The following is a 115343-nucleotide window of genomic DNA, read 5'->3' on the forward strand; positions in this document are numbered from 1 at the left end:
TAGGAAGATGTACCACAGAGATCAATCCAGCAACAGACAGACTGCTTTTTTCGCCACTGCCCGAAAGATCGGCAAAAGGATACTGGGAAGACAACAACTTGCCTAAAGGCACACTGTATTTTATCTGTGACGGGAGCACACCCTTATTACCAAAGGACTGTCAAGGAAACGAGCTGACCACGCCGCAGCTGCGTCGCTATTGGAAAAAATATGACTTGCCTGTGGGTACTAAAAGATTTGACTGCAGAAATGGTGTACCTCGTGTACCAGCCGATAGCTAGTTAAGAACGTACCTTCTATCATGGATAAGGAAATTATCATGAAAAAATCATACCTCATCGCCAGCGGACTCACCGCAGTACTATTAACAGGCTGTATAGATAATATAGCAGGGATTAACAACTCAAAACCTGATAAATACATTTTGAATAGTAAAGGTGGCTGGGCATTAGACTGTGTAACAAACAGTCCTTTGGGTTCTGACGGCGATTACTTTTGGGATTACAACAACCTACCTCATGGCACGGTAGACTATGTCTGTAAAGAAGGTAGAGCCTATCTACCTGGGCAAGCACCCAATTGTGATATGCAGGATGGCTTTTGCCCACCCGACAAAGATACCAAAAAATGCTATGACTATGAAACTTCAATATATTATGCAAAACAATGCAAAGAAGGCGACTCCCTAATCGGTTATTGGCAAGGTGATAAATGGATGAATAGAGAGGGTAACGCCGATAATCCAGTCTGGGTTGAAGGTAAATGGTTTGGATTATAATCCAAGTTTCTAAAAAGTATTCACCTCTAAACAGATTAATATCTCTTTCTAAACATTTCATAAATAACCGCTTTCATCGTTAAGAATGTCAGCGGTTTTTTGATAGAAAAATAATGCTTTCCCTAGCAAAAAATCTTGCCTATATCTTGTCTATTACACTGAAATAAGATCGCTGAGGTCTTTTAGTGAAATTGAAATAGCACATATCTGATGAATACTTCCAACCTGATTACTTAGCCTAATAGCTTTGAATCAGTGGCTGTCTACGGCAAATAATGCTATTATTGACGACCCCATTTAAAACGTATCAACATGGCTATCGAGGTCTTATTTACCTTTGAACATCAATATAAATGACGGATAAACATCCTTTATTTTATCGATAGCTTATTGCTTTTGATCGTACTAGTAAGAGTCTCCTATGGCATTTGTACACCTTGGCATCCACAGCGAATATTCAATCACTGATTCTATCGTGCGTATTAAGCCGCTAGTGAAAGCTGCGGCGGCTGACCATCAGCGCGCGCTGGCATTGACCGATTTGTCCAATCTGTATGCCACGGTGAAGTTTTATCGTGCCTGCCTAGGTGCGGGTATCAAGCCCATTATCGGCAGTGAAGTCATCATGGAAAATGAAGACACACGGCTCACCCTACTCGCGATGGACAACGAGGGCTATCAAAACATCACTCGTATCGTATCGCTTGGCTTTACCGAAGGGCGCGCCGACGATGCCAATCATGGTGTGCCAGTCGTTAAGCGCAGTCATATTTTAGCGCATGCGGCAGGCGTGATTGTCTTATTTACTGAAAAATCAGATGTCGGTCAGGCACTGGTTGGCTCGATGCCAGAAAAAGCCGATGAGCTGCTAATAGAATGGCAGGCGCAATTTGCTGACCGTTTATATTTTGCGATTAAGCGTACCAATCGCTCAGGTGAAGACGCCTTTATTAAAGCGGCTATTCACTCTGGTGCTAAGCATCATATTCCTATCATTGCTCATAATGACGTACGTTTCTTAGAGCAGGATGATTTCGATGCTCACGAAGCGCGGGTTTGTATCGCTGGCTCTTACGTACTTGCCGACCAAAATCGCCCGCAAACTTATTCCGATGCACAATATCTTAAAACCCAAGCGCAAATGCAGCAGTTATTTGCTGATATTCCGCAGGTTATCAACAATACTTTGCGCTTAGCAAGCCGTTGTAATGTGACGTTGACGCTTGGTATCAACGTATTACCTGACTTTCCTGTGCCCGAAGGTGAGACGATTGAATCGTTTTTCCGTGCAGAATCAATACGGGGTCTGAATAATCGACTAGATAAACTATTCCCAATCGAGAAACGTAGCGATAATTGGAGCGAGTTTCGCCAAAGATATGATGACCGCTTAGAGTATGAACTAAAGGTTATTCTTTCAATGGGCTTTCCTGGTTACTTCCTCATCGTCATGGACTTTATCCGTTGGGCAAAAGCCAATGGCGTACCAGTCGGTCCTGGTCGTGGTTCTGGTGCAGGCTCACTCGTTGCTTATTCGCTCAATATTACCGACCTCGACCCTATTCATTACGACTTATTATTTGAGCGCTTTTTGAATCCCGAGCGTGTGTCCATGCCCGATTTCGATATTGACTTCTGTATCGAAGGTCGCGACCGCGTTATTGATTATGTAGCACAAACCTATGGTCGTGAAGCAGTCTCGCAAATCATTACCTTTGGTACGATGGCAGCAAAAGCGGTGGTGCGTGACGTCGCACGTGCACAAAGTAAATCCTATTTCCTTGCCAGCAAAATGTCGAAACTTATTCCCAAAACACCGGGTATCACCCTCAGTCAAGCGCTTGAGCAAGAGCCGCAGCTCAAAGACTTAATCTCCAATCCTGACAATATGGATTATGAAGATGCCACTGAAGTGTGGGAGATGGCAATTAAGCTCGAAGGTATTTGCCGGAACGTGGGTAAACATGCTGGTGGCGTATTGATTGCGCCGCACAGAATCACAGATTTTAGCGCGATTTATTGTGATGATGAAGGTCACCGTGTCAGCCAATTTGATAAAGATGACGTTGAAGCCGTTGGGCTAGTAAAATTTGACTTTTTGGGTCTACGTAACTTGACCGTGATTGATGCCGCTGTTAGAAATATCAACCTGCGCCGTGCAAAAGAAGGCAAAGATGCGTTGGTGTTAGAAGACCTACCATTAGATGATAAAAAAGCCTACAAGCTCTTGCAAGATGCCAAGACCACTGCCGTTTTTCAGCTAGAAAGTATGGGCATGAAAAAGTATCTGGCGAAATTACAACCGACCAATATCGAAGATGTGATCGCCATGTGTGCGCTTTATCGCCCAGGCCCGCTGGACGCTGGCATGGTAGAGATGTATATCGACCGCAAACATGGTCGTGAGGAAGTCATTTATGATCATCCCAATCTTGAGCCGATTTTAGAAAATACCAATGGCGTTATTGTCTATCAAGAACAGGTCATGCAAATCTCGCAGGTCATGGCAGGCTACAGCTTGGGCGGCGCAGATATGCTTCGCCGTGCCATGGGTAAAAAGAAACCTGAAGAAATGGCTAAGCAGCGCGATATCTTTATTACTGGTGCAACAGAGCAAGGTATTGATGAAGCAACGTCAGGCGGTGTGTTTGATTTGATGGAGAAGTTTGCCGGTTACGGCTTTAACCGCTCGCATTCGGCTGCTTATGGTGTACTCGCTTATCAGACCGCGTATCTAAAGCAATACTATCCTGCTGAGTTTATGGCAGCCGTACTCACATCAGATATGAACAACACTGACAACGTGGTGTTCTTTATCAATGATTGCCGTGAAAACTTTGATTTGACCGTGGTTAATCCATCGGTAAATCGCAGTGAATGGCATTTCGTTGCCGATACCCCAACCAATATCATTTATGGCTTGGGTGCGATTAAAGGCGTTGGTGAAGGCGCGGTCGAGTCTATCGTTGATGCACGCCGCCGTGAAGGACCGTTTAAAGACCTATATGATTTTTGTCGCCGTGTTGATATCAAAAAGGTTAATAAACGCACTTTAGAGGGACTGATAAACGCTGGTTGTTTTGATGACTTTGCAGCCACCCTACGACCAGATTTACCAGCCGATGAAGCATACGAGATTCGCGGCGCATTAATGAGCCAGCTGCCAAGTGCCGTACAAGCTGCTGAACAAGACCGTCAGAACCGTGAAATCGGCATGATGGATTTGTTTGGTGAAATGGATGGTGTCGTCGCCGCGCCGCCACTGGTTATGACGCCAGAGCTGATTTGGGGTGATAAACATCGTTTAAAAGCAGAAAAGAACACGTTAGGATTGTATTTGACGGGTCATCCAATCAATGAATACTTGGATGAGTTAAAACGCTATACCTCAGGCACTCGTCTCGATAAACTGACTGACACGGGCTATAACGGTAGCTGTTATTTCGCCGGATTGATTATTGATATTGCCAACTTTGGTAATCGCAATGTCATTATCTTAGATGACGGCACTTCAAGGCTGGAAGTAAGCTGCTATGCCGAGCGTTTCAATCGTGTCAAAGAACAGTTGAAAATTGATGAAGTCGTCATCATCAAAGGCAGCATTCGTGAGCATGATGGGCGTTTATTTGCCCGTCTTGATAGTGCCATGAGCATGGTCGATGCGCGCCTAAGATGGATGAAAAAAATCAGTATTAAAATTCATGGCAGCGACATCAATCTGCTGACGCGACTGCAACCGTTACTCAAGTCTGCACAAGCCAGCATTATTCCGGCACCAAAACTGTCTCATGACAACGAGCAAGACGAGCAAAGTGGCAACTTTAATGGCAATAGTGGCTACGATGCTGCGATGGGCGGAAGTTTATATGATGAAAATGGCAATGATTTATTGGCGCTAGAAAATGACATGAATCAAAATAGTGCTAATCAAAGTTATGCCAATAATGCTTTGAGCAATACTGACACCTCCATTAATGATAATTGTCTGCCACTGGGACTGAGCATTTATGAGAAATTTGGCATCGCTAACGTAGGGCTATCTGAGCACTGGCGCATCTACCCCAACGATGATAACTTACAGCAATTAAAGAATATGGTTAGTGAAGACAATTTGCATTTCCATTATAGCTAGGGCGTATCCTCATTTTAAAAATGGTGATGAAAATGAGATAAATTGCCGTCAAACAAGGAAGATAGCGACGTTAATATCGAGATATTGATAAGCTATTTGACGATGTTTAACAAAATTTAGCCATGTTTAGCCCATTTAGAGAGTAATTGATTGAATTGAGGACACGCCCTAATACCTGAAGAACATTGACGTATTTATTACAAACCCTTTACCGTTTTAACTTTTAGAATTGGACATAAAACCATGGATGAAACCCCAAATAAAAATATGGCTCACCAAGCTGAAGAAATCATTAATCATGAGCAATTTGAAGATATGCGTGATTTGTTAGAAGAAGACTTTGCTGATTTGATACAAGTGTATATCACTGATAGTCAGCAGCGAATAAGTGCGCTGCGAGTCGCTCAGCAAGAAAATGACAATGCCAATGGTTTTGAAGTTGCTCATGCGCTAAAAGGAGCCAGCGCCAACTTGGGCACGACCCAATTAACGAACTTGAGCAGCCAGTTACAAGAGCGCTGCCGCGAGCGTCTTATCAGCGAGCAAGCGGCACTGATTGAAAATATCGCCGTCGCATTGCAACGCGCAGAACAAGAAATCAATCTAAGACTGGGGTTGTAATGAGTAATGATTCTACCCCTATATTAGCAGCATCTACTGTCAATCATACGGTGAGCGACTATTTGTCTTGTGTGCAAGTTGTCATGGTTAATACCACTTTGCCTGCCAATATTGGCTCAGCAGCGCGCGCCATGCACACAATGGGTTTGTCTCGTTTGACGGTTGTCGATCCTAAGCTACCAATTGATGAAACCAGTGTGTCTCATGCAGCAGGTGGCAGCGAGCTGCTATCATCAGCCTTGATTGCACCTACTTTAGAATCTGCTATTGCGGATTGCCAGTTGGTATTTGCTGCCAGCAGTCGCAGTCGGCATTTGCCCCGCCCTGTCGTGACACCCACGCAAGCTGCTAAGATTATGTTTGATTTTATCGATAAACAGTCGGCGTCGAGCAAAGACGATAGCAACGCTAATACCCTGTCGGCTGTTACTGCTAGTAAACCAAATATCGCTATCCTATTTGGGCGTGAAGATCGTGGATTGACCAATGAAGAGTTGGCTTATGCCGATTATCATATCCAAATCGATGCCAACCCTGCTTATCCTGTACTCAATGTCGCGTCAGCCGTGCAAGTAATCGCTAGCTTTATTTTTGCTTACGCGCAATCACACACTCAGACAGCGGATAGTTTAGATACTGCTTTGAGTACTACTACTCAGCCAATGCTCGATGTACATTTACGTCAGCAATGGGATGAACCCGCCATTACCCAGCAGCAATTGCAACAGCTGACCCATCGCACCACTGAACTGATGGCTCAACGAGGTTTAGCCGATAGCGAAAACTTGAAGTCATTACCATCGCGGCTGTCACGACTGGGCTCACGCCTACAGCTTGATCAAAAAGAGTATCAGCTACTCAGTGCTTTGATTGCCAAACTTGCAAAAGACTAAAGCTTTTAATATGCAAATTTTCAGGCGTTGAGTTGCTATTGCATTAGCAGCCGTAGCATTTACAAATCCTATGATTTTAAAAATGATAGGATTCAATAATAAAAAGGAATTGATGATGAATTGGAACGTTTATTTGTCCGGAGAAATACACACCGACTGGCGACAAAAAATCATGCAAGGCGCGAAAGACCAAGGTTTAGACATTACCTTTACCTCAGCAGTCACTGAACATGAAGCCAGTGATGCCGCCGGTGACGTACTCGGTAAAAATGACAATGGCTTCTGGCGCGACCATCAGTCATCAAAGGTAAATGCGATTCGCACCAAAAACATGATTCAAAAATGCGATATTGCTATCATTCGTTTTGGTGATAAATATAAGCAGTGGAACGCTGCCTTCGATGCCGGCTACTGCGCGGCTTTAAGCAAGCCGTACATTACCCTTCATGCTGAAGATATTATCCATCCGCTAAAAGAAGTCGATGCGGCGGCAATGGCATGGGCGCAAACGCCAGAGCAAGTTGTTGAACTGCTAAAATATGTTGTCAGTGATAGCTAAATCATAAATAATTGCCTGTAGATAAATTGTCAATGACTGGCATTTTATCTGTCAGTCGTCTGTTTTTATTTATCGCTCATCGCTATATTTTGTGCTGCAAAGCTGCTATAACTAAATAGATTGTAATCAAAAATATGATAGGACAATTTATGTCATTGCCAACTGCCTTATTCAAATCACTTTCACGCATCAAAAAAGACCTAAAAGAAGATATCGATGCGGTATTTAACCGTGATCCTGCTGCGCGTAATAGTCTGGAAGTCATCTTGACTTATCCTGGCATCCACGCGCTCGTCCTACATCGCGGTGCCCATTATCTGTGGCAAAACGAGCAAAAGCTGGCGGCGCGAGTAATTTCTTATGGCTCACGCATCATCACAGGTATTGAGATACACCCTGCTGCCAAAATCGGTCGACGGTTTTTTATTGACCATGGTATGGGCATTGTCATTGGCGAAACGGCAGAGATTGGCAATGATGTGACCCTTTATCACGGGGTCACGCTTGGCGGTGTGTCATGGAACAATGGCAAGCGCCACCCTACTTTAGAAGATGGGGTTATCGTTGGTGCTGGTGCTAAAGTATTGGGGCCATTTACTGTCGGTAAAGGCGCCAAAATTGGCTCAAATGCCGTCGTAGTAAAGGCAGTACCAGCAGGTGCGACTATGGTCGGCAGCGCAGCTCGGATGATATCAGACCATCATGATGAAAAGGGCAATCCAATTGTCAAAAAAGTCGATGATGCCAACCAGCAAGAAAAAGTAGCGCAAGCTGCTTCTACAGATAATGGCATAGATAAAAAATCAATAGATGAAAAAGCCACCAACCGCTCAGTACGCGAAACTGCTTTTCAAGCTTATGGTATCGATCCAACCTCACAAGATCCTGTGGCTGAAGCTTTTGCTAAAATGCTAGAGCATATTCAACAATCAGAAAATCGCTTAGATCAATTACAAGCAGCGATGTGCAAAATCGATCCTGACTTTTGTAAAAAAGAATATGATAAATTATGCTTAGAGGATATCGATGTGATTGGTCGTGCTGATATGGATGAGATAGGCACTGAGCAGAAGTAATCTTCTAGCTGTCGTCGATACTGAATAAAAAAGAGGCTATTTAGCCTCTTTTTTCTATTTTGACCAATTGATAAATAACGCTTTACTGACTAGCTATTTAACAGACAATATTTATAAAAAAGATGAGTCAGGCTGCGTCAAAAACGCTATTTCTTCGCTACTTGAAACCCGTCCTAAAATATCATTACGATGCGGATAACGACCAAAATGATCGATAATCACTTTATGTTTAAGCTCAGCATCCACGGTGTCTGCATTGGTATATTGCTTGAATAGCTTTTCTGCTTGCTGATGAATCAGTTTTGATTCGCTGTGCATATAAGGCATCAATAAAAACTTACGTTCATCCATCGTTTCAAGTGCCTCTAATGCACCGGCAGCCACCGCCTCTTGCGCGAGCGCGAGACTCATCGCATCTTGGGCAAAAGCCGCTGGCGTATCACGGTAAATATTGCGTGAAAATTGATCCAATATAATAATTTCTGCTAAACGCCCTTTTATGCTGCTTCGCCATGTATAAAATTCTACGGCGGCGGCTTGCTCAAGTATACCGCTGTATCGCTCTATTAATAATTGATCAAACGCCATGTCTTTCTCAAAAAACTTCTCACTACCCATCTCTTCAAAACAGAAATTTAATATGTCGTTGTACATCATTTCCTCACTACATTATTTAAAAAAGTCAGCCAAAAGCATTATTCAAAGCTATGTTTAAAGCTATCATTTAAAAACATAAAGTATTCACTTTTGGTTTCATAATCACTAAGGAGTATTTAGCGATTCTGTCCTATACTCTTTCATTATTCATAACTAAAAAAATAGGAAAACTCATGGCGCGTTTACAAGATAAAGTTATCATTATTACTGGTGCCGCTCAAGGCATGGGCGAGACTCATGCACGTTTGTGTATGCAAGAAGGCGCTAAAGTGGTCTTGACCGACATCAATGCTGATAAAGGCGACGCATTAGCAAAAGAGCTTGGCGATAGCGCTTTATTTATTAAGCATGATGTCACTAGTGAAGACGATTGGACGCAAGTTGTTACAGCCACCCAAGATAAATTTGGCAAAATTGATGTCTTGGTAAATAATGCAGGTATCACTACGCACAAATCTATTTTAGATACTTCAGTAGAAGCGTATCGCAAGATTCTTGAGATTAACCAAGTGTCGGTCTTTTTAGGCATGAAAGCAGTCATTCCAACCATGAAAGCCGCCAAACAAGGTTCTATCATCAATATCTCATCGATTAACGGCTTGGTTGGCGGCGCTATCGGCTATACCGATTCTAAGTTTGCGGTACGCGGTATGACCAAAGCGGCAGCATTAGAGTGTGCCCCTCATGGCATTCGCGTGAACTCCATTCATCCAGGCGTCATCGCCACACCGATGATTATGCAAGGCGATACCAAAGATGCGGTTGAAGCATTTGCCAAAACTATTCCAATGAAACGTGTGGCTCAGCCCGAAGAAGTCAGCAGCATGGTGTTATTTTTAGCCTCTGATGACTCAAGCTACTCGACGGGTTCAGAGTTTGTCATTGATGGTGGTTTGACCGCACAATAGGCGTAATAGTTAAACTTTTTAAATGTGATATAGGCTGGGCATTTTGCTCAGCTTTTATTTTGAGAGGTTTTAAGAAAAACACTAAGGCGTGTCCTCAATAATTTTTATTTATTTAGAATAGCATCTGGGCTGCTTCATGTGACCTTTTAAAAAATGACCTTTAATCAACTCCTCTATCCCTGCTCTTTCATGCGCTTTGAATGGGTAACGATCTGCCATTACAATCCAATTAGACTCTTCAAAGTCCTTATTTTTGCTTAGGCTATTTTCATCAGAAACAACTTCTATTAATAGCGTTTCTATCAATAGAATATCGATATCCATCGTAACTTTTTTTATTGGCGTCTGAGCTTCTGTTAGACGCTGCCTATGACAGTCACCCTCAAGATCTTTAAAAACCTGCTGTAACTGTTGCAGTGTCATTGGCTCTCCCAAACGCAAATAAACGCACTGATTGGTATAATCGGGCTTTGGTTGCGCTTCGGTCGATGTAAAGTCAGGATTTTCAAATGCAGTAGATAACTGTATTCCCCCTAGCGCCGCTAGATCCTTTCGGACAAGCGGCAGATAATGTTCAGCTTGATAATTACTGCCTAAAGCCAATAATACTGCCGTCACAGATTGTGTTTGCAACAGTTCAGGCGTCTGCTTTTTTAGCGTTTCAAGACTCAAATCAGCCAAATTTTTATGCATATTATGCATCATCGTCCTTGCTTACAACTGGCTTATCTTCAATGGCCGTTGCATAACGCGTGATCTGTACCCCAACCGCATCGGCCTGCTTGATAGCAGTGGGCTTAGCAATGCTTAAAGTGATTTTATGACAGCTATATTTGGCAAGCAACTTATCAGCGATTTGCCCCGCTAAATGCTCTAGCAACTGAGCTTTAATCACTTGGCACCACGCGCTCACATCATCGCAAACCGCTTTATAATTCAGCGCATCGTTGACATCATCTGAGATAGCCGCACGGTTGATATCTGTTTCAAGTGCTATATCAATCAGCAGCGGCTGCGTGATTGCGCGCTCCCATGCATAAACACCGATGACGGCTTCCACTGTCAAGCCTTTAACAAATACTACATCAGATTCGGTATGAAACATGCTCTCATCCTTGTTTACTAAATTTCAATTAGATTTTGAACTCAGGTTTTTAATTGGTTTTCTGCAACGCCTCTTCACGCAAACGCGCGGCTTTTAGCGCTTTACTAGGGCGATGACGCCATAAGTCAATGCTGAATAATAACAGACCAAACCAAATCAGACCAAACACTGCAAGACGTTGTAAATCAAATGGCTCGTTATAATAGAACACCGCTAAGAAGAAGATAAAGGTCGGCGTCAGATAATTCATAAAACTTAAAATGCTATAAGCAACGAGCTTGGTAGATTTATTAAACAATAACAGCGGTATCAAGGTAATCGGCCCTGCGATCATTAGTAGCCAAATATTGGGACTAAACCAAAAACTCAATTGACTGCTAACCACATCTGCTTGCCAGAACCACCATAAGCAAATCGGCACCAACATCGTTGTTTCGACAAACATAGCATCGACAGCTGTCAAAGGCGTCTGCCGTTGAATGGTGCCATAAGTACTAAAACTAAAGGCTAGTATCAGTGATATCCATGGCAAGCTACCAATCATAACTACTTGAATGACCACGGATAATAAGGCGAAACCAATAGCAACCCATTGCAGCGTACGTAAGCGCTCTTTGAATAAAATCATCGATAGCGCAACGCCCACCAATGGTCCGATAAAATAACCCAAACTGGCTTCGAGAATACGGTCGTGATTGACGGCCCATACATAAGTGAGCCAGTTGGTGGCAATAATCAAACCCGATATAAATGAGAACGCGATCCATCTCGGATTTTTCTTTAAGGTATCGATCCATTGCCAGCGCTTGGTGACTACCAACACGATAAGCAAGCAAGCAAACGTCCAAATAATACGGTGACCGATAATTTCGGTCGCATCGTAGGCGGCCAATTGTTTAAAATATAATGGAAACCCACCCCAGATAAAAAAGGCAATGAGGGCGGTGATGATGCCACGTCTGGTTGTTTTAATGGGCGTAACTGGTTTTTTGATGACGTTTTGGGTGGTCATAGTACAGTACAACTTTTTAGAGCAAAGCGCACTCTTGCCCCATATTAATTTTTATATCAATTCAATGGCAAAAGCGCAGGGTCACTACAGATAGGATACAAGTTAAAAAGCAATGCGCTCATGCCAATATAGGCATCAACACATTGCTAACGATAACAACTTTAAAAACAACATTTACATCAAGGCTGATAAGCAACTTTTTAGACTTTATTGAATGCTGTAGCCAGCATTTTACAAGTCAGCACTTTAAAGCTCAGTGTTGCAAAAGCCAATAATACTATTCAGCAAGTTAATATAGTTTGTGGTATTAAACCGTGGCATTATCAACTTTAATAGACATTCCAATGTGATTGGCAAGCTCTGCAAATCCTGGGAAACTGGTATTAACGGTTTCAACACCTTCAATAGTAATTTGCTTGGATGCACGTAAGCTGGCAATTGCAAAACTCATGGCAATGCGATGATCATGGTGCGAGGTAATATGACCGCCACCAAAGACAGGCTGGCTATTATTGACATTGCTATTTTGACCTTCAATGCCTTCGCCTTCAATGCCTTTACCTTCGATGCCTTTACCTTCGATGATTAGCCCATCTTCCGTCACTGTACAATCAATACCCAGTGTTTGTAATCCTTCTGCCATGACTGCAATACGATCAGACTCTTTTACGCGCAGCTCTTTGGCACCAGTCAACACCGTACGACCTTGCGCACAGCTGGCAGCAATGAACAATACTGGAAATTCGTCAATCGCTAATGGCACTAAATGCTCTGGGATTTCAATACCTTTTAGGCTTGAGCTACGAATAGTGATATCAGCGACTGGCTCGCCGCCGACATGTGTCTCATTACTTAAGCTGATATCTGCTTGCATTAATTTTAAGATATCGATAATGCCCGTGCGTGTCGGATTAATACCTACTTGCGTCAAGGTAAGCTCGCTATTTTGGCTGATCGCAGCAGCGACCATAAAAAATGCCGCAGAGGATATATCAGCAGGGACAGCGATATCACCACCTGTGAGTTGCCCGCCACCGGTTACACTGATACGATTGCCATCAACCGTTACTGGATAACCAAAAGCTGAAAGCATACGCTCGGTATGGTCTCGACTGACTTCCGGTTGGGTAACGGTTGTGGTGCCTTCTGCCCAAAGTCCAGCCAACAATAAGCAAGATTTAATCTGCGCAGAAGCCACAGGCATCTCATAATCGATGCCTTGTAATGGCTTACCGATAGTCGCTCGACCAGTGATACTAAGTGGTGCCGTACCACTATGACCCGTACTTTGAATGACTGCACCCATCTCGCGTAAAGGTGCGGCCACACGCTCCATTGGGCGCTTGTTCAGGCTGGTATCACCTGTCAACACGCTGTCAAATGATTGCGCCGCTAAAATACCAGCCAGCAGGCGCATGCTAGTACCTGAGTTGCCCATATACAATGGTGTTTTACTCGGTTTCAGACCGTTCATACCCACGCCATGGATGGTCAATTTGCCATTGTCTGGCCCTTCAATGGTCACGCCCATATCACGGAATGCTTGCAAGGTGGCAAGCGCATCTTCCCCTTCCAAAAATCCAGTGACATTGGTCACGCCTGTCGCAAGGCTGCCCAGCATAATGCTGCGATGCGAGATAGACTTGTCACCAGGAATGGCAATAGTGCCCAATACAGTATTGCTAGGAGTAATATTATAAGAAGCTGACATGGCAGAAGTATCCGTATAAGGGGTGCTGGCTAACATATGGCCAAAATGTCGCCGTGCGGCTTGCGCGCGGCCCAAAAGTCCCATCAGGGCGGTTGAATCTTTATCGATGATAAGCTGGCGCATGGTCTGTAGGTAAACGCCATACTCATCAAGGGCGCTAACAATCGCGCTTTCGTTGGCAAAAAATATATCGTGCCACATTTTAGGATCACTGGCAGCGATGCGGCTAAAGTCACGAAAGCCGCCCGCTGCATAGCGAAACATATCTAAATTATCATCATGGCTCGCCAATTGCTCAACCAAATTAAACGCGAGCAAATGTGGCAAATGACTGGTGTGCGCCAATATACGATCGTGGTGTTCCGCATCCATTGACATAACGTTTGCACCCACCGCTTCCCATAACTGCCGCAGCTTGGTAATCGCTACATTGCTTGTAGTAGGTAGCTCACAAATAATGACACTATGATTAACAAACAATGTCGCGCGTCTGGCATGATATCCTGAATTCTCAGCACCCGCAATCGGATGCGCTGGAACAAGACCTATAGGCAATGAGCCAAAGACGGCTTTGGCAGCGTCAATTATATTGACCTTGGTGCTACAAACATCAGTAATGATGCAGTCAGTGGCAAGTTGTCCATTATCCATCGCTGCTTTGATATCAATAAATACGGCTTGCACCGCTTGTACTGGTACGGCGATAACAATCAAATCACTACCAAACACTACTTCACTTAAGACAGCACTACCAGCGTCTAATAAGCCGTGCTGAATGGCTTCGTCGATGCTTGGTACATGTCTATCAACCGCCACCAAGCGCTCACTCAAACCATTGTCTTTAATGGCTTGGGCAAGGCTCGCACCGATAAGCCCTAGACCAATCACACAAATTTGTTTAAATAACGGCGGCTGAGTATTCATACACTGCATATTATTGTTTTGATTGCTTATGTTTTGATTGCTTATGTTTTGATTGCTTATATTTTTTTGCTGGCGACTCACGGCTTTTCTCGTTAAACAAACTAGCGTCAGAATGACTAAAACAAGCCAACGCTAGTGTCATAAAAATGATTAATAAATTATTTACTTATCCAAAACGACCTAACATACTTCTGATCAATTATCAGTCAAGATTGAGCGCAGTGTATCAATCAGGCGCATATTTTCTTCTGCCACCCCTACTGTGATACGCAGCCAATGAGGTAAGCCATAGCCCTCTAATGGACGGACGATAACACCCTGCTCTAGCAATGCTTGATGAATAGAAGCAGCGGTGATGTCTTCCATCTCAACGGCTATTTCCACCATAATAAAGTTGGCATGCGACTTAATGAAACCCAACCCTAACGCGTCAAACTGCTTTTCTAACCAGCGCATTTGCTCATCATTCATCAGACGAGTTTTTTCAATAAAGTCTGAGTCAGCAAGTGCTGCAGCCGCAGCAGCTAAAGCCACTCTACTCACGTTAAATGGTTGACGGATTCGGTTGAGTAAGTCCGCAACAGCCACTGAGCTAAGCGCATAACCGACACGTAAACCCGCCAGTCCATAAGCTTTGGAAAAAGTGCGCACGATGACGACATTATCAAATTCATCTAACAACGCCCGATTATTACTCTCAGGGCTATATTCAATATACGCCTCATCTAATACCACCAATACCGAGCTTGGTATACTAGCCATAAATGCTCGTAACTCTTGAGGTTCAAGCTGCGTGCCAGTTGGATTATTAGGATTGGCGATAAAGACTATTTTAGTATTGGGGTTGTCTTGAACCGCTTGACTCATCGCTTTTAGATCATGACCAAAGCGATGGGCAGGCACTTCTATACCTGTCGCCCCTTGTATTTTAGCCAACATCGGATAAACGATAAAAGCATATTGACTGTAAACGATAGCATCGTCAGCACCAGCAAAACTACGCGCTAAAATATCAAGCAAATCATCAGAGCCATTGCCCAAAGTAATCTGCTCGACACTGACATCATTGAAGTCAGCCAGTGCTTGTTTTAGATAGTAACCGTTGCCATCAGGATAACGTGCCAACTGACCCAATTGCTCAGTAATCGCTAGCGTGACGTGCGGTGAGCAGCCTCTTGGGTTTTCATTACTGGCAAGTTTTACCACATCTGAGACGCCATACTCACGCGTCAACTCTTCAATCGGCTTGCCCGTTTGATAAGGCACCAGCTCTAAAATACTATCATAGGCAGGTACAAGCGGTGATAAATTTGACTCTACTGAATGAGATGACGGCATGATTTATCCTTAGATATGATTTTGGCAAGTGATGTGACCCATTCGGCGTTATATCGTTGGTTCAATTTCAAAGCGAGTCAAGGGGAACCAAGGCAACCGAGTGCAGATGATTATGTGATGCTTTACGCGAGGTAAACGCCATGACTCTTTTACAGTAGAGGGACTATAGCACTGCTTTTGGATAAGAACCTAGAACGCGCACATCTTTTACCAATGGACGGATATCAGCGATAGCAGCGCTGACGTTTGGCTCGTCAATATGACCATTCATGTCGATGAAGAATACGTATGCCCACTTATTCGGACGCTCAGGACGGGTTTCGATACTGGTCATCGACACGCCATGATAAGACAAAGGCTTCAAAATCTCGATCAATGCGCCCGCTTTGTCATGTGCTGATACGACGATAGACGTTTTATCCTGACCTGATGGCGCAATCGCTTCATGACCGATGATAAGGAATCGCGTGGTATTGCTCGGGTTGTCTTCGATATTTGAATATAGCTTATGCAAGCCATATTCAGCAGCAGCCACATCACCTGCAATTGCCGCTGAATGCCATTCATTTTTCAAGCGGCGGGCCGCTTCGCCGTTGCTCGATACCGCCACGCGCTCGACATTAGGATAATTGACATCGAGCCAATGACGACACTGCGCTAGTGACTGCTGATGCGAGTAAATACGGCTTAAACCATCAAGTTTGGTATGCTCAGCGACCAAGAAATTCTGATGAATCGGCAGCTCAACTTCTCCAATTATCTTTAAGGTAGAAGACAAAAAGCCATCTAACGTATGGTTGACCACACCCTCAGACGAGTTTTCGACTGGCACCACACCATACATCGCTGTGCCTGCTTCAACTTCACGGAATACATCAGTGATGGTGGTCATTGGTACGGTATCAGCGGCTTTACCGAAATGTTTGAGCGCAGCAGCATGAGTAAAAGTACCTACTGGTCCCAAGAAAGCAATGCGCTGCGGTGCCTCTAAGTCAAGGCAGACCGACATGATTTCACGGAACAACCGCGCCATTTTGTCATCAGCGATCGGACCTGTGTTGCGTTCCATCACCGCTTTTAGCACTTGCGCTTCACGCTCAGGGCGATAAAAAATAGGATTACTATTGTCGGCAGTCGGGTTATTGACAATGTGTTGTTTCTTTACTGCGGCCACTTGCTGAGCCAACTTGGCACGGTTATTAATCAATGTCTGGATTTCGCAGTCTACTGTATCAATACTTTGGCGAATATCGTCCAAAAACGCTTTTTCAGTTGCAGTATCGTTAGCCCCTGCGATGGCTTGATTTAGCTTATCCATATTTTGCTCTGATGACTGCTCACTCATTACCGCCTATCCTTTTTCTAAAATTATTACTGAGTTTTTTACTAGTTAGGTACTGCTTTTTTAACTTTGAAGTCTTTAAGTATTGCTAATTATCGACAACCAATCATCTCATTATTGAATCAGCACTCAATGACGGTCAGAGGTGTCAAGCATACTAGCAATGATATTCGATAGGAATCACACTAACATAGCAAGCAGTCTCTCAAAAACACCCTGCACTGCTAGCGTTGTCGTCTACTATTGCCGTATGTTAGTCACACACACCAGCATGCAAATGTAGCAGCCAGATCGCTGACCCGCTCTACTATAACAAAAACTATCGACAGTGCCCATGTGTAAATGCGCGTAAATTCGTCAATATTGGCAAACAGAGGCAATATGGCAGCGATGCACGGCAAAACTATGAAGGAACATCCACTCAAAACTATGTTACAGTCTAAAACTGATAGCAAATAGCACTATAAAGTAGAAAATCGCCACGTAACTGAACACAATCTGTTTTTGATCAAAAAGGATATATGATGAGCGCATTACAACAGCTTCGTACCATGACCACCATTGTCGCTGATACTGGTGACCTTGCCGCCATTGCGCGCTTAAAACCTATCGATGCGACCACCAATCCAAGCCTCATTACTAAAGCACTCCTCCATCCTGACAACCAAGGCATGCTGTCAGAAACCATGAGTCGTCATAGTGGCAATATAGATGCAGTGATTGACGCGCTGACCATTCAGGTTGGCTGTGATATTTTAGAGCTTATCCAAGGCCGCGTCTCTACCGAAGTGGATGCTCGTTTGTCTTATGACACTCAGGCGACGATTGATAAAGCCTTAGCATTTATGGAAGCTTACCAAAAAGCAGGGGTTAACTCAGAGCGCGTATTAATTAAGATGGCCGCGACATGGCAAGGTATTGAGGCAGCACGCTATCTTGAAACTCAAAATATTCACTGCAATTTAACGTTGTTATTTGGGCAGCATCAAGCAATTGCCTGTGCGGATGCAGGCGTGACATTGATATCGCCTTTCGTTGGTCGTATTTTAGACTGGCAAAAACGCCAACAAAATCGTCAAAACGTGCCCGCTTTTGATGATATGGGCGTGCAGTCTGTAAAGCGTATTTATCAATACTACAAGCAGCATAACTATAATACGCAAGTGATGGGCGCAAGCTTCCGCTCGACTGAACAGATATTGGCGCTAGCAGGGTGTGATCTATTGACCATCGCGCCTGACCTTATCGACGCTCTGGCAGCGATGGATACTGAGGTGATACAGCAACTGTCACCTAGCATGTCATTAGATGTAGCCGACATGAAACGCGTGAGTCTAACGCGAGAGGAATATAGTAGCGCCTATCAGCAAGACACGGTTACACAAGATTTATTACCAAAAGGTATCGACGGCTTTATTGGTGCTCGTGATGAGCTTGCTCAGATGTTAGCAGCGATGCGTCATTGATATGAGCGTCGAGCGATATAAACGGTGATGAATATGATCAGCACTTTACAAACCTCAGTCGCAGGTTATAAAAGAAATTTGCCTGCTAATAGTAAGTTGGCTATCATGGCTCACTTCTCACAACAAGAAGCAAGGCTTGATTATGAAACGGCTATCAGTGTTATTAGTGGGTGGTGTTCTAGCAGTCAGCACGCATGCAGTGAACTGGTCAAAAATATCAGAAAGTCCTACTGGATCAATTTTTAGCTTAGACTTAGACTCTATTGAAAGCTCCGACATCAATATCATAGACGAAAAAAGTGTCGAAAACATCACCGTATCTATCCGCAGAACATACCCTGCACAAAAAGATGAAACAAAAGTAGATAAGGAAGGTAAAGAAAAAGCGATTCATCATAGCGATCAGCAATTGCTCATCTCTTGCAAAGACGCCAGTTACTATAGACGCGCTTACGTTAACTATGATGCCAATAACAAGGTATTAGAATCTTGGCAATCAGAAAAACCCATATTAACCACCAAAGATTTTAAGATAACCAAGCCAAAAACGATTAGTCGCATGCTAATAGAACAGGCGTGTAAAACTTACCTTACCAGCAAGACAAGTAACGTACGTTAAGACAAAGCAAATACAGGCAATCAAAAAAGCGCGCTAAACTCATTCAGCGCGCTTTTTTGATTGCTTCATTTCACGCTATTCACTAAGCGTTGCCAGTTTTAAGCCTTTAAGACCGTATAGACAGGCACTGGAAATTCGCCATGCAAATCAACCAAATCTAGCAATACTAACGCCCCCACTACAGTATGATCTGCCGATTTACACAACTCATAAGCGGTGGTTAAAGTGCCGCCTGTGGCTAAAATATCATCGACCAATAGCACGCGCTCAGGCGGTAGATTGTTTTGCATCTCAAGCGTGTCCTTACCATATTCTAGAGCATACGCTTTATTGGCAACGGGCGGTGGCAGTTTACCGGGTTTACGTAGCAAAATCATCCCTTTGCCCAATCGACCTGCAAGCAAACTTGCAAAGACAAAACCACGCGCTTCAACTGCCCCTAGACAATCTACCTCATCCATCACGCCTTCAGGCAGTGCGGCGAGCAATGCATCTATCACCTCATTAATATGACTGCGCAGTAACGGCGTAATATCATAAAAATCAATGCCGACTTTCGGGAAGTCTGGTACTGTGCGAATCACTTGCCAAAAGGGATGATCCGTATTGAGCTTATTAGACGACTCATTTTCGACATTTTTAGATGTAGCGGCAGCATTTATGCTCATGGTAACCCTTAGCTTATATGACTTAGATAATGTAATTTAGATAATAATCTATCAACAATAAATGATGGCTAATACTGTGAATTTAGCGGCGCTTATTATAACATAATTGATAGAAATATCGCAGTTGAGCGCGTAAGCGTACAGGTGCTTACTGACAGACAGAAGACCTAAACCCCTTGATAAAAACCAATCAATCTCAATATACAAGTGTAAACTTAACGACGAAAATCACGGTTATATGCTAAACTATGTGCGCTTTTACAGTCTCATCTAGCGGCTGTGATTGTAAATATGAACGTTAAAAACACCCTGTAACACGGATTATAAACACTGATAATGCTCGATAGGACTATTTATGAAACGTTATGAATGTATCGTCTGCGGCTGGATATATGATGAAGCACTCGGCTGTCCCGAAGAAGGGATTGCCCCAGGCACCAAGTGGGATGACATCCCTGATGATTGGACCTGCCCAGAGTGCGGTGTGGGCAAGCTTGATTTTGAGATGCTTGAGCTGTAATAGACGACCCTCTAATTAGGACACTTCATGACAACATCGAATGACATCAAACCATCGGCAACACTACAACAAGACTTAGGTGGCTACCCTACTCCTGAGTGGCAAAAGTTTGGCGCGCACCAATGGCGAGACTCTGACCTTAGCAAGCATCTGTATCAATCAATGATTGATATCGGCGATGGCATTGAGCTGTGTGTTGAGGCAGGTGGCAATCCTAATAATCCACCACTGCTCATGATTATGGGACTTGGCTCACAGATGATATTTTGGCCAGATAATTTTATCAAGCGCCTTATTGATGCCGGGTTTTTTGTCATTCGTTTTGATAATCGTGATATTGGTCTGTCTTCTAAAGTGCAGATTGATGGACTACCGCGTATCAGTCAGCTAAAAATGATGATGCGCCTGCAAACCGGGTTGTCCAATAAAGGTACGCAAGTTGCTTATAATTTAACGGATATGGCAGAAGATACTGTTCGTTTGATTAAAGCATTGCAGTTGGGCAAAACCCATCTGATTGGCGCTTCGATGGGCGGCATGATTGCGCAAATCGTAGCGGCACGTTATCCAAGTTTAGTGCAGCGTATGGCGTTGATGTTTACCACGACCAACCGTGCATTTTTAAAACCACCAAAACCTAAGCAGCTATATACCCTGATCAACCGCCCTGAAAGTCATTCTGAGCGCGATATCGTGCGCCACAGCGTGTGGTTTATGAAGACAGTCGGTACGCCTGGGCATGTCAACGTACGTATGGTGCGTGAAATTGCCAAATTGCGTTATCAGCGCAACTTTCATCCTCTCGGCACGGTACAACAGCTCAATGCTATCTTGGCATCAGGCTCTATTAGCCGGTTTAGCAAGCAAGTCAAAGCACCGACTATCGTACTGCATGGTAGCGCAGATGGACTACTGCCCGCCTCACAAGGTCGCGTGGTTGCCAAGACCATTCCGAATGCCAAGTTTCATTTAATCGAAGGCATGGCGCATGATATTCCTGAATACTATCAACCTTATATGGTGGATTTAATCAGTAATCATTTATTAGACGAATAGTTTTAGTTGTCACACAATCCATAAAAAAGAGCGTAAATCCTACTATTGACTCATAGGTTTTACGCTCTTTTTTATGCTAGTAATTTTACCTAGGTCATTAGATCATGTAAGTCTTTAGATTTGGACGCGCCGCTTAATCACAGCCTACTCCTGTGCCCTCCTTATCGATACACATTTTATTGCCGTTTTTTAGATTACCAATCCACGCTTTACCACCAATAAATGTAAAGGCGGGTTTGCCTTGATAAAGATCACCAGCCGACACACCGCTATTGGCAAAGCGAAAAGGAATCACCAACTCGCCACCAAGATTAACAAAGCCCCAGTTCTCATCGATGCGCACGCCAGCCAAGCCTTCGGCAAAGGGACGCACCTCGTCAAAAGAATAGGTAATCATGGTCACATTATTGTCATCGATAAATCCCCATTTGCCATCTTGCTGACGCGGTTGTAGCATCGTAAAACGATTGGAAAGTGTCTGGTTGGATGAGGATGCATTGCCATTAGCGCTGGCAGGTGCTCGTGGCGTCGTGGATTGCTCGTTATTACTACCATTTGGGTCACTGGTCGTTTTGCCGTTTTCATCAATCCAACTGATCGCTTGATTTTTACGTACACGGGCGATACCATTTTGGTAATCATCAATGTCACTAATCGCGGACGAAAACGGCACGATGGTTTTATTACTAGTAGTAATGACCCCATATTTACCATCCTGCTTTACCACGATACGCCCGTTAGAGACGGGACGCGCCCAACCCTGTCCTTCTTTAAGCACATCATACATCGCAGGTACTACTTCACGACCTTGCATATTAAGATAACCGACATGACCATTGCGCAGTACAGGCAGTAAACCTGCCGATATCTTACTGGCATCGACTTTTTGATAACGTGATAAATCAACGACGCTTTTGCCCTTACTATTAATCAGAGCAACTGGCGCGCCGAAATCTTTTGTCGCCAAAAAATAGCCGCTATTTGCCGTACAATCCACGTTTTTATAATAACTTTTTGGAATTTTGCAACTGGCCGCTTGTACGCTTGGCGCCATAAATAGCGTAATAGCAAAGATGATGATAGCAAAACCAGATATCAATGGTAGTTGTTGTAGGGATAATGAACGTCGCAACATAGATGAACCTAGGCTAATGATATTGAAGTACTTGATGTAAAGACTAATAAGAAACTATCCTGTTTTATTGTGCCACTACAGTGATTATAAACCACTAGATTAACAAATAGTGATATCCACGCCAACATCGTTCCTGTAAGGATGTCTCCACCATATATTCGTATTGTTATAGAGATTTTCTTATATGAGAGAAGCTTAAGGTCATCATTGATTTTATACCTAGCATATACAGAGATAAAACCTGATATCGTGATAATAAATCAAACAATAAGCATAAATGATGGTTTGACCATTTCATTTTAGCGTCAAAACCTAGACAATACGGCTTGTATTAGCGTCAATATTCATTGGCGTTATCGTTGATACAGTAAGATAAAATAATAATACGGATATAAGGACATTATATGGCGATTGCTTCTTCACGCTCTGCCTCTACTGGGTTGGTCATTGGTTGTATTATCTTTGGTCTGGGTAGTTTGATAGTCGCTCACGTTGATATTGGCGGTTGGGCAATGGCATTTTGGCGCTTGGCTATTTCAGGTGTCGTATTCGCTGTATTGGCCAAAATCATGGGACAGCGTCTACCCCGCTCAAGGCGCGCTATTTTTTATGGTTTATTATCAGGTGTCTTTTTAGGCTTAGATCTGGCGCTCTGGCACGAGAGTATTTATGCGGTCGGCCCTGGCATCTCAACTTTATTGAATAGCCTACAGATTTTCTTTTTAGCCGCCATTGGGTTTTTATATTTTAACGAGCGCCAATCTATATTGCAGCTCATCAGTTTGTTTTTAGCCATGTTTGGTGTGGCCATGATAGGCAGTCCTGAGTTTGCGCATAACAGTGCCGCCACTTGGGGGTTCATCACTGGTATCGTCTCAGGGGCAATGCTGGCGGCATCGATGACCTTTATCCGTAAGACCCATGATACTGAACCCACACCCATATTTATGCTGATGCAGCTGATTAGTATCGGTGGTGTATTGGCGATGATTATTCCTATGTTTGTGTTGGATAGTGGCCATATTTTGCCAAATACTTGGTCTGAAATTGGCTGGGTGCTTATCTACGGCACAGTGATGCAGTGCTTGGCGTGGGGACTAATTGCCTATTCCATTCCTAAACTGTCTTTGGCGTTAACTGGATTATTATTATTATCAGAACCCATTGCCGCATTGGTCATTGATTATAGCTGGCTGGACAAACCGATTAATAGCTTACAGTGGAGCGGTGCTCTGTTGACCATGTTTGCAATCTATTTGGGTTCACTGAAACCTAAGCCGCGCGCCCTACGACGTTATCGGTTTTTCTCAAAATTTTACAAGCGAGACTACAAATAGCTTTTATTCTGCATTTTTATCATGCACTTGTTGCCACTCCATAAAAAGCGCCCATGCTACCGAATAGCATGGGCGCTTTTTATGGAGTGATATACGCTGTTACCGTCATTAACTGATAGGTTTAAAACCTAAGCATCATAAAAGCTGATTACTTAGCCAATGATTGATGAGCGGCCTTCGCTTCAGATCCTTGATTAAATAACGCATTTAAGACAATCGCTGCCAAAGTCGCCGTACCGATACCGCCCAAATCAAAGCCGCCTAAATGCAAACTAAAATTACCCGTACCCATGATAACGGTCACAGCCGCGATAATTAGATTGCTGTTTTTGCTAAAGTCGATACGACTGTCTATCCAAATTTTGACCCCTGCAATAGCAATCAAACCAAACACCACAATGGACGCACCGCCCAATAAAGCCGCTGGTATCGTCTGAATGATGGCACCAAATTTTGGTGATAGCCCCAATAAAATAGCCACTACGCCTGCCACGACAAATATTGTTGTGCTATATACCTTAGTCACCGCCATCACACCGATGTTTTCAGCATAAGTCGTTACACCAGTACCGCCAAATCCTGCTGAAAAAGTGGTTGCCAAACCATCAGCAAAAAATGCTCGACCCATATAAGGCGTTACACGAGCTTTGGTCATACCTTCGACAGCCTTAAAATGCCCTAAGTTTTCAGCCACCAAAATAAAGGCCACAGGCGCAATCAGAATAATAGCACTCATCTCAAAGCGAGGCGTATGGATACTAGGTAAGCCAAACCACGAAGCAGCTGACACACCACTAAAGTCAATCGCTGCGCCAAAACCCATGATGTTGGTCATGATAAAATAGGCAAAATAGGATAATATTAAACCAACCAATAATAACAGACGACGCAGCATACCACGTGTAAAAACAGCCACACCACTGATGAGTAATACGGTCAAGGTAGCCATCCAAGCATCAAACTGATTGGCAGACACCCCTTGAATGGTCACTGGCGCTAAATTAAGACCAATAATCATCACGATAGCACCAGTAACGATAGGCGGCATCAAACGCTCAATCCAGCCAGTACCCGTTTTCATCACCAGCAGCCCAATTAACGCATAAATGATACCGCAAGCCATGATGCCGCCCAAAGCGACATTCAAATTACCATTGAACCCTGCGCCTGCATAAGCTGTCACAGCGATAACAGGACCAATGAAAGCAAAACTTGAGCCCAAATAGCTCGGCATGCGCCCACCAGTGATCAGAAAAAACATCACCGTACAGATACCTGACATCAAAATGGCTAAGTTGGGATCAAAGCCCATTAACAGCGGCGCAAGCACGGTCGCACCAAACATCGCAAAAGTATGCTGTACACCTAATAGCACGCTTTTTGACGGTGGCAGATATTCATTGATACCGACTGGATCACGATCTAAATCGCCTTGATAAGGACGCCATGTCGGAAACCAGCGTCCATTTTCAAAGTCTGGATTGTACGGAGGACTGATCGCCGCAGCCTCTAATCCATGTTCAGCAGATGGTGCTTGAGTGCTGTTTTCTAAAGGCGAGGAAGGGTCTTTTTGAGAGGGCATACACGCTTGTCCTATGTAAACTGGGCTAAAATAATAGACAACAGTAAATGAAAAATAAAAATCGAGTTAAATCAGAGCATCAATCGGCAAGAATATGTGGCTAGAAATTATGATAACGAGTAAAATCCGCATCATTTCATTTATAATATGTCGCCCTGACTCATTCATTTATGTTGCAATATGGCAAACCAAAAGTATTATTTGGTATGATGACCATGTTTTGGTAGATGTATGTGGTCGGATATGTTTAACTAAAAAATGGTTATGGTCGCTTATGACTCAGTGTACTCTGCAGCGACAATCAACTTACAGGATGTTACATAGCCATTAGCTCCGAGCATGATAGCGGAGTTTCAAAACAAATAAAAGTTATTATTCAATCACCATTTTTCCTCTTTTGCGTTAATACTTCCATGGGCGGTGCTTCCTCTACACCTTTGTCGGTGCTATAAGCGAGAGCTGCCTGTTATATCCTCAATGAAAGTGCCTAAAGCAGCTATACAACATGTTAGTGCACTTAAAAAACTTGGTAAGTTATTATGATTAGTGTTTTTGATTTATTTAAAATTGGTATTGGCCCATCAAGCTCACACACGGTAGGACCCATGGTCGCCGCCAATCTTTTTTTGGGCTCATTAACCAAGCAAACAGAGCTGACGGCTATTACAGGCGTTGAAATTGAGCTTTATGGCTCTTTGGCAGCCACAGGCAAAGGGCATGCAACCGATACTGCTATATTATTAGGGCTGCTTGGGCATGCTCCTAGTACGATAGATACCCGTTTGACCAGTCAATATTTGTCATCGATTTTTTCAGACAAACAGCTCAATATAGCAGGCACGCATGTTATTGCCTTTGAGACAGAGCGCGATATTCATTGGTATGACGAAACCGTTTTGCCCTACCATCCTAATGCCTTGACTATCCGTGCATTATTGACCGACGGCAGTCATTATCAACAAACCTATTATTCGGTAGGTGGCGGCTTTGTTATCAATGAAGAAGATGCCACCAATCCAGATGAAGATAACGCCACGCCGACCATTGACGCCATTCCTTACCCTTTTAATAGCGCCGCAGAATTGCTAGAGCAATGTCGTCAACACCACTTGAGCGTGAGTGAATTGGTATTGGCAAATGAATGTCATTACCGCAATCAATCAGAAGTTTTTGCTTACTTAGACTCTATTTGGGAGTCAATGCAGGACTGCGTGACGCGAGGCTGTCAAAACAGTGGCATATTACCTGGTGGCTTGGATGTAAAACGCCGTGCCCAAGCATTACATCTACAATTGTGCGCCGAGAAAAACCAACCCATTACCAAAAATGACAAACTCGCTGCCATGGACTGGATTGATTTATATGCATTGGCTGTCAATGAAGAAAATGCCAATGGCGGAAATGTCGTCACTGCCCCCACCAACGGTGCAGCAGGTATTATTCCTGCGGTGATGCATTATTATCGCGACTTTTTATCAAGCTATAGCCAAGATGGTGCACGCAAGTTTTTGTTAAATGCGACTGCTATTGGCAGTTTAATCAAACAAAATGCCTCCATCTCTGGCGCTGAAGTTGGTTGCCAAGGTGAAGTTGGTTCTGCTTGTGCCATGGCAGCTTCTGCATTGGCAGAAATCTTAGGCGGTGATCCAGCTAAATGCCTTAATGCGGCCGAAATTGGTATTGAGCATAACTTAGGTCTAACATGCGACCCTGTTGGTGGTCTAGTGCAAGTGCCTTGTATCGAGCGCAATGCCATGGGCGCCGTCAAAGCTGTCAATGCGGCGCGACTTGCTTGCCGTGGTAATGGACAGCACTTTGTCTCTTTAGATAAAGTGATTGAAACCATGAAAGTCACTGGTGCGGATATGCTAGATAAATACAAAGAAACCTCACGAGGCGGTCTTGCCGTTTATGCAGACAATCGTATTCCTACTGCCACTCATGGCGTCAGTGTAAAATATAGTCAGTGCTAACATAACGATTGTTTAATATAGCTTATCCTGACATCACATTTCCAAGTATTTGCTGAAATAAAAAAAGACCTCTAATTCTTCATTAGAGGTCTTTTTTATTTTGGTTAAATATGCTTGTTAACTAGACATACTCAATGATTCATTACTCAGCTGTTTTTGAAACCACTTCGTTTAGAATCCAAACTGGCTTAGTCATGTTAGTATTTTCATCCATCATGACTTCTTGGCGAACATCTAGAATATAACGATAGTTTGGCTCATAAGTAAAGCCCTGAATATTGCCGTTTAAAGGTGTGTAGTTTTTCTGATAAGTCTGACGATACTGTAAGCATTCTGCTTCAACCTTAGTACCCTCAGCTGTTGACAGCTCACAGACGGCTTTCAGTGGTGCTACTTCTATTTTAAAACTTGGAATGTTAACCACTTTAACATTCATAGGTTGCCCATCGACAACCATCGTACGTTCGTTATCCATACCCATGGTAGAGCAACCTGACAGGGCAAAGGCGGTCATTACTGCTGCAAGTACTAATTTTTTCATTATTAAATCCTCAGTTAATGGTTATAAATACATTATTGATGGTTTGAGATTATTGTTTTGGACACATCATGCTGGTAAATATATTTTAAAAATATCAGTCAATTTTTGCGATGGGTGTAATACTACTGTCGATATTGAGCCAAGCAAGAGTATTCACCTGATTTAGCTTTACCGAATAAACCTATTACGTCTCAATAATGTCGTCTATTGTTTGTTTACTGAGGTCAGTATAGAGCGCAACTCGTCTTCTGCTCTATAACTGCTTTGTAAAGTAACGTCAGCTTTTGCAACTGTTGTTAATCGCGCGTATTGAATAGTAAAGTAAATTGATACTGAGCAAAATTTACACATCAAAAAGCCAGAGTAATAGTCACTCTGGCTCAGTTATTCATTAAACAGTATTTTACTTAGCTGACAGTGATAACCCTTAACTACGATAATCCGCATTAATTTTGACGTAGTCATAGGACAAATCACAAGTATAAACGGTGTCGCTGGAATCACCGCGAGCAAGATCGATATGAATGGTAATCTCGGGACGACTCATGACTGCTTTGCCCGCTTCTTCTGTATAGCTAGGCGCGACGCCACCATTCTGGCAAATCATGACTTCATCGAGATAGACATCCACTTGTTCCGTATCCAAGTCTTCGATACCAGCATAACCAACCGCCGCTAAGATACGACCCCAGTTGGCATCGCTAGCGAAGAACGCGGTTTTGACCAACGGTGAATGCGCGACCGCATATGCCACATCGCAGCACTCTTGCGTGGTCTTGCCACCAGTGACGTTGACGGTCATAAACTTGGTAGCACCCTCGCCATCACGTACGATTAATTGCGCCAGACGGACAAACACCTCGGTCAAAGCCGAAAATATAGCCTGATAATGCGGATGTTCTGGACTATCAATGATATCTGAGCTGGCAGCACCCGTGGCTATCAACACACAGCAATCATTGGTTGAAGTGTCGCCATCGACAGTGATGCGGTTAAAAGACTGCTCATTAATGGCACTTAGCATTTCTCGTAATAGGTCAGCAGCAATATTGGCGTCAGTTGCCACATAACCTAGCATGGTTGCCATGTTAGGGCGTATCATGCCTGAGCCTTTTGACATGCCGGTAATATGATAGCTGCTACCCGCCACGTCGATTTTTTGGCTAGCGAGCTTCGGAATCGTATCTGTGGTGCGAATACCATTCGCCGCGGCAAGCCAATTGTCAGCCCCCAAATTGGCAAGTGCATTATCTAAGCCCGCGATGATCGCATCGCTATTTAATGGCTCGCCAATGACACCGGTCGAGAATGGCAATATTGCATTACTATCCACGCCAGCCTTACTCGCCAGAGAGGCACAGATATCAACGGCGCGACGTTTGCCATCAGCACCCGTCCCAGCATTAGCATTACCTGTGTTAGTGACCAAATAACGCGGACTCATCTTGGCAAAATGCTCGCGCAATACCCTTACAGGCGCTGCACAAAAGGTGTTTTTGGTGGTCACAACCGCAGTGGTCGCGGTATCAGCGATCTCAATCAGTACTAAATCATCTCGGTCTTTATAGCGTACGCCTGCGGCAGTGGCGCTTAGCTTGATTCCTTCGATAGGATAAATAATATCAGGTACTGTAACATTTCCGACTGCCATGGTTTAATCCTTATTGTGAAATTTTTATCATTATTTATAACGGTTGATGCGATAAATACTGAGGCGCGTTGAGCCTTCAACCATGAGGCTACTGCTGCTGAAGTATCAAACACGACCTATATAAATACTACCGTTTTTTTAAATCAAATGCCGACCAAATTGGCGCATGATCAGACGGTTTTTCCATCGCCCGTAGCTCATAACTAATACCAGCATCAACACAGGCCTCAACAAGATCCGAGCTGCACAAAATATGATCGATACGCAAGCCACGTTTCGGCTCATCATTGAACCCACGGCTGCGATAATCAAACCAGCTATATAGCTCTGTGCTCTCTGGATAATGTAAGCGATAGGTATCTGTCAGCTCGCGTGACATCAGCGCCGCATACCACTCGCGTTCTTCTGGTAAAAACGAGGTCTTTCTATTTTTCAACCAGCGCTTAGCATTGACGTCGCCAATGCCAATATCAGTATCTTCTGGGGCAATATTCATATCACCCATGATTATGAGCGAGCGACCTTCTGCTTTTAGGGTATCGATATACGCCATTAAATCTGCATAATAAGCGCGCTTCATCGGGAATTTGGTCGGATGATCTTGGCTTTCGCCTTGTGGAAAATAGCCATTAAGCACATCAATTTCACGACCGTCAAAATCATAACGGGCATGGATAAAGCGTTTCTGTGCCTCAGCATCTTCACCAGGAAAACCCTTTTGCACAAATATAGGTGCAACCTTGGATAGTAATGCCACGCCATAATGGGCTTTTTGACCAAAGTACTCTACGTGATAGCCCAGACTCTCTATGTTTTCTAGGGGGAATTGCTCATCATGTACTTTGGTTTCCTGTAGACCCATCACATCAGGATCGATCACTTCTCGCACGGCCTCAAGCTGATGTTGACGAGCGCGAATACCATTGATATTAAAACTGACAAAACGGGTCATAAATTATCCTATACTAATTGATGAAAATACGGTGCTAATATAAAGAAATGGGCTATGAAAGTGCACAATCCACTATCATAACAGACGTCGACCGACCTAACTCTTGCGCGCCCTGATATCTTAAGCTAGAGTAGTTGTGGTTAATATGGCTGCTATCAAATTTTGGCCATCTAATCATGAACATCGAACAATATTTATTAAAACAATGACCGAGCATCTTTATGATAAAAAATAACAGCAAAAATACAAACACAGTGGCAAGTGTAGGCGGCGAATATACGCCATTGTTTACCAAAAATTATAATGTCTATATTAACCATACTGATGCAGGCGGTATAGTCTACCATGCCAATCATTTGGTGTTTTTTGAAAACTGCCGCCGTGATTGGTTTGGGGAACTGAATTTAAACGGGTATTTTTTGCAGACTGACGATGGAGAAATCCAGCATTTTGTCGTCAGTCAAGCAGACTTGCAATACAAAAGAGCTATTTTGTTAGATGAAGTCATCAGTGTGCGCATCGATAAAGTCGAGTTAAAACCTGCCAGCATTATCTTTTATCAGAGCATTTATCGTCACAGCCCAGACAGCCTTTCTCCTGATTATGCTAATAGCAATGCTAATGCTAGCAGCTTATTAAGTAGTGGCAAAATCGTCATTGCTTGTGTGCAAAACCAAGTCAAAACCAAACCGCTATCCAATAGTAAGGTAGATACTGCGGTTGCTAGTGCCATGCCCATGCGCCCTATTCGTGTTCCAAAGCATTTACGCGATACCATTGAGCAAGCGATCCACGAGCAGTTGAATGCTTAGTGGTTGGATAATTAGTGGTTGGATACCCAATGATTGGACACTTAGTGGCTGAATAATTAGCGATAACGACTTATGCATCTTCATAATAATAAACCGATACTGATATTCGAGAATATTCAGGTACATAGTAAACGTACAGCCAGCATACCTGCCTATAATGATAACAAGGTTGACGATAAAAATATTAATAACAAAAATATGGAAGCCACAGAATCTACAACATCTGCGCTATCTACCATTTATCAAAGATGGATCAGCAAACTAAGACCAAACCCTGTCTCTCAGCCAATCATACCTGCACATCAACGATTATTAATCGATGGCGCCACAGGCAAGCTGTTAGCAGGTCAAGTAGCCGTGTTGACAGGTGACAGGCGCTTCTGGCAGTGGTAAATCGGTATTATTACGGGTATTGGCTGGACTATTGCCCATGAGCGGCGGCAATGTGTGTTTGCGCTCTGATGACCAATCAACCAGTAGTGCTTATTGTAGTATCCATGATACTGCACCGATACAGTGGCGCACGCACGTTGCCCTACTCGCCCAGCACCCACAATTATTAGAAGGCAGTGTGCTTGAGAACTTGCAAATGCCTTATCAGCTACAAGCGCATCAGCATCGCAGGTTTGATATCGACTGGCATATCGCACAGCTTGAGCAATTGCAACGCAGCGCTGACTTTTTGCAGCAAGAAGTCTATCATCTATCGGGCGGCGAGCGGCAACTGGTCAACACGTTACGCCTCTTACAATTGAACCCTCGGGTGTTATTACTAGATGAGCCTACCGCGGCTCTAGACAGTGACACATCAGCCGAGCTCGTCAATCTACTCATAAACTGGTTACAGGCAGATGAGCAGCGTACATTACTGTGGGTAACTCACGATACACAAGACATCATGCCATTAGCCGATCAGCATTGGCAGATGCAAGCAGGGGTATTAACTGAGATATTCTAACGTTGAGCTAACCCTGTCATGTCACTCTTTAAGATGACTTTTTTTAACAAATTCGCATTAACGTCTATCTTATATTCGTCAGTTTATATAATGAGCCACTATGAGCGGTACAGATGACATACAAGTATTTTTAACTTACGGTGATATTGCCCTTGCCAGCAGCTTAATTATCATCGTTCTTATTATCTCTTGGCGGCTACGCTTACAGCTGACCAAAACGCTGTTAATCGCGGCTATCCGCACGGTGCTCCAGCTTAGTTTTATCGGTTTGATATTGGCATGGATTTTTGCTCGTGAACAGTGGTATGAAGTCCTGTTAATTTTGACCATTATGACCTTGATTGCAGGCGCTGCTGCCAAAAATCGCGTCAAACGTAGCTATAAAGGTTTGTTAACTGACACTTTGCTGGCAGTAAGCGCTTCGGCTATATTAGTCACTGCCATAGCCATCATGATTATTTTAAAGGTACAGCCTTGGTACACACCGCAATTCGTTATTCCGATATTGGGGCTAATATTGGGCAATTCGCTCACCGCTATCTCATTGACCAGCAACCAGTTGATTGAATCCTTTCATGAGCAGCAAGGACGTATAGAGATGATGCTCAGCCTATCTGCTCGCCCATTTGAAGCAGTGCATGAGCCAATACGCGCCGCCATTGTCAATGGCATGACTCCGACGCTGAACTCTATGCTAGTCGTCGGTATCGTTAGCTTGCCCGGAATGATGACGGGTCAAATATTGGCTGGCGCTGACCCCACTCAAGCGATTCGCTATCAGATAGTCACCATGTTTTTGATATGTGTGAGCAGTACGCTCGGCTGTACAATCAGTGCTTTACTCATTTATCGACGCTTTTTTAATAAAAACAAGCAGCTGATATCACCTTGATAATTGGGCATAACTACATTAAGTTGGAGTGCTGACAAATCTCTAGTTGATATATTAATGTTGGCTATGATAACTTTTTTGCTTCACTCATCCTTCTATACTCATTCATTTCTATACTCATTCATTTCTATACTTATTAAGCGGCGAATAGCGTATCTTAAGTGACAAACAGCACAACTATCTAATCACGTGAAATTCCATAAAAATCATATTTTTCAGCTTTATTTATGCACTGCTCAGTATTTCACACTAGTATAGTATTTGATGACATTCATGCTACTGTATTGCTTAAATGTATCATTATTTTCTGATACCTTAGTGTTAGATAACAGGTAGAGCTTATTTAAGAGCAAAAATGCTTTTATGATTAAGCGATCTGTTCGTTCAATTGACGTCATTATCCTTTAGTAATGATTAAGTCGTTTTGTACGATAGCAATAAAACCTAGCAGCCAGTCAATAGATAAGGATATTATCACGCTCAGCGGCAAACGGTTTACGTCAGCGCTGATGTGTTTTATTGACACGGATATGACTGCTTTACGACAGAATTCACCCTATTTTAAACTTCAAGGACGCTGACTATGACGCCGAATAAACCTTGGCTTGCCCATTATCCTAATGGTGTACCAAAAACTATCAACCCCGATAGATATAGCAGCATCATGGAGCTGTACGAAGAATGCTTTGAGCGCTTTCGTCTGCACCCTATGAGTATCTGTATGGGCGTGACCCATACCTACGATGATGTTGATAAAGCTTCACTTGCCGTTGCTGCATGGTTACAGGCGCAGGGGCTGCCTCAAGGCAGTGTGGTTGCACTCATGATGCCAAACGTGCCGCAATATCTGCCAACGATGATTGGTATTTTGCGAGCGGGCTACGTTTGTACTCCTGTTAACCCACTGTATACTGGTCGTGAATTACGCCATCAGTTGAATGACTCGGGTGCTCAGGTTATCTTTGTGGTTGATAACTTTGCTCAAGCGCTCGAACAAGTCATTGACGAGACCAATATTAAGCGTATTGTCCTCTCGAAAATGGGCGACATGATGGGCTTAAAAGGTATCTTGGTGAATACTATCATTCGTCAGGTCAAACGCTTAGTGCCTAAGTACAAGTTGAATGACCCTAAGCACGAAGTGACCAAGTTTCCTGATGTGCTGAAGAAAGGCAAAAGCCTTCCTTTCCACAAACCAAAAATGCAGTTAGATCAAAAAGCATTTTTACAGTATACAGGTGGCACAACAGGATTATCTAAAGGGGCTATCTTAACGCAGCGTAATATCGTCGCCGCGGCGATGCAATCAGAAGCATGGACCAAACCGATTACGTCAGAGATTAATGAGGTCTATATCAATATGGTCATGGCGTTACCGCTCTATCATATTTTTGCCTTTATGCTCAGTCTACTCGGCATGCGCTCAGGCTACACCTTTATCTTGATTCCTAATCCACGTGATATACCAGGATTTATTAAAACGCTGTCAAAACAGCCGTTCCATATATTGCCAGCGGTGAATACCTTATTTAAAGGCTTACTTGATCATCCAAACTTTAAAGAGTTAGACTTTAGCTCACTACGCATCTCACAAGCAGGTGGCATGGCAGCAACTGAGCAGACAGCGGCACGCTGGTTAGAAGTCACTGGTTGCGCTATGATTGAAGGTTGGGGTATGACAGAAGGTGTCGCTGTAGGTACCGCTAACGTCATCACTGATCGCAAGTTTAACGGTACAATTGGCGTCCCTGTTCCTAGTGTCGATGTCATTGTCATCGATGATGAAGGCAAGCGCGTTGGTGTCAACGAAGCTGGTGAGATGTGTGTAAAAGGTCCTAACGTAACCTCAGGTTATCTTAACAGAGACAGTAGTGATGACTTTACGGCAGATGGCTACTTTCGCACTGGCGATATCGTCAGCATGGATGAAAAAGGATACTTTAGATTATTAGACCGCAAAAAAGACATGATTTTGGTTTCAGGCTTCAATGTCTTCCCAAATGAGGTTGAATCAGTGATGCTAGATTGTGATGGTATTATTGATTGTGCGGTGATCGGCATTCCTGATGAGCATCAAGGTGAAGCAGTCAAAATTTATATTGTCCCTGCCGATAACAATGTCACCAAGGAAGTCATTAAAGAATTTGCATTGGACAATATGACTGGCTATAAATGCCCGCGTCATATCGAATTTGTCAGTGAGTTGCCAAAGAGTAATGTGGGTAAAGTATTACGTCAAAAACTGCGTGAAAAGCATATGTCTGACAACCCACAATTGTAAATAAAGAAATCATTATCAAAAGCGTTTTACATCATATGTAGAGCGCTTTTTTTATGTGAATCTATCATTCTTATACAGAAAATCATTAATTTGTAACTATAATGTTAATGCTTTTACATAACAACTTTTTCTACAAACTAGATGATTCGTATAATGACTCACAAATTTCCAAGGAAAATGCCGTTCGCACCTTGTTGCTAACCGCTTATCCTCTATACGGTTACAACATATATTTTTTGCTTTATCAAACTTAATTATAAACTATCAAGTTCTTGTATAAAATAACAATATCAATTGTAGTTATGTTAATGTGTTGCCAAAATAAGTCACGCTATTTTTTATTAGTGGGAGTCGATAGTCGTTCAATTCAGGTCAGTTTATGAGCAAGTGGTGCTTTTCTTAGTAAGGATAATAGTAACCAGCTGTTTACTGCATTTAGATCACTGCTTTTTATAGTAAAATGAGCTTGTAGTTAAATAATTTATATAGAGGTCACCGTATTTTAGCAGTCTGTGAATCAATAGGATAGCACGCGACAATCCATTGCTCTCAAGGCGATGATTTATATTGTTGACAAGGATGTGACTACTCTTTTATAGAACCTTAACGTATCACAACATTTAAGGACGCTAAGTATGACAGTAGATAAGCCTTGGCTGGCGCAATATCCAGAAAACGTACCCAAGACCATTAATCCTGATCAATATGAGAGCCTCATAGAGCTGTATGAGGAATGTTTCAATCGTTTTCGTATGCATCCTATGACTATTTGTATGGGTGTCACTCATACTTATGGTGATGTGGATAAAGCCTCACTTGCCGTTGCCGCATGGTTACAAGCGCAAGGCATTCCTAAAGGCAGTGTGGTCGCACTCATGATGCCAAACGTGCCGCAATATCTGCCAACGATGATTGGTATTTTGCGAGCGGGCTACGTGTGTACCCCTGTTAACCCACTTTACACTGGTCGTGAGCTGCGCCATCAGTTGAATGACTCGGGTGCTCAGGTTATCTTTGTGGTTGATAACTTTGCTCAAGCGCTCGAACAAGTCATTGAAGAAACCGACATCAAGCGTATTGTCCTCTCGAAAATGGGCGATATGATGGGGCTAAAGGGTATTTTGGTTAATACGGTTATCCGTCAGGTCAAACGCTTAGTGCCTAAATATAACCTAAATGACCCTAAATACGATGTGACCAAGTTTCCTGATGTGCTGAAGAAAGGCAAAAATTTGCCTATCCAATCACCAAAAACCACACTGCAACAAAAAGCAATTTTGCAATATACTGGTGGAACGACTGGTTTGTCGAAAGGCGCTGTTTTGACTCAGCGTAACGTTGTCGCCGCTGCGATGCAGTCAGAAGCTTGGTACCGCCCTATCACCTCAGATATTAATGAGGTCTATATCAATATGGTGATGGCGTTACCGCTTTATCATATTTTTGCCTTTATGCTGACCCTGTTAGGCATGCGCTCAGGTTACACCTTTATCTTGATTCCTAACCCACGCGATATGCCGGGCTTTGTTAAAACGCTATCAAAACAGCCGTTCCATATATTGCCAGCGGTAAATACTTTGTTTAAAGGCTTGCTTGACCAACCAACCTTTAAAGACTTGGACTTTAGCTCGCTACGCATCTCACAAGCAGGTGGTATGGCAGCAACTGAACAAACAGCTGCTCGCTGGTTAGAAGTCACTGGTTGCCCGATGGTCGAAGGTTGGGGTATGACTGAAGGCGTTGCAGCTGGTACGGCTAACGTCATCACTGATCGCAAATTTAACGGTACGATTGGTATACCTGTCCCTAGCGTAGATATCATTGTCGTTGATGATGAAGGTAATCGTGTCGGCTTACATCAAGCTGGCGAGATGTGCATTAAAGGCCCAAACATCACTTCAGGCTATTTTAATAAAGACAATAGCAATGACTTTACTAGCGATGGTTATTTCCGTACTGGCGATATCATCAGTATGGATGAACAGGGCTATATCACTTTACTTGATCGCAAAAAAGATATGATTTTGGTTTCAGGCTTTAACGTCTTCCCAAATGAAATCGAGTCAGTCATGCTAGATTATAAAGGCATCATTGATTGCGCAGTGATCGGTATTCCTGATGACCACCAAGGCGAAGCAGTCAAAATTTATATCGTCCCTGCTGATAATAATGTTACCAAGAGTGATATTAAAGAATTTGCTTTGGACAATTTGACTGGTTATAAATGCCCACGTCATATCGAATTTGTCAGCGAGTTGCCAAAGAGTAATGTGGGTAAAATATTGCGTCAAAAGCTACGTGAAAAGCATATGTCGGATAATCCTCAAACCCTGTAGTGCATAGATTTTAGATTTTTAAAAAGAAGACAATAAAAAACCCTCAACTTTGATGCTGAGGGTTTTTTATTGTCTTCTTTTTGACTTCATTGCTGCTGATACCAAAGCAATGAAGTCAACTAGTTACTAATTGACTTTATTGACCACCTGTAATGGCAGATGCTTCATTGCTTGACCGACGATAGACCACGGTAGACTTGGTACACAAGCTTCATCGACTCCAGCCTCAATCGCTGCAATGATGGATTTGGTGCCCGTATCTGCATCCACTTCAAACGGTAGTGGTTTGGCATTTTCATTAATTTCAGTACGGATATAACCCGGATAAATGGTCGAGACTTTAATGGGCAATTTGGTTAATAACATATCAGCACGAATGCCTTCTGCCAGATGAGCCAGACCTGCCTTACTTGCGCCATAAGCGGTCAAATGCTTAGGCAGTCCACGCATTGCTGACATGCTTGATATCACCACCAGATGACCGCTGTTTTGTGCGCGGAATATATTCATCGCCGCTTCACATTGCGCGAGCGCAGAGACAAAGTTAATCTCAACGGTACGGCGGTTGGTATCGAAGCGCCCTTTACCAATACGGCGACTATCCCCGACTCCTGCATTGACCACCACACGATCGATATGACCAAAGTCAGTTGCGAACGCATCAAATACATCGAATATGGCATCATAGTCACTGACATCTAATGCTCGATATTCAACACGAATATCAGGATATTCTGCCATCAGCTCTGATTGTAGACTTTCTAGACGGTCGGTACGACGCGCGCAAATCGCTAAATTATAGCCAAGTTTAGCAAACAATCTTGCCATGCCTTCGCCTAGTCCTGAGCTGGCACCCGTGATTAATACTGTTTTACCACGACCAATCTGCTGCTTATTTAAACCTTTTAGGTATCGTGCGGGCTGAATTGCGCTAAATAGCTGATTTTTACTTTGTTTGGCGCTTTTGGTGACTAAATTGATCAATTTATTTTGCATAGAACGTCCTGTTTACATCCATATTATATGAAGTTGACAGTCTATAATATCGCAAATTGATAAGTGCGGCTTGTCTGTCATAAAAATACACAAAAAGTACTCAACAATTATCATAGCCGATTTTAATAACATAAAAATCGGCTACGAGTTTAGAGTGATCATTTTATCCTGATGTTAATCACGACTTAGTCATTGCTTAATTATGACCTTGATGTCTTACCACCATCACATGCTATGTTATCGCCACGTCACGAAGCGTTTACCATCAGCAAATAAGTGACTGTATTCATTTAAAGACAATAGCCGTGTACTCTGCGCTTTTAAAGTAATAGACGTCACGCCCGTATTAACCAAGCTTTTATTAATTTGATACGCAGTTTGACTGCCTTGTTGTAATAACTGCGCGGTAATAGCCGCAATAATGCCGCCCGAAGTAAATACCAGCACCGTACTATCACACTCTAAATTCAGATTAGCCACTTGCAAACGCACTTGCTCAAGCGCTTGTTTTGCCCGCTCATTAAATTGTGACCAGCTCTCAATATAATCACTGTCATTGTCACCTGCATGCCAGCGCTGCATCGCAGAATCAAACAACTCCGCTAAACGCATAGATGGCGCTTCTGCTTGCGCAATTTCAGCCGCAATAGCACCTTTACTCATGAAAGCAGAATTAGACTTTATAAACACGTCTTTATGATTAAATTCATCAAATTGTGGCAGTACATAGCTATCCGGCGCACTTATATCGATCGCAGGCTTACTAGAGATATTGCTATCGCTATCAACAAATGACTGATAACGCTGCCAAAAATGATGTGCAGAGTCTTGCTGCCTAACCAAACTACCAGTAAAAATCGCATCAATTCGACGCTGAGTCGTCGCGTAATGCTGACCTAGCATCTGCGCTTGCTTGCCACCCAGCTCTGACAGTTGATCGTAATTCTCTTGTCCAAATGACGCTTGACCATGACGGGCCAAAAGTATGGTTGTCATAAAATATTGCCTTATTAATCGCACTCTTATAATTTTTAAACGTATTAGGGCGTGTCCTCATTTTAAAATGATGAAAAAAATGAGATAAATTGCCGCCAAACAAGGAAAATAGCGCAAATAATATCGAGATATTCATAAGCTATTTGACGCAGTTTGGCAAAATCCAGCCATTTTTAGCCCATTTAGAGAATGCTCTATTGAATTGAGGACATGCCCTAGATTTTCAATTTTTAACCTACTTACTCTTCAGCTTTAGGTGCGCTTTGTCCAAAATAGCTTTTTGGTAAGATACCTTTGATAACAGCCTGCATAGGACTTGGCAACTGCTCAATCATCGCAGCATCAACACCCATATCCTGTAGATGCGGCTGTACTCGGCTAGTAAATAAAATCTCACCTTCATATTGAGCAATCAACTTCAGACATTTGGCATGTAATACGTGTACAATAATCCAGAAATTTTTAAAGGCTGGATTGGTCGTTTGTTTATGATAGTAGCGATAATAAATCTGCTGAACGATACCCGCTAGACGGAATAACCCAAACACTTCATAAAACGTCCAGTTGTCTATCTCTAGACCTGTCTGCTCAAGATAATAAGCAACCACCTCATCGCGAGTCATCATGCCTTTTAAATGGGTGGGCTGACGGCGTGACTGCTGCATAATGATGTTGTCATCTTCTTCAATCCAATACGCCAATGCGCTGCCCAAATCCATCAAAGGATCGCCCAAGGTCGCCATTTCCCAGTCGAGTACGCCGATCACCTTGGTCGGATCTGCTGCATCCAAAATCACATTATCAAAGCGCCAATCGTTATGAATGAGACAAGTCTTACTGTCAGCAGGCGTATGCTTACCGAGCCATTGACGTACTAAGGCAAAACTTGGGACGTTGGGCGTTTTGGCTTTGACATAACGCTTGTCCCAGCCAGTTACTTGACGCTCGCAATAACCTTCACCGCGTCCAAGATTGACCAAATCAGGATGCGCTTTATAATCGACTTGATGCAATTCAATCAAAGCATCAATAACATTGGTACATAATGCACGCGTTTGCTCTTCATTTAAATCGATACCTTTTGGCAAATTGGCACGAGGAATGATACCTTCCATACGCTCCATGACATAAAAGTCAGCACCGATGACGGACTCATCCGTACATAGCGCGACCATTTTAGGTACATAAGGATAAGCATCTTTTAAGGATTTTTGAACCGTATATTCGCGCACCATGTCGTGTGCTGATTTTGCTTTGGTGCCTTTTGGTGGACGGCGTAAAATTAAGTCTTGGCTTTTACCTTCGCCTTCATATTGCAAACGATAGGTCCAGTTTGATGCGCCACCTGAAAATTGAGTAACGGTAGGTTCGCCTTTTATATCCACACCCTGATCACGTAGCCATGAGCTGACCGCTTTGGCATCAAGCTCTTCGCCCTCACGAACCTCGCCGCCTTTATCTAAGATTTTATTAGCTACTTCTTTAATGGTAGTTTTGCTTTGATTAGCAGTTGCCATATGACATTCCTTATCGTGTGCTCAATTATGTTTTATCAGTGAGTATAGGGCTGAAAATTCACTATTAACGGTGTAATAGTGAATTTCAATGAGAAATTAATTCAAGCAAATGCTCATTTAAACCAGTTTCTATACGATTATTGCAAATGAAAATTAGGCTTTCACAGGCTTTGAGGAACGGCTAAAACCCTGACGCTTTAATTCTAATTTAGCAATCATCGTTTTATGCACTTCATCAGGACCATCAGCTAAGCGCAGCGCTCGTGCTTGCGCAAAGAAAGCAGGCAACATCGTATCTTGGCAAACGCCCATGCCACCATGAATCTGAATCGCCATATCGACCACTTCTTGTAGCACGGTTGGTGCAACCACTTTAATAGCAGAGATTTCAGTCAATGCTGCTTTTGTGCCTTGCGCATCCATTTTTTGCGCTGCATATAGTGTCAATAAACGCGCTTGGTCAATCTTAATACGCGCCTCAGCGATACGCTCAAAATTACCACCCAGTTGTAATAATGGCTTACCAAAAGCGGTACGTTCCATACCGCGCTTAACAGCCAGCTCTAGCGACTTTTCGGCAGCGCCAATACAGCGCATGCAATGGTGAATACGACCTGGTCCTAGGCGACCTTGCGCAATCTCAAAGCCCATACCTGCACCACCGATAAAGTGACTGACGGGCACACGTACATTATCAAAGCTGACTTCACCATGGCCGTGCGGCGCATCATAATCGCCAAAGACTTTGAGCATACGCTCGATGTTGACACCCGCTGTCTTTGCTGGGACCAATACCATCGAATGTTGATGATGACGGTCTTTATTCTCATCAGGCGTGTACGCCATCACAATCAAAATATCGACCGCAGGGTCGCCAAGACCCGATGACCACCATTTACTGCCATTGATAATAATCTCATCGCCATCAACCACAGCTGTCGCTTGCATATTGGTCGCATCACTGGAGGCGACATCAGGCTCAGTCATACAAAATACCGAACGCGTTCTACCTTCTAAGATTGGCGTTAGCCATTTGTCTTGCTGCTCCTCAGAACCATAGCGCCATAAAAGCTCCATATTGCCGCTATCAGGGGCATTACAGTTAAACACATAAGGCGCTAATAAACTGCGACCAGTGAGCTCGGCAATCGGTGCATAATCGGTCACCGACAGCCCTGCCCCTAGCGTGTCATCTGGCAAAAATAAATTCCATAGACCGGCTTCGCGTGCTTGTTTACGCAAACTCTCGTATTTTTCTGGCCATTGCCAATTTTTCCAATTGCCGTCTGGGTTTTGCGCATGACAATCCGCCCAAAACTGTGCTTCTATCGGCTCAATATGGGTTTCGATAAATGCTTTGACTTTGGCATGCATGGCTTGACCATGTTCGGTGGCGGTAAACATCAATGTGTTTTCAGACATAGCTGGCATCCTTTTCCTTGCTGATGGTTAATGATTTTCATCACGTTCACATAAAGCTTTTATAAAAAGCCCAATGCTAATTTTATAGTGTACGTGCGTATACTCTGTTCTGTATGCCACATTTATAACACAGCATTTATGAATAAACAGCAAAAAGGCGCGACCCGCTAGGACACGCCTTTTACAAAATACAAACAATGCATTTATTTAAAGTGAAAAATTGAAAACTACTTTAGGATATTTAAACGGCTATTAAAATCAAAACGTGCCAATACATCTGGCAGCTTGTCAATCGCCATATTCACGGTGGCTTCTGCCGCTTGTGACAATCCCAACTTTTCGGCCAGCGTTGGCTTTTGACGTGAATGCAGCGCATAGACTTCATTGTCTTCCATACGCTCTAAAATATAGCTGTCTGAGGTTTGCAGACTGTCAATTAAATTCAGTTTTAGCGCATCTTCACCATACCAATGCTCGCCTGTTGCGACTTTCGCAACATCTAATGCTGGACGATAGGTGTTCACGAAATGTTTGAACAATTCGTGCGTTTGCTCCAGCTCTTCTTGGTATTTGGCACGGTCGTCAGCGTCATTTTCACCAAACATAGTGACAGTACGTTTATAGTCACCAGCGGTAAACATCTCATAATCGACGTCATGATTTTTTAGCCATTTATGAAAGTTTGGCAACTGTGATACCACACCGATTGAGCCAATAATAGCAAATGGCGCAGCCACTACATTATCCGCCACACAAGCCATCATATAACCACCACTGGCCGCGACTTTATCGACACAGACTGTTAGTTTTAAACCAGCCTCTTTTAGACGTGCCAATTGCGCTGCTGCCAAACCATAACCATGAACCAACCCGCCGCCTGATTCAAGACGTACCACGACTTCATCGCCTTTATTTGCGCTGCTGATTAATGTGCTGATTTCTTCGCGTAAATGCTTGACTGCCGTGGCTTTGATATCACCGTCAAAGTCGAGAACGAAAACTTGTGATTTATTATCACTGTTTTTTTTCTTATTTTTGCTTTTTGCTTTCAATGCTTGCTTGGCTTTTTTAGCCATTACTTTTTTGAATTGCTTAAGCGCGGCTTTACCTTGAGTTGCCTCCATTAAGTCTTCACGGCGTTGTTCTTGGCTTTTATTTAGATGAACAACTTGTAGCTCAACAGGGTTCTTAGCAGGGTGAAAAAGCATGAGTAGCATTCCTTACATGATTAGAATAATTTTAATAAGATTTTATAAGTGAGCCTGATATGTGCACAGTGGCTGATATTTTCAAGCAAAATGACAATATTTAACCCAATGCAAATGTTACTGAATAAATACGCCCATTACTGATACTTTCCTACGCTTTGATTGGACGCCACTGGTTGTATAACAAGGGCAGATTAGGCATAATATGCGTTTACACCAAATTTTCTGTAGCCAACGTGATGACCATTTGTCTTAATCGCGGTGTTTGTGCGTTTTTAGCGGATAGCTTGAACCGTACAGCAATGGCTGCATTATTGTATTTCGAATTGGGCTGACAACTGGATAATTATATTATGACGCAAAGCACTATGACGCATAGCGAATATCGAGACGAATATTGCGGAGCCGTAACCGAAAGCTTCATCGATCAAACCATTAGTATCGTAGGCTGGGTACATCGTCGTCGCGATCACGGTGGCGTGATTTTTTTAGACATGCGTGACCGCGCTGGTATCTTGCAGGTCGTCGTTGACCCTGATACCCCAGAAGCCTTTGCTACTGCTGATGCGGTACGTCCTGAATATGTGCTAAAAATCACTGGTCGCGTACGTCAACGCTACGCGGGTACTGAAAACAATAATATGACCAGTGGTCAGATTGAGCTGCTGGGCAAAGAAATTGAAGTATTGGCGAAATCTGAAACACCGCCTTTCCCATTAAATGATGAAAAAACCACGGTATCAGAAGACTTGCGTTTAAAATACCGCTACCTTGATATGCGCCGTCCGCAAATGCAAGAGCGTATGGTTTTCCGTGCTAAAGCCACGTCAGCGATTCGTCGTTACTTAGATGACCATGGTTTCTTAGACGTTGAGACCCCTATCTTGACTCGTGCGACACCAGAAGGCGCGCGCGATTATCTTGTGCCATCACGCACACGCCCAGGTAACTTTTTCGCCTTGCCACAATCACCACAGTTATTCAAACAGTTGCTGATGGTGTCAGGTTTTGATCGTTATTATCAAATCGCTAAATGTTTCCGTGACGAAGACTTACGTGCTGACCGTCAGCCTGAATTTACCCAAGTGGATATTGAAACTTCTTTCTTAAACGAAGAAGAAATTATGAATATCAACGAAGGGCTTATCAAGCATCTATTTAAAACCATGATGGATGTTGAGTTTGAGCAATTCCCACGCATGACTTACGCTGAAGCAATGCGTGACTATGCCTCAGACAAGCCTGACTTACGTATTCCATTAAAACTCATCGACGTTGCTGATTTAATGAAAGACGTTGATTTTAAAGTATTTGCCGGTCCTGCTAACGATCCTAAAGGTCGCGTTGCTGCCCTACGAATCCCGGGCGGCGCGTCATTAAGCCGTAAGCAAATCGATGCTTATACCAAATTCGTTAGCATTTATGGTGCACGTGGTTTGGCTTATATCAAAGTCAATGATGCGAGCAACATTAACAACGGCGTTGACCAAGAATCTGGTCTTCAGTCTCCTATCATCAAAAATATGACCGATGACGTATTGGTAAGCTTGATTGAGCGTACTGGTGCAGAAAGCAACGATATTATTTTCTTTGGTGCGGATAAAGCCAGTGTCGTCAATGACGCAATCGGCGCACTACGTCAAAAAATTGGTCTAGACCTTGAAATGACTACTTGTCAGTGGGCACCACTTTGGGTCACCGATTTCCCAATGTTTGAGCAAACGGACGATGGTCGTTGGACGTCAATGCATCACCCGTTTACTAAACCTAAAGGTTCTGTTGATGAATTGAAAAACAATCCAGAATCTGCCCTCTCTATCGCTTATGATATGGTATTGAACGGTACAGAGGTTGGCGGTGGTAGCTTACGTATCAATACCTTTGATATGCAGCAAGCGGTACTTGAAGCGTTAGGTATCGGCGAGCAAGAAGCTGAAGACAAGTTTGGTTTCTTGCTTGATGCATTAAGATTCGGTGCGCCGCCGCATGGTGGCTTGGCCTTTGGTTTGGATCGTCTGATTATGCTTATGGTAGGCGCTGACTCTATCCGTGATGTTATCGCTTTCCCAAAAACTAAAACTGCTGAATGCCCACTAACTCAAGCACCTGCTGAAGTCGATAGCAAGCAGCTACGTGATCTTGGTATCCGTGTGCGCGAAAAAGCACAGGCTGACACCAACAAACCTGCGCAATAAATGGTCTAACGATGTTCGGATATTTTTTTCAGTACTTATTACGTGATTCATCACTGTGTGAATGGTTATGAATCCGTATCATATTTTTAAAATCGTGCCATTGTCTGTCTTGCAGATACTGGCACGTTTTGTTGCGTGGGTAATTATCAAGATACCCAGTGTAAGTATCATGCGTACAGTCAGTATCAATATGGCGTTAATTGCGCCTAAGCTGACTGATGTGCAAAAACAAGTATTAACCAAAGAGATTATTTATCACCAGTGTTTGACCAGTATTGAATCGATCAAAAGCTGGGCCATGCCACCTGAGTGGAGTATCGCTCAGATTCGCGACGTTCATGATAAAGACATTTTATTAGAAGGACTTGCGAGTGCCAACGGCATGCTCGCTATCGTGCCGCATCTCGGTACATGGGAGATGATGAACGCTTGGCTCAATCAATTTGGTTCCCCAACCATTATGTACAAACCTGTTAAAGGTGACATCACCAACAACTTTGTGCTACAAGGGCGTTCAAGGCTTAATGCAACCTTAGTGCCAACCGATGGTAGCGGTGTCAAGGCCATATTTAAAACACTCAAACAAGGTGGCTTTAGTATCGTCTTACCCGATCATGTTCCCGACCCTTCGGGCGGCGTGGTTGTGCCCTTTTTTGGTATTAAAACGCTAACCAGTACGCTTGCTTCTAAACTTGCTAGTAAAACCAGATGTGCGTTGGTCGGCTTATCTTGTATTCGCCGTGACGATGGTCGTGGATTTGACATCTATTGTTATAAGCTAGATGATCCAGCACTTTATGATCGTCATGCCGAGACCGCCGCTTATGCACTTAACCAAGCCATGCAACAGATGATTGAAGAAAAATGCAGTCACTATATGTGGGGCTATCGACGTTTCAAACACATTCCCACATTAGGGAATCCTTACAACGTTGATGAAGAAACTTTAGCCAAATTCATTCTTGACAACAAGCGGGCTGATCAAAACGTTCATGATACAACCACACGCGCCGGCAATGAATAATGAACAATGACCTTACAATTAGCCAAACGTTTAGAGATATCGTGAATCCTAGCTGTGATAGTATTGGCTGACTTTTGTACCTTTAAACGTTACTAAGGCGTGTTCTCATTTCAATCGATCGTCCTATAAATGGATTAAAGATGGCTAAATTTTGCCAAACAGCGTCAAATAGTCAGTCAATAGCTCAATATTGTCTGCGCTATTTTTTCATTTGACGGCAATTTATCTCATTTTTATCACCATGTTAAAAATGAGAACACGCCCTAAATATTTTTTATTTATATTAATATGAGTGCATTATGGCAACTGACGTAACCAATACCTCATCGACAGACCACACGCACGCACGCAGCAGCACTGCTGAGCAGCGTTATGTTATCTGTATGAAATGGGGTGACAAATACGGCGCTGAGTACGTCAACCGTCTTTATAATATGGTCAGTCGCCATTTGACCTTAGGCTTCCAAATGATCTGCCTCACTGATGATAGTAGCGGTATCGACCCTGCTGTGACTTGCCATCCTATTCCAGAGATGGATTTGCCTGCTGGGCCTGAGCGTGGTTGGAAAAAACTCACGACTTTCAAACCTGAACTATATGGTCTCAAGGGTGTGGCTTTATTTTTAGATATCGACATTGTTATTGTTGATAACATAGATGCCTTTTTTACCTATCAAGCTCAGCACAAAGACAGCGTGGTGATTATCCGTGATTGGAAAAAACCGTGGCGAATGATTGGTAATAGCTCTGTTTATCGTTTCAATATTGGCATGAACACCTACCCTGATTTGCTCGCAAACTTTGAGCGTAACTTTGCCACCATTCGTACCCAAGTGCGCCATGAGCAGGCTTATCTGTCTAACTATTTACGTGAGCATCATCATTTAGAGTATTGGGATAAAACATGGTGTGTCAGCTTCAAGTACCAATGCATCGCCCCTATTCCCTTTAACTTTGTGCGCGCACCTACTCTGCCAGATGGTGCAAAGATTGTCATCTTTCATGGTGAGATTAATCCGCCAGATGCCATCAATGGTAGCGGCGGTAAATGGTATCGTCATGTTAAGCCAAGCCCTTGGCTAAAAGATTATTGGCGATAAACCCATAGGAAATACCATGAAAGCAGATGATGAAAAGCAAATAGATATTGTAATTGCTTGGGTAGATGGTGATGAGCCACTGCTTAAACAAAAAAGAGCGCGTTATCAAAAAACAACCAGCGCGGCATCTGATGCTATCAGCTCAACACGTTTCGCCAGTAACGATGAAATATATTACAATATTGCCTCCATCATAAAATACGTACCTTTCTGTCGACATATCTATATCGTCACCGACCAACAGCAACCGGCACTGATTGAAGCGTTTGTTGAACAAGATATTTGTGCAAAAGACAAGATACGTATCATCGATCATAAAGACCTCTTTGCGGGCTATGAGCAGTTTTTGCCTACTTTTAACACGCGGTCTATTGAAAGCATGCTATGGAATATCTCAGATCTGTCTGATTATTTTATATACATGAATGATGACTTTTTCTTCAACCAACCTGCTGTTATTACAGATTTTTTAGATGACGACACGATTATCATTCATGGTCATTGGCGAAAAAACACCCTTCTACAAGCTAAACTCCAATATCGAAAATCTCTACAAAAATTATCGGGCAAAAAAGTTCAACCCAAACATACGATTGCCCAAATGCTCAGCGCTAAAATCTTGGGGATGAAGCAGTTTTTTGAAGTGCACCACTACCCCCATATTGTCGATAAGAATATTTTAAAAAACTATCTTTTGCATAACCCTCAGCTATTGATTGAGCAAATTCAATATAAGTTTAGAGATGTGGCTCAGGTAAATCCTATTACCCTAATGAATCACCTAAAGATTCAACAAGGAAAAGCTTGTCTCAAGCCGCCCGTAGCAATCAACTATCTAAAAAATGAAAACGGTGTTGAGGATTTTTTAATAGGTTTGCAAAAACAATCTATCAAATATGGGTGTATACAAAGCTTAGACTTGCTTGACCCTGACTCCCGTAACAATATTACCGAGGCGATGATTCAGAAGTTTTCCCAGCATCTGCCATCACCGTTATTGCTAAATCTCACTAAATAAAATCAATCTTATAATAATAAAAATATAACCTTGGAATTTTTATGAAAATAACAGTAGTAGGTACAGGCTATGTCGGCTTATCCAATGCTATGTTACTTGCCCAGCACAATAAAGTAATCGCTGTCGATGTCATAGCAGAAAGAGTCGAGATGTTGAATGCCAAACAATCTCCTATTGAAGATCCAGATATTGAAGATTTTTTACTCAACAAACCCATCGATTTCACAGCCACTTTAGATGCCAAAGCAGCTTACAAAGACGCAGATTTTATTATTGTTGCCACCCCTACGGATTACGACTCAAAGACCAACTATTTTAATACCCAAAGTGTTGAAAGCGTCATTGAAGAGGTGCTGAGCGTTAATAAAAATGCGCTAATCGTTATAAAATCAACAGTGCCTGTCGGCTATACCAATGACATTAGAAAACGATTTTTGACAGATAACATCATTTTTTCACCTGAATTTTTACGTGAAGGCAAAGCGCTATATGACAATCTTTACCCTTCGAGAATTATCGTCGGTGAGCAGTCGGAACGTGCGAGACAATTTGCAGATTTGCTCTTGGAAGGTGCAATAAAGAAAGACGTTCCTCAGCTATTTACTGAATCTACTGAAGCGGAAGCTATTAAATTATTTTCCAATACCTATCTAGCAATGCGTGTTGCCTATTTTAATGAGCTGGATACGTATGCCCAGACTTTTGGGTTAGATACCAAGCAAATTATTGAAGGCGTAGGATTAGACCCGCGTATCGGCAATCATTACAACAATCCATCGTTTGGCTATGGTGGCTATTGCTTGCCTAAAGACACCAAACAGCTATTGGCAAATTATGATGACGTCCCGAGCAACCTTATCAGAGCCATCGTTGATTCTAATAGCACTCGTAAAGATTTTATTGCTGATAAAATCATTGAAAAACAACCAAAGGTCGTCGGTATCCATCGACTAGTCATGAAAAGCGGTTCGGACAATTTCAGAGCGTCTGCTATTCAAGGCATTATGAAGCGTATCAAAGCAAAAGGTATCGAAGTGGTTGTCTATGAACCCGTGTTAAAAGAAGAGGAATTTTTTAACTCAAAAGTCATTAAGGATTTGGACGCATTCAAAGCCATGAGCGATATTATCGTGGCGAACCGCTTATCTGCAGACATCCAAGATGTGTCGCATAAAGTGTTTACTAGAGATTTATTTGGGAACGATTAATGAAAATTTTAGTGACTGGTGCTGCAGGTTTTATTGGCTTTCATTTAATTAAAGCATTGCTGGGCAAAGATTGCTTTATTGTCGGTATTGACAACCTAAACTCGTATTATGAGGTCGCATTAAAAAAAGACCGTCTCAAAATCCTAAACGAACAATCAAACGAAGATACTTTTAGTTTTATCACCTTAGATCTGGCTGACCGAGAAGCAATGGCCAGTTTATTCGCTGAACATGGCTTTGATATCGTGATTAATCTCGGCGCACAAGCGGGCGTGCGCTATTCTATCGAAAAGCCACATGAATACATTGATTCCAATGTAGTAGGATTTCTGAACGTGCTTGAAGGCTGTCGACAGACTCAGGTAAAACATTTGGTATACGCCAGCTCTAGCTCTGTATACGGTATGAATATCAAGCAGCCTTTTAGCACTGGAGATCGTGTAGATTATCCCATTAGCTTATATGCTGCGACCAAAAAATCTAACGAATTAATGGCACATACTTATAGTCATTTATACAATATCCCCACGACAGGGTTACGCTTTTTTACGGTCTATGGCCCTTATGGTCGCCCTGATATGGCGTACTTTTCATTCACCAAAAAAATACTGGTAGGCGAGCAGATAGATGTCTATAACAATGGTGAGATGCAACGTGATTTCACCTACATTGATGATATTGTCGAAGGCATCACTCGTATTATTGATAAAATTCCAGAACCACAACAATCTTTTGCGACCACAGCGATAGCGCCTTACCAAATCTATAATATCGGTAATAACCAACCCGTAACGCTGCGCCGCTTTATTACCGCAATTGAAAGTGCATGCGGTAAAAAAGCAAAAGAAAACTTGTTGCCCATGCAGCCAGGTGACGTCCCAGCGACTTATGCCGACATAGACGAGCTAACAGCCGACATTGGCTTTAGACCCGAAACCAGTATCGAAGATGGCATCTTAAAATTTGTAAATTGGTACAGAGCCTATTATTTAGAAGAACCAACAGAATCACAGCAAGCATAAAACTCGATAAGTCGTAGAATAGATATAGCAAGGAAGAGTCAACCTATGAAGACATTGACATATTTGATTAATTTAGATGGAAGCGATACGCGTCTAGAGAGCGCAACTCAGCAGTTAGAGCAGATAGACTGGCCATTTGAAAGGATACCTGCCTATGATGGTCGCGGCAAAGAGCTGTCTGATTTTGTAGATTATGATGATTTTCAAGCCAGAAAAAATCTAGGACGTGGCTTATTAAGCTCCGAAATCGGCTGCTATCTAAGTCATTACAACTGCGCTGAACAATTTTTGCAGACGGATGCTGACTTTTTGGTTGTACTAGAAGATGATATGACCTTGTCTACCAGCTTCAAGACAATCGTCAATGAAACCCTAGCGTTTTTATATGCTCATCCAACGTTGGACTGGTACTTGATAAATCTTGCAGCAAAAAAGAAAAAGCTTGCTCGGGATATCGTTAGCTTCGATAAACATACATTATGGCACGCCTATTATTTCCCTATTCGTGGTCTTGGCCTCATTTGGTCACGTAAGGGTGCTGAAGCATTTATAGCAGCCGCCAAACCCATCTCTATGCCCGTTGATATATTCTTCCAACAATGGCTGAGTGACAATGGGAAAGGTTTGGGGGTTTGGCCTGCATTGGTGAAGCCCTTGGGACTTGACAGCGATATCTTAGGAACCGAGGCTTCGCAAAACATAAAACGCAAAGACAAAGAAAATCGAGACTTGTCCTATAATATAAAAAAACAGAAAAGAATGTGGCAAAATAAAACCACAGCTGTTGCCAACTTATACCTAAATAAGTAGTTTATATTTTATGAAAAATATCGTAATAAGTTTAGAATCTGCGGCAGAGCGCAGAAAGCATATACACGAAGAGTTTGGCAAACATAAAGTAGATTTTGAGTTCTTTGATGCGTTAACTCCAGATTTGGCTCATGCTTATGCTCAAAATTTGCCCATTAATTTAGAAAACATCGCTTTGACTGGTGGCGAATTGGCATGTTTTATGAGTCATGCTTCCGTTTGGCAACAAATGATTGATCAAAATATACCGTATTTAGCCATTTTTGAAGACGATATATATTTAGGTGAAGATGCAGAAACGCTATTAACCACCACGAGTTGGATAAAACCTGACTGGCATATTATTAAAACAGAAGCCTTTTCCGAAAAAGTTTTTTTGTCCTCCAACTCCTCTGAGATTGTCTCAAGTAGGCGGCGCATTGCCCAATTAAAGGGGAAAAATTTAGGTACCGCCGGTTATATTTTGTCGTTGCGCGGTGCGCAAGTATATTTGGACTATATCTCAAAAAACAAACTGCGACCGCTTGATGAGTTAATGTTTGACGATTTTATCAAACATGACGCTGAACCCGTCTATCAAATGACCCCTGCTCTATGCATTCAAGAAATGCTGTTAAATAAAGGCAATCCCTCGCTTCCAAGCGCCCTAATTACAGATCGTCAAGGTCGTATGAAGTCAGAGAAAAAACCTGCTATGTTTAAAGCGAAGCGCGAAATTAACAGGGTTGCGATGAAACTTAAGAAATCCATATTTGCGACAGAAGTAGTTTTTAAATAGTATTTTTTATCGTTAAATATTTTATTATGATAATAATTTTGGAATGGGAAAGTAATGACGGAAGATAACAAACCATCTGTAGCCATATTATATATTGCCACTGGTCGATATACCGTTTTTTGGGATTACTTCTATTGCTCTGCTGAAAAACACTTACTTCCCAATAGTAACAAACACTATGTTTTATTTACTGATAACCTAGCATTAATCAGCAGGCAGACTGACTATCCGAATGTCACAATGATCAAACAGGAGGCTTTAGGATGGCCTTATAGCACATTGATGCGCTTTAAATTCTTTTTAGGGGCAAAGTCTATTATTGAAAAATATGACTTCATATTCTACTTTAATGCCAATACAGAGTTTCTTTCTGATATCACTGAAGATGAGTTGTTGCCTCTCGATCACCATGAGGAGCTGAGTCTTGGCGTTCAGCCTCATATGTTTCATCTCAATAAACGTGCCTACACTTATGATCGTAACCCTCAATCACAAGCATATATTCCCTATCATAAAGGAAAATATTATTTCACAGGTGCGTTGAATGGTGGGAAATCTCATGCATATTTACAGATGTGCGAAAATCTCAACCAAAACACAGAATTAGATTTAAAAAATAACGTTATTGCACTATGGCATGATGAAAGTCAATTGAACAAATTTGCATTAGATCGTACAGACATTAAAGTTCTACCACCCTATTTCACACGTGGAGAGCACGAATACTGGAAAAAAAGCTCAAAAATAATGTTTTCGGATAAAACACATTATCGATTTGGCGGACATGCTTATTTAAGAGCTGAAACAAATGACAAAATTACAAAATCTGACTGGGAACAGAAAAATGGCAAACGTCGAAGAAAGCTCAACACTCGATTCAAGCAATATATCGCCTCACTTTTTTTCTGATAGTGAGAGCCATAAACAGCTTAAAAAGAAAAAGAAAAAGCCTTATCGTTATCTATATAACTTAATCACCCCACACAGCAAACGCAAAGCGTTCGAAAAAGAGGCCAATCTTGAGCAACAAAACCAAGTAGCCACGTGTTGGACATCTTTTATTGAGCTATATTACAGTGACAAGCTAGAATATTTTTCATTACAGCCAAAAAAAGAATTTTATGATGAAAAAATAATTTGGCAGTATTGGGGTCAAGGCATTAATGAAAATCAGTTGCCTGCAGCAGTTAAATTATATTTCAAATCGATAGACAAACACTGTCCAGACTATAAAATAATCCGGCTAGATGACAGTAATATTCATGAATATCTAGATATACCTAAATTTGTTTGGGATAAAAAAACATTCTCAGGATTTAAACCAGCATTTTTTGCAGATTTATTACGCTTAGCATTACTTGATGTTTATGGCGGCGTTTGGTTAGATGCAACTATCTATCTCACCGAACCTTTGCCTAATATGTTAAAGGATAATGGTTTTTTTATGTACCAGCGCACCACAGACGCACATAATAAACAACAATGGCATAAATTTAATAGCTACTATTTTAACTGGGATAGTAAGCACAAGGTAAACTTGCTGAATAGCGTTATCTTTTCTCACAAAAAAAATCCGGTCATTCATACGTGTTTGGATTTAATGTTAAACTTTTGGAAAACGCAAGAATATATTCCTCATTATTTTTTCTTTCAAATCTTATTTGACACGCTCATTAAGGGCAAACTTGCACAGTATCAATGCCCTATCATCGATGATACTAAACCTCATTTACTAGTTGCTACTTTGCATAACCCTTATGCTGAAGCCGATTATCAAAACATAGTCTCACAAGCTGGTATCCATAAAATGTCTTATGTTAAACAAGTCAGACCTGATTCGTACTATGAATACTTATTAAAAAACACTTAAATACAGCTTTATTACTAATGCGGACTGTCACTATAATATAAATTACCTTTTTCTTTTGCTTAGACTATTCATTGAATTTTTTATATGACTAACTGAGATGTATTATGATTTTAATTCAAAATCTAAAAAGAATAGATGCAGGCACTCAGAAGTATATATATGAGCACCCATCTGATACTGATAAGATTATCAAAATAATGAAGCCTGAGCATGCGACATATAATGGTGGTAGAAAGGGTCAGCATTACTTGCGCGGTCATCATTCTCAGGGCATATACAAACAGTTTCGCAGAGAGATATTGCAATATTTACAGCTTTGTAAGAACAACTATGGTCAGCAACGATTTACGTTTCCAATGGAAACCGTATATGGCTTTATCGCAACGGATAAAGGGTTGGGCCTAGTGACGGAAAAGGTCATAGACCCTAGCGGCTCAACCATGACACTTTACGAGCTTTCTAATACCAATCTTTTTAATGACACACATGCACAGGCGTTAAATAAGTTTTTTGATGAGTGTTGTGAATTGCATGTGGTATTGGGTGAAGTTAATATTGCTGGCATTATGTATACCGAGCACAGACAAGGTATTCCTGAGTTTGTATTGGTTGATGGCATTGGTGAAAAATTATTCATTCCTTTTAGGGCAATGAGCAAAACGATTAATAGCCATAATGTTCGAAAGATTGAAAAAAAATAAAATCCAAAATTAGCTATTATTCTACTAAGCATTAGAATTATGACCATGATAGTTATCAATGTGATCTTTATTTATTCGCAACCAATTTATAAATACAGCAGAAGACCCAAGACAACTACGTTGTTTTGGGTCTTTTATTAAAGTCTACTATCTCATGAATTAGTCTTAATCAATAAAACTTAACCAATCCATATACTGCTCATTGCGACCATGCACCACATCAAAGTATAAGGTTTGTAGCTGCTCAGTCAAAGGTCCACGTCCACCATTACCGATAGTACGATCATCATATTCACGGATAGGCGTCACTTCAGCCGCCGTACCCGTCATGAATATCTCATCTGCCAAATAAAACTCATCACGAGTGATACGGCGCTCAACGACTTTGATACCTAGATCATCGGCAAATTGAATAATAGTACGACGCGTGATTCCGTCAAGTGCACCGCCCGCTAAATCTGGCGTATGCAGCACACCGTCTTTGACTAAGAATAAGTTTTCGCCAGCACCTTGGCAGACGTAACCCTGTGGATCCATCAAGATAGCTTCGTCATAGCCATTACGAGTGACTTCTTGGTTTGCCATGATGGACACTGGATAGTTGCTCGAGGCTTTTGCCTTACACATGGTCACATTGGTCATATGATGAGTAAATGACGAGGTTTTTACACGGATACCGTTTTTGATACCCTCTTCACCCAGATAAGCGCCCCAATGCCAAGCAGCAACCATTGCATTGATGCTGTTATCACGTGACGATAAACCAAGCTTTTCAGCACCGACCCAAATGAGCGGACGAATATAGGCTTCTGCCAAGTTGTTTTGTTTGACCACATCTTTGTGCGCTTGCTCCAGAGTCGCTGCATCAAACGGTACATTCATTTGAAAGATTTTTGCAGAGCCTAACAGACGCTCGGTATGCTCTTTTAGGCGAAAAATAGCCGTACGATTATCCGCAGTTTGGTACGCGCGCACACCTTCAAACACCGCCATGCCATAATGCAAGCTATGCGTCAGCACATGGACTTTGGCATCTGGCTGCTCAATCATTGTGCCATTCATCCAAAGCTTACCATCTTGTGTTGCCATATTCATTTTATAATCCTTATGTTAGCACTAACGGCTATTTTTTTAGGTATAGTCGACGCACGTATAAATGCTTCGACTAGAGGTTTTGTTTAATCTTATTTATCAACATCATATGATAACACCGCAGCGTCAAATTTTATTGCTAAAATATAGTGTTATCCTTACTCAGAAATAACCAACAACTGACAGCTTTATCGTAATGTGTCGCCGATTATATCACTGGCGGTGCTAGCAAATGAAATCTTTTAGTTTGAGTATCACAGGCTATTATTTATAAGCAAAAACCTTCTTAAGAATTGGGCGAATCGTCATCTGCCAAATTAACACCCATCAAATGTTGCCATTGCGCTTGTACTAATGCTCGTGTTTCTTTCCACAGTGACTCATCCACCAATAGCGATTGCTCTGATAGTGCCAATTGATGAGTAGCAGCACGAATTCTGAGGTAGGCATCCGTCAAATCTTGGCAGACTTGCTCCTCCCAAATACCCAGTGATGCCACTTCTTCAAAAATACGAACGTTGTCGCTCCATTTGGTCAGGCTTGGATGCTCATGCGAATAAGCCAATACTGCAAATTGCGCTAAGAACTCAATGTCGATGATCCCGCCTGCATCTTGTTTAAGATGAAACTTACCTGCTTGTTGTTGCCATTGACTGGTGCCCAGATGTTTTTGCATCTTAATACGCATACTGGTGACTTCTGTACGCACCTGCTCTATCGTGCGTGGTAATGATAATACGTCTCGGCGAATATCACAAAAGCGTGCCGTCACTCGTTTGTCACCGCAAATCGCTCGCGCCCGTACCAAGGCTTGATGCTCCCACGACCATGCCTTTTCTAGCTGATAGGTTTCAAAAGCATGACAAGACACCACCATCATGCCAGCATTACCTGAGGGGCGCAGACGCATATCAATCTCATAAGCGCGGCCATCTCGAGTTTGGGTATTGAGATAGTTCATCAGCTTTTGTACCAAACGGGCAGCAAACTTCATACCGCTGACTGATTTTTCACCCGTAGTCATACTCTGCTCTTTTATCTTATGCAAAAACACCAAATCCAAATCTGAAGAATACGACAGCTCTAGCCCGCCAAGCTTGCCATAACCAATGATGGCAAAACCGCAGTCTGCCTCGGTCACTGGATCGCCATCTTGACCAATAGGATAGCCGTAGCGTTTGACAATTTCTGCAAAAGCCCGTTCTAATGCGGCTTCTAGTACCACCGCTGCGATATACGTAAGAGAATCCGACACCTTCATAATCGGACGCTCAGCCAATACATCACTAGCGGCAACCGCCAATACTTGGTTCTTCTTAAATAGTCTTAATACGCTGAGCAGCTCTTCTTCGTCATTAGGCTCTACGCGCAATAGCTGTTGACGCAAAATATCGCGCAACTCTGGCTTGTCCGGCAAGTGGCGATAGCGCTGCTGTAAAAAAGTATCTAAAAGCACAGGATAATGTGCCAACTCTTTGGCAATCCAAGGACTGGCCGATAGCATGGGTATCAGCTCAATCGTCGCATTGGGATTTTCTGCAATCATCACCAAATAGATAGAACGACGACAAATCGCTTCGAGCAATGTAATGAGACGCGGCAAAGCGGTATTGGCCAATTGCTGCTGCTCTTGATGAGCGAGTAACGCATGGATAATCACAGGATAAGCGTCATCCAACCGCTCGCGAGCCTCATCGCTTAAGTTAGCGACCATCTTTGACTGCCAAAAATCTTGTAATAGCACTCGGTTTTCTGCCGTTAACACATCATTCAATCGTGCAATCTGTTCATCAAGATGTTCGGGCTCAAGATCTGTGTCTTCATGATCCGGTACCTGACGTTCGGTCACCATACGCTCAAAGGGAACATTGACATTGTCTCGGTGGTGGTTAAGGGTATCTAACAGTGCGTTCCAATCGTCAAACCCAAGGGTAACTGCCAAGTTATACTGCCACTGCGGATCATGTGGCAAACGCTGAGTCTGTTGATCATTAATCGCTTGAATGGCATGTTCAAGGCGACGCAAAAAACGATACGCAGCTTGGAGCTCTTGATAAGTAGTCCTCTCTAGATACTCAAGCTTATGTAATACCTGCATTGCTTGTAAACAAGATTTCACCTGCAATTGAGGATGCCTGCCACCATAGATCAACTGAAAGGCCTGCACAATAAATTCAATGTCTCTGATACCACCAGCACCCAGCTTGATGTTATCCAAATCCTCCCGCTGAGCGACTTGGTTTTGGATAAGGGATTTCATCTCCCTGAGCGCTGAAAAAGCACTATAATCCACGTAATAACGGAAAACAAAGGGCTTGATGAGCGCTTGTATCTCATCATAAAACGGCTGTTCTAGCTGCCCGACTACTCGTGCTTTTAACCATGCAAAGCGCTCCCATGCACGTCCATGTTGAGAGAAGTACTTCTGCAATGCGGATAAATGAATGGCCAAATCACTACCGTCACCCCAAGGGCGCAGACGCATATCGACCCGAAAGACAAAGCCATCAGCCGTCTTTTGATCCAATAATTTAATAATACCTTGACCAAGCCTTGTCATAAACCGCTTATTATCTATGCTGCGCGTGCCTTTTGATTTATCACCGCTGGTTACACCGCGAGCCTGATGAACAAAGATAAGGTCTATATCACTCGATAGATTCAGCTCATGAGCGCCAAGCTTACCCATCGCCATAATCGCCATGTCATCAATTTGCACGTTACCTTTGGCATTGACAAACGTTGGTTCGCCGTACTGTTTAATCAAATGCTGGTAGGTATAATCTTTGGCAAATGAGATACAGCCATCTGCAAACTCAGACAGCTCGTCGGTCAATTGCTCAAGTGCTATCAGTTGTAAGGCATCTTGCCAAATCCAGCGCATCATCAGCAGTGTACGTAGATGACGCAGGCCACTCATCACCTTCACTTCATCAGCAAGTTGGTAATTATCATCTAACGTATAATCTTGAATCAAATCATCGATTTGCTGCCGAGTTAAGGTTCGATCTAACGGGTAGCTACGTAAAAACGTTTGGCATGAAACCGTTCGACTCTCCCAAATTTGATAAGCGAACTCGCTTGCTGTCTGCAATATTCGCAGCTGTTCGGTTGTATACTGACAATCTGTACCATGGGTCGCACGTGAAGGCATAGCGGGTGACATAGGGAACATAACTCCTTGCATAGAGAGATAAGACTACGTGAACTTAGCGCATAAGTTTATCGTTTTTTCTTACGAAGCAGTCACAGCATCAACTAACGATACTCAATATGTCAGTATTTAATATAAAACTACGTTTAATGACAGTGACCCTATTTGCTTTTGAGCGCTTTATGGTAGCATAAACAACTTTAGCGCAGATGATTGAAAAGAGCTCTTATGACAACCATGACCCCATTGCTTCTGATTACTGCTGATCCTAGCCACCCACTTGCCCATTTAGCGCTACGTTATGCACGCGCTTATCTGAAAAATGCTGCCAATAATAAAGATACCAATGATAGTGTCACCTTAAACGTGTTTTTTTATGGCGATGCAGCTCATACTGCCAATGGTTTACGCTGGCAGTCGGCGGATCAAATTAATTTGACCAAAGAGTGGCAAACGCTCGCTGAGCAGTTCCAGTTAGCGCTGCCTGTCTGTGTCAGTACTGCACTCAGTCGCGGCATTAGCGACACGGATAACAGCAAACGCCATCAACTTAATGGTGACAACCTTGCCACCGGCTTTGCACTGGTCGGACTGAGTGAGCTGGCGATGATGATGCAAGGCGACTGTCGTTTGATGCAATTTTGATGACTTGCCGTGCAGACAGATTACATTTTATGATAATAATTGTCAGCGACCAATTAGATTAGGAATTAACCATGAAATTATTAATTCAGCTGCTCACGCCGACTGAAATGGCAAGTTATGAAGGCTGTGCGCTTGCATTAACGCTAGCAACCTTTGGTCATGAAGTACAGCTGTATTTGGATGCGCCTGTTTTTGGCTTGTTGATGCAGCCTGCGTCGCGTTTGCATGGCATGATTCAGTCGCTTGAGCTATATGACATGCCAGCCGCTTGGCTACCTGACGATGTCTTTAGCGGGTGGGTCACGGGTATGCTGCCTATTGATTTGGCTTCACAATTGACATTGATACCTGAAGTGGTGAACGCTTCAGACTTTGAGCAAATACTACGCTTTTAGCCTCGCAATTTTATTTGTAATACTTTAAATACTAGGGCGTGTCCTCATTTTAAAAATAGAGATAAAAATGAGAACACGCCTTATCCTAAATCTAGCAACGAATCGGACACTGTTATGGCAACTTTATATCAAATACACAGCACAATGGATACGCTCAGGCGCAGTGTCGATGAGATGTCACGTACATGGCGCACTGGTGACAGTATTCTCTTGCTTGGTAGCACCGTGGCTTTTATCAGTTGGCTTGATGCGTATTTGAGTGACAGTGAAATACAAGGCATCGCAAATATTTATGCCTTAGCCGAGGATGTGGCGCAGCTAAGTACCAATACCAGCGCGAAGCTCAATCTAGAGACCAAGTTGAGTGGGCTGTTAACGGATGAAGAATGGGTCAATCTAACTCAGAGTACTAGTGTTAGTAATACCAATGCTAGTAATACGAGTGCTAATAATGCGGGGTTTGACAAAGTAGTGACCATCGCCCTATGAATAACGATAATACGATCAATCACGATATAACCAATCATGATATAACAGCGGCAATCAACGTTGAATTAGATCAAGACGGTCATTTATGTGACCATAACATCTGGACCCCTGATATCGCTCAGAAATTGGCCAATACTCTAGAGGTGCATCTAGAAACTGAGCATTTACAAATTTTACAGCAGGTACGAGCATTTTTTACTCAGTTTAATCACGCACCAGCCACGCGCCCACTGATTAAATGGTTACAGAAAACCTTGCCAGAGCATGATATCAGCAATCAGAAACTACAGCAGTTATTCAACACTGGCTTGGTTGCCCGCCATGTCAATCGCCTTGCCGGTCTGCCCAAACCACCCAACTGCTTATAAGATATATGGCATATATGATTGATAAGGTGTTATGAATGGCGATGAATACCTAAATGTTGGATCATCGCCTGCAATCAGTAAAAAATGCATGGCTATTTTGGATCGTACACTGTCAACGTCTCATACCCGATACTACGACCTTCATCACCAGTGAAGCCTTGCTGACGCCAGACCTCATACAGACATATCGCCACACTATTCGATAAGTTCAAACTGCGTGAATCAGCCAGCATAGGCAAGCGCAACCAGTGATCAGCGCCGATATCTTCACGTATATCATCTGCCAGACCTGCTGTTTCAGAGCCAAATACTAAGGCGACATTAGGTATCTGCTCAGGCATCAGAGCACGAGCAGATTCGGCAGCCACCTGTTGCCCACCAAAGTCATAGTCATAAAAGGGCTTGCTCAGTTTGGTGGTCAATGCTGTGACAATATGACAATCCGCTGCCTGTAGCGCCAGTTTTGCTGCTGCCCAATCATCATGTACTTGTAGGTGCGCGTATTCATGATAATCCAAACCTGCACGCCGTAGCTTTTTATCATCAAGCTCAAACCCTAATGGCCTGACCAAATGTAGCTGCGCGCCCGTGTTGGCACATAAGCGGATAATATTGCCCGTGTTACTAGGCATTTTTGGCGCTACCAACACAATATGAGTGGTCATATCGACTCCTTAAGTCGTCAAATCTGCGTATTATCGTCGATCCAAGATAATGTGGACAGACTCTACTAAAATGATGGTTATTTGAATTTCTGAGCAAAAGGTAATTAAAAGTTACAGTTTACTGCTAATAATTACATTTTGATACTTTGCACAGTTTTTAACTTTCACTATGATGTCTCTAACGGATATCGAGATAGTATTTATCAATTATTATCTTATCCAATAACCCCTCAGTGAGGCTCAAGCCTAATGCTTAGCATCACTGTTATTATTTATAACGACCCATTTTTGAGGATTCTATTATGAAAAAATTAATCATCGCATCTTTAACTGCTATGTTTGTTCTAACTGGTTGCAACACTTTTAAAGGTTTGGGCCAAGACGTATCAAGCGCTGGCGAAGCTGTTACTGGCGGCGCACAAGACGTACAAAATAAAATCTAAGTATTGATTTTTTTGCGTATTTGAAAGGCTTATCATTTATGTGATAAGCCTTTTTTTATGACTTTATTTTTCGATAGTAAAGACTGACATTAAAGAACAGTAAACATCTCTAATTATAAGAAAGCTCGCAATATCTGATTGAGATAACGTTGACCCAATAGCGTTGGCTGTAGCCGCTCAGTATTGTCTACTAGCAATCCCTGAGTAATCAATTGCGCCACTTGTACAGCAATATCATCGTAACTCAGCCCTGTCCTTGCGGTAAACATCGACCAAGCGACGCCGTCATGTAGACGTAGCGCATTCAGCATAAACTCACTCACCAACTCCTCACTATCAATTTCCTGCCAACCCACCATTTGTGGTGCGCTTTGTTTAATAGAAGAGTCAGTGATATCTTGATAATCCACATAATCCTTAGGCAGTCGTGACTTACTAAAACGATAAATACCAGAGTCTGCTAGCAAGTCATTCTTTAAGCCATTCTCTGTTAATGCTAATGCTTCATGAGCAATCGTTACTTTGCCATGTGCACCCGCACCAATCGCTAGGTAGTCACCAAATTGCCAGTAATTAACATTGTGACGGCATGCTTTATCTGACGCGCTTGCCCACGCGGATACTTCGTAATTGCGGTAGCCCAACTGCTGCAACAACGCTTGACCTGCCTGCTCAATATCTGCCAAGTTATCCTCATCTGGCAAAATCGGCTGGCTACGGTAAAATACAGTATTGGGCTCAATCGTTAATTGATACCAAGAAATATGCGTCGCCCCAGCATCATGCGCCATCTGGATATCGTTCAGCGCCTCATTCATCGTTTGCTGCGGTAACCCATGCATCAAATCGACATTGACTCGCTCAAACCCAGCCTCGCGAGCCGCACGAATCGCTGACAATGCTTGTGCAGGGTCATGTATGCGACCAAGGGTCTTGAGCTTATCAGCAGCAAAGCTTTGTACACCTATCGACAAACGATTGATACCCACCTCTAAATATTGGGCAAAAGGCGCATGCTCAAGCGTGCCCGGATTGGCTTCCATCGTCACTTCAATGCCATCAGCAAACTTAAAAATGTTGCGTAAGCCAGTAAACAATCGCTGGTATTGCACAATGGGTAGCAGTGAAGGCGTACCACCACCGATAAAAATCGAACTGATTTCACGCGCTTGGGTTAACGACTGCTGCATGGCGGCATCTGACAGCAGCGCATCCACATATTCGTCATACATAGATAGCTGCATATCCATCGGCAGCTCATGCGAATTAAAATCACAATAAGGGCATTTTTTGACACACCACGGGATATGAATATAAAGCGCCAGTGGAATGGCGCTTACCTGTATCCCACTCGCAGTCTTATTAGAGATGCTGAGATTATCAGAAAAATGGTCAGATTTAATATTTGACATAAACGAAGGTATCTATAAAAAAGGTTACATAAATGGATGACTGCTGTCACTAGCAGAAAGTAGCGCTAGGATAACGGCTAATGTGATTAAAAAAAAGGCTATCTTAAAGAAAAGCCGATCAATAACAAAACCAATCACAAACATGCATGTTAACCCTGTACTTTTATAGGCAAAATAGTGAAGAATGATGGCATAAAATGACATTGCATACAGTGATATTGCAAATAATGAATGGCTGATAATGATAAATAGGATAAAGATATGGCTTATTGGTTAATGAAGTCCAACCCCAAGTTTTTTGGTATTGATGATTTGCAACGCCTAGAGACCGACAGTTGGGATGGTGTGCGCAATTACCGCGCTCGTAACTTCATGCGTGACGAGATGCAGGTCGGCGACAAGGTGTTCTTTTATCACTCTAGCGCTAAGCCGTCTGGCGTCGCTGGCATCATGACGGTAAGCAAAGCAGGCTACCCTGACCCTTGCCAGTTCCATCCTGAGCACCGTCATTACGATCCTATTGCCACCGAAGATGAGCCACGATGGTATATGGTAGACGTCACTTTTGAGCAAGCATTTATTGATATTCTACCACTATCAGCCCTTAAATTTTTACCCGCACTTGAGGATTCATTATTAATGAGAAAAGGCTGTGAGCAACTTACCGTGATTCCACTAGATCCCAAACACTGGTACACCATTATGGATATGGCAGAAACACTTAACCTACTATCTGAGCAACCAGTGGTGAGATAGCAACGATTGAGTAAGGTTTTTAGTGTTATCAACGAACACTTATTGATACGCTGCCTGCAAAAAATTTGCTATATTTGCGATTTATGCTCAACAATTCATTTCTCGACCTTCTTTATCACACCTTTATCCCCATTATCAGGACCCGCTTATGAGCGCACCCAAACTACTATTATCTGTATTAACCGTCAGCATGTTCAGTCTGACCCTTAGCGCCTGTGGCAGTGACGGGGACAAGGTCAAAGAGGAATATGACCGAATAGAAGATCAGGTGAAAGATGAATATGATCGTGTGGAAGACAAGGTCAAAGAGAAGTATAAAGAAGTCGAAGATAAGCTTAGCGATGATGAAAAGTCCATGGCTGAGATTTTGGAGTCGGTATTTTTACCAGAAGAATCACTCGATAATTTCTTGGATAAAATAACCCCAGAAGGCGGTCGCGGCGGTTTATATGTCGGACACTTCATTGAGATTGACGATGGTGACAGCGACGATATCGATATCGGTGCCGTTTACTTTGATATCAGTAAAGATGGCGCTGGCAGCGTCGATGGTAGCGTTAGTTATCAGCAGCAAGCCTGCCAAGAAAACAATACTTTGGGTATCAACTCAGCCATCAAGGTTGACAACTATATCGCGGGTAAAATAACAGGCAGTCTCGATACGTTAGCGTTTTTAGACATTAAATATGTCAATGATTTGGGCGTAGAAACACCAAACTTATTAACCACCTTTGCGGGGAGCTTTGAGGAAAAAGAAGCAGGATCACCTTGGAGAGGTAGCTTTGAGTATCAGGATGGCCTTGGCGGTAAAAAACTAACCAGTAGCGAAAAAAATTGCAACGTCACCTACACCATCAGCGATCGCTCTAACTTTAAGACGTACCAACTTGATTATAGTCTGGGCAAAATGACTCTTGATATCATCGGTAATGGCAGTCAAAAGACCGTCACTTGGCAAAATCCTGCCAATACCAAGTATTTACTGGTCAGCCAAATTGATGTCAATAAAGCCGAGTCTGGTGCCAACGGCTATGTGCAGAACGTGATATTAAGTAATCTTGAAACACAGTTTGCCCCTGTCATTCCAGCCATGTCCACCAATTACGTGATTGTCGTGCAAGCATTTGATGCCAATAATACCTTGATTGGCTATCAAGCGGTGGTGCAAGATTTACCTGAGTCGCTATAAATATGTGCTGATGTGCCTATAAGTTAGAACGGTTATCGTCAAGTGCACATTTTATGGAATCGATTACCTTTCATAGTCAGTTTTTAAGATCAATACAACGCTTTTAAAGCGTTGACATCATAGCGTGGCTTCTTTACCATTCTATTTATTTATGACCTGTCAATCCACTGCTTGGATTGACGGGTTATTTTTATTTTTGTGCCTGACTTTTTTTGCATACTCTGTCTATATGGGCTTGCTCATATTATTTATCGGAGTATTATCGTCGGCACGACTCCCCCTTTTACATCCAGCCAAAAAACTGGATTGGCTTGGTTAAACTTGCTTAGGGCGTGTCCTCATTCTCATTTGCTTTTCTGCTCAAATTTTTGGTCATGGTATGACCGTCTCGCTATTGTTTTGTTGATGGCAATATTTGCTCATCTATCATAATTACCGCAAAGAATAAAAAGTTGCTCACTATGGTTTTCCCATTATCTTTTAGAGATTTTAAAAGCTACAGCTTACGCTTAGGCGTGCTCGCGCTTCCTATTTTAATTACTCAGTTTTGCCAAGCAGCACTTGGTGTGGTCGATGCTATCATGGCAGGTCAAGTCTCCGCGCTTGATTTAGCAGCCGTCGCCGTTGGCTCTGGTATTTGGCTGCCGCTGTTTTTATTAGCCACTGGTATTTTAATCGCCACCACCCCTCTTATTGGTGAGGCGATTGGTCAAAATAAGCACCATCAAGTACCGCATATCACGCAGCAGTCTTTATGGACCGCCAGTGTCATTGGTATTATGGGCTTTATCATCGTTAATTTAGCACCCAATGTACTTGGGGTCATGGGTGTGCCTGAAAACATCCAACCGATAGCAACGCAGTATTTGCATGGCGTGTCGTTTGGTTTTCCCGCACTGGCTGTCTATGCGGTGCTACGCAGTTATTGCGAAGCACTTGGGCGACCTGAGCCGGTGACAGTGATTAGTATTATCGGGCTACTTGCCGATATTCCCCTTAACTATATATTTATCCACGGTCTGTTTGGCATGCCCGAAATGGGCGGCGCAGGCTGCGGGGTCGCAACAGCCATTGTGTTATGGATAAATGTTTTATTACTGGCGGCTTATACCAGCTTTACTAAGCGACAGCAGTTTGCCAGCACGCGCTTCTTTTATGCCTTTGCCAGTCCTAATCGTGCACAGATTAAAAAGCTCCTTAAACTTGGTATTCCGATTGGTATCTCTATCTTTTTTGAAGCCAGTTTGTTCAGCTTGGGCGCTCTTGTTATCAGTCCATTAGGTGAGCTAGCAACCGCATCGCATCAAGTGGCATTAGCGGTAACCTCCCAGCTGTTTATGATTCCGATATCAGTCGCTATGGCACTGACAATCATGGTATCCAATCGTTTTGGCGAAAAAAACCTCATGGCGTTACGTCAAGTGCAAGCCACTGGTCTTATCTGGACAGTATTGATTGCGCTCACGTGTATGCTTGGTATTTGGCTATTTAGGCCGCAATTGGCAGCCGCATTCTCTGATAACCCAGCCGTTATCACGCAATCTATGCATTTACTTATTTTTGCCCTTGGTTATCAGCTGTTCGATGGCTGGCAAGTCAACGTCGCTGGTATATTGCGCGGCATGCAAGACACCACGATACCAATGTGGGTCACGTTGTTTTGTTACTGGCTGGTGGCATTGCCACTCGGTGTTTATTTGGTGCGCTTCACCGATATAGGCGCACAAGGGTTTTGGATGGCATTAATCACGGGGTTATTCTTATCGTCTATTCTACTCACCCTACGCCTGCGCTATCAACAAAAGCGTCTGACGGCGATGTGGGGTTAATGCATCAGCTATACTGATGTAAATGCAGTATCTACTAACCATGACTAGCGCTACATGGTCACATAGACTATGATAAATCATTAAGCATTTCTTACTCGTAAGAAATGCTTACGTCATAATATGTAAAAAAACTCAGTTAACAACTGTACATCGATTGCTCATTGCCATGAATATAGGTATCATTAGCAATTACCTACACAATATTTAGTTACACTATTTCTTGAAATTAGTAGAAGGCAAAATTAAAACTATGGATATTGAAAAAATACGCACCCTAATCGCCCTCATGGAAGAAAGTGAACTGGTTAATTTAGAAATCAGCTCAGATGATGAACATATCAGCTTAACTCGTCACTATGATGCGCCTGCACCGACCATGATGGCCGCACCTGCTGCTGGCATTGCCCCTATCACTGCTGAAGCAAAGCCAGCGGTAAAAGCGGGTAGCGTTGAGACATCACCGATGGTTGGTGTTTATTACTCAGCCCCTAGCCCTAATGATCCGCCATTCGTAAAGGTCGGACAAAAGGTGCAAGCTGGTGACACATTGGGCATCATCGAAGCCATGAAAATTATGAATCCTCTTGAGGCAACGCAAAGTGGTGTCGTTGACGAAATCTTAGTCGATAACTCCGAAGTGGTACAGTTTGGTCAACCCGTCATACGCTATAGAGCTTAACGACACTATTTACCAACCTTTACCTCATTATGATAGAGATTTCGTTATCATTTGGCATTTTAGCTTGAGTTATTTTATCTTTATCGTAGCTCGATTTAATGGTGCCTAAAATAACGACTCTATCAATGACCGCCGCTTCGACAAGGATGACCCCATGATAAAAAAACTGCTCATCGCCAATAGAGGTGAGATTGCCCTACGTATCGTTCGAGCCTGCAAAGCCCTTGGCATAGAGACCGTCGGTGTCTACTCCACAGCTGATGCAAACTTGATGCATCTGCGCTTTGTTGATGAGGCAATCTGTATTGGCAAACCCAATGCCAATCAAAGCTATCTTGATATCAATACTATTTTAACCGCAGCTGAAATCACTGGTGCCGACGCTATCCATCCGGGTTATGGTTTTTTGGCTGAAAATGCTGAATTCGCTGAACGCGTCGAAGAAGCAGGTCTCACTTTCGTTGGTCCTAATGCTGACCACATCCGATTAATGGGCAATAAAGTCTCTGCTATTAATGCGATGAAAAAAGCTGGCGTACCGACCGTCCCTGGTTCAGTGGGCGCGGTAACGTTGCATAATGCTGAAGAGCAAGCACGCCATATCGGCTTTCCGTTATTGATTAAAGCCGCTTCTGGCGGCGGCGGTCGCGGTATGCGCGTGGTTGAGCGCTTCGAAGAAGTCATTGGGCAAGTACAGGCTGCTAAGCAAGAAGCTGAGCTGTGGTTTGGCGATGATACCGTGTATATGGAACGCTACCTACAAAATCCGCGCCACGTAGAGATACAAGTGCTTGGCGATGGTAATGGTAATGCCATTCATTTATACGATCGAGATTGTTCATTGCAACGTCGCCACCAAAAAGTATTAGAAGAAGCCCCTGCGCCTGATATCCCTGATGATGTACGTCAGCCTATCTTGGATGCTTGCGTCAAAGCATGTGAGTTGGTGAAATATCGCGGTGCTGGTACTTTTGAGTTTTTATTTGAAAATAATGAATACTTTTTTATTGAGATGAATACTCGTGTGCAAGTTGAGCATCCGGTAACTGAGATGATTACTGGCATCGACGTGGTCGTCGAGCAGCTAAAAATTGCAGCCGGCTACGGCTTGTCTTATCGTCAAAGCGAGATTGAGATTCAAGGTCATGCCATTGAATGTCGCATCAATGCTGAAGACCCAGCGACCTTTATGCCTTGTCCTGGCACAGTCACTCAGTTATTTGCCCCCAGTGGTGCTGGTGTACGCTTTGACTCGCACCTCTACCCGGGCTACGAGATTCCAAGCTATTATGACTCATTGATTGGCAAGCTTATCTGCCATGGTCAAACGCGCCAGCAAGCCGTCTCTAAGACGCTGCATGCACTCGATGAATTGGTGATTGAGGGTATTAAGACCAATATCCCACTGCATCGTGATGTCATTTTAGCAGATGACAATTTTATTCACGAAGCACAAAATATTCATTACCTTGAAAGAGAGCTTTTAACTGGCAATAAAAAGAAGGCGGATGTATAACCTACTTTGATTTTTGTTAAACATAAAAAAACCGCTACCTATTTAGATAGCGGTTTTTTTATGTTTCTATTTTAGAAAAAATAGTTTTAAGTTTTATAAGTAAAGAAAATGCTACGGCAACACTCTATTAAAATTCATAAAGCATTCATTACCATCAGGATCCGCACACCACTGCATTTGGTTGCCATCGTGGTTTAAAAACGCAATCAATGCTTCGTCAGTTTGGTCGATTTGGTTACCTGAACAATCTACCTCATTGTTGTCATAGACTGTTTTTAGCGCAATAATGGGCAGCCCTTCTTCGCGGTGCGTGATTAGGTAACGACCATATGTCCATTCTTTGCCACTCACTGCCCACATCTCATTATCGGCCGCAAAATTATATAGCTCGCGACACTGATTTGCTTTTTTGGCAGAGACCTTTAACTGGTTGTTGGTATTTGGCTTAATATTAAGGACGCGCTTTTCACTTTGCACAAGGACACCGCCTTCTGTGCCAGCAGTCACTTCTGGCTCATCAATTTTTGTCTGGTTCAGCTCTTTTGCTACAGCTTGTCTGGCTTTGGCTTCTTTGGTCATCGTGATACTACTGTCCAAGTCGATTTCCCATTGTCCCGCGATAGCTGGGCTGATATGAGTGGTAATAGTTGGTTTAGTGACCACTTCGCCATTTACTGGCAATGACGCCAAAATAGCAGCCAATGAAAATGAAGCAAGTGAGATAGGTTCCATAATTAACCTTTTGTTTATAATAATATAATAGTATGAGTTATGTACATTAGCGTAAGTCTTAGACATCAAAAACACAAGTAACATTATGCTATTAGTCGTGATGCTTTAGCCAACTGCAAGATAGGCGATAGTCATAAAAGTCTATTTTCTGCATATAGACTGTCGTTTTTCATGCAAAAAATAACGCCATCGCTTTACTTGCCAAAGACAAGAAGCGACAGCGTTATAGCTACAAGTTATTAAGACGATCATAAAAACATTAAGCAGTGGCAGTACTAACTGCTTGAGCAAACGCTGATAATGCGCCTTTAAGCATCGCTGATACAGTACTGCTACAAGTGCCAATGCCAGAATAAACTTCACCATCTACATTTAGTTGGATATAAGCCGCCGCATTTGCATTAGTTTTGTTGTCATTATTGGTATCATCATCGATGCCATCACCGCTATTGTGCTGCGGATTAATCGCATGCTCAGCGTAGTTGATGACATGTATCGATTTACCAGTGTGCTGGGCAAGGCCGTCTATAAAAGATGATAATGGACCATTACCAGTGCCATCAATATTAATGATGTCCCCATTCATTTGTACTTGACCAGTAAAGTAGACTTCACCGCCTTTATTATTGACCGTATAATCTAATAGCTCAAAACTGCCTTGCTGTAGATACGTATCTTCAAAGGTTTGTAAGATTTCATCATTCTGCAATTCGCGAGCAGCTGATTCAGCTTGCTTCTGTACCACGCCGCTGAAGTCAATTTGCATCCAGCGCGGCAAATTAAAGCCATAGTTGCGCTGCAAGATATAAGCCACACCGCCTTTACCAGACTGGCTATTGATACGTACCACATCCTGATAACTACGACCGATATGCGCCGGATCAATTGGCAAGTAAGCCACATCCCAAACGTTATCCGTCTCGTTTTGATGCTTTTCGTTATAATCGAGAGATTTTTTGATGGCATCTTGATGCGAGCCACTAAAGGCCGTAAAGACCAATTCGCCGACGTATGGATGACGCGGATGTAAGGGCAAATTGTTACATTCGCTGACCACTTGTACAATTTCGCTCATGTTACTAAAATCAAGCTCTGGATCGATACCTTGACTAAACAAGTTCATCGCCATGACCATGATATCCATATTACCCGTACGCTCACCGTTACCCAATAGCGTACCTTCGATACGATCGGCGCCCGCTAATACCCCAAGCTCTGCTGCTGCAACCGCACAGCCACGGTCATTATGCGTATGCAAGCTAATAACGACATGCTCACGCTGGGCAAGATGACGGCAGAAATATTCGACTTGGTCGGCAAAAACATTGGGCATAGACGCTTCAACCGTCGCTGGCAAGTTTAAAATAACTTCCTGCCCTTGTTGTGGTTGCCATACTTCACAAACCGCATCACAGACTTCTACGGCATATTCAGTTTCTGTTTGACTAAAGCTCTCAGGTGAATATTGGAACACCCATTCCGTCTCAGGATACTGTGCCGCATACTTCTGTAATAGCTTGGCACCAGTGATGGCAATTTCTTTAATCTCAGCTTTGTCTTTACCGTAGACCTTTTCACGTTGTACACGGCACGTTGAATTATAAACATGGACAATCGCACGCTTCGCGCCTTTCAATGACTCAAACGTACGGGCAATCAAATGCTCACGAGCCTGCACCAATACCTGCAAAGTCACATCGTCTGGGACGTGATTTTCTTCGATAAGTTTACGAGCAAAATCAAACTCAACCTGCGCCGCTGATGGAAAGCCAATTTCAATTTCTTTAAAACCAACCTCAACCAACGTTTTAAAAAAACGCATTTTTTGTTCGATCGTCATCGGGTCAATCAGTGCTTGATTGCCATCACGCAGATCCACACTTGCCCAAATTGGTGACTTTTCAATCGTTTTGCTCGGCCAAGTACGATCTGACAGCGAGGGCGCAAAAGCAAATGGACGATACTTTTTATAATCAAAAGCGGCATTTTTGGGTGTAATCTTTGCAGTCGTTGAGGCTACAGTGCGTTTGGCTTGGTCAGACATAATCAATCCTTAGATGATATGGGAATTTATGTTTTTAGCTGGACGGCTGGTGATTAGATCAATGTTTATCATACGAGATAACCAATGTTTATACCATAATAATATCAGAGTTTATGCAATAGAAATCAGCTTTCTTTTATAATATATGACACTATTTTAGTGAAAAAGTACAATTTACTCAGTATAATTAGATGAATTCACTAATAAAGCAACAGATCATGCCAAACAGTCATCTGGATAGTCCACATTTAGCCGATATTGATGAGATCGATCGACAGCTCTTGCGCGTATTGCAAACTCAGGCACGTATGAGTATCACCGAGCTTGCCGAACGCGTCAACCTGTCAGCCACGCCTTGTGCACGCCGTATTAAACGCTTAGAAGATGCTGGTATTATCACGGGTTATCACACCAAAACGGATGCGCAAAAACTTGGCTACCCGCTCGCCGTCTTTATCGCGATTAGTATGGACCGCCATACGGCTGAACGCTTTGAGCAATTTGAGCGTAAGATTCAGAGCTTTGATGAAGTCATTAGCTGTAGCATTGTCACGGGTCGTACGGAAGACTACCTTATCAAGGTAAGAGTACGCGATATGGCACATTATGAGGAGTTTTTATTACATAGGCTCAATCGTATCGAAGGTGTCGCTCAAGTGCATACCAGTTTTGAGCTGCGAGAAATATTTAATCGTAGTGTGGTTTAAATGGTAGTCGGTGGCTGTCGACGAAACAATAGCAACAGCACCAATCCAACCATCAATCCAGCGGCGGCAACGAGTAACCCTGCATTGAAATTGTCGTCCTGCCCTGCCAATGCTACCGTCACCAATGGTCCCAAGAATTGACCCAATGCATAAGCCAAAGTTGCCAATCCTATCAGCAAATTTGAGTAAGCAGGATTGATATTTTTAATCAAAGTGAGCGTCATCGATACCATACCCACAAAGGTCAAACCTAAAATAGCAGCATTTCCGTACAAACCAATAGCGCCGCCGAACCATATGGGCAAGCACATCCCAAATGCTTGTAATATCGTTAAGCCTATTAACGTTTTAATTTCACCAATTCGCTTGGCAAGTGCGCCCCACAGTGGATTTGATAACATCGCAAACACACCAACGACTAGCCAAATGAGCAATCCAGCATACGTCTGCGTCGTGAGGCGCTGTGCTGCCATTACTGGCAAAAAAGTCGCAGAGGTAATATAACCAAAGCCTGCCAGTATATAGCTCGCTGATAGCAAAGCAATAGCCTTACGATGACCAGCAATGGCCTCATACAAAGCGCGCTTAAAGCTCAAATAGGTTTGATGCACTGACACGTGCTGTTTAGGATCAGTCCGCAGCGAGACGGAACCCTGTGCTTGTCTTGGTTTTACCGCATAGAGTAGCCATACCAGAGGTAAGCTTGTAAAGCCTGCTACTAACCAAATGACATCAAAATGATAGCCCAATATTAACAACCACCACGTCAGTATGGCAGAGGCACTGATGCCCACACCAATACCTGCGTAGTGTACTGCCGACAGTACAGAGCGGCGTTCAGGACTTAAGCTTTGAATCACAAACGATGAGCTCAAAATCATCGCTACCCCGCTTGCAATACCTGCGATTAGACGAATGAGATACCATACAGTTAATGACATATCAGGTACGACAAGTAGCATCGTTGTGACGACACTTACAATCGCCCACAGTGTCAGCGCTTGCCACGTCGAGCGCTGAGGCACAAACATGGCGATGAGGGCACCGATAAAATAACCGATGTAATTGATAGAGGCAAGCCAGCCTGCAATCGTCGTTGAAATCGACAGTTGCACCATAATATCGGGCAAGGTGGCAGTAAAGAGGAAGCGTCCATAGCCCATGACGACTGCCATGCAGTACATACCGATACAGGCAATGGCAGCTTCATTGGTAATATGAGGAAAAGCACGGCTTTTGAGAGCAGTCATCATGACAGAGCCATTTTTGCGGCAATTAGCACACAATCCTTTGTGTTAGAGCATTCAAGAGCAGCGGCGGATTAATAATCAAACATACAAGCGAAAACTACGATACGTTTACTGTTGGTGGCATGGTCACATCTGTTTCTGTGTGTCCTAGCATTTGTACGCGTTGATCACTAAACATATCCATATCAGGTGCCAGCGTACGCATAAAGCGATCAAAATAGAGCATCTGCTTGGTCAATAAAGCAAAGTCACGTGGGAAATGTATGCCATGGCGCTTACCGACTTCTACAATCTCAAGCATCATTTTATTTAGCTCATCGGCTTGTTCTTTACTATTAAAAGGCACACCACTGGTAAAGGATTTGTCCTCCGCCATAATAGTCTTCATCATACGCTGCAAATCATTACCCAATGCCACTACATCGACTTTATTGCCACCATGGGTCATTTCCATATCAATCATATGGCGCGCCATCGCTTGATAGTCACTGTCCTGCATGGCTTGCATCATACCCATGCACGCACGCCAACTCTCAGCTTTTAGTTTACCGACAATACCAAAATCCAAGAAGCCAATACGACCATCGGTTAATAGCATCAAATTGCCCGCATGCAGGTCAGCATGAAAACTGTTGCACAGCATGAGACTGGCAAACCACGTATTTAAGGTATCCGCCATGACTTGCGCAGGATCAGCACAATACTGACGCATGAGCGACTCATCGACCATAGATACGCCGTACAAGCGGCTCATGGTTAATACACGCTTGGTCGTCAGCTCTTCATATACTTTGGGTGCTACCACGCGCGTATTGCCTGATACGGCTAAGAACTGCTGAAAATCGCGGATGTTTTGTGCCTCAGCGATAAAGTCCGTCTCGGCAAGCATACGCAGGCGAATCTCATCGATAATCGGCGCAATACTGGCAAACTTCATCGACGGCATCAGGATCTCAAGTAACTTAGTCACCCCATGCAATACGCCCAAATCCGTTTGCATAATGGTCTCGACGTCAGGTTTTTGTACCTTTAATACGACTTCATCGCCATTATGCAACCGTGCCGCATGAACTTGCGCAATAGAGGCTGACGCTAGTGGCTTTGAGTCGATATGGGCGAACTTATCATCAAGCGTCATGCCATCAACGGCCAACTCTTCTTTCAATACCTGCTCGATATAAGCATAGGACAATGGCGTGGTCTGATCCAAACAGCTCTGAAAAGCTTTTACATATTCGCGTGGAAACAGTGAAGGCGTACTGGCGATAAACTGACCAATCTTGATATAAGTCGTGCCCAACTGCTCAAACGTTTCTTTTAATAATGTGGCATCAGGCTTTTCACCTTTTGCCACTCTCAGCGCAGATAAACCTGCCACGCTGGCTGTTTGGCGAACACGGTTCATGACATTGAAGGTATGCTTTAATAAATGCGGACGATGAATTTTCATAAAAAACAACTATGGTCATAAGGAAGGTTTTTGAGAATAGGCGATTATAAATAATGACAAGCTACACAGCTACTAATGGTCAATCACTAATGACTACTACAGACAGGACACGCGGCATCTTGGCGATAGCCCATCAGCCGTTGCTGCATCTGGCTACCATCCCATATTAATAGCTTATTTGTCAGTGGATTTTTGGTTAATCCCAAATACTGCAGGGCAGCATTCGCTTGCAAATTACCCATGATAGCAGTGGTACTCGCTAGCACACCTGAGTTGGCACACGTACGCTCATCAGCCGCTGCATCAAGCACTACCGAACCAAACACGCAGTGATAACAACCAGTGTTTAGTTGCGGCTCAAACAGCGCCAACTGACCTTGCATCGCAATCGCTGAGGCAGATAATAGCGGGATTTTATAGCGCACGCTAATACGATTAATGACATCACGCGTAGCAAAATTGTCGGTGCAATCTAAAAGCAAATCAGGCTTGCCTGTCGCCATATCGAGCAATTCATAAGCATTTTCTTCGCTTAATCTTGCAACTGTACCGCTCGCGGTAATTAAAGGATTAATACGCTCTAACATTTGTGCCGCTGTTAGCGCCTTAGGTTTACCGATATCCTCAGGTAAAAACAACGTTTGGCGCTGCAAGTTGCTGGCTTCAATAATGTCATCATCTATCAGATGAATTTGCCCAAGTCCTGCACGCACCAGCGTCTCAGAAGCAGGACAACCAAGCCCGCCTGCCCCTATCATGACCACACGAGCTGATTTTAAGCGTAGTTGAGCGTCAATATCCCAACCGTCTAATAATATCTGCCTTGCATAACGCAGCAGCTCTTCATCCAACAACTGCCCTTCATCTGATGTGTGCGCCATATTTATTACCAATAACCTATTATTAAAGAAGTCTACTAACAAAAATCTGATGACTTAATTTGACCCAGCGTAACACGATCATTACCACCATAATCTTGTACTGTACGCACAGATTCAAAGTCACTGTCTACAAACAACTTGCGAACGGCATCACCTTGGTCAACACCATGTTCGATAGCCAGTAGCCCACCGACACGCAAGTATTTCGGTGCCTGTCCTACGATATGCTCTATATCGGCAAGCCCATGATTGGGGGCACTTAAGGCACTAATAGGTTCGGCTACAAGGCGTGCCAAATGCTCATCTTCCTCATCGATATAAGGAGGGTTGGACACAATCACATCAAATAATAGCTCGCCATGACTGGGCAGCTCGTCATACCAACTGCTTTGTATAAACTCAATATCAGCAACATCATTGATAACTGCATTGTGCTTAGCGACTTTTAGCGCTTCTAATGACAAATCAACCGCAGTCACTTGCCAGCTATCGGAGGTATGACCAATATTTTTTGCCTTGATCTCATGCGCAAGGCTGATCGCGATGCAGCCTGAGCCTGTACCTAAGTCAAGTAAGCGCTTCGGCTGATTATTACCTGCATGATTTGGTTGAGTTGCTATCCAGACTAATACTTGCTCAATCAACACTTCAGTATCAGGCCTAGGAATTAAAGTGTGCTCATTGACCCTAAATTTTAACGACCAGAACTCTTGCTGACCAGTCAAATACGCAAGTGGCATTCCTTGCTGCATCTTCGTTACACCTGCATTGAATTGCTCAAACTCACTGTCTGTTAGCTGGTAACCTTCATCTGTGATTAGCGCTATCGCAGGCTTATCGATGACATATAATAGCCAATCGGTGAGCCAAAATGGCGGCAAATTGCTGTTTGCAGCCTCATTTGTCAACTGCTGAATGTGCTTCTTGATTTGACGAATGGTCGATGCTGTCATAAGTAACTCTTAAAAATATTATGCATTAATGAGAATAAGAACACTGCTTAGCCTACTCTGACGCGCGTGGTGGTTCTTTGGTATCGGTCAGGTTTGGATTCGCCTTGGCCAACTTATCACTGCTTCCATCATTATTGTCATCGCCATAAATATCATCGTTATCACCAATGACGATATGTTTATCAACAAAGTAAATCAACGCCAAAATCGGAATCCCAATAGCGAAAGTAAAGATAAAGAAAAATGGATAGCCCATATTATCGACGATAGCACCTGAATAACCACCCATCACCTTGGGAATGAGCGTCATTAATGAAGAGAAAATCGCATACTGCACTGCCGTAAAACGAATAGACGTTAGAGCGGATAAGAAAGCAATAAACACGGCACTCGCCAGCCCTGCTGCCAAGTTATCAAATATGACCGCAACATACATAAACGGCAAACTGCCTGGGTTGTAAGTTAGTAGTACAAACAATAAATTGGTCGCACACGCAAGAATTGCCCCAATCATCATGGCATGCATCATACGGAAACGCTGTGCCAATAGCCCACCTAAGAACCCACCTGCAATCGCCATAATCACGCCGACGAGTTTCACTGCATTGGCAATATCTGTTTTACTAAAGCCCATGTCTTGATAAAAAACGTTGGAAATAACGCCCGCCACGATGTCTGAAATTCGATATAGCCCAATGAGCGCCAATAGTAATAACGCCTTTTTGCCATAGCGTCTAAAAAAGTCTAAAATCGGCTCGACCCAAGTTGCCATGGCTACTTCTTTTTTCACCAACCCTACTTGTACCAATGCATAACCTGCTACTATCGCTACACCCAAGCTTATCAGCAGATGCAATGTTTCAACAAAGAAGCTAGGAAATGCCCCTTCGAACTCTGGCAATACTTGTCCCATTAATATATAAGCAGCGATAAATGCGATCACTGAAAACACAAACAATGCCACCAATCTCACATAATCTTCGCGAGTTTCGGCAACCAATGGGGCTTTATTAATAATTTTTGGTTGATTGATGATGAAATACAACAGCAGCAACGGTGCGCAAGCGACCAGTGCCAAAAAGTAAAACTTAATCGCTGGCATGACCATTAACGGTATCATCGCCAATGTGCTATCGAACACTGTATTAATCAAAATATTGATCAGATAAATAATGCCAAAAATCAGACCTGGGATAAGTAATAAAGCAGAATAAATAAGAAATACTTTTAAGTTACCCTTTTGCTTTGTACTTTGCAACGTTTCAGCCGTTGGCTCATAGCTGGCAAACGTGGTTAATACTCCTAAAGTCATGACACCTGCCATAATGTAGTAAGTATTTCGCCATGCCTCATAACTATAAAACGTCTCATTCGAGCCAAAAAAATCTGCCAAATATAACGCGCCTGCCCCCGCAACGATCATGCCGATACGATAACCCGACACATAAATAGAGGATAGAATGGACTGCATCGATGGCGGCGCAAGCTCGATGCGGTAAGCATCAATCACGATATCTTGGGTCGCAGAAGAAAAGCCAAGCAAAACCGCAGCGCCTGCCATGTAGACTAAAACGTCTTCACTAACTGGATTAACATTTGCCATCAAAAAGATAGCCAATATGATAAGCAGCTGTGATACCACCATCCAACTGCGACGACGACCCAACCATTTGGTCAAAAATGGCACAGGAAGCGCATCTATTAATGGCGCCCAAATAAACTTAAACGAATAACCCAGTGCCGCCCAACTAAACATAGTCACAACACTACGATCAATGCCTGCCTCTCTAAGCCAAAGTGATAAACTTGAAAAAATAAGCAGTATAGGAATACCCGCTGAAAAGCCCAAAAACAACATGATAATGACACGAGGGTCTAAATAAGCCTTTGCAGCCTCTCCCCATGATTTTTTGACAGCTGATTGATTGGGTGGCACAGATTTGACAGCAGACATAATCGCTCACTAGCACTTAAGAAAAAGAACACAACCGCGCACAATTTTTATCAATCATTAGTATCATCTATCGGTAATTGATAAATAGCACTGATAAACGGGATCGATAAAAATTGCTTAACGTTGCACAAATACAGCCATTACAACAAAATTGAATTATGGTACTTGAGAACGCTGACCTTGACTAGACATTCTAACGATATTTTTGCATTAACCTTTCTTTCTACTGGTTAATAAAACCTAGCTTATAGACTAGGGTTTACTTTCATATTAAGAATGGGTATAAAAATAAGGAAAATCTCGCATTTTGCATCATAACCATTTTATACAAACCCCTTTCTTTTGTGATTAGCCCATCATCATCCTGATAAGTTATTAATAATTAATGCTTTAACAACCAGAAATTATTACTAAATCCTTACTTTTATATATTTAAAAAATATAATTTTATTAGGTATATCATTTATTTTATAAAACAAGGTGTTTGTATAAATTGGTTCCCTAAATCAATCATTATTCTATATGCTAGAGATGACAAATAATTTTTGCAAACAATAGTAAATAACACCCTCGATTGCCATTTATCTGATTACTACCTAGGAGCCACATGATGACTAACTCAAACTCAACATCAGATGCTGCAAGTAACACCACTTATGATAAAGGAGATGGTCATGGACCAACCATTCATAGTGAAAATGTAGATACTTCGCACGAGCCACAACGTCCAAGCATGGGTGGCTGTCCTGTCATGCACCAAGCGCATACTACGAACGCCTCGGCAGCAACCGACTGGTGGCCGAATAGCTTAAATTTAGATATCTTGCATCAGCAGGATCACAAAACCAATCCAATGGATCCTGACTTTGATTATGCAGAAGCCTTTAAGCAATTAGATTTAGAAGCCGTCAAGCAAGATTTAAAAGATCTAATGACTGAGTCACAAGCATGGTGGCCAGCAGATTGGGGTCATTATGGTGGGTTGATGATTCGTATGGCTTGGCATTCTGCCGGTACTTATCGGCGCTCTGACGGCCGCGGTGGTTCTAACACTGGTAATCAACGCTTTGCACCATTAAACAGTTGGCCGGACAATGTCAACTTGGACAAAGCACGTCGTCTATTATGGCCAATCAAGAAAAAGTATGGTAACAAACTTTCTTGGGCAGATTTGATGATACTAGCGGGTAATATGGCTTATGAATCTATGGGCTTTAAGACGTTAGGTTTCGCTGGTGGACGTACCGATATTTGGCATCCAGAAAAGGATATCTATTGGGGTTCCGAGCGTGAATGGCTGGCGGCTACCAAAAATCGTTATGAAGATGATAATCAGCGTGAATCACTAGAAAACCCTTTAGCAGCGGTACAGATGGGCTTGATTTATGTCAACCCTGAAGGTGTCGATGGCAACCCTGATCCTATTAAAACGGCACAAGATATTCGTACCACTTTTGCTCGCATGTCAATGAATGATGAAGAAACGGTCGCCTTGACGGCTGGCGGTCACACGGTTGGTAAATGTCATGGTAATGGTGACGCTACCTTATTAGAAGATGAGCCAGAAGCGGCTGACATCAAAGAGCAAGGTCTAGGTTGGCGCAACCCTAAAGGCACAGGCAATGCTGGCGACACCGTCTCAAGTGGTATCGAGGGCGCATGGACCACGCATCCAACCCAATGGGATTATGAATATTTTGAGTTACTGCTAAATCATGAGTGGGCACTGACTAAGAGTCCTGCTGGTGCTTGGCAATGGGAACCTATCGATATCAAGGAAGAGGATCGTCCTTTAGATGCACATGATCCAAGTGTACGTCGCAACCCAATAATGACCGATGCTGACATGGCAATGATTAAAGACCCTGCTTATCGTAAAATTTCAGAGAACTTTCATCAAAATCCAGAATATTTCGATGAAGTATTTGCAAAAGCTTGGTTTAAGCTTACCCATCGTGATTTGGGGCCAAAATCTCGCTATTTAGGGGCGGATGTGCCAAGCGAGGACTTCACTTGGCAGGATCCAATTCCACAAGGTAATGTCAATCTGAGCGCTGATGATATTGCGATTTTAAAAGCACAGATACTAGGCAGTGGTATCGACCACCGCGAATTTATTATTACTGCTTGGGACAGCGCTCGTACGTTCCGCGCTTCAGACTATCGCGGCGGTGCCAATGGTGCACGCATTCGTTTAGCCCCGCAAAAAGACTGGCTAGGTAATGAGCCTGAGCAATTGACTCGCGTACTTGAGGCGCTCACTGCCATCCAAACGAACTTTGATAAAGACGTCAGCATAGCCGATTTAATTGTACTCGCTGGTAACACCGCCATTGAAAAAGCAGCAGCTAATGCAGGTGTTCAAATTGAACTACCATTCGATGCGGGTCGTGGCGATGCGAGCGATGAGATGACTGAAACAGAGAGCTTCTCTGATTTAGAGCCACGACATGATGGCTACCGTAACTGGATCAAAGGCAGCTATGCCATATCACCTGAAGAGATGCTATTAGATCGTACTCAGCTGATGGGCTTGACTGCACCCGAAATGGTCGTTTTAATCGGTGGTATGCGTGTCTTGGATACCAACTACGCTCAGAGCCAACAAGGCGTCTTTACTGAGCGTGCGGGGACACTTAGCAATGACTTCTTTGTGAACTTGACAGACATGAGCTATTCTTGGCATCCCGTTAAGACAGACAATAATGACGCCCCTGCCCTCTATGAAGTGCGTGAGCGTACTACTGGCAATGTAAAATGGCAAGCCAGCCGCGTAGACCTAGTATTTGGCTCAAACTCCATACTACGCGCTTACTCTGAGCTCTACGCACAGGACGATAACCTAGAAAAATTCGTTCATGACTTTGTAAATGCTTGGAATAAAGTGATGAATGCGGATCGTTTTCGCTAAAACCCGCTGAAATAGATACGCCTTTATCTTAAAAAAGCCCTCTCTAATCGAGGGCTTTTTTATTGTAATGATTTACTTCTAGCAACGGACAAACGACTTATCCTATATTCCAAATAAACATAAATAGATAACCATTAAGTATATACAAGAATAAACACTTTGTTTTACACTACCTGCTTACTGCATATTTGTACATTTTCACTTTTGTATACAGACAGGGTTTGTATATTTATACAATAGGATTTAGTTATGGCAATCGACGTAGTGGTCAATCAGCGGCATTTACAGATTCAGCTCAAGCAGTTGGAGACAGTATGGCATACGGTGATTAATGGCTATAACTTAAGTCAAGCGGCGACCGTACTGCACACCAGCCAATCTAGCCTATCAAAACATATTGCGGCACTTGAAAATCAGCTCAAAACGGAAGTATTCGTCCGTCAAGGCAAACGCCTAACGGGTCTTACGACCATGGGCACAGCACTAATGCCGCATATCGAATCTATCTTCGCCGAGATCCGTACGATTGAAAACCTAAGTCTCGATTTTAATAATCCGAATATTGGCACGCTGACGATTGCCACCACTCACACGCAAGCGCGATATGTATTGCCGCAAGTCGTCAAAGAGTTTAAAGAGCGTTTCCCCAAAGTCAACCTAATATTACAACAAGCGGATCCAGAGACCATCGCGCAAATGGTCATTCGCGGGCAGGCAGACATTGGCATTGCAACCGAGTCTTTACTTCATAACAATTATTTACGCTGCTATCGCTATTATGACTGGACGCATCGCGTCATTGTACCAAGCGATCACGAACTCGCCAATCACGAGTCTGTGGATTTGCCGACCCTCGCCAGCTATCCGATTGTGACCTATCACGGTGGCTTTACGGGGCGCGGTGCGATTGACAAAACTTTTGAAGAAGCAGGATTGGAACCAGATATCGTGCTAGCAGCACTCGATGCTGATGTAATCAGTACTTACGTAGGTCTGGGCTTGGGTATCGGTATTATCGCAGAGATGGCGTTTGAACCGAGTCACTATCAAAATTTAACTGCGATACCAGTGGATCACTTTGGGCGCTTTACCAGTTGGATGGCGGTACGTGATGATGCAGAAATTCGTCAGTATGGTCGAGCATTTATGGAACTGTGTCAAAAACAATTTAGCCAGTAAAGAACCATTTATTCATATTTTCACTAAACGTCAATGGCATCGTTATCAACAGATAATGATGCCATTTTCTATTCTCATTTCTACTCAAAATCGACTGCCACGCATGTGATTATTATAACTCTACCCCATTATTAAGATTTGTTATCGTCTTAACTTATAACCTTTATATTCAATAGAACCGCCCCATTATATGAACTATTGAACGACTAGTTACAGCAATATTGAATTAGCACTAGATTCTTGAGGTGCTAGTTCATCATTGCTGTCGCTAGTTTCTTTTATAACTAGAATCAAATACCAATATAACCATGTCGTTGAAAGGCGGCATCATAAAAACAGGTGATTTATGAGTAACGCTATTCCCTTATCCTTTTTAGATCTAGCACCCGTGCCTGAAGGTAAAACCATCGCTGAAGGCATTGCCCAAACGGTTGAGACAGCACAGCAAGCAGAAAAAGTCGGCTTAAACCGTTATTGGATGGCAGAGCATCACAATATGCCGGGCATCGCCAGTGCAGCGACGTCAGTACTACTAGCGCATATCGGTAGCCAAACCAAGCATATACGTATTGGTGCTGGTGGTGTGATGCTTCCGAACCATGCACCGCTCGTCATCGCTGAGCAATTCGGCACTTTGCAGGCATTATATGGCGATCGCGTAGATTTAGGGCTGGGTCGTGCGCCGGGTACTGATGGCGCAACCTTTCAGGCACTACGCCGTCAGATGCAAGATGCTGATCGCTTTCCGCAAGACGTTCAAGAATTGATGTACTTTTTAGGGAACGGTACAGATAATAGCCCAGTACAGGCATTTCCTGGGGCAAAGTCAAACGTTCCTATCTGGATATTAGGCTCTTCTCTTTTTGGGGCTACGTTAGCGGCGCATTTGGGACTTCCTTATGTGTTTGCCTCACACTTTGCACCGCAAATGCTTGAGCAAGCGATTACAGCTTATCGTGAACAGTTCAGACCATCAGCCTATTTGGACAAGCCTTATGTCATGCTGGCCGCCAATTTATTACTCGCCGATGACGATGCTACTGCACAGTATCATTTTACCTCTGCGCAGCAAAGCTTCGTACGCTTGCGCCGTGGTGAAACAGGTCAAATGCCTAAACCCACTCACGATATGGATAGTATCTGGAACCCTGCTGAAAAAATGATGGTGGATAGCGCATTGTCAGTGTCATTCATCGGTTCTGTGGAAACTGTCAAACCGAGACTGGCAGCATTCCTTGCCCAGTATCAGCCAGACGAACTAATTGTGACGGCTAACGTTTACGATCAGGCAGCGCGCATGCGTTCACTGGAACTTACACCTGAGTTAAATTTATTTACTTTACAATGAAATCAGACACTTGCATAATTATTGATAAACCTTATCTGGATGTTTGACATGGATGCAACTCCTATTATCGGTGCCTCACTGCTTATCGGCTCATCAATATTTATGTACATTGTGGCTTTTATTGCGGTGATGGCTGTCGGTGGTTATTTGACCTACCGCACCAGCCCAAAACGTAAGCAGCGGCGCGAAGACAAACGCAATAAAGACAATCCAAATTAATAACCGCTCTAAAAACATGCTGGGGCGTATTAATTGAACGTTTAAAGCAATATAAAAAACCCTCTTTTCTTATTTAGAAAGAGGGCTTTTTTTGGCTTGCTACATAATAAAAATACAGCAATCTTTACGTACGGTCACTATAAATGGCATTACCATTCAACTGACGAGCCAAGATTTTTTTGTGCGGCTTGTTGTGCGACATATAGAGCGACTGCTGCATCAAAACTGGCTGCACCAACCGATTTAAATAACGTAACACCATGATTAGACTTAGCGGTTTTTTCCTGTAGCGCCCCTGTGACTAGCGCTTGTAAGTCACCACTGAGGTCGTCCCATGTCCATGCACAATCGACACTATCGTGAGCTTGGATTAAATCGCCCGCTTCATGAAGACTGCCAACCAAATCATCGACAACGACCATGCGACTGTTTGCAATGACATCATTGCTTATCTCTTTCATTGAAGGCTGATAGGCGCCGACTGCGTTGATGTGTACATTAGATTTAATATGGTTGAGATCAAACAAACCTTCTGTTGCGCGGGTTGCGACATTAATAACATCTGCATCACGGATAGCATCATTGATATTTTCGCAAACCGTTATAGTAACGTCCCATTGCGGATACTCACGAGTAAATTTCACTTTAAAAATCTCAGCGCCTTCCCTGCTTCTATTCCATAAATATACTATTTTAATCTCAGGACGTACTGTCATTACCGCATGTAATTGCTCATAAGCCATGCCACCACAACCGACCACCGCCACACTTTGACAGTCAGCGTTTGCCATATATTTGGTCGCAATGCCTGACAATGCTGCCGTACGCACTTGGGTAATATAAACCCCATCCATAATTGCCAATATCTCACCAGTATCATTGTTTGACACGATAATAATCGCCGTTGTGGTTGGTAAATTTCGGCTCGGATTATCAGGACAAATGGTGACCAATTTTACGGCGGTATACTCGTTCTTACCATCATAAATCGTCGCAGGCATTGATAAATGCGAACCTGAACGATGGGCATCATCTTCACTAAAAGTTTCAATGACCAAACGTTCAGGCGCTTTGATCCAATTGGGATGCGCTGCCTGTTGATGTAACAATGCTTCTATCGCTCCAATGGCAGATTGCATATTGAGATGTTCGGTCACGATTGCTTTGTTTAGTAATTGCAATTTGAGTACTCCTATTTATACATTTATTATTAGAACATGTTTTATCACGCCAAACGGCTACTACATTAATCCTAACCCGCGTAATATTGCCGCACCAATCGCCATTCCAAACATACCTACCACGGTGGTAAAAGCCAAAATATTAGCAGCTAACACATCATTGCCACCCATGGCCTTTGCCATTACATAGCTGGCGGCGGCTGTTGGTGAGGCTGCCATCAAAAACAACACTCCCATATGCACACCTGATAGACCAAATCCTAATCCAATAGCGATGGCAATCAATGGCGCAACGACAATACGTCCGATACTCGCCTGCATGGACAGCCCTGAAGGATGCAACATCGACTTCAAATCAATACTGGCACCGGCGCAAATCAATGCTAAGGGCAATGCCACTGCGGCCAGTAAATCACCAGTCGTATGAATCACACCTGTAATAGGCGGCAGCGGTGACGCCTTATAAGCAAATGCTGCTACCAATGCGATAATCAGTGGGTTGGTAAATAGTTTTTTGATAATCATGGTACTGCGACTGAGCCAAGTATCATCCACACTTTTGGACACACGGCTGAGAGTGATAACCGCTAAGATATTAAACAGTATCGTCACCACACCCATATAGACAGCACCGATGCTTAAGCCACGTTCTCCGTAGGCATTAGCAACCGTTGCCAGTCCAATAATCGCCATATTACTCCGAAATATCCCTTGTACAAACACCCCTTGATCAGCCGGTTTGCTCACAAAATATTTGGCGTAAATCTCTGCACCTATAAACAATATGAATGTCACCAGAATACCAGCCACTATCAGCGTGATTTGTTTGCTGTAATCGACATCACTATCAACGACGCTAAAAAAAAGCAAACAGGGTAAACAGTAATTAAAGACAAAGCTCGATGCTTGATCAATAAAAGTCTGGCTCGCCTCACCGCGTCTCTGCATAAAAAAGCCCAACCACATTAAGGCAAGGTTGGGCAAGACAATGGTAATAGCAAAGACAATAGCATCAATCATAAATAGGCTCAGTTCGTTAACAAGCCCATCATAATATGGACATCAGCGAGATAAATTGACAAGTAATCATTAAAATTTCTAACCTATAGTCAGAGCACTTTTAAACCGCTACGGTGTTACCCGCCCTAGATGTACTCAGTGTACTATCTGCGGTCGGTCGCCTTGTAGCGATTCTAAAATTCCTTGACTATAGTATAGAGACAAAATAGCAAGTAAGACAAGCACCTGCTCTATTTTCTTTTAACAGCAACTGTATTATAAACAAACAAAAGCCCATAACAGTATATCGTTATGGGCTTTTGTTATACTAGTTATACTACTATTACGAATCTAGCGCAGCCTTCGCTTTTTTCTGTTTTTTCACCGTCATAGCTAATAATTGAATGGCCGCAGGCGTCACACCGCTCACGCGTCCAGCTTGGGCGAGCGTAGCAGGACGTACTTGTGTCAATTTCTGTACAATCTCATTTGATAAGCCTGATACTACGCTATAATCAAAGTCCAGTGGCAGCGCTGTATTTTCTAGGCGCTTCATCTGATCAATGTCTTCTTGCTGACGATCAATATAGCCTGCGTACTTCACAGAGATTTCTATCTGCTCACCCACTTGGGCATCGACTTGCGAATCAGTGATGGCAGCGATATCAGCAAAATGAATCTGCGGACGCTTGAGCAAATCAAAAGCAGTCGATTCTTTTGACAGCACCTCGCCCGTTTGCTCTGTGACTTTTTTGCCTAGCGCGTTAGCAGGGGTTGCCCACATATCTTTGAGACGTGAGGTCTCTGTGGCAATGGCTTCCATTTTTTCTAGATAAGCCTGCCAGCGCACATCATCTACTAGACCAAGCTTACGACCTGTTTCAGTTAGGCGTTGATCTGCATTGTCTTCACGTAATAATAGACGATATTCTGCGCGGCTCGTAAACATACGATATGGCTCAGTCGTACCATGGGTAATCAAATCATCAACGAGTACGCCAAGATAGGCTTCAACACGGCGCGGTGTCCACGTTTCAAACTCACTATTATTAGTCGTAACCAATGCCGCATTAGTACCTGCTAGCAAACCCTGTACGCCAGCCTCTTCGTAGCCAGTTGTACCATTGATTTGTCCAGCGAAGTAAAGGCGATCGATAGATTTGGTCTCAAGCGTTGGTTTCAAATTTTGTGGATCGAAATAATCATACTCAATCGCGTAGCCTGGACGGGTGATATGCGCGTTTTCTAAGCCTTTCATACTATGAATAAACTCTAACTGCACATCAAACGGCAGACTCGTTGAGATACCATTTGGATAGAGCTCATGTGTGGTTAGACCTTCTGGCTCGATAAATATCTGATGGCTGTCTTTATCCGCAAAGCGATGGATCTTGTCTTCGATAGATGGGCAATAACGGGGACCCACGCCTTCGATTTTGCCAGAGAACATCGGCGAACGATCGAGGTTTTCACGGATGATGTCATGCGTGCGCGCATTGGTATGAGTGATGTAGCAATTGACCTGCTCAGGATGCATAGACACATCACCCATATAACTCATCACTGGTAGCGGCGTGTCGCCCGGCTGTACGGTCATCACACTAAAGTCAACGCTACGCGCATCGATACGTGCGGGCGTACCTGTTTTCAAACGCCCGACTGGTAGCTTAAGCTCACGCAAACGATCAGCAAGCTTGATAGAAGGTTGATCACCTGCGCGACCACCTTTTGAGCTTTCGAGACCAATATGAATCACACCGCCCAAGAAGGTTCCTGAGGTCAGTACCACCGTTTGCGTATTAAAGATAATACCCGTTGCAGTAACCACTGCCGTCGCACGACCATTTTCGACTAAGATATCATCAGCTGCTTGTTGAAATATATCAAGATTTGGCTGATTCTCAAGCGTATGGCGAATAGCGGCTTTATACAGCATACGATCTGCTTGCGCACGCGTAGCTCGAACTGCCGCCCCTTTACGGCTATTTAGTACTCGAAACTGAATACCCGATTTGTCCGTTGCTAGCGCCATCGCCCCACCAAGTGCATCAATCTCACGCACCAGATGGGATTTGCCGATACCACCAATTGCTGGATTACAGCTCATTTGCCCAAGCGTCTCAATATTATGTGTCAATAGCAAGGTCTGCGCGCCCATACGTGCGGCTGCCAAAGCAGCTTCTGTGCCAGCATGACCGCCACCGATCACTACCACGTCGTAATTTTTTGGGTATTGCATATACGCCTCACTTGACTCATAACGCCGCTTTTAGCCAAAAACTATTATCACCAGAATGTTATGGCTAAATAGCATGGTCATCAGCAAATAAACGTCAGTCGGATTTAAAAAGTTAACGACTTGGAAAAGCCGCTAGATATTGGATTACTAACCCATCATTATAACAATTTTTTGATGCTTAAAAAATGCCGCAGTAGAAACTATTTACATTAAGTGTTAAGCATCATTTTTAAACTTAGTAACTAGTAACTTAATAATTAGCGCCTAGTTACCAGGGCTCAGCGGTACGATTTGATCTGATTGACCACTGCTCAGCATATGCTGACTGCCATAACCTTCTGGATTGATCTGCAAATAAGCATTCATCAAGCCAATGGCATCGCCATCATTACTGGCCAGAACTTGCTCTTTAATCATGTCCACTGGCGGTAGCAGCAAGTTTTTTAGCAATGCCAAACGCTGGTGGTTATCACCTTTATTAACGACCATCTCGATAAGTTGACGCGCATCGATGGGTAAATCTGGCGTATTCTGTGCCAATAATGCCAAATGATAAGCGCCCGCAGAATCTTGATCCGCAACGATACGCTGCTCAATCGCAATATAAGTGGCTTCTGTTGCGCCGCCTGCCACGCTAAGCTGATGAATACATTTCAGGGCTGAATGTGGCTCATTGCCAGCAATTTCAATGATGCGCGTGGATTCATTTTTTAAATGCTCACGGCGTTTTTCGATTGCCGCTTGCTCAGCAGCTACCGGTTCAGGTGTTTGTTGTTCTATTGGTTGATTGCTCATAATACTCTCTCATTATTTATGTTTTTATAATGCTTGCTGTTGAGCCATATATGGGGTCAATACTGACAAAAACAATAAAAGCCCGAGCGCCCATCTAAGGACTGGCTCGAGCTTTTATTGTTAAAACTTATCAGCTTGATAATAAAAAAGCTTAGATAAGTGTTTTCAGCATTATGCAGCAGGGCTGTTTGCTTCAACCAATGGCTTAAGCTCGCCTGATTGATACATTTGCAAAATAATGTCTGATCCGCCCATCAATTCGCCGTCAATCCACAACTGTGGAAAAGTCGGCCAATTAGCCACTTTAGGTAACGTCGCACGGATTTCTGGGTTTTCTAAAATATTTACAAACGCAAATGGGCGACCGATTTGAGTAAGAACTTCAATCGATTTAGCAGAAAAGCCACACTGCGGAAATTGCGGCGTGCCTTTCATATAAATAATAACTTTATTGTCACGGATTTGATCACGGATCAATTGTTCAACGTCGTTTGCAGCAGTATTTGGGGTTTGCTCACTCATAAAAGCTCCTATTGATAAAGCGGTTCATTGAAAACAGTGATTAATATTACAAAATGATTGAGAAAAGAGATGGCTGATACATGGGGCAAGCGCCACGGTATTACAAGTACAACTCTATAGACTATATATAAAATCTGCATATATAAAATCTACGCGCAACTGACCAAGTCAATATGACTCGGAGTGCTCAAGCAGCGATGACACCCGATCCAAGCTATCTAGATTCGACAACATTAGGGACTAATAATACCACGGCATTGGCCATAATGCCCTCTTGCCGACCGGTAAAGCCTAACTTTTCAGTGGTGGTGGCTTTAACGCTGATATTATTGACCGCCGTCTGCAAATCACTGGCAATATTATCACGCATGGCTTGACTGTGCGGTGCCAGCTTTGGACGCTCACACATCACAGTGATATCAGCGTTGCCTAGACTATAACCAGCCTCTTGCACTTTACTGTAGACATAACGTAGCAGCACCCGCGAGTCCAAACCTGCATGGGCAGCATCTGTATCAGGAAAATGCTGACCGATATCGCCAAGCGCCAATGCGCCAAGCAGTGCATCGGCAAGCGCATGCAGCACCACATCTCCATCAGAGTGTGCCAGCAAACTGTGCGTGTGTTCAATAGGCACACCTGCTAGCACCACATATTGCTGCTGCTGACCATTATTGTGAAAAGCGTGAACGTCGATACCTTGACCAATTTTTATCATTATTATTCCAAGATGAGTGAAACGTGATTAAAATAATTCAAAACCACCATCTAAATTTCTAAAGCGATTTTACTAATGCCTAGACACCATCGGTCGCCACCAGTTTCAATTAACTGGTATAATATGACATTTATTTTATCATAATACCAGATCCAAAAGATAAGCTGACGTCGTTCTGCTAAGACTACCTATTGTAGCAATGGCATAATTTTTGGCGTCAATATCTATTTTGGAGAACGTACAAATAGTTGAGCCACTTTATGTCAGCCATACAAGATACCTCAAGCATAGCCGTTTCTGAGTCTTTTACGCCTCATCGTCCATTAACACTTGCCGATATCGAGAATCCTAGCGCCAAACACGTGATTGTCGGTATGTCAGGTGGCGTCGATTCTTCTGTATCAGCCGTTTTACTTCAGCAAGCAGGCTTTAAAGTCGAAGGTCTGTTTATGAAGAACTGGGAAGAAGATGACGGCACCGAATACTGTACGGCAATGGATGATTTAGCGGACGCACAAGCGGTATGTGACAAAATCGGTATGAAGCTACATACGGCCAATTTCGCCATGGAATATTGGGATCGGGTTTTTGAGCATTTTTTAGCGGAATACAAAGCAGGACGCACGCCCAATCCAGATATTTTGTGCAACAAAGAAATCAAGTTTAAAGCGTTTTTAGACTATGCTTTGACGCTGGGTGCAGATTATATCGCCACCGGTCACTACACGCGCCGTAGTATGAACTATACGAATGCTAATGGCACTGAGGTTGCGCAGCTATTACGCGGGCTTGATAACAATAAAGACCAAAGTTACTTTTTACATGCGGTTGGCGGCGATAAAATCGCTAAGACACTGTTCCCAGTCGGTGAGCTTGAAAAACCAGTGGTTCGTCAAATCGCTGAAGAACATGATCTTATTACTGCCAATAAAAAAGATTCAACGGGTATTTGCTTTATTGGTGAGCGCCGTTTTAAAGACTTTTTACAACAGTACTTGCCTGCCCAAAAAGGCGATATCGTCACTGACGATGGTCATACTATTGGTACGCATGACGGGCTAATGTATTATACCTTAGGTCAGCGTGGTGGTATTGGTATTGGCGGTGTCAAAGATCGCCCAGAAGAGCCTTGGTTTGTATTGGCAAAAGACTTGGATAACAACCGTTTGATCGTTGGACAAGGTCATGAGCATCCCATGATGCTGAGTAATGAGCTGCAAGCTTATAAGCTCGATTGGGTCGATGGTTTACCGCCTGCAGATATATTTAGCGAAGATGGCTTACGTTGTATGGCAAAATCGCGCTACCGTCAGCCAGACCAAGCGTGCCGAGTGTTTGCTGTTGATGATAAAGGTTTAGAAGTACGAGTGATATTTGATGCGCCGCAACGGGCAGTGACGCCAGGTCAATCAGCAGTATTTTATATCGATGAGGTTTGTTTGGGCGGCGGTGTCATTGCCTCTATTGACGCGCCTTGCGGGATTTGACATCTCATTTAACATTAATTAATACAATGATTTGTCTTTTTTTAGGATACTGAATGACCGCTCGCCTTTTCGCCTTGCTGAATATCTCATTTTCTTGTTCGATATGGCTGAAGCGAGGTCTTACGCTTACTTTCATTGCTGCGTCATTTAGTGCACAGTCAGCACCAGCAGAGATGGGGAGTATTACGGTTACCAGCTCTGATGCTTCGGCTGGTAGTGCTTCTGGCACATATGTAGCAGCAGGTTCTGGTGCTACTGGTCGTTTTACTTTGGTTCGCAATGAAAATATTGGTTATAGCAGTAATGCTGAGATAACACCATCTAGTGGTACGCGTACCAATGGTATTGAGATCAGGAATGATTCTAATACTAGTATTGATAGAGATAAATTTAAGTACACTTTTACTATTACGCCTAATGATAACGCCTCTATACATACCATAAAAATTGGGCAAGCCAGTTATTCAGTGGGTGGCAACTCAGAGATTGCACGTCAAACATTAAGCTTTACCCAAAATAGTCAAATTAGTACACCTGCGCAAGCTACTATCAGAAATAATCCAAACATCCCCTATTTTTATAATGCCATGGGTGATTATTTTATAGGTAAAAAACTGGCTGGAAATAGCTTTAGCTCTAACAATACGGTTACCTTGCCACAGCTACGCTTCGATAGCTCAAATGGTGGGGATAGCGGCTTATATTATTACGGGATCACTGCGCTTAACGGTAGTGGTAATAGTAGCTCGTTTACGCCTACTACCAATAGTAGTGGACAAGTATCTTTTGCTTCTGGTCAAAAAAGAGGCACCTTGCCCCCTATGCCTACTTTTACCAATATTCTAAAAGAAACCTCTACCAGTCCCAATAATCAGACGACTTATCGGGCATTGAACGTAAATGACATCATAGCTAATAATAGCAGCTACGTCAGCTATGGTATCGCTAATGCGGACAGCAACTATGTTCTTGCGGTTAAGAATGCCAAGACTATCATCTTAACTTACGAAGGCATCATGAGAGGTAATAGTGCTATTGAAGCGGATGTGGTTGGAGAAACCTATAACGAATGGATCAGCTTTGGGGTAGAAAGTGAACCGTTGAATTACGTCTTTTCAGGCACTGTATTCAATGATAATGGCGGTATAAATGATAGCGACATCAATGTCAAAAAAGATAACGCTACGATAGACAGCGGTATATATAACAATACCAACTTCTTCAATGGTACTTTTGACTCTGCTGAAAGTGGTATTGCAGGTAGCACAGTCAAGCTGGTTGACTGTACAACCAATGCTCCTCTTGAAACTATCAATACTCCTACTAATATTGTCGGTAAATATGAGATTAAAATACCTATCGCTTCTCTAACTGGCAAAAGTACTGTCTGCCTGATTGAAGAAAATAGTGGTAGCACTTATCCCATTCGTACTACTAATGAAAAAACGGTTATTTCCTTGACTACTAACAAGTATAACTATGAAAATAATAACTTTGGCAGAGTGATTGATAAAAACGTAGCTTTAGTCCTTGAAAAAGAACAAGCACTTAACGATTGCAAAATCGCCTCATTGTTACCAAATCTAGAAAACCAGCTTGCCTATAGTAAAGCCGCCCTATCTGAAGTAACTCCAGGACAATGTATTGCCTACAAAATTACTGCGACCAATCGAGCCAACCTTAGTATCAATCACTTTGTTCTACAAGACGTCTTGCAAGAAAGAAATGTAAATGGCGCGATAGTGACGTCAAAACTTGCGAATCCAATCCACCAAGCAAGCGAATAGGCCGCAGACAGTGTCGCTATCGGCAATAACGGTACTGTCAAAACGGTAACCTCAATTTTAGATCCAAGGACAAAACGTAGTTTTTACTTTAATACTAAGTATGGCTCGACACACTCTAATACACCCGATACCCCTTAATAATCGCGTTATATGCATATTTTGATTTTATCAACGGCTACATTTGCTACACTACCCGTATTTTTTTGACCACAGTCTTATATGATGTGTTCATTTGTGGGATTTCACAGTTTTCATCACTTTTACTTTTTTAATTTAAAGGCATTATTATGAACTTACTTACCGCACTCTCCCCAATCGATGGTCGTTACGCCTCCAAAGCTGACAGCTTGCGTCCTTATTTATCAGAATTTGGTCTCATTAAAGCCCGCGTCACTGTCGAGATTCGCTGGTTACAGTCATTGGCAGATAACAATGCGATTGGTGAATTGGCAGCATTTGATACCGATACCAATGCCTTTTTAAACAGTATCGTTGATGACTTTAGTGAAGCAGATGCCCAAGCCATCAAAGACATCGAAGCGACGACCAATCATGATGTAAAAGCAGTCGAGTACTTCATCAAAGACAAGTTCCGTGGTCAGGCAGCGCTTGAGGATTCATTAGAATTTATTCATTTTGCGTGTACTAGTGAAGATATCAACAACTTGTCTTATGCGTTAATGCTAAAAGACAGCCGCGAGATTGTGGTTGCGAAAATGCAGCAATTGACTGATAGCATCGTGAATTTGGCGATTGCTCATGCCGACCAACCCATGCTATCACGCACCCATGGTCAAACCGCTAGCCCAACGACGCTTGGTAAAGAAATGGCAAACGTCGCTTATCGCCTAGCCCGTCAAATTAAGCAAGTGAATCAAGTAGAGCTATTGGGTAAAATCAATGGCGCGGTTGGTAACTATAACGCTCATTACGCTTCATATCCTGATGTTGATTGGCAAGCACATGCAGAACGCTTCATTGATGAAAGCCTTGAGCTGACTTTTAACCCTTATACCACGCAAATTGAGCCACATGATTATATCGCTGAGCTATTTGATGCTGTCAAACGTTTTAATACCATTCTAATCGATTTTAACCGTGATATTTGGCAATATATTAGCTTAGGCTATTTTAAACAGCGCCTAAAAGATGGTGAAGTTGGTTCTTCTACCATGCCGCATAAAGTCAACCCGATTGATTTTGAAAACTCTGAAGGTAACTTGGGCGTTGCGAACGCGATGCTGGCTCATTTGGGTGAAAAACTGCCTATTTCGCGTATGCAGCGTGATTTATCAGACTCTACCGTACTTCGTAATATCGGTGTTGGTCTGGCGCAAAGTATGATTGCTTATGATGCTTGTTTAAAAGGTGTCAGCAAACTTGAATTGAATGCCCAGCGTTTGAATGATGACTTAGATAATGCACAAGAAGTATTGGCAGAGCCGATTCAAACGGTTATGCGTCGCTATCGTGTTGAAAACCCATATGAGAAGCTTAAAGCGCTGACTCGTGGTAACGCCATGACTCGCGAAGCCATGCTAACATTCGTTGAAAGTGATGAGCTATCTGCGGTGAGCGATGCGGATAAAGCGCGCCTACGTGAGATGATACCAGCCACTTATATCGGTAATGCGGCGGAGCAAGCGCGCACGATTAAAGAGTGGATTGCTAAGATTTAACTGGCAACGCGCTTATCTTTATGAAATGTAAAAAAGATATAAACGAGCATTCATTTATATCTTTTTAAAAAAACCTTACTCTAAACACTATGATTTTTTTAAATACATAGTTAATGGGTGAGGTTTTATTCTTTATCGTCTTCATCTTTTTTATCACTGCTATCACCCGGTATGATCGCTTTGGTAACAGCAACAGTGCCTTTAACGACACCTTTAGTGGTTTTGTAGGCGACTTTTACAGGTACGGTGACGATTTTATGCACACAAGCTTGCAGCATAAACATACTGGCGATAATAACGATAAACTGTAATTTTTTCATAAATTTCCTACGGATAATGAGAGGCACTGATGGCTATATTTTGACCATCAGCTAGACGTTAATCATAAACCAATATATGTCAGCTATAAAGCACTGTTCTAGTTTTATATTCTGTCTACTTTGATATCCTTTCTACTTAAACACACGGATCTACCCATGACTTCTATACCGCTTTGTTTACCCGACTCTATCACGCCTGAGCAATTTTTAAGCGAATACTGGCAAAAAAAGCCACTCTTAATTAAACAAGGCTTACCACAGCTAATTGGCATGTTTGAGCCTGACGACATGCTTGGTCTAGCCCTAGAAGAAGACGCCTCGGCGCGCTTACTAACTCAAGCAGCAAGTAAAAAAGAAGGTCAGGCGCAGTGGCAACTTAAAAAAAGCCCATTGACTGAAACTGATTTCGATAACTTACCTGAGCAATGGACGGTATTGGTGCAGAATATGGAACAGTGGTCGCCTGAGCTTGGTCAATTGTGGCAAGCCTTTGACTTTATTCCACAATGGCAACGTGATGACATCATGGTTTCTTATGCGCCAAAAGGTGGTTCAGTCGGCAAACACTATGATGATTATGATGTGTTTTTAGCGCAAGGGTTTGGGTCTAGACGTTGGCAACTGGGCAAATTCTGTGATAAAAATACCGAGTTTGTCGCCGATGAGCCGATTCGCCTCTTTGATGACATGGGTGAGATTATTTTTGATGAAATATTAGAAGCCGGTGACGTACTTTACGTACCGCCGAAGCTGTCGCATTTTGGTGTGGCACAAGACGATTGCTTAACCTTTTCATTTGGCTGCCGTCGTCCCAACTTGATGCAAATCATCGACAACTTAGCTGATATCGCCACCAACGATAGCGATTTATTTATCCCAATGCTGTTGCCACAAGCGCTGCAAGCGTCAGGTGAATTGCAAGCGAGCAGCATCAATGCGATCAAAGATCAGCTATTACAAATGCTACAGTCTGAGCGTGGTGATGATATCATTCGTCAAGCAGTTTCTGAAGTCGTCAGCAAACGCCAGTATGATGCGCTGATGCCAGAGGATACACTAGATACGGATGAGCTCATGCAAGCTCTAGCAGAAGGTGCCACCTTGCAAGCGGATTATAGCAATCGTTTGCTCTATAGCCAGACTAATGATGGCATTGTGCTATATGCCAATGGTCAGCGCATTGACGGGCTTGATGATACAACAGTAGCGGTATTGGTGCGTTTGGCTAATGGCGAACACCTAAATAGTCAAGATGTCACCGATGTCGATGCAGATGATTTGAGCGAATGGCTAGAGAACGGCTGGGTGTGGATTGATATTGCTGAATAATATCTATTAATCAGACATTAATCAAATAACGCAAATAAAAAAAACCGCTATCTGACAATTATTCAGATAGCGGTTTTTTCTTATAAATCGTATTTGGTATTTATAGCTATACCAATCACTGCTTAGCACTTATCAAAACGGATATAAAAGCCAAGCGGGTTTGTAATTAATACGGTTATTCTGTACCAAGTTCAAGCAAGCTAGCATTACCACCGATCGCTGTGGTATTGATTGTTTTTACACGCTCAGTGACAAAACGATGCAAATAATCAGGCGTTAGCATCTCTAACAAGCCTTCCATATCGGTGACACTAATGACTTGCGTTAAGATACCGTCTGTATTGGCAAGCTCTTGGCTGATAGCCTGCACTTCGCTTCGATTACCAGAGACTGCAACCTGTGCCAGACGATCGATATATAAAAGCGTAACGGTTTGCGAGTCATTCGCCACACTCAATACATCTTCGCTGATACCTGTATCATATAGTATCTTGGCAGCTTCATTGCACATCTCATCTTGGCTTGGGCAATGCAGGATGACTTCATTACCTGTCAATAGTGCTGCTACCAGCTGTCCCAATACCGCCATTGCTCTAGCAGATTCACCACCAACAACCATCGTCTTACCACGACCAGTGACATATAGATCGTTGGATTCACCAGTTGCACCAGTCATGCGATGCACCTCATCCAAGCTAGGCGCGGCACTCAATAGATGATTGAACAAACGCTTTGCTTTATTGGCATCACCAGTCAGCAGCGCCAACTTTGGAATAGCCGCTTGCAGATATGTTGCGCGATTCACTGCGCCAAGTAATCGCCAAGATTCACAAACCTGGGCATGATTTTTTTTGAATTCAGTCGCCATGTTGCTACTCCTTATGCGAGTTCTGTTTGAGTGGTGGTTTGGGTAGTAGTATTAGCAGTCGTCCGGTTGCTGCTATTTGACTCTGAGCTAAGCTGCATCAAACGTGCGACATAATGCGGGCCACCAGCTTTAGGACCCGTACCAGACAGACCACAACCACCGAATGGTTGTACGTTTACGACGGCACCGATTTGGTTGCGGTTGATATAAGTATTACCTACAAACGCACGGCGCTCGATGTGCTCAACGGTATTTTCGATACGACTATGAATACCCAAGGTCAAACCAAAGCCTGTCGCGTTGATGGCATCAATCAGCTTATTCAGATCACGTGCTTGATAACGCAGTACGTGCAAAATTGGACCAAAATGCTCACCACCGATCACGTCGATACTTTTTACTTCGATCGCTGTTGGCAATACAAAGGTAGACTGTTCTTGACTGACAACTGAGCTTGAACTCATTGGCGTCTGTGCCAAGATAGTCGCCGTTGGCTCAGCGTCCATACGCTCGATATGCGCTTCAAGACTACGTTTGGCATCCGCATCAATCACTGGACCCACATCTGTAGCAGCATATAAAGGATTGCCGACCGATAGCTCAGCCATATTACCTTGTAATAGCTCAATTAAATTATCAGCCATTTCTTCTTGCACGCACAATATACGACAAGCTGAGCAACGCTGACCTGCTGAACCAAATGCAGATAAAACAGCGTCTCTAACCACTTGTTCTGGCAATGCCGTTGAATCGACAATCATAGCATTCTGACCACCAGTTTCGGCGATAAAGACAGGTAACTCACCACTGGCTTGTGCATGATCATTTAAGCTTTGATTAATACGTTGAGCCGTTTGGGTTGAACCCGTAAATATCACACCTGCTATATTGTCAGCCGCTGTCAATGCACCACCAACATCGCCAGCACCGATCACTAACTGTAAGGCTTGTGTTGGTACGCCTGCTTGGTACATTAGCTGAGCACCAAAATGGGCAATCAAGCTGGTTTGTTCGGCAGGTTTCGCCACCACCGTATTACCTGCTGCTAGCGCCGCTACGATTTGACCAGTATAGATAGCCAATGGAAAGTTCCATGGGCTAATACAGACAAAGGTGCCACGTGCTTTATAAACTTGACGAGATTGCTTGCCAGCCAAATCGGTAAACTCATGCACGACGTCGTCTAAACGCTCTGCTTCATCGGCATAAAAACGGCAGAAATCAACCGCTTCTTTGATTTCATCAATACCGTCTTGAAGGGTTTTACCCGCTTCGATTTGGCATAGCGCCATTAACTCAGCATAGTTTTCTTCATAGAGATCAGCTATCTTACGCAATACTTCAGCACGCTTAGTAGCTGATACTGCTTGCCAGACACTTTGCCCTGCCACTGCCGCATCGATCGCTTGACCAGCTATTTCAGCATTGGCATAAGTGACTTCACCAGCACTTACTTCGTGGTTCCAAGGTGCATGTACGGTTTGAGTCTCAAGCTTATGCGTTACGCCCTCTACTTCATATTCATCAACTGCTTTGCCATTGACGATGGACGTCGCTGACCAAGTTTTATGCAAATGGCTATCGATAGCAGATTTAAAGGGCAGCCATTGTGACTCTACGAATATATTAGGGCCAAAACTGGCACGGCGCGCACCATAAATCTCTAACGGCAACGGAATCTCTGGATTGTGCAACGTCGCATTGGCCAGTAGCTTGTCATAAGGATGTACTGTCAGCTTTTCAATCGGATAAGACTTGTCTAGTAGCTGATGGACAAACGAGCTGTTGGCACCGTTCTCTAACAAACGACGTACCAAGTACGGCAGCAAATCTTTATGCGCGCCAACTGGGGCATAGATACGTACCGGAATTTGATACGCTTGTAAGATATGATCATAAAGCGCATCACCCATGCCGTGCAAACGCTGAAACTCAAAGTCTCTATGCTTACTCATGGTCATAATTGACGCTAGGGTGTGCGCATTGTGTGTCGCAAACTGTGGCCAAATCAAGCCTCGCAGATGATCTGACAATAAGAAGCGCGCACAGGCAAGGTAAGCAGTATCTGTGCCTTCTTTGCGTGTCCAGACAGGATAGCCTGACAGACCTTTTTGCTGGGCAAGCTTGATCTCAGTATCCCAGTAGGCACCCTTTACCAGACGTACTGGAATACGATCTCCCACCTCAGTCGATAGGCGAGCCAGCCACACTAAAATAGCGATGGCACGCTTAGAATAACCTTGCACGACCAAGCCAAGACCATCCCAGTCAGCCGTCAAATTGTCACGGTACAAAGACTCAAACAGTTTTAAAGAAATTTCAAGGCGGTCGGCTTCTTCGGCATCGATACTAAGGTCAACGTTGACTTCACGTGCCGCTTCGATGAGCAGTAAGCAGCGTTGACGCAATAAACCCATGACTTGGGCTTCTTGCGTGGCTTCATAGCGAGGGTGCAATGCTGACAGCTTGATAGATACTGATGGCTTAGGCATGCCTTCTTTGACTTTGATACTGGCAGTGGCTCTGATCGCATGCAGGTAGTCATTGAAGTATTTTTCAGCGTCTTTATGCGCAATAGCCGCTTCACCGAGCATATCAAACGAATAGGTATAGCCTTTATTACGATAAGGTTGGCTATTTTTATTGGCGTCCTCGATGGTCTCGCCCAATACAAACTGATGACCCATGATACGCATGGCTTTTTGCATGGCACTACGAATAACAGGCTCGCCCATCTTTTTAGTCATGCGATCCAAAAAGCCTGATGCTGTGGTGCTACTATCAATACTGACGACACGACCTGTCATCATCATTCCCCATGTCGAGGCATTGACCATAAAACCGTTGTCATTTTTGATGTGCTTTTTCCAATCAGCTACACTCATTTTGTCATGAATCAAGGCATCAGCAGTATAATTGTCTGGCACTCGAATCAAAGCTTCTGCCAAGCTCATCAGCAAGATACCTTCTTGGGTATCAAGACTATACTCAAGCAGTAACGAGTCGACCATCTTGACCGCTTTGCCATCATTACGTACGTGTTCAACCAGCTGTCGCGTTTGCTCAGCAGCGGCGTCACGTTCTTCTGTGCTGGGTTTAGCAAGTGGCAATAATTTGGACAACCAGCGCTCTTCATCAACGCTATACAACGGCGAAATACGGGCGTGCAGAGTTTCTGCCGACTGGGCAATATAATCTGGCGATAGTAAATCGACAGGATTAAACAAAATCGGCTCTTGCGGGGTAAACTGGTCTACTGGGTTCATAACAACTCCATAACTATCGTTTAAAAACCATCATAAATAGTGCTTTAGGAAGTCTGATCGTCTGGTATAACTAGCCATCACCATCATTCATTTAGATGATGGCTATCGATAGATACTTATAACAATAATCAAAAGTCCAAACGGCGCCATCACAAAACGAGAAAATCCAGCGTAGGCTGGAAGCGGTTAAGTAGGTCGTTCGACTGTTAAACGGGCTACGTTAACAATACAAAGGCAACAACGAACAGCTAAGCGGCATTAGTGCCTTCTTCTTGTTTGTAGTGAAAGGAGTGTGATGATCAGATATCGCTACATTAAAACGAAAAAATCGCTTTAGCAAAAAAATCTGCCATCTGGGGTGCTGCTAATTCACTGTAAGAAAAACCTCTACGGCGTTGATTGAGGTGATGCGCTTAACTCGGCTATAATATCATGAAAAAAATTTTCAAACTAACGATATTGCTTATTTTCACAAATTAATATATTTCTAAAAAACAATCAGTTAACAGCACTTTATCCCTTATGACGCACTGGTTATACTTTTCTATTTACTATTGGCGATTAATTGTTTTATTAAATCAAACACTTGAATAAATTTAGGGAAATTTGAGCCATTTTAAATCAAAAAAAACCCCTTTATCGTTTCCGAATAAAGAGGAATTTAACGTAACAAAACTCAAAAGCAGTAAAGTAATATCGAACGCTCAGCGCATTCTAGTAAAACTTATAAAACCACCAACTTGGTCAGCAAAATAACGGTCAATACCCAAACTGGGATCGTAATTTCAGAGAATTTACCAGTCATCAGTTTTACCGCGGTAAAGGTGATAAAACCAAGCGCAATACCATCAGCGATAGAGTACGTCAGCGGGGTCAATAACAGAACAACCGCTACAGGAGCCGCCTCTGTCAAATCTTCCCAGTTGATTTCTTTTAGGGTAAATAACATCAGTACCGACACATAGAAAATCGCGCCAGCTGTGGCGTAAGCAGGAATCATACCAGCCAATGGTGCAAAGAAAATACTCAGTACAAATAATACGCCAACCGTCACTGCCATCAGACCTGTACGACCACCTGATGCCACTCCAGAAGCACTCTCAATATAACTGGTGGTCGATGACGTACCCAACATTGCACCAGCGACCGTAGCAGTAGAATCCGCCAGTAGCGCTTTGTCCATATTAGGAATATTGCCGTCTTTATCAATTAAACCCGCTTTATTGGCAATACCAACCAAGCTACCTGTCGTATCAAATAAATCGACGAATAAGAAGGCAAAAATAACGCTGATCATACCAACGTCAAACGCACCGGCAATATCAAGCTCCATCAATGTTGGTGTTATAGATGGCGGCGCAGACATGATGCCAGCAAACTGTGTATGGCCTGTCAACAAGCTAATCACGGTGATAACCAAGATACCAATCGTCACGGCACCTGGGACTTTTTTATAGACCAAACCAATAATAATAAAGAAACCCAAAGCAGCCATCATAGGTGCAAATGAGGTCATATCACCCAGCATCACCAATGTCGCATCACGACCGACAATGATACCTGAGCTCTGTAGCGCAATAAATGCTAAGAAAGCACCAATACCTGCCACAATACCCTGCTTAAGGCTGTTTGGAATGGCATTGATAACCCATTCACGAATCTTAAACAAACTCAAAATGATAAACAAGCAACCCGATAAGAAAACAGCACCTAGCGCAGTTTGCCAAGCGTAGCCCATACCCAATACAACGCCGTAGGTAAAAAAGGCGTTCAAACCCATACCTGGTGCGAGTGCCACCGGCAGTCTGGCATAGATACCCATAATAAAGCAGCCTATTGCCGCTGCTAAACAGGTGGCAACAAATACCGCCCCTTTATCCATACCAGCTTCCGCCAATACGTTGGGGTTGACAAAGATGATATAAGCCATGGTCAAAAAGGTGGTTATACCGGCAAGGATTTCCGTTTTGACTGTGGTGTTTTCACCATTAATCCCAAAATAGCGTTCAATTGCATTCATAAGTGTCGCGCCCAGCTTGCTAGTGAAAGAACAAATTTATTGATGCCTAAAATAAATATGACGTCAGCCAATGGATGGCGACGTCATTATCAAAAGACAGCGGTAACAAGGTGCAACATTTTAGAGAAGTTGCGGTACAAATTCAATCATTACCAGTGCCTTATGGGTACAAACCCACCTTTTCAGTCAATTGAGACGTAACAGCCAGACAATATTTCAGACATCCACATATAAATTAACCTGATACTATGAATTCTACAAACAGCTGTTAATTATTTGGTATTTAACACTTTAACAAATGACCTTTTCGACATTTAGCAGTACACTAGGCGGCTGATAGCAATATGCATCATGACTGTCATATTATATTTTCGTTATTAAAGATCCTATCTGGTCTGCGTGTCGCGCCATACCAGCTATTATTAATTACCCATGAGTCCCATACATGCCTGAATCATTAAATATTATCGACCTTATTACCCAAGCCAGTCTCTTGGTGCAGATTGTGATGGCATTATTGTTATTGGCGTCTTTAGTCAGTTGGGTAATTATCTTTCGTATGAGCGCGCGGCTTGGTACGGCCAAAAATTTCGATCAACAGTTTGAAACTTGGTTTTGGTCAGGTGAAGACTTAGCCAAACTTTACCAAGGCGTGCAAGGCTCACCTGAACGCCAAGGACTTGAGCAAATATTTTATGTGGGATTTTCTGAATACTTAAGAATGCATAAAAAGCGCCAACCCAAAGATGACATCATCGATGGTGTTGAGCGCAAGCTACGAGTCGGTTTAGGACGTCAGCAGCAACTATTAGAATCAGGACTGACCACGCTAGCGAGCATTGGCTCAGTCGCGCCTTATGTTGGATTGTTCGGTACGGTTTGGGGCATCATGAACGCCTTTTTAGGATTGTCACAAACGGAACAAGCGACCCTAGCGTCTGTCGCACCTGGTATTGCCGAAGCACTAATCGCAACCGCTATGGGCTTGTTTGCAGCGATTCCTGCCGTACTGGCGTATAACTACTTTACCGCCAAATCAAGCCGCCTTTATGATTCACGTGCTTTATTTTGTGATGAAATGACGGGCATGCTCCAGCGCGAGACCAGTGCAGAAAGCACTGTTGGTAGAGACAATATCGCTACGAGAGAAACGACATCTACTGCCAATCAGGCACAAGGACTATGAAATCATGAAACAGAGTCCCTATCGCCGTGAAAAAAAAGCGCTAAATGCGGAGATGAATGTCGTTCCTTATATCGACGTGATGTTGGTGCTGCTCGTCATATTTATGGTCACAGCGCCCATGCTGATTACGGGCGTCGATGTTGATTTGCCAAAAGAGCAAACCAATACCATGAGCCAAAGCCAACTACCCGTCATTGTGTCCTTGACCGATAGTGGCGATATTTTTATCAGCTATGAGAATAATGTTGACTTGCCTATCAGTGAGCCAGAATTGATTGATACGCTCGCCAATCTGCAAAACCAAAGCAGCAATGTAGGCGCTCAGCCCGTACAAGTGATGATTAATGCCGATCAAAACAATCAATATGGCGCTATCATGACACTCATGGCCACCTTACAAAAAGCGGGCATTCAAAAGGTGGGATTATTAACAGGCGCACCCTTGCCCACACCATCATTGTAATAAATCCTATTCCTCGCTCAGCTTGCTATAATAAAGTAGATAATTTGATGAACCTCGTCCTTGAGTATCTTTACCATGCATAATGCTCCTGTCGTTTATGTACCGACCCAACCTGAAGGCAATGGGCTAACATTGCCTACGCTACTTAGCGTGCTGGCACATGGTCTCGTGATTGGGATACTCGTTTATACTTATCAACATACTAAAACCGACACTGTGGAAAGTATTGAGACGGTCATGGTCTCCCCTGAGCAATTGGCTGAAATGCAAGGTCAAATCCTTGCCAATCGTGCAGCGGCAGCTAGCGCGATGCAAGCTGAAACTAGCACAAGCAGTACATCGAGCACCTCATCATCAGAAAGTTTTAGCGATAGCGCCAGTCAGCCAAACTCGCAGCGTGTACCTGTCTTTACGCGCTCTAACGATTCTGCCAGTCAACCAATGCTGATGAGTGAAGATCAGCATCAACGCTTACTTGAGCAAAACCAAGACTACGAACGTCGAATGGCAGAGTGGGCAGCACAATTAGATGAGTCGGTGACAGAAGAGCATGGTCAGGTGGAGCAAAACAAAAAAGAACAGCTAATAGAAGAACAAAAACAGCTGGGCGATTTCCGTAATAAACAGAATAACCCGCCAAAGATTACACGCCCGACTGCGACTGATAAAAATTTAAAGATTAATACAGGTGATTCTGGTAGCGCAGGTCAGAGATATGATCTAGAAGCAGACGGCAACTCAACAACATCTAATGGTGGTAGTGGCAGTACCTCTCGTTCTACTGGTGAGTTCAAAAGTGCTATATTAAGTAAAATACAAAGCAAACTTGATACCCCAATCGAAACACAGGGTCTAACCACGTCATTGTCGCTCAAATTAGATACCAGAGGCAACGTGAAATCTGCAAAGGCTAGTGGTCCAAATGCTGTCGTCAACCAAGCAGTTGAACAAGCTGCACGCGCTGCTAGCCCATTGCCAATTGATTTAGATAATCCTGAAAGTTTTACAAATTTGACAATCAACGTTACTATTAATTGATTTTGTATAGCCTCTAATTCTATATCGTTAATGATTTTCTACTATCTTAAGGTTCTGGTTTATGAGTTTAAGCAAGTGTCATATATTACGTAATACCTCAACTTTGCTGCTATTGCTATCTTTCTCTCTACTATCTAGCTACTCTATCGCTGGCACATTACCAGAAAGCCATAATGTCAAAAATGAGTTTATGGATCAAAAAGCCTTGTTTGCCGCTATTACTACTAGAAAAAATGATTTAAGTAATGAGAGTCATGTAACAACAGCTATATTAGAAAAAATTAAACGTAATATTACTCTACCCACTGCTACCCCAGAATCAACAACTACTTTATACTTTAAGTTGGATGAAAAAGGTAATGTGTTATCTGTTAAGGCTCAAGGTGCAAATCCTGCTGTAAATCAGGCAGTGGAAAAAGCTGCTCTATCTGCTAGTCCATTACCCATTGGCTTAAATAAACCTGAAAACTTTAAAGACTTGATAATTAAAATTAACGTTCAATAAAAAACACCTAACGTTGTACAGTTAATCTCACTATAAATAATAATTAAGCCTGTATGATGAACCAATTATTTCTATTTTAGGATATTACTTCATGAAGCTATCTACACATTCTATCCTTCGTGCCACTTCAAGCCTGTTGTTAATCACTCCCTTGTTATCAGTGCCTGCTTATGCTGCTGAATCAATGGTGCTTGATATGACTGTTACCGCGCCAAGACAACAAAACCAAGTCGCGTTTGTACCCTTTGCTGGTGATTCTGTATTATCGCCGATTATTCTAAATGATTTAAGCAAAACAGAGCTAAAAGTGACTAGCAAAGATCTACCACAGCAGCCGCGCAGTAGCAGCGAGCTGGCAGGCACATTGCCAGTATGGCAAAGCATGGGGATTCCTTATCTAGTGGTCGGCAGCACCCGCAGCAATCGCGGTAAAATAGTAACCGATTACGAAGTAATTGACGTTAAATCTGGTAGAGTAATCGAAGGCAAACAAAGCTTAACGGCTGACAATAATAAAGAAAGCATGCGCTATGCTGGTCACGTCATCGCTGATAAAGTATATGAGCTAATTACTGGTACGCCAGGTGACTTTTCAGGGCGTATTGCTTATATTGAAGATACTGGTACTGGTAAAGAAAAAGTCTCACGTTTAAAAGTAATGGATGCCGATGGCGAAAATGCCAAAACCATTACTGAAGTAACCGGTTCTATCTTTTCACCAACATGGTCGCCAGATGGCAATCGCATTGCTTATTCCGTACAACGTGATAAATCTTATCCCGTTATTTATGTACAAAGTGTAAGCGGTGGCGGTGCAACCCCGTTAACGCCCTTCCCTGGCAGCAATCTCAGTCCATCATTCTCTCCTGATGGCAGCAAGATATTATTCTCTAGTAGCTTTGAAGGTAGTGCAGATATTTATGAGATGAGTGCTAGTGGTGGTCAACCTAGAAGGCTTATCAATTGGCCAAGCAGTGAAGTGCAACCAAGTTATGCGCCTGATGGCAAATCCTTTGTTTTTGTATCAGACAAAACTGGATTTAACAAACCACAGATTTATCGTTATGAGTTTGGTTCAGGACGTACGACTAAGGTATCAAGTAGCGGTTATGCCACTAGCCCGCAATTTAGTAACGATGGCTCACAAATTGCCTTTTTAAGTGGTCGCTCAGCGGCGATCATGAATAGCGGCGGCGCTGTTACTACTAACTTGGGCAATACGGGTATCGATGAAGCGCCAAGCTTTTCGCCTAATGGTAAGCGTGTCGTTTACGCCTCAAAGCAAGGCGGCAAAGGTGTATTAACCATCAAATCATTGAATGGTGGTGAGTCGTTTGGTAAGTCTGGTCAAGGCACTATTCGCTCACCAGTCTGGTCATCTAGTCCTAAATAAATCCTCTTTCTTAATTCATAAAGTCTTGCTCATAAAAAAGCGCCTAATAAATAATTAGGCGCTTTTTTATATTGCGAAGCACGGTTAAATCATTTTGCGACTAGCATGTATTGGACAATTATCGATCAAAAGAGTAAACACGATTAATCATCACTCGGATCACCCGCTGATGGATTGGGATGCCGCAGTTTTGCCACATCTTCAGCAGTCACGGTATCGGTAAAACCATTTAGGTCACTGACCACATATTGAGTAACCGCCGCCATCTGCGCATCGTTCATCATTCCATGGAATGAGGGCATGCCACGAAAGCCATTAATCAAGATATCGATGATGTAATACTTTGATTGCATCTTACTGTTATTCGCCAATGGCGGATAATAGCCTGCACCGTAAGCACCCTCGCCTTTGTGCATGTGACAAGCCGCACAAGAGTCGTGATACAGCTTTTTGCCATCTGTCGTCACAAAGCCATTTGTGCCTTCAAACTTTGCGTCCCATTCAGTAATACTTGGGTCGTCTTCCATGTTGGGCAATGAGCTGTCATCGACAATATTGATAGCAGGTGCAGTAAGCTCCTCACGGCTCATATAAACGCCGCCCCACGCACCCGTATTTCGGCTTGCTTGATAGTCATTGGTTGTTAGGGAGTCCTGATCTTGTACACTGGAAACCGTCACTTCATCATCTGGCTGTTGACTACAGCCCAACAGTGCTGCACTGCTTACCCCACTCAGCAGTATCAGCGTCAGCAGTTTGAGTGTCATGTTTTTCATGACTTTTTTCTTCAAGATTACTTTCTCCGCGATTGCCTTCTTCACGATTGCATTGTCCATGATAGCCTCTGAATCTTATAGTTATTTATATAACCCAAGCGTTATTAAACCAGCATTTTTGCTTTTTTATGTAGGCGCTTTGCGGCATCCATACCAGATAAAATAGCGCCTTCTTGCCATGCCGGAATATGTGAGCAATGCTCGCCCGCCAGCACAATACGATTATCAATACTGCACAAGGTGTCGTAATGCTGACGACGGGTCGACTCATTCCAAATACCGTAACAGCCGAGCGTCCATGGGATGCGGTGCCAGACAACTGATGTCCCTGCACGGAATTCTTTTGGATATTGAGGATGGATGTATTTACCATAAGCAAGCGCAACATTAATACGTTCTTGCGGCGTTAAGCTATTAAACTTATAAGAAGTCGGACCATAACCATACGCACCGAGTAGCACGCCCGTACCATCTTTAAACATATTTTGTGAAGGATAAGCAATCTGCGCAATGGGCATATCGGTATAAGTCAGACCACCAAATATCCATTCATCTTCTTCCCAAAAGCGGCGGTTGAACTCTAGACCAACTTTATAAGAGGTCTCATAAGGCACGGCGGCCATCGCCTGCTTCATTGGTTTTGAGACATTGATATCCATCTGCGTCAATACAGTTAATGGAATATTGCACACGCACCAGTCTGCACGAATGGTCTTGGTGGCACCATCTGGGCTGTTGCTGTCTACATAATCGACAGTGACGCCACTGTCATCTTGATGAATTTTAGTGACCTTTGCATTAAACTCAATCATATCGCGGCATTCACGGGTGAAAGCATCACCAATTTTCCCCATACCACCTACTGGCTGAAACATCGTCGGTTGATGACCATAAGTCATATGGTTGCCATAAATATCTGCCCACATACCTGAATCTAGTATCTCACTAATCGGCAACGGTTTTGATGGCGTCGCATCAGGCATCAAGCCACCACCCGGAAACACGCTAAAGCCGCGATGTTTACTGGTCTCATTACTGGCACGGTAACGATAATCTTTATCCAACACCCCCCAGCCTTTTAAACCTTCTAATAGCTTTTCTTTGTCCTCAGTATTGACCGAGCGATCAAGACCACCAACGTTAACTGATTTCGATAGCAGCTCGGCGACATGACCTTGGATATCGTTTTTCACATCACCCAAGCGCTGCGGCACGCCGTCGAAATGAGTACTTCGATGCAGATAAGCACGATCATTGGTTTGAATAAAGGGCTGCATTTCAACGCCAAATTGTTTGCAATAATGGAAGACGGCATAATGATGGCTTGGCAGACGCCACGGTCCACCATTAAAATAATTGCCCTCTTCAAAATCACAGGTGACTTCTTCGCCGCCAAGCTCGGTATATTTATCACCGCTGTTCAGTGTCCAGCTACGACCGCCGCCACGATTTTGATATTCGAGCACTTTGACATCGTAACCCGCTTTACGTAACTCATAAGCTGCAGTCAGCCCGCCAAGACCCGCACCAAGAATGACGATACTAGCGCCAGGAGGTGCACCTTTAAGATCCATGGTCTCTTTAAAACTCGACTCTGACGCAAATCCTAATGTCGTCATCGCCTGATACATCGCGGTCGCGCCCGCTGTTTTACCAATCATCGAGAGCAGTTGGCGCCGCGTTGGTGATTGAAGCATGTCTTTCATAATAATGTCCTTAAAGTAGACGTTCCTGCAAGACGGTAGGCATATATATTATTAATCAACTCGACTTAGTTCTACGTCTGTTTTTCGAGCTGTTGTGCCTTACCATGTTGCCTGTAAATCTTATCCTATAATAAATATGTAAATCGTCTTTATAGAATCAGTGAATTAACGACGGCGCCTAGACCGCAAGATTGCTCGCATAATAAACACAATGATAATAATAGCCACGATGATGCCGATTACTGCCAGTAAGCCCGCATATTTTATTAAAAAAGGCTTATCAGTACCTGTCGTTGCGATACGATCAACATCATTAGCACTCACCTCACTACTGTTGAGACCACCAAAATTCACACGCACATAATTGGTAATACCAGCGATTTGCTCGCTATTTAGCTCATCTGAGAACTCTGGCATGATAGGTGACGTGTTAGTCGCGCCTTCTACCCCATGAAGGATCATATTGACCAGCGCATCAGGTTTCTCACGGCGAATACTGCTGAGTCCAACGATAGGAGCGTAACGCGCATCAGGCTGACCATAACCGTCAACGCCGTGACAGCTACCACAGGCTGCCAAATATAGCGATTCTGGTGAATTGCTGCCATTACTCACCTGCGCTTTGGCTTGGGCTAAATAATCTTTTTGCGCCAGTAAATCATGAGTGATAGATTCGCTAGTGGGTGTGGGCAAACGCGAGACATCAACGGCTGCGACCTTATCATCTGTTTGGATAGCAGGCACCGCTTTTAGATAAGAAGCAATGGCATTCAAATCTTCATTTTTTAAGTAGCGCGTACTATGTGCAACCGCCTCGCCCATAGGACCACCCGCATAGGCACGCTGGTCAAGCTCACCAGTACGTAGATAAGTGACAATATCTTGCTCACTCCAACTACCGATACCGCTCGACTCGTCAGGCGTGATATTTGGTGCATGCCAATGACCAAGCTGAGCACCTGACAGATACATTTTTTTATCGAAGCCCATGGTGCTATTACGCGGGGTATGGCAAGTACCACAGTGCTCTAAGTTATTGACAATATATTCACCACGTTGCTGCATCTCGGTGAGACCATCACGGTTTTCAGTAGACGGGACATTGAGAAAATTCCAGCCAATCATTAAGCTGCGAATGTTAAAGGGAAATGGCAGGTCAGTTTTATATTTCGGTGCTTCATCGATAGCAGGTACGGTTTGCAGATAAGCAAACAACGCACTGATATCTTCTTCTTTCATGCCACTATAAGAAGGATATGGCATGGCAGGGTAAAGCATATGGCTTGGCGTACGACCTTTTTGCAACGCAGTCTTTAAATCCGCTTCGGTATAATCGCCGATACCATAACGTTTAGACGGGGTAATATTGGTTGAGTAGATATCTCCCATCGGCGTTTCGATCGCTGTACCGCCAGTATAATCTTCGCCATGACATGCCATGCAATCGGCCGCACGGGCAATGTAAGCACCGCGATTGACAAGCTCGCTATTGGCTGGACTAATATTAGGTAAACTGGCATTAGGCAAGCTAGCATTGGCTAGGCTGGTATTGACGACGCTTGCGCCTTCAGCCATCGCAGCGCTGGAGGTCATACCGATGACGAGCATCGATAACATCACAGAAAGTGGCTTCATAATATCCTCATATAGCTGGCACCTAGGGTGTTGTAATTATTATTAGGATGAATGATTGAGATGAAACATTTTATATTGAGCAAGCCTTAATGAGTGACGACTTGTTATACTCAATTGATAGTCCATTAAATGAAGTAGCAAATCATCCAGTAAATGCTCAGTAAAATAGCGTGACAAAAGTAATTTCATAAGCGTAGTTACTAAGCATAGTTACTAAATGATGTCTACTCACTCTACTAATGTAAGACTATTTCGCTACTATTACTTAATGAGTAACGTATTGGTCTCAAATTTTTACAAAACGTAAAGAACCGCGTTATCATTATCAGTTTTTGATAAAGTAATATATTTTTTTATATTATAATAACAGGTCATTTAAATAATACCTTTAAAATCAGTAACTAAAGTTCTATTTTTTGGGTGCATATCTTTTATAAAAAACCTATCATTGCAGATAGCTGTCAAAAATTTGCTTCATTTTTTGTCATCATCGATTTTAGTTGTACATAATAGATACATAGACTTAAGTTAGCACTCGCTTTTTTTATCAGTCAGATTTTTATAATGCTACGAAACAAGCTATTGCGCCGCACCATATTTTGTTTATGATAGGCGCTATTTCCACGTTGCCGATCGCCGCCTGAGACACCACTATGAAGTTACCGATTCTTGCTTATATACTTACATCAGCCCTGTTACTGACAAGCTGCCAATCATTTCAGTTTGTCGACAGCCCTATCCCTGTGAATACCACCCCTACCAATAGCATCTTGGTCAAAAATATGCCTGCCACCACTGGGCAGGTTCAAAATACTACCAGTACAAAAAATCAAAAATAGTGCCATCACATTCATAAAATAAGCAAAAAAAAGGCAGATATCGGTTTGATATCTGCCTCTAATGTTTAATAAATTACCTTGAATGACTCAATAGCCATTCATTTCAAGGGCGCGCCGCTGGCTGATGCTTGATAATTGTCTTAGCCAAATGATCGCCGAACCAAATAGCTGTATCAATATCCCCACGTCCTGGCGTTTCCTCAGGAGGACCATCAAGCGACTGGGTCATCAAGCCCAAAAAGCTAGATAAACGGTTTAAATCATGAGCCTCATGACCTGTCGGCATCAGCGGTAATCCAATCCAGTTCATACCATGCTGCATCGCATACAAAGAAATCTGCTGCAATACCGCCAGCTTATCACCGCTCAGTCCACCAGAGTTGGCAAAAGCGGCTGCCCACTTGCCTTCCCATTTACGATGGTACCAGCGCTTTGAGGTTTCATCCATAAAAGTCTTAAATTCAGCAGTGACACTACCCATATATACGGCACTACCGAAAACCAGCAAATCCGCCTGATCCAAATAATCCCAGTCAACCTTGTGGACATCAACGGCTTTGGCCTGTGCTGCTGGCAATTGCTGATGCGCCCCTTTAACGATCGCTTCAGCCACGCGCTTGGTATGACCGTAG

99 protein-coding genes (2 of these 99 running past the window's edge) are annotated in these 115343 nt (G+C 43.1%); 56 read left to right on the forward strand and 43 right to left on the reverse strand.

Annotated elements, in window-relative coordinates; translation table 11 throughout:
* From ACP7AE_RS01385 to cysE, 7 genes are all read left to right on the forward strand, one after another.
* Positions 1–281, forward strand: the 3' portion of a protein-coding gene (locus tag ACP7AE_RS01385; protein ID WP_201539179.1) for a hypothetical protein. The gene continues 121 nt to the left of window position 1, outside the view; the window shows 281 of its 402 coding nt (coding positions 122–402); the start codon falls outside the window, past its left edge; it ends in the stop codon at positions 279–281.
* A gap of 38 nt (positions 282–319) precedes the next feature.
* Positions 320–778 carry a hypothetical protein gene (locus ACP7AE_RS01390; protein WP_201539358.1) on the forward strand — a complete coding sequence of 153 codons (459 nt, stop codon included), beginning with the start codon at positions 320–322 and terminating at the stop codon, positions 776–778.
* 421 nt (positions 779–1199) lie between these two features.
* Entirely contained in the window at positions 1200–4910 is a 3711-nt protein-coding gene (gene dnaE, locus ACP7AE_RS01395) for a DNA polymerase III subunit alpha (protein ID WP_426241100.1), read from the forward strand.
* A gap of 243 nt (positions 4911–5153) precedes the next feature.
* Complete coding sequence (locus ACP7AE_RS01400; protein ID WP_109592692.1) at positions 5154–5531, forward strand: Hpt domain-containing protein; 378 nt, start codon at positions 5154–5156, stop codon at positions 5529–5531.
* A complete protein-coding gene (locus ACP7AE_RS01405; protein WP_201539182.1) occupies positions 5531–6424 on the forward strand; it encodes an RNA methyltransferase in 894 nt (297 codons plus the stop codon). Before ACP7AE_RS01400 ends, ACP7AE_RS01405 begins: the two co-directional genes overlap by 1 nt.
* Positions 6425–6539: 115 nt before the next feature.
* Positions 6540–6983, forward strand: a complete 444-nt coding sequence (locus ACP7AE_RS01410) for a YtoQ family protein (RefSeq protein WP_201539183.1) — start codon at positions 6540–6542, stop codon at positions 6981–6983.
* 149 nt (positions 6984–7132) lie between these two features.
* Entirely contained in the window at positions 7133–8059 is a 927-nt protein-coding gene (cysE, locus tag ACP7AE_RS01415) for a serine O-acetyltransferase (RefSeq protein ID WP_201539184.1), read from the forward strand.
* Positions 8060–8170: 111 nt separating this feature from the next.
* Here the strand turns inward: cysE and ACP7AE_RS01420 are convergent, their stop codons facing one another.
* Positions 8171–8716 carry a DUF924 family protein gene (locus tag ACP7AE_RS01420; protein ID WP_426241101.1) on the reverse strand — a complete coding sequence of 182 codons (546 nt, stop codon included), beginning with the start codon at positions 8714–8716 and terminating at the stop codon, positions 8171–8173.
* A 173-nt stretch (positions 8717–8889) separates the two neighbouring features.
* Between ACP7AE_RS01420 and ACP7AE_RS01425 the strand changes: the two genes are divergently transcribed.
* Positions 8890–9624, forward strand: coding sequence for a glucose 1-dehydrogenase (locus tag ACP7AE_RS01425; RefSeq protein WP_426241102.1), 735 nt, complete (start codon positions 8890–8892; stop codon positions 9622–9624).
* A gap of 108 nt (positions 9625–9732) precedes the next feature.
* Here ACP7AE_RS01425 and ACP7AE_RS01430 read toward each other — a convergent pair whose 3' ends face one another.
* From ACP7AE_RS01430 to pheA, 6 genes are all read right to left on the reverse strand, one after another.
* Positions 9733–10329: a 2-amino-4-hydroxy-6-hydroxymethyldihydropteridine diphosphokinase gene (locus ACP7AE_RS01430; RefSeq protein ID WP_426241103.1), complete on the reverse strand. Its 597-nt coding sequence runs from the start codon at positions 10327–10329 to the stop codon at positions 9733–9735.
* Positions 10319–10729 (reverse strand): dihydroneopterin aldolase, encoded by a 411-nt coding sequence (gene folB / locus ACP7AE_RS01435; RefSeq protein ID WP_426241104.1) that lies wholly within the window; start codon positions 10727–10729, stop codon positions 10319–10321. The genes ACP7AE_RS01430 and folB overlap by 11 nt, the downstream gene beginning before the upstream one ends.
* Positions 10730–10778: 49 nt before the next feature.
* Positions 10779–11741, reverse strand: coding sequence for an EamA family transporter RarD (rarD, locus tag ACP7AE_RS01440; protein ID WP_055124102.1), 963 nt, complete (start codon positions 11739–11741; stop codon positions 10779–10781).
* Positions 11742–12048: 307 nt separating this feature from the next.
* Complete coding sequence (locus tag ACP7AE_RS01445) at positions 12049–14385, reverse strand: bifunctional prephenate dehydrogenase/3-phosphoshikimate 1-carboxyvinyltransferase (RefSeq protein WP_426241171.1); 2337 nt, start codon at positions 14383–14385, stop codon at positions 12049–12051.
* 186 nt (positions 14386–14571) lie between these two features.
* Positions 14572–15714, reverse strand: a complete 1143-nt coding sequence (gene hisC, locus ACP7AE_RS01450; RefSeq protein WP_087815303.1) for a histidinol-phosphate transaminase — start codon at positions 15712–15714, stop codon at positions 14572–14574.
* Between the two features lie 163 nt (positions 15715–15877).
* Complete coding sequence (gene pheA, locus ACP7AE_RS01455) at positions 15878–17059, reverse strand: prephenate dehydratase (RefSeq protein ID WP_045455471.1); 1182 nt, start codon at positions 17057–17059, stop codon at positions 15878–15880.
* Positions 17060–17580: 521 nt separating this feature from the next.
* Between pheA and ACP7AE_RS01460 the strand changes: the two genes are divergently transcribed.
* Both ACP7AE_RS01460 and ACP7AE_RS01465 read left to right on the forward strand, forming a co-directional pair.
* Positions 17581–18522 (forward strand): transaldolase, encoded by a 942-nt coding sequence (locus ACP7AE_RS01460; RefSeq protein ID WP_426241105.1) that lies wholly within the window; start codon positions 17581–17583, stop codon positions 18520–18522.
* A gap of 142 nt (positions 18523–18664) precedes the next feature.
* Positions 18665–19141, forward strand: coding sequence for a hypothetical protein (locus tag ACP7AE_RS01465; RefSeq protein WP_055124106.1), 477 nt, complete (start codon positions 18665–18667; stop codon positions 19139–19141).
* A 98-nt stretch (positions 19142–19239) separates the two neighbouring features.
* Here the strand turns inward: ACP7AE_RS01465 and ACP7AE_RS01470 are convergent, their stop codons facing one another.
* Entirely contained in the window at positions 19240–19809 is a 570-nt protein-coding gene (locus ACP7AE_RS01470; RefSeq protein WP_055124107.1) for an adenine phosphoribosyltransferase, read from the reverse strand.
* 355 nt (positions 19810–20164) lie between these two features.
* Between ACP7AE_RS01470 and ACP7AE_RS01475 the strand changes: the two genes are divergently transcribed.
* Both ACP7AE_RS01475 and ACP7AE_RS01480 read left to right on the forward strand, forming a co-directional pair.
* Complete coding sequence (locus ACP7AE_RS01475) at positions 20165–20329, forward strand: rubredoxin (protein ID WP_011280463.1); 165 nt, start codon at positions 20165–20167, stop codon at positions 20327–20329.
* Between the two features lie 27 nt (positions 20330–20356).
* Positions 20357–21385, forward strand: a complete 1029-nt coding sequence (locus tag ACP7AE_RS01480; RefSeq protein ID WP_201539193.1) for an alpha/beta fold hydrolase — start codon at positions 20357–20359, stop codon at positions 21383–21385.
* Positions 21386–21518: 133 nt separating this feature from the next.
* On the opposite strand, the gene ACP7AE_RS01485 is transcribed toward ACP7AE_RS01480, so the two are convergent.
* Positions 21519–22520, reverse strand: a complete 1002-nt coding sequence (locus ACP7AE_RS01485) for a WG repeat-containing protein (RefSeq protein ID WP_426241106.1) — start codon at positions 22518–22520, stop codon at positions 21519–21521.
* Between the two features lie 404 nt (positions 22521–22924).
* Here ACP7AE_RS01485 and ACP7AE_RS01490 point away from each other — a divergent pair, with 404 nt between their 5' ends.
* Positions 22925–23857: a DMT family transporter gene (locus tag ACP7AE_RS01490; protein ID WP_426241107.1), complete on the forward strand. Its 933-nt coding sequence runs from the start codon at positions 22925–22927 to the stop codon at positions 23855–23857.
* 148 nt (positions 23858–24005) lie between these two features.
* Here ACP7AE_RS01490 and ACP7AE_RS01495 read toward each other — a convergent pair whose 3' ends face one another.
* Positions 24006–25439: a solute carrier family 23 protein gene (locus ACP7AE_RS01495; RefSeq protein ID WP_426241108.1), complete on the reverse strand. Its 1434-nt coding sequence runs from the start codon at positions 25437–25439 to the stop codon at positions 24006–24008.
* Between the two features lie 539 nt (positions 25440–25978).
* Here ACP7AE_RS01495 and ACP7AE_RS01500 point away from each other — a divergent pair.
* Positions 25979–27412 (forward strand): L-serine ammonia-lyase, encoded by a 1434-nt coding sequence (locus ACP7AE_RS01500; RefSeq protein WP_426241109.1) that lies wholly within the window; start codon positions 25979–25981, stop codon positions 27410–27412.
* Positions 27413–27554: 142 nt separating this feature from the next.
* On the opposite strand, the gene ACP7AE_RS01505 is transcribed toward ACP7AE_RS01500, so the two are convergent.
* From ACP7AE_RS01505 to xthA, 3 genes are all read right to left on the reverse strand, one after another.
* The gene (locus tag ACP7AE_RS01505; RefSeq protein WP_426241110.1) at positions 27555–27953 is read right to left on the reverse strand and encodes a DUF4377 domain-containing protein; all 399 of its coding nucleotides are present in this window, start codon (positions 27951–27953) and stop codon (positions 27555–27557) included.
* A gap of 427 nt (positions 27954–28380) precedes the next feature.
* Positions 28381–29604 carry a bifunctional glutamate N-acetyltransferase/amino-acid acetyltransferase ArgJ gene (gene argJ / locus ACP7AE_RS01510; RefSeq protein ID WP_201539203.1) on the reverse strand — a complete coding sequence of 408 codons (1224 nt, stop codon included), beginning with the start codon at positions 29602–29604 and terminating at the stop codon, positions 28381–28383.
* Positions 29605–29731: 127 nt separating this feature from the next.
* Positions 29732–30556 carry an exodeoxyribonuclease III gene (gene xthA / locus ACP7AE_RS01515; protein ID WP_426241111.1) on the reverse strand — a complete coding sequence of 275 codons (825 nt, stop codon included), beginning with the start codon at positions 30554–30556 and terminating at the stop codon, positions 29732–29734.
* 221 nt (positions 30557–30777) lie between these two features.
* Here xthA and ACP7AE_RS01520 point away from each other — a divergent pair, with 221 nt between their 5' ends.
* The 6 genes from ACP7AE_RS01520 (at position 30778) to ACP7AE_RS01545 (ending at position 37835) form a co-directional block, all read left to right on the forward strand.
* Complete coding sequence (locus ACP7AE_RS01520; RefSeq protein WP_426241112.1) at positions 30778–31368, forward strand: thioesterase; 591 nt, start codon at positions 30778–30780, stop codon at positions 31366–31368.
* A gap of 72 nt (positions 31369–31440) precedes the next feature.
* Positions 31441–31761 carry a hypothetical protein gene (locus tag ACP7AE_RS01525; protein WP_426241113.1) on the forward strand — a complete coding sequence of 107 codons (321 nt, stop codon included), beginning with the start codon at positions 31441–31443 and terminating at the stop codon, positions 31759–31761.
* Positions 31736–32326: an ABC transporter ATP-binding protein gene (locus ACP7AE_RS01530; RefSeq protein ID WP_426241114.1), complete on the forward strand. Its 591-nt coding sequence runs from the start codon at positions 31736–31738 to the stop codon at positions 32324–32326. Before ACP7AE_RS01525 ends, ACP7AE_RS01530 begins: the two co-directional genes overlap by 26 nt.
* A 100-nt stretch (positions 32327–32426) precedes the next feature.
* The gene (locus tag ACP7AE_RS01535; RefSeq protein WP_426241115.1) at positions 32427–33218 is read left to right on the forward strand and encodes an ABC transporter permease; all 792 of its coding nucleotides are present in this window, start codon (positions 32427–32429) and stop codon (positions 33216–33218) included.
* A gap of 583 nt (positions 33219–33801) precedes the next feature.
* Positions 33802–35499, forward strand: coding sequence for an AMP-binding protein (locus ACP7AE_RS01540; protein WP_426241116.1), 1698 nt, complete (start codon positions 33802–33804; stop codon positions 35497–35499).
* A 635-nt stretch (positions 35500–36134) separates the two neighbouring features.
* On the forward strand, positions 36135–37835 hold the full coding sequence (locus ACP7AE_RS01545) for an AMP-binding protein (RefSeq protein ID WP_270894141.1): 1701 nt from the start codon (positions 36135–36137) through the stop codon (positions 37833–37835).
* A gap of 126 nt (positions 37836–37961) precedes the next feature.
* Here ACP7AE_RS01545 and ACP7AE_RS01550 read toward each other — a convergent pair whose 3' ends face one another.
* The 5 genes from ACP7AE_RS01550 to sohB all read right to left on the reverse strand — a co-directional run bounded on the left by ACP7AE_RS01550 (position 37962) and on the right by sohB (position 43974).
* The gene (locus ACP7AE_RS01550) at positions 37962–38831 is read right to left on the reverse strand and encodes an SDR family oxidoreductase (protein ID WP_426241117.1); all 870 of its coding nucleotides are present in this window, start codon (positions 38829–38831) and stop codon (positions 37962–37964) included.
* A gap of 237 nt (positions 38832–39068) precedes the next feature.
* Positions 39069–39827 (reverse strand): histidine phosphatase family protein, encoded by a 759-nt coding sequence (locus tag ACP7AE_RS01555; protein WP_201539226.1) that lies wholly within the window; start codon positions 39825–39827, stop codon positions 39069–39071.
* A gap of 239 nt (positions 39828–40066) precedes the next feature.
* Complete coding sequence (locus tag ACP7AE_RS01560; RefSeq protein ID WP_426241118.1) at positions 40067–41344, reverse strand: phosphotransferase family protein; 1278 nt, start codon at positions 41342–41344, stop codon at positions 40067–40069.
* Between the two features lie 153 nt (positions 41345–41497).
* On the reverse strand, positions 41498–42748 hold the full coding sequence (locus ACP7AE_RS01565; RefSeq protein WP_201539354.1) for an acyl-CoA dehydrogenase family protein: 1251 nt from the start codon (positions 42746–42748) through the stop codon (positions 41498–41500).
* 245 nt (positions 42749–42993) lie between these two features.
* A complete protein-coding gene (gene sohB, locus ACP7AE_RS01570; RefSeq protein ID WP_201539238.1) occupies positions 42994–43974 on the reverse strand; it encodes a protease SohB in 981 nt (326 codons plus the stop codon).
* A gap of 368 nt (positions 43975–44342) precedes the next feature.
* Between sohB and aspS the strand changes: the two genes are divergently transcribed.
* The 11 genes from aspS to ACP7AE_RS01625 all read left to right on the forward strand — a co-directional run bounded on the left by aspS (position 44343) and on the right by ACP7AE_RS01625 (position 55700).
* Complete coding sequence (gene aspS / locus ACP7AE_RS01575; protein WP_198330333.1) at positions 44343–46169, forward strand: aspartate--tRNA ligase; 1827 nt, start codon at positions 44343–44345, stop codon at positions 46167–46169.
* Positions 46170–46236: 67 nt separating this feature from the next.
* Positions 46237–47193, forward strand: coding sequence for a lysophospholipid acyltransferase family protein (locus ACP7AE_RS01580; protein WP_201539240.1), 957 nt, complete (start codon positions 46237–46239; stop codon positions 47191–47193).
* A 383-nt stretch (positions 47194–47576) separates the two neighbouring features.
* Positions 47577–48293 carry a glycosyltransferase gene (locus tag ACP7AE_RS01585; protein WP_426241172.1) on the forward strand — a complete coding sequence of 239 codons (717 nt, stop codon included), beginning with the start codon at positions 47577–47579 and terminating at the stop codon, positions 48291–48293.
* 16 nt (positions 48294–48309) lie between these two features.
* Positions 48310–49311, forward strand: a complete 1002-nt coding sequence (locus ACP7AE_RS01590; RefSeq protein ID WP_426241119.1) for a capsular polysaccharide biosynthesis protein — start codon at positions 48310–48312, stop codon at positions 49309–49311.
* A gap of 41 nt (positions 49312–49352) precedes the next feature.
* A complete protein-coding gene (locus tag ACP7AE_RS01595; RefSeq protein WP_426241120.1) occupies positions 49353–50519 on the forward strand; it encodes a nucleotide sugar dehydrogenase in 1167 nt (388 codons plus the stop codon).
* Positions 50519–51541 carry an NAD-dependent epimerase gene (locus ACP7AE_RS01600; protein ID WP_426241121.1) on the forward strand — a complete coding sequence of 341 codons (1023 nt, stop codon included), beginning with the start codon at positions 50519–50521 and terminating at the stop codon, positions 51539–51541. Before ACP7AE_RS01595 ends, ACP7AE_RS01600 begins: the two co-directional genes overlap by 1 nt.
* Positions 51542–51586: 45 nt before the next feature.
* Entirely contained in the window at positions 51587–52351 is a 765-nt protein-coding gene (locus ACP7AE_RS01605) for a glycosyltransferase family 25 protein (protein ID WP_201539257.1), read from the forward strand.
* A gap of 10 nt (positions 52352–52361) precedes the next feature.
* Positions 52362–53129: a glycosyltransferase family 25 protein gene (locus ACP7AE_RS01610; RefSeq protein ID WP_426241122.1), complete on the forward strand. Its 768-nt coding sequence runs from the start codon at positions 52362–52364 to the stop codon at positions 53127–53129.
* Between the two features lie 54 nt (positions 53130–53183).
* The gene (locus ACP7AE_RS01615; RefSeq protein ID WP_426241123.1) at positions 53184–54038 is read left to right on the forward strand and encodes a glycosyltransferase; all 855 of its coding nucleotides are present in this window, start codon (positions 53184–53186) and stop codon (positions 54036–54038) included.
* Complete coding sequence (locus tag ACP7AE_RS01620) at positions 53974–54999, forward strand: capsular polysaccharide synthesis protein (protein WP_201539266.1); 1026 nt, start codon at positions 53974–53976, stop codon at positions 54997–54999. Before ACP7AE_RS01615 ends, ACP7AE_RS01620 begins: the two co-directional genes overlap by 65 nt.
* A gap of 104 nt (positions 55000–55103) precedes the next feature.
* Entirely contained in the window at positions 55104–55700 is a 597-nt protein-coding gene (locus tag ACP7AE_RS01625) for a YrbL family protein (protein ID WP_426241124.1), read from the forward strand.
* A 165-nt stretch (positions 55701–55865) separates the two neighbouring features.
* On the opposite strand, the gene ACP7AE_RS01630 is transcribed toward ACP7AE_RS01625, so the two are convergent.
* Positions 55866–56795: a branched-chain amino acid transaminase gene (locus ACP7AE_RS01630; RefSeq protein ID WP_055124135.1), complete on the reverse strand. Its 930-nt coding sequence runs from the start codon at positions 56793–56795 to the stop codon at positions 55866–55868.
* A 283-nt stretch (positions 56796–57078) separates the two neighbouring features.
* Positions 57079–59958, reverse strand: a complete 2880-nt coding sequence (glnE, locus tag ACP7AE_RS01635) for a bifunctional [glutamate--ammonia ligase]-adenylyl-L-tyrosine phosphorylase/[glutamate--ammonia-ligase] adenylyltransferase (protein ID WP_426241125.1) — start codon at positions 59956–59958, stop codon at positions 57079–57081.
* 216 nt (positions 59959–60174) lie between these two features.
* Here glnE and tusD point away from each other — a divergent pair, with 216 nt between their 5' ends.
* From tusD to ACP7AE_RS01655, 4 genes are all read left to right on the forward strand, one after another.
* The gene (gene tusD, locus ACP7AE_RS01640) at positions 60175–60591 is read left to right on the forward strand and encodes a sulfurtransferase complex subunit TusD (RefSeq protein WP_426241126.1); all 417 of its coding nucleotides are present in this window, start codon (positions 60175–60177) and stop codon (positions 60589–60591) included.
* A gap of 71 nt (positions 60592–60662) precedes the next feature.
* Positions 60663–60986, forward strand: coding sequence for a hypothetical protein (locus tag ACP7AE_RS01645; protein ID WP_045454966.1), 324 nt, complete (start codon positions 60663–60665; stop codon positions 60984–60986).
* Positions 60987–61100: 114 nt separating this feature from the next.
* Complete coding sequence (locus ACP7AE_RS01650; protein WP_426241127.1) at positions 61101–61475, forward strand: hypothetical protein; 375 nt, start codon at positions 61101–61103, stop codon at positions 61473–61475.
* Positions 61472–61843 carry a TusE/DsrC/DsvC family sulfur relay protein gene (locus tag ACP7AE_RS01655; protein ID WP_426241128.1) on the forward strand — a complete coding sequence of 124 codons (372 nt, stop codon included), beginning with the start codon at positions 61472–61474 and terminating at the stop codon, positions 61841–61843. The genes ACP7AE_RS01650 and ACP7AE_RS01655 overlap by 4 nt, the downstream gene beginning before the upstream one ends.
* Positions 61844–61935: 92 nt before the next feature.
* Here ACP7AE_RS01655 and ACP7AE_RS01660 read toward each other — a convergent pair whose 3' ends face one another.
* On the reverse strand, positions 61936–62508 hold the full coding sequence (locus ACP7AE_RS01660) for a tRNA (cytidine(34)-2'-O)-methyltransferase (protein WP_426241129.1): 573 nt from the start codon (positions 62506–62508) through the stop codon (positions 61936–61938).
* A gap of 302 nt (positions 62509–62810) precedes the next feature.
* Between ACP7AE_RS01660 and ACP7AE_RS01665 the strand changes: the two genes are divergently transcribed.
* On the forward strand, positions 62811–62951 hold the full coding sequence (locus ACP7AE_RS01665; RefSeq protein ID WP_045447789.1) for an entericidin A/B family lipoprotein: 141 nt from the start codon (positions 62811–62813) through the stop codon (positions 62949–62951).
* Positions 62952–63064: 113 nt separating this feature from the next.
* Here the strand turns inward: ACP7AE_RS01665 and hemW are convergent, their stop codons facing one another.
* On the reverse strand, positions 63065–64363 hold the full coding sequence (gene hemW, locus ACP7AE_RS01670; protein ID WP_426241130.1) for a radical SAM family heme chaperone HemW: 1299 nt from the start codon (positions 64361–64363) through the stop codon (positions 63065–63067).
* A 261-nt stretch (positions 64364–64624) separates the two neighbouring features.
* Here hemW and ACP7AE_RS01675 point away from each other — a divergent pair, with 261 nt between their 5' ends.
* The 5 genes from ACP7AE_RS01675 to accC all read left to right on the forward strand — a co-directional run bounded on the left by ACP7AE_RS01675 (position 64625) and on the right by accC (position 70332).
* Positions 64625–65119, forward strand: a complete 495-nt coding sequence (locus ACP7AE_RS01675; protein ID WP_426241131.1) for an EVE domain-containing protein — start codon at positions 64625–64627, stop codon at positions 65117–65119.
* Positions 65120–65267: 148 nt separating this feature from the next.
* Complete coding sequence (locus tag ACP7AE_RS01680) at positions 65268–66308, forward strand: hypothetical protein (protein ID WP_426241132.1); 1041 nt, start codon at positions 65268–65270, stop codon at positions 66306–66308.
* A gap of 461 nt (positions 66309–66769) precedes the next feature.
* The gene (locus ACP7AE_RS01685; protein ID WP_193009166.1) at positions 66770–68137 is read left to right on the forward strand and encodes an MATE family efflux transporter; all 1368 of its coding nucleotides are present in this window, start codon (positions 66770–66772) and stop codon (positions 68135–68137) included.
* Between the two features lie 250 nt (positions 68138–68387).
* On the forward strand, positions 68388–68816 hold the full coding sequence (gene accB / locus ACP7AE_RS01690; RefSeq protein WP_045447773.1) for an acetyl-CoA carboxylase biotin carboxyl carrier protein: 429 nt from the start codon (positions 68388–68390) through the stop codon (positions 68814–68816).
* 154 nt (positions 68817–68970) lie between these two features.
* Positions 68971–70332: an acetyl-CoA carboxylase biotin carboxylase subunit gene (gene accC / locus ACP7AE_RS01695; protein WP_060490945.1), complete on the forward strand. Its 1362-nt coding sequence runs from the start codon at positions 68971–68973 to the stop codon at positions 70330–70332.
* A 111-nt stretch (positions 70333–70443) separates the two neighbouring features.
* Here accC and ACP7AE_RS01700 read toward each other — a convergent pair whose 3' ends face one another.
* A complete protein-coding gene (locus ACP7AE_RS01700; RefSeq protein WP_201539303.1) occupies positions 70444–71064 on the reverse strand; it encodes a hypothetical protein in 621 nt (206 codons plus the stop codon).
* A 259-nt stretch (positions 71065–71323) separates the two neighbouring features.
* Positions 71324–73108, reverse strand: coding sequence for a 2-isopropylmalate synthase (gene leuA, locus ACP7AE_RS01705; RefSeq protein ID WP_201539305.1), 1785 nt, complete (start codon positions 73106–73108; stop codon positions 71324–71326).
* Positions 73109–73326: 218 nt separating this feature from the next.
* Here leuA and ACP7AE_RS01710 point away from each other — a divergent pair, with 218 nt between their 5' ends.
* The gene (locus ACP7AE_RS01710; protein ID WP_045447764.1) at positions 73327–73815 is read left to right on the forward strand and encodes an Lrp/AsnC family transcriptional regulator; all 489 of its coding nucleotides are present in this window, start codon (positions 73327–73329) and stop codon (positions 73813–73815) included.
* Here ACP7AE_RS01710 and ACP7AE_RS01715 read toward each other — a convergent pair.
* From ACP7AE_RS01715 to ACP7AE_RS01735, 5 genes are all read right to left on the reverse strand, one after another.
* Entirely contained in the window at positions 73812–75068 is a 1257-nt protein-coding gene (locus tag ACP7AE_RS01715; RefSeq protein ID WP_426241133.1) for a YbfB/YjiJ family MFS transporter, read from the reverse strand. The genes ACP7AE_RS01710 and ACP7AE_RS01715 overlap by 4 nt on opposite strands.
* A gap of 94 nt (positions 75069–75162) precedes the next feature.
* Positions 75163–76515, reverse strand: a complete 1353-nt coding sequence (locus ACP7AE_RS01720; protein ID WP_426241134.1) for an ABC1 kinase family protein — start codon at positions 76513–76515, stop codon at positions 75163–75165.
* Between the two features lie 86 nt (positions 76516–76601).
* The gene (locus tag ACP7AE_RS01725; protein ID WP_426241135.1) at positions 76602–77396 is read right to left on the reverse strand and encodes a HesA/MoeB/ThiF family protein; all 795 of its coding nucleotides are present in this window, start codon (positions 77394–77396) and stop codon (positions 76602–76604) included.
* A gap of 35 nt (positions 77397–77431) precedes the next feature.
* Positions 77432–78349 carry a peptide chain release factor N(5)-glutamine methyltransferase gene (gene prmC, locus ACP7AE_RS01730; RefSeq protein WP_426241136.1) on the reverse strand — a complete coding sequence of 306 codons (918 nt, stop codon included), beginning with the start codon at positions 78347–78349 and terminating at the stop codon, positions 77432–77434.
* A 52-nt stretch (positions 78350–78401) separates the two neighbouring features.
* Positions 78402–80303, reverse strand: coding sequence for an AmpG family muropeptide MFS transporter (locus ACP7AE_RS01735; protein WP_426241137.1), 1902 nt, complete (start codon positions 80301–80303; stop codon positions 78402–78404).
* Between the two features lie 733 nt (positions 80304–81036).
* Here ACP7AE_RS01735 and katG point away from each other — a divergent pair.
* The 4 genes from katG (at position 81037) to ACP7AE_RS01755 (ending at position 85960) form a co-directional block, all read left to right on the forward strand.
* Complete coding sequence (katG, locus tag ACP7AE_RS01740; protein WP_426241173.1) at positions 81037–83214, forward strand: catalase/peroxidase HPI; 2178 nt, start codon at positions 81037–81039, stop codon at positions 83212–83214.
* Between the two features lie 249 nt (positions 83215–83463).
* A complete protein-coding gene (locus tag ACP7AE_RS01745; RefSeq protein ID WP_045446223.1) occupies positions 83464–84393 on the forward strand; it encodes a LysR substrate-binding domain-containing protein in 930 nt (309 codons plus the stop codon).
* A gap of 346 nt (positions 84394–84739) precedes the next feature.
* Positions 84740–85741, forward strand: coding sequence for an LLM class flavin-dependent oxidoreductase (locus tag ACP7AE_RS01750; RefSeq protein WP_426241138.1), 1002 nt, complete (start codon positions 84740–84742; stop codon positions 85739–85741).
* Between the two features lie 48 nt (positions 85742–85789).
* Positions 85790–85960, forward strand: coding sequence for a hypothetical protein (locus tag ACP7AE_RS01755; protein WP_426241139.1), 171 nt, complete (start codon positions 85790–85792; stop codon positions 85958–85960).
* A gap of 149 nt (positions 85961–86109) precedes the next feature.
* On the opposite strand, the gene ACP7AE_RS01760 is transcribed toward ACP7AE_RS01755, so the two are convergent.
* The 6 genes from ACP7AE_RS01760 to ispF all read right to left on the reverse strand — a co-directional run bounded on the left by ACP7AE_RS01760 (position 86110) and on the right by ispF (position 92414).
* On the reverse strand, positions 86110–87141 hold the full coding sequence (locus ACP7AE_RS01760) for an ornithine cyclodeaminase family protein (protein WP_426241140.1): 1032 nt from the start codon (positions 87139–87141) through the stop codon (positions 86110–86112).
* Between the two features lie 60 nt (positions 87142–87201).
* On the reverse strand, positions 87202–88161 hold the full coding sequence (locus tag ACP7AE_RS01765) for an AEC family transporter (RefSeq protein WP_426241141.1): 960 nt from the start codon (positions 88159–88161) through the stop codon (positions 87202–87204).
* A 322-nt stretch (positions 88162–88483) separates the two neighbouring features.
* Positions 88484–90379 carry a tRNA uridine-5-carboxymethylaminomethyl(34) synthesis enzyme MnmG gene (mnmG, locus tag ACP7AE_RS01770; protein WP_426241142.1) on the reverse strand — a complete coding sequence of 632 codons (1896 nt, stop codon included), beginning with the start codon at positions 90377–90379 and terminating at the stop codon, positions 88484–88486.
* Positions 90380–90643: 264 nt separating this feature from the next.
* Complete coding sequence (locus tag ACP7AE_RS01775; protein WP_426241143.1) at positions 90644–91174, reverse strand: hypothetical protein; 531 nt, start codon at positions 91172–91174, stop codon at positions 90644–90646.
* A 171-nt stretch (positions 91175–91345) separates the two neighbouring features.
* Positions 91346–91696 (reverse strand): Grx4 family monothiol glutaredoxin, encoded by a 351-nt coding sequence (gene grxD, locus ACP7AE_RS01780; protein WP_045446215.1) that lies wholly within the window; start codon positions 91694–91696, stop codon positions 91346–91348.
* Between the two features lie 214 nt (positions 91697–91910).
* Complete coding sequence (gene ispF / locus ACP7AE_RS01785; RefSeq protein ID WP_045446213.1) at positions 91911–92414, reverse strand: 2-C-methyl-D-erythritol 2,4-cyclodiphosphate synthase; 504 nt, start codon at positions 92412–92414, stop codon at positions 91911–91913.
* Positions 92415–92674: 260 nt separating this feature from the next.
* Between ispF and mnmA the strand changes: the two genes are divergently transcribed.
* From mnmA to purB, 3 genes are all read left to right on the forward strand, one after another.
* Positions 92675–93901 (forward strand): tRNA 2-thiouridine(34) synthase MnmA, encoded by a 1227-nt coding sequence (mnmA, locus tag ACP7AE_RS01790; protein WP_201539324.1) that lies wholly within the window; start codon positions 92675–92677, stop codon positions 93899–93901.
* A gap of 53 nt (positions 93902–93954) precedes the next feature.
* Entirely contained in the window at positions 93955–95688 is a 1734-nt protein-coding gene (locus ACP7AE_RS01795) for a hypothetical protein (protein ID WP_426241144.1), read from the forward strand.
* Positions 95689–95975: 287 nt separating this feature from the next.
* Entirely contained in the window at positions 95976–97367 is a 1392-nt protein-coding gene (gene purB, locus ACP7AE_RS01800) for an adenylosuccinate lyase (protein WP_201539328.1), read from the forward strand.
* Between the two features lie 125 nt (positions 97368–97492).
* Here purB and ACP7AE_RS01805 read toward each other — a convergent pair whose 3' ends face one another.
* Positions 97493–97687, reverse strand: coding sequence for an NF038104 family lipoprotein (locus tag ACP7AE_RS01805; protein WP_109591335.1), 195 nt, complete (start codon positions 97685–97687; stop codon positions 97493–97495).
* Between the two features lie 156 nt (positions 97688–97843).
* Here ACP7AE_RS01805 and ACP7AE_RS01810 point away from each other — a divergent pair, with 156 nt between their 5' ends.
* Entirely contained in the window at positions 97844–99016 is a 1173-nt protein-coding gene (locus ACP7AE_RS01810) for a cupin domain-containing protein (RefSeq protein ID WP_201539329.1), read from the forward strand.
* Between the two features lie 175 nt (positions 99017–99191).
* On the opposite strand, the gene ACP7AE_RS01815 is transcribed toward ACP7AE_RS01810, so the two are convergent.
* The 3 genes from ACP7AE_RS01815 to ACP7AE_RS01825 form a co-directional block, all read right to left on the reverse strand.
* On the reverse strand, positions 99192–99884 hold the full coding sequence (locus ACP7AE_RS01815; RefSeq protein WP_426241145.1) for a 1-pyrroline-5-carboxylate dehydrogenase: 693 nt from the start codon (positions 99882–99884) through the stop codon (positions 99192–99194).
* An 11-nt stretch (positions 99885–99895) separates the two neighbouring features.
* On the reverse strand, positions 99896–103150 hold the full coding sequence (gene putA / locus ACP7AE_RS01820; protein ID WP_426241146.1) for a bifunctional proline dehydrogenase/L-glutamate gamma-semialdehyde dehydrogenase PutA: 3255 nt from the start codon (positions 103148–103150) through the stop codon (positions 99896–99898).
* A 724-nt stretch (positions 103151–103874) separates the two neighbouring features.
* Positions 103875–105170, reverse strand: a complete 1296-nt coding sequence (locus tag ACP7AE_RS01825) for an NCS2 family permease (protein WP_055124161.1) — start codon at positions 105168–105170, stop codon at positions 103875–103877.
* A 445-nt stretch (positions 105171–105615) separates the two neighbouring features.
* Here ACP7AE_RS01825 and tolQ point away from each other — a divergent pair, with 445 nt between their 5' ends.
* The 5 genes from tolQ to ACP7AE_RS01850 all read left to right on the forward strand — a co-directional run bounded on the left by tolQ (position 105616) and on the right by ACP7AE_RS01850 (position 109755).
* On the forward strand, positions 105616–106356 hold the full coding sequence (gene tolQ, locus ACP7AE_RS01830) for a protein TolQ (protein WP_426241147.1): 741 nt from the start codon (positions 105616–105618) through the stop codon (positions 106354–106356).
* Between the two features lie 4 nt (positions 106357–106360).
* Positions 106361–106819: a protein TolR gene (gene tolR, locus ACP7AE_RS01835; protein ID WP_426241148.1), complete on the forward strand. Its 459-nt coding sequence runs from the start codon at positions 106361–106363 to the stop codon at positions 106817–106819.
* Positions 106820–106879: 60 nt separating this feature from the next.
* A complete protein-coding gene (locus ACP7AE_RS01840) occupies positions 106880–107857 on the forward strand; it encodes an energy transducer TonB (RefSeq protein WP_426241149.1) in 978 nt (325 codons plus the stop codon).
* Positions 107858–107918: 61 nt separating this feature from the next.
* Positions 107919–108362 (forward strand): cell envelope integrity protein TolA, encoded by a 444-nt coding sequence (locus ACP7AE_RS01845; RefSeq protein ID WP_109591349.1) that lies wholly within the window; start codon positions 107919–107921, stop codon positions 108360–108362.
* Positions 108363–108453: 91 nt separating this feature from the next.
* Positions 108454–109755: a translocation protein TolB gene (locus ACP7AE_RS01850; protein ID WP_426241150.1), complete on the forward strand. Its 1302-nt coding sequence runs from the start codon at positions 108454–108456 to the stop codon at positions 109753–109755.
* Between the two features lie 143 nt (positions 109756–109898).
* Here the strand turns inward: ACP7AE_RS01850 and ACP7AE_RS01855 are convergent, their stop codons facing one another.
* From ACP7AE_RS01855 to ACP7AE_RS01865, 3 genes are all read right to left on the reverse strand, one after another.
* The gene (locus tag ACP7AE_RS01855; protein WP_201539357.1) at positions 109899–110531 is read right to left on the reverse strand and encodes a c-type cytochrome; all 633 of its coding nucleotides are present in this window, start codon (positions 110529–110531) and stop codon (positions 109899–109901) included.
* Between the two features lie 104 nt (positions 110532–110635).
* Positions 110636–112237, reverse strand: coding sequence for a flavin monoamine oxidase family protein (locus tag ACP7AE_RS01860; RefSeq protein WP_060490921.1), 1602 nt, complete (start codon positions 112235–112237; stop codon positions 110636–110638).
* A gap of 165 nt (positions 112238–112402) precedes the next feature.
* Complete coding sequence (locus ACP7AE_RS01865) at positions 112403–113872, reverse strand: c-type cytochrome (protein ID WP_426241151.1); 1470 nt, start codon at positions 113870–113872, stop codon at positions 112403–112405.
* A 653-nt stretch (positions 113873–114525) separates the two neighbouring features.
* Here ACP7AE_RS01865 and ACP7AE_RS01870 point away from each other — a divergent pair.
* Positions 114526–114711 (forward strand): hypothetical protein, encoded by a 186-nt coding sequence (locus ACP7AE_RS01870; protein WP_201539042.1) that lies wholly within the window; start codon positions 114526–114528, stop codon positions 114709–114711.
* A 103-nt stretch (positions 114712–114814) separates the two neighbouring features.
* Here the strand turns inward: ACP7AE_RS01870 and ACP7AE_RS01875 are convergent, their stop codons facing one another.
* Positions 114815–115343: the 3' portion of a flavodoxin family protein gene (locus ACP7AE_RS01875; RefSeq protein ID WP_201501385.1), read on the reverse strand. 74 nt of this gene lie beyond the right edge of the window; 529 of the gene's 603 nt are visible here — the last part of the coding sequence; its start codon lies beyond the right edge, outside the window — the gene reads right to left on this strand; its stop codon occupies positions 114815–114817.

It is taken from the genome of Psychrobacter sp. TWP2-1-2, assembly GCF_049896785.1.
Taxonomy (GTDB): Bacteria; Pseudomonadota; Gammaproteobacteria; order Pseudomonadales; family Moraxellaceae; genus Psychrobacter.

Excerpts from the sequence above, each read along its gene's own strand:
- ACP7AE_RS01390 (WP_201539358.1), top strand. The coding sequence starts at position 320 with ATGAAAAAATCATACCTCATCGCCAGCGGACTCACCGCAGTACTATTA.
- dnaE (WP_426241100.1), top strand. The coding sequence starts at position 1,200 with ATGGCATTTGTACACCTTGGCATCCACAGCGAATATTCAATCACTGAT.
- ACP7AE_RS01400 (WP_109592692.1), top strand. The coding sequence starts at position 5,154 with ATGGATGAAACCCCAAATAAAAATATGGCTCACCAAGCTGAAGAAATC.
- ACP7AE_RS01405 (WP_201539182.1), top strand. The coding sequence starts at position 5,531 with ATGAGTAATGATTCTACCCCTATATTAGCAGCATCTACTGTCAATCAT.
- ACP7AE_RS01410 (WP_201539183.1), top strand. The coding sequence starts at position 6,540 with ATGAATTGGAACGTTTATTTGTCCGGAGAAATACACACCGACTGGCGA.
- cysE (WP_201539184.1), top strand. The coding sequence starts at position 7,133 with ATGTCATTGCCAACTGCCTTATTCAAATCACTTTCACGCATCAAAAAA.
- ACP7AE_RS01420 (WP_426241101.1), bottom strand. The coding sequence starts at position 8,716 with ATGATGTACAACGACATATTAAATTTCTGTTTTGAAGAGATGGGTAGT.
- ACP7AE_RS01425 (WP_426241102.1), top strand. The coding sequence starts at position 8,890 with ATGGCGCGTTTACAAGATAAAGTTATCATTATTACTGGTGCCGCTCAA.
- ACP7AE_RS01430 (WP_426241103.1), bottom strand. The coding sequence starts at position 10,329 with ATGATGCATAATATGCATAAAAATTTGGCTGATTTGAGTCTTGAAACG.
- folB (WP_426241104.1), bottom strand. The coding sequence starts at position 10,729 with ATGTTTCATACCGAATCTGATGTAGTATTTGTTAAAGGCTTGACAGTG.
- rarD (WP_055124102.1), bottom strand. The coding sequence starts at position 11,741 with ATGACCACCCAAAACGTCATCAAAAAACCAGTTACGCCCATTAAAACA.
- ACP7AE_RS01445 (WP_426241171.1), bottom strand. The coding sequence starts at position 14,385 with ATGCAGTGTATGAATACTCAGCCGCCGTTATTTAAACAAATTTGTGTG.
- hisC (WP_087815303.1), bottom strand. The coding sequence starts at position 15,714 with ATGCCGTCATCTCATTCAGTAGAGTCAAATTTATCACCGCTTGTACCT.
- pheA (WP_045455471.1), bottom strand. The coding sequence starts at position 17,059 with ATGAGTGAGCAGTCATCAGAGCAAAATATGGATAAGCTAAATCAAGCC.
- ACP7AE_RS01460 (WP_426241105.1), top strand. The coding sequence starts at position 17,581 with ATGAGCGCATTACAACAGCTTCGTACCATGACCACCATTGTCGCTGAT.
- ACP7AE_RS01465 (WP_055124106.1), top strand. The coding sequence starts at position 18,665 with ATGAAACGGCTATCAGTGTTATTAGTGGGTGGTGTTCTAGCAGTCAGC.
- ACP7AE_RS01470 (WP_055124107.1), bottom strand. The coding sequence starts at position 19,809 with ATGAGCATAAATGCTGCCGCTACATCTAAAAATGTCGAAAATGAGTCG.
- ACP7AE_RS01475 (WP_011280463.1), top strand. The coding sequence starts at position 20,165 with ATGAAACGTTATGAATGTATCGTCTGCGGCTGGATATATGATGAAGCA.
- ACP7AE_RS01480 (WP_201539193.1), top strand. The coding sequence starts at position 20,357 with ATGACAACATCGAATGACATCAAACCATCGGCAACACTACAACAAGAC.
- ACP7AE_RS01485 (WP_426241106.1), bottom strand. The coding sequence starts at position 22,520 with ATGTTGCGACGTTCATTATCCCTACAACAACTACCATTGATATCTGGT.
- ACP7AE_RS01490 (WP_426241107.1), top strand. The coding sequence starts at position 22,925 with ATGGCGATTGCTTCTTCACGCTCTGCCTCTACTGGGTTGGTCATTGGT.
- ACP7AE_RS01495 (WP_426241108.1), bottom strand. The coding sequence starts at position 25,439 with ATGCCCTCTCAAAAAGACCCTTCCTCGCCTTTAGAAAACAGCACTCAA.
- ACP7AE_RS01500 (WP_426241109.1), top strand. The coding sequence starts at position 25,979 with ATGATTAGTGTTTTTGATTTATTTAAAATTGGTATTGGCCCATCAAGC.
- ACP7AE_RS01505 (WP_426241110.1), bottom strand. The coding sequence starts at position 27,953 with ATGAAAAAATTAGTACTTGCAGCAGTAATGACCGCCTTTGCCCTGTCA.
- argJ (WP_201539203.1), bottom strand. The coding sequence starts at position 29,604 with ATGGCAGTCGGAAATGTTACAGTACCTGATATTATTTATCCTATCGAA.
- xthA (WP_426241111.1), bottom strand. The coding sequence starts at position 30,556 with ATGACCCGTTTTGTCAGTTTTAATATCAATGGTATTCGCGCTCGTCAA.
- ACP7AE_RS01520 (WP_426241112.1), top strand. The coding sequence starts at position 30,778 with ATGATAAAAAATAACAGCAAAAATACAAACACAGTGGCAAGTGTAGGC.
- ACP7AE_RS01525 (WP_426241113.1), top strand. The coding sequence starts at position 31,441 with ATGCATCTTCATAATAATAAACCGATACTGATATTCGAGAATATTCAG.
- ACP7AE_RS01535 (WP_426241115.1), top strand. The coding sequence starts at position 32,427 with ATGAGCGGTACAGATGACATACAAGTATTTTTAACTTACGGTGATATT.
- ACP7AE_RS01540 (WP_426241116.1), top strand. The coding sequence starts at position 33,802 with ATGACGCCGAATAAACCTTGGCTTGCCCATTATCCTAATGGTGTACCA.
- ACP7AE_RS01545 (WP_270894141.1), top strand. The coding sequence starts at position 36,135 with ATGACAGTAGATAAGCCTTGGCTGGCGCAATATCCAGAAAACGTACCC.
- ACP7AE_RS01550 (WP_426241117.1), bottom strand. The coding sequence starts at position 38,831 with ATGCAAAATAAATTGATCAATTTAGTCACCAAAAGCGCCAAACAAAGT.
- ACP7AE_RS01555 (WP_201539226.1), bottom strand. The coding sequence starts at position 39,827 with ATGACAACCATACTTTTGGCCCGTCATGGTCAAGCGTCATTTGGACAA.
- ACP7AE_RS01560 (WP_426241118.1), bottom strand. The coding sequence starts at position 41,344 with ATGGCAACTGCTAATCAAAGCAAAACTACCATTAAAGAAGTAGCTAAT.
- ACP7AE_RS01565 (WP_201539354.1), bottom strand. The coding sequence starts at position 42,748 with ATGTTTACCGCCACCGAACATGGTCAAGCCATGCATGCCAAAGTCAAA.
- sohB (WP_201539238.1), bottom strand. The coding sequence starts at position 43,974 with ATGCTTTTTCACCCTGCTAAGAACCCTGTTGAGCTACAAGTTGTTCAT.
- aspS (WP_198330333.1), top strand. The coding sequence starts at position 44,343 with ATGACGCATAGCGAATATCGAGACGAATATTGCGGAGCCGTAACCGAA.
- ACP7AE_RS01580 (WP_201539240.1), top strand. The coding sequence starts at position 46,237 with ATGAATCCGTATCATATTTTTAAAATCGTGCCATTGTCTGTCTTGCAG.
- ACP7AE_RS01585 (WP_426241172.1), top strand. The coding sequence starts at position 47,577 with ATGAAATGGGGTGACAAATACGGCGCTGAGTACGTCAACCGTCTTTAT.
- ACP7AE_RS01590 (WP_426241119.1), top strand. The coding sequence starts at position 48,310 with ATGAAAGCAGATGATGAAAAGCAAATAGATATTGTAATTGCTTGGGTA.
- ACP7AE_RS01595 (WP_426241120.1), top strand. The coding sequence starts at position 49,353 with ATGAAAATAACAGTAGTAGGTACAGGCTATGTCGGCTTATCCAATGCT.
- ACP7AE_RS01600 (WP_426241121.1), top strand. The coding sequence starts at position 50,519 with ATGAAAATTTTAGTGACTGGTGCTGCAGGTTTTATTGGCTTTCATTTA.
- ACP7AE_RS01605 (WP_201539257.1), top strand. The coding sequence starts at position 51,587 with ATGAAGACATTGACATATTTGATTAATTTAGATGGAAGCGATACGCGT.
- ACP7AE_RS01610 (WP_426241122.1), top strand. The coding sequence starts at position 52,362 with ATGAAAAATATCGTAATAAGTTTAGAATCTGCGGCAGAGCGCAGAAAG.
- ACP7AE_RS01615 (WP_426241123.1), top strand. The coding sequence starts at position 53,184 with ATGACGGAAGATAACAAACCATCTGTAGCCATATTATATATTGCCACT.
- ACP7AE_RS01620 (WP_201539266.1), top strand. The coding sequence starts at position 53,974 with ATGGCAAACGTCGAAGAAAGCTCAACACTCGATTCAAGCAATATATCG.
- ACP7AE_RS01625 (WP_426241124.1), top strand. The coding sequence starts at position 55,104 with ATGATTTTAATTCAAAATCTAAAAAGAATAGATGCAGGCACTCAGAAG.
- ACP7AE_RS01630 (WP_055124135.1), bottom strand. The coding sequence starts at position 56,795 with ATGAATATGGCAACACAAGATGGTAAGCTTTGGATGAATGGCACAATG.
- glnE (WP_426241125.1), bottom strand. The coding sequence starts at position 59,958 with ATGTCACCCGCTATGCCTTCACGTGCGACCCATGGTACAGATTGTCAG.
- tusD (WP_426241126.1), top strand. The coding sequence starts at position 60,175 with ATGACAACCATGACCCCATTGCTTCTGATTACTGCTGATCCTAGCCAC.
- ACP7AE_RS01645 (WP_045454966.1), top strand. The coding sequence starts at position 60,663 with ATGAAATTATTAATTCAGCTGCTCACGCCGACTGAAATGGCAAGTTAT.
- ACP7AE_RS01650 (WP_426241127.1), top strand. The coding sequence starts at position 61,101 with ATGGCAACTTTATATCAAATACACAGCACAATGGATACGCTCAGGCGC.
- ACP7AE_RS01655 (WP_426241128.1), top strand. The coding sequence starts at position 61,472 with ATGAATAACGATAATACGATCAATCACGATATAACCAATCATGATATA.
- ACP7AE_RS01660 (WP_426241129.1), bottom strand. The coding sequence starts at position 62,508 with ATGACCACTCATATTGTGTTGGTAGCGCCAAAAATGCCTAGTAACACG.
- ACP7AE_RS01665 (WP_045447789.1), top strand. The coding sequence starts at position 62,811 with ATGAAAAAATTAATCATCGCATCTTTAACTGCTATGTTTGTTCTAACT.
- hemW (WP_426241130.1), bottom strand. The coding sequence starts at position 64,363 with ATGTCAAATATTAAATCTGACCATTTTTCTGATAATCTCAGCATCTCT.
- ACP7AE_RS01675 (WP_426241131.1), top strand. The coding sequence starts at position 64,625 with ATGGCTTATTGGTTAATGAAGTCCAACCCCAAGTTTTTTGGTATTGAT.
- ACP7AE_RS01680 (WP_426241132.1), top strand. The coding sequence starts at position 65,268 with ATGAGCGCACCCAAACTACTATTATCTGTATTAACCGTCAGCATGTTC.
- ACP7AE_RS01685 (WP_193009166.1), top strand. The coding sequence starts at position 66,770 with ATGGTTTTCCCATTATCTTTTAGAGATTTTAAAAGCTACAGCTTACGC.
- accB (WP_045447773.1), top strand. The coding sequence starts at position 68,388 with ATGGATATTGAAAAAATACGCACCCTAATCGCCCTCATGGAAGAAAGT.
- accC (WP_060490945.1), top strand. The coding sequence starts at position 68,971 with ATGATAAAAAAACTGCTCATCGCCAATAGAGGTGAGATTGCCCTACGT.
- ACP7AE_RS01700 (WP_201539303.1), bottom strand. The coding sequence starts at position 71,064 with ATGGAACCTATCTCACTTGCTTCATTTTCATTGGCTGCTATTTTGGCG.
- leuA (WP_201539305.1), bottom strand. The coding sequence starts at position 73,108 with ATGTCTGACCAAGCCAAACGCACTGTAGCCTCAACGACTGCAAAGATT.
- ACP7AE_RS01710 (WP_045447764.1), top strand. The coding sequence starts at position 73,327 with ATGCCAAACAGTCATCTGGATAGTCCACATTTAGCCGATATTGATGAG.
- ACP7AE_RS01715 (WP_426241133.1), bottom strand. The coding sequence starts at position 75,068 with ATGATGACTGCTCTCAAAAGCCGTGCTTTTCCTCATATTACCAATGAA.
- ACP7AE_RS01720 (WP_426241134.1), bottom strand. The coding sequence starts at position 76,515 with ATGAAAATTCATCGTCCGCATTTATTAAAGCATACCTTCAATGTCATG.
- ACP7AE_RS01725 (WP_426241135.1), bottom strand. The coding sequence starts at position 77,396 with ATGGCGCACACATCAGATGAAGGGCAGTTGTTGGATGAAGAGCTGCTG.
- prmC (WP_426241136.1), bottom strand. The coding sequence starts at position 78,349 with ATGACAGCATCGACCATTCGTCAAATCAAGAAGCACATTCAGCAGTTG.
- ACP7AE_RS01735 (WP_426241137.1), bottom strand. The coding sequence starts at position 80,303 with ATGTCTGCTGTCAAATCTGTGCCACCCAATCAATCAGCTGTCAAAAAA.
- katG (WP_426241173.1), top strand. The coding sequence starts at position 81,037 with ATGGGTGGCTGTCCTGTCATGCACCAAGCGCATACTACGAACGCCTCG.
- ACP7AE_RS01745 (WP_045446223.1), top strand. The coding sequence starts at position 83,464 with ATGGCAATCGACGTAGTGGTCAATCAGCGGCATTTACAGATTCAGCTC.
- ACP7AE_RS01750 (WP_426241138.1), top strand. The coding sequence starts at position 84,740 with ATGAGTAACGCTATTCCCTTATCCTTTTTAGATCTAGCACCCGTGCCT.
- ACP7AE_RS01755 (WP_426241139.1), top strand. The coding sequence starts at position 85,790 with ATGGATGCAACTCCTATTATCGGTGCCTCACTGCTTATCGGCTCATCA.
- ACP7AE_RS01765 (WP_426241141.1), bottom strand. The coding sequence starts at position 88,161 with ATGATTGATGCTATTGTCTTTGCTATTACCATTGTCTTGCCCAACCTT.
- mnmG (WP_426241142.1), bottom strand. The coding sequence starts at position 90,379 with ATGCAATACCCAAAAAATTACGACGTGGTAGTGATCGGTGGCGGTCAT.
- ACP7AE_RS01775 (WP_426241143.1), bottom strand. The coding sequence starts at position 91,174 with ATGAGCAATCAACCAATAGAACAACAAACACCTGAACCGGTAGCTGCT.
- grxD (WP_045446215.1), bottom strand. The coding sequence starts at position 91,696 with ATGAGTGAGCAAACCCCAAATACTGCTGCAAACGACGTTGAACAATTG.
- ispF (WP_045446213.1), bottom strand. The coding sequence starts at position 92,414 with ATGATAAAAATTGGTCAAGGTATCGACGTTCACGCTTTTCACAATAAT.
- mnmA (WP_201539324.1), top strand. The coding sequence starts at position 92,675 with ATGTCAGCCATACAAGATACCTCAAGCATAGCCGTTTCTGAGTCTTTT.
- ACP7AE_RS01795 (WP_426241144.1), top strand. The coding sequence starts at position 93,955 with ATGACCGCTCGCCTTTTCGCCTTGCTGAATATCTCATTTTCTTGTTCG.
- purB (WP_201539328.1), top strand. The coding sequence starts at position 95,976 with ATGAACTTACTTACCGCACTCTCCCCAATCGATGGTCGTTACGCCTCC.
- ACP7AE_RS01805 (WP_109591335.1), bottom strand. The coding sequence starts at position 97,687 with ATGAAAAAATTACAGTTTATCGTTATTATCGCCAGTATGTTTATGCTG.
- ACP7AE_RS01810 (WP_201539329.1), top strand. The coding sequence starts at position 97,844 with ATGACTTCTATACCGCTTTGTTTACCCGACTCTATCACGCCTGAGCAA.
- ACP7AE_RS01815 (WP_426241145.1), bottom strand. The coding sequence starts at position 99,884 with ATGGCGACTGAATTCAAAAAAAATCATGCCCAGGTTTGTGAATCTTGG.
- putA (WP_426241146.1), bottom strand. The coding sequence starts at position 103,150 with ATGAACCCAGTAGACCAGTTTACCCCGCAAGAGCCGATTTTGTTTAAT.
- ACP7AE_RS01825 (WP_055124161.1), bottom strand. The coding sequence starts at position 105,170 with ATGAATGCAATTGAACGCTATTTTGGGATTAATGGTGAAAACACCACA.
- tolQ (WP_426241147.1), top strand. The coding sequence starts at position 105,616 with ATGCCTGAATCATTAAATATTATCGACCTTATTACCCAAGCCAGTCTC.
- tolR (WP_426241148.1), top strand. The coding sequence starts at position 106,361 with ATGAAACAGAGTCCCTATCGCCGTGAAAAAAAAGCGCTAAATGCGGAG.
- ACP7AE_RS01845 (WP_109591349.1), top strand. The coding sequence starts at position 107,919 with ATGAGTTTAAGCAAGTGTCATATATTACGTAATACCTCAACTTTGCTG.
- ACP7AE_RS01850 (WP_426241150.1), top strand. The coding sequence starts at position 108,454 with ATGAAGCTATCTACACATTCTATCCTTCGTGCCACTTCAAGCCTGTTG.
- ACP7AE_RS01855 (WP_201539357.1), bottom strand. The coding sequence starts at position 110,531 with ATGAAAAACATGACACTCAAACTGCTGACGCTGATACTGCTGAGTGGG.
- ACP7AE_RS01860 (WP_060490921.1), bottom strand. The coding sequence starts at position 112,237 with ATGAAAGACATGCTTCAATCACCAACGCGGCGCCAACTGCTCTCGATG.
- ACP7AE_RS01865 (WP_426241151.1), bottom strand. The coding sequence starts at position 113,872 with ATGAAGCCACTTTCTGTGATGTTATCGATGCTCGTCATCGGTATGACC.
- ACP7AE_RS01870 (WP_201539042.1), top strand. The coding sequence starts at position 114,526 with ATGAAGTTACCGATTCTTGCTTATATACTTACATCAGCCCTGTTACTG.